We start from the raw sequence: 112,182 nt of genomic DNA, 5'->3' as shown, positions 1-112,182 counted from the left end.
GCCATAGAGGCGACTGGCTTCGCCCTGCTGGGCGGTGCTGCCCATCCAGCCCGTCACCATGTGCAGGAGACGGGGCAGGCCGCGCGGGGCTGCCAGGGCGGGACCGAAGATCTCGCGCTCGAAACGGGTGTGGTATTCACGCACGACCGAGCACTGCAGCTCTTCCAGTGAGCCAAAATGGGCAAAGACGCCCGATTTGCTCATGCCCATGGCCAGGGCCACCATGCCCAGCGACAGGCCATCGAGCCCTTCCTGTGCGGACAGTGCGAGCGCTGCATCCAGAATGGCTGCGCGGGTTTGCGCCCCTTTGGCAAGTTTCGTGGTTTCGTTGTTTTCAGTGGTGATTTTGGACATACATCAAAAATAGCACGGTCGTTCTATTTTTTGATTTTTGCACAATCCCTGCCCCTTGCCAATGCCTGTTTTGCAAAGCAAGGGTAAACCACAGGCCCCAATGGCAAAAGGCGCGCAACGCGTTTGCAGCACCGCTCAAAAACACAATAAAAAAGCTGCCAGCGCTTTTCTAATCAGCGCTGGCAGCTATATTTTTTGATGCAACCCGTGGAACGGGCGTGGTCAGTGTGCCATCAGTCCCAGGCACGCATCGATCTGCTCGGTAGGCAGCTTGCGGAAATCCGACCGCGCAAAGCGTTGCAGGCGGCCGATCAGGAAAGACATATAGACGCTGGCACGCACATTCGCATCGACGGTGGGCGTGGCTGAACCGTCTGCCCCCGGCACGGTGCGCAGGCACTGGCGCAAGGTGGTTTCGATGCGTTCAAAAAATTGCTGCATGCGCTGCTGCAGACGCGGATGCTCGGACTGCAGGGCATCGCCCATCATCACCCGTACCATGCCCGGGTTGCGTTCGCCAAACTGCAGCACCATTGAGACGACGCGCTGCGCCTGGGCAATGCCTTGCTCCACGGTCTTGGCAGGGTCAGGTACCTCGCGGCCCGTGATCTGCACCGCCAGGGTGAATACGGACTGCTCGATGAAGTCGATCAGTCCTTCGTACATCTGCGCCTTGCTGGCGAAGTGACGGTAGAGCGCAGCTTCGCTGATCGACATCTGCGCCGCCAGGGCCGCCGTGGTGATGCGGTCAGCACCCGGCTGCTCCAGCATCGCGGCCAGCGTTTGCAGAATCTGGATCCGGCGCTCTCCGGGTTTTGGGCGTTTGCGGGTTGGCACCGGCGCGGCGTCGTCTACCGGCGCTTCAATAACGTCGGCGGCGAATGAAGATTCTTGATCGGACATGCGTTGTTTGAGGCTGTGCCCGGCGTAGTCTCCCAACATCGCCAGGCTATTTTTTCTAGGCAGCAATCATGCTTTTTTTACTCTCAGAGACTGTGTATCAGCCTGTGGAGCCTGTAACATCTTACTGCAAAAAACCTGCAAAATCATGGCTGAAATCGCGCTTATCACTGGATAAGCCCATGAATTACGCAATCAAATGTATCAATAACTACGAATCATGGTGCCATAAGCCGTGTCGGTCAGGATCTCCAGCAGCATGGCGTGGGGCACGCGGCCATCCACAATGTGCACGGCGTTCACACCGCTCTTGGCTGCATCGATGGCACCCGCCAGCTTGGGCAGCATGCCCCCCGAAATCGTACCGTCTGCGATCAGATCGTCAATCTGGCGCGAGGTCAGCTCGGTGAGCAACTGGCCTTGCTTGTCCAGCACACCAGGAATGTTCGTCAGCAGCATCAGCTTTTCAGCTTGCAGCACGGTCGCCAGCTTGCTGGCCACCACATCGGCGTTGATGTTGTAGCTCTCGTTGCCTTCACCAAAGCCGATGGGGCTGACCACTGGAATGAAGGCATCGTCCTGCAGCGCCTTGACCACGCTCGGATCGATCTGGAGGATATCACCGACCTGGCCCACATCGTGCTCCACCGACGGGTCTTTGTTGTCCTTGAGCTTGAGTTTTTGTGCACGGATCAGGCCGCCGTCGCGCCCGGTCAGGCCCACCGCCTTGCCGCCCGCCTGGTTGATCAGGCCCACGATGTCCTGCTGCACTTCACCGGCCAGCACCCATTCCACCACTTCCATGGTTTCGGCATCGGTCACGCGCATGCCTTGTACGAACCGGCCTTCCTTGCCCAGGCGCTTCAAGGCGTTTTCAATCTGTGGCCCGCCACCATGCACCACCACCGGGTTGATTCCCACGAGCTTGAGCAGCACCACGTCTTCGGCAAAATCAGCCTGCAGCTCAGGATCCGTCATGGCATTGCCGCCGTACTTGATGACCATGGTCTTGCCATGGAACTTGCGGATGTACGGCAGCGCCTGCGCCAGGATTTCTGCCTTGTCGCGTGGAGCAATAGATAGAGGTTGGGTCGTCATGGTTGCAGGCCTTTATAGCAGGACGGGAAGGTTCAAAACGCGCATTGTGCCCCAATCTATGCCACCGACGAAGATTAACGAATCCAGCCGGGCAGCTTGAAGCGCACAATCACCAGGTACGCGGCCACATAAGAGATGCAGAACAGCGCACAGAACGCAATCAGCACATAGGTGTTGCGCCAGAACAGCACCGCAGGCACCACCGTCAACAAGGTGAAGGCCCATAGATAGGGTGCCGTGCGGTTGTTGCGGCGCAGCATCTGACGGGCGGCATTTTCGTCCAGCACACTGCGCACGATGCGGCGATAGATCAGCTGGTGCAAATGCAGGGCATCTGCCATGCCCGGCGAGTCGCCTCGCGCCAGCTTGCGGTAGATGGAGAACATGGTCTCCCATACCGGATAGATCAGCAGCAGCATCGGAAACCAGGGAGAGACGATAGGGTGGCGCTGCACCAGGGTGATGCTGCAGAACGCGATCACGATGCCCCAGACATAGGCGCCACCGTCACCGGCGAACAGCTGGCCCATGGGGTAGTTCCAGAACATGAAGCCCAACGTGGCGGCCGCAGTGATCACCAGCATGGCAGCCAGCTCGCGGTCGCCCAGTTGCAGCGCCACATGGGTGAGCGCCGCACAGATGATGAGGGCCACCATGCCGGCCAGGCCGTTGTAGCCATCGATGATGTTGAAGGCATGGGGCAGGCCCGCGATCGCCAGCACTGCGAGCGCCATGCCCAGCCAGGGGGCAGCACTCAACAGGGCATCGAGCCAGCCCAGACCCAGGCGCGGCACGGTCATGCCCAACAGGTAGACCGCCAGCAAGCCGGTGGCCAGTGTCAGCACCAGGCGGTAGCGCACCGTCATGCGTTGGGTCATATCCTCGGCGATACCACCCGCCACCGCTGGCAGCATCGCTATGAAAAAGTAGAGCACCCAGGTGTTCCAATGCAATGCATTGCTGTAGTAGCCCCACCAGTTCTGCACCCCCGCCACACCCACCGTCAGCACCATGCTGACAAACATGGCCAGGCCGCCCAGCCGGGGGATGTGACCCATGTGAAAGCGCTGGGGCAGATCTTTGCCGTAGCGCTTGGCGTGCCCGCGTACCCGGCGCACGATGAAGCCCGCACCAATCAGCGCGAACAGAAAAGCCACCACTGCCAAGAGAATCATTGTTTCGTCATCGTGAGTGCCGCAGCCGGCAGGCGCCGCAACAAAGGGCGCGAGCGCCAGAACACCGCCGAAGTCCATAACTGCAGCAGGCTGCGAATATGCCACAAAGCATGGCGCATGCGCCGGTGGCTGGCCCTCTGACCTGCATGTTCCACCGTGGCGTCTGCACGCGCCAGCGTGAAACCGGCCAGGCGCAGGCGCAGGCAGAGGTCTACATCCTCACAGTACATGAAGTAGGCGGGGTTCAATCCGCCAATGCCACGCCACGCCTCGGCGGGCAGCATCCACATGGCGCCGTTGACCCATTCCGCACGTGTTTCCCGTCGGCGCACCGCATAGCGCAAGAGCAGCGACCAGGGCGTGGGAACCTCGCGCTCGCTGTCCTGCACCGCGCCTGTTCCATCAACCTGCGTGGGATAGGCCAGGCCGACGCCGGGGCGACGCGCCGCCTCGATGAGCGCGGGGAAAGGATTGTCCCGGCTCAGCATGACATCCGGGTTGACGATGCAGACAAAAGGCTCGCTGGCGCCTGCAAGGGCCGCATTGTGGTTGGCCGAAAAGCCCAGGGGCGCGGGATTGTGCCGAATCTCCAGCACAAATGGCCAGCCACCCGGGGGCGCCTGCAGCGGCGCCTCAGGCTGGTTCAGCGTCAATACGACACGGCTTACCCCGTCTTCACCCAGGCGGGCGAGATCTTCCAGCAGGCGCTGCACCATGTCCCGATGCCCGTGGCTGACGACGGACAGGACAATGGCAGGATGCTGGTGTGGCGGATTCGGCATGGCCTCGTATTATCCCCTGCCGTTGCAGGGGCAGCGGCCATGGCGGGCCTCAGTACAGGCGCAGCGCCAGCAATATGCGCAAAATCAAGGTATCCACGGCACTCATGCGCCAGTAGAAGCCCTGGATAGCCACGCGAAATGCGGCTAGCCATTGCCTGCGCGATCGAAGCAGCATCTGCAGTTGGGCTCGTTGCTCGTCTTTCAAGCGGGCTCCATGGGCGCGATCGAATTCCGCCAGTTGGTCCAGCCAGCCGGGGCCGGCCTGGCGCAAGCGGCGCGCAAAGCGCTGCACGCGCGCCCACTGTCCCCGCAGGCCCTGCTGCTGCATTCCAATGGTGTTGCTTGCGTGCTGCCTGTAAAGAATGTGGCTTTGCGTATCGAACACCACCGTGCCAAAGGCAGAAACAACGAGGTAGGCCCACCAGTCATGCGCCAGACAGTACCTGGGCAACGACGAGAGCACCAATTGGCGCGCAGAGGCATTCAGTGCTACGGTGCAGCCTGTGGCGATGTTCTGCACCAGGGCGTTGCCCCAGCCGATCTTGTCAGCAGGATAGTCGGGCGACGGGCCGATCGCCTGCAGCTCCCTATTGGTGTACTGGGTGCGCGAGCAGTACAGCGCCGGGCCGCTCTGTGGCGCCAGTGCGGCCAAGGCGCTGGCGACCTTGCCGGGAAGCCAGACATCGTCCTGGTCGCAAAAAAAGTAGAAATCGTAGTCATTGCCCGCAATTTGCAACAACTCATGAAAACTGCCGACAAAACCAAGATTGCCACCCGCCGTGACACGGATGTTGGGGTGCGCCGCCGCATATCGGTGGACAATGGCAAGCGTCGCATCCGACGAGCCATCGTCGCGCACCCAGAGATCGCATGCTGCATGGGTTTGCACCAGCAGTGAATCCAGTTGCGCTGACAGAAACTGCTCGCCATTGAATGTAGACAATAGAATTGCCACTCGATTTTTCTTGTCAGTCATTCATCCCTACCTGCCTGGCAGGCCTACTTCGGCAGAATCTCTAGCCATTTCCTATCCATGACCCGCGAACACCACGTCTACACACGTCACATCGATCCACAAGAGCGGACGTCGCTGTCTGTGCTGGCCGGCAAAATACGTCCAGGCTCACGTGTGCTCGATCTGGGCTGCGGCCCTGGTGTGCTGGGCCAGCACCTGCAGCAGCATCTGGCCTGCACCGTCGACGGTGTGACTTTCAGCGCTGAAGAGGCCGAGCTGGCCAGGCCCTATTATCACGATGTCGCTGTGGCAGATTTGGAACAGATCAATCTTGCAGAGGCATTCCTGCTGCGCCAGTACGACTATATCGTCTGCGCCGATGTTCTGGAGCACCTGCGCCATCCCGAGCAGATTCTGGCCGATTGCCGTGCGTTGCTGGCAGATGGCGGCCAGATTCTGGTCTCAATCCCCAATGCCGGGTACTGCGGTCTGGTGATGGAGCTCATGCAGGGCGAATTGCGCTACCGCGAGGAAGGGCTGCTGGATGCCACGCACCTGCGGTTTTTCACCCGCCAGTCGCTGCTGCGCCTGCTCCATGCCGAGCAATGGTGTGTGGAGTCGCTGGAGACCATCGACCGCCCGCTGGATGAATCGGAGTTCGCACGCACCACCGCCGACAGCCTGCCGCCGGCAGTCATGCAGTACCTGCTCTCGCAGCCCGACGCGCTCGCCTACCAATTTGTTGCCAGCGTACGCCCTGCCGATGACCCCGCCGCCGTTCAGTCGCATGCACTGCTGGCCATGGGCAACCAGAACAATGCGGCGCAAGCGAGCTTTACCACCAACCTGTACTGGGCCGATGCGGATGGCTACAGCGAAGACCGCAAGCTCATTCAGAAAGGCCATATCGGCAAGCCGCAGCAAAGCATCCGCTTCACGCTGCCCCGGTACGACGCGCCCACACCCACCCTGCGCTGGGACCCGGCGGACCGCCCGGGTTTTCTGCACATCCACGATATCCGCCTGTTCGATGCCAGTGCTGGCCTGCGCTGGCGCTGGGGCGGCGCTGGCGACCAGAGCTTCGCCCAGGCTCCGCACAGCGAAATGGTGTGGCAGCCCGCGCCAGCGAGCGCTCCGGGCTCCGCCCTCGCCCTGCTAACTGGCAACGATCCCTACCTGCGCCTGCCGATACCCGCAGATGTGTTGCACCAATGCCTGCAAACTGCAGGCGCCGTGCTGGAAGTGACGGTAGGCTGGCCCATGTCTGCCGACTACGCCGTGCTGGCAGACAGCGCGCAGCAGCTGGAAACCCGCCTGCGCTACGCCGATACCGAGGTGATCCGCGCCCAGCACGCCGAAGGCCGGGCGCATGAACACATGCGCGAACTGCAGGCCCATATCCAGGACCAGCGGCACAACCTGGAAGCGAGTATCGGGCAGCAGCAGGAACACATTCAGGCGCAGCAGACCCACATTGGCAACCTGCAGACGCACCTGAACAATATTGAAGGCTCCGAGGCCTACCGCATAGGCCAGAAGCTCGCCCGCGCCAAGGCAAGGCTGCGCGGCAGAACGCCGCCTCCGGCAGCCGTTGTGTCCATTCCCGCTGCGGCCGCCCCTGCCGTACTGGCAGAAGAAGTTGCGAGCCTGGGCGATGAAGTACAAAACGAGATCGAGATCAATGCCTCCATCGTGGCCGAACCAGCCCAGGAGCCAGTGCCCGAAGCCTTGCTGCACGATGCCGCACGCCCTGTTGCGGCAGAAGCCAGCCAGCCAGCCAGCGCTGTGGACATCATCGTTCCCGTCTACCGGGGCCTTGCGGACACCCAGCGCTGCCTGCAATCCGTGCTGCAGGCCGCCACGCAAACCCATTGCCAGTTGATCGTCATCAACGACGCCAGCCCCGAACCCGCCTTGAGCGAGTGGTTGCGTGCGCTGGCGGCGCAGGACAGCCGCGTCACCCTGCTCGAAAACGAAAGCAATCTCGGCTTCGTGGCCACGGTCAACCGCGGCATGGCCCTGCACCCTGACCATGACCTCGTACTGCTCAACAGCGACACCGAAGTCTCGCACGAATGGCTGGACCGCTTGCGCGCCGCCGCCTACAGCCAGCCCGCCATTGGCAGCGTCACGCCGCTGTCCAACAACGCCACCATCTGCAGCTATCCCCGCTTCTGCGAGAAGAACGCCCTGCCCGCAGATGCCGACCTGGTGCGCCTCAACCACCTGAGCGCTGCAGCCAATGCAGGCCGCACTGTCGATATCCCGACCGGCGTGGGCTTTTGCATGTACATCCGGCGCGACTGCCTCACGCAGACCGGCCTGTTCGATGTCGAGCACTTCGGCAAGGGCTATGGCGAAGAGAACGATTTCTGCATGCGCGCCCACCACCTGGGCTGGCGCCACCTGCTGGCGCTGGACACCTTCGTCCTGCACACCGGCGGAGTCAGTTTTGGCGACAGCAAGACGCCCCGCGAGCAGGCCGCCTACCAGACCCTGCTGCAACTGCACCCCGAATACGACGCGCAGGTGCAGGCGCACCTCAAAGCCAATCCCGCCCAGGCCGCGCGCAATGCCATCGACAAGGCGCGCCTGCGCCAGCACCCGCTGCCCCGCATTCTGATGGTGCTGCACAACGCAGGCGGCGGCACCTTGCGCCATGTGCACGAACTGGCGCACAGCCTGCGCGACCAGGCCGTCTCGCTGGCCTTGACGCCGCTGGAAGACAACTACATCCGCCTGCAGTGGCTGGACGCCGCCGAGGGCTATGACGAGGAGTTCCACTGGCCCACCCAGTCGCAGGAAGTGGTGGCGCTGCTGCGCGAGCTGGGCGTGCGCCATGTCCACTTCCACCACTTGATGGGGCTCAACCTCGAAATCATGCGCCTGCCCCAGCTGCTGGGCGTGCGCTACGACTTCACGGCGCACGACTACTACCCCATCTGCCCGCAGATCAACCTGATGATGCCCACGCACAACCCGCGCTATGCCGCGCTGGGCGTGGCGCAGTGCCCGCAATGCTCGGGCGAGCACCCCGCACCGACAGGCGAGTACATCGACGCATGGCGCATGCGCCACCGTCTGTTCCTCAACCAGGCACGCTATGTTCTGGCGCCAAGCCGTGACGCCGCAGAACGCATGCTGCAGTACTTTCCCGATGCGCCCGTGCGGTACGTCACCCACCACGACATCGCCGACCCGGCCGTGCTGCCCGTGCCGCAGGGCAAGCCGCTGGCCGCGCACAGCCATCTGCGCGTCTTCATTCTGGGCGGCGTCAGCCTCGCCAAAGGCGGCGATGTGATGGAGGCCGTGGCGCTGGCGGCTGCACGCGCCAACACGCCGGTGGAGCTGCATCTGCTGGGCTACCCGCACCGCCGCATGCGCACGCAGCCGCAGGCAAGCCTCACCATCCACGGCCCCTATGACGATGCCGACCTGCCCGCGCTGCTGGCCCGCCTGCAGCCCGATGTGATCTGGTTCCCCGCCCTGTGGCCCGAAACCTACAGTTACACCCTGAGCGCCTGCCTGCAAGCGGGCGTGCCGGTGATCGCACCCGACATCGGCGCCTTCCCCGAGCGCCTGGCCAACCGCCCCTGGACCTGGGTGCAGCCCTGGAGCACCTCGGCCGACGAATGGCTGGCCTTGTTCCAGAGCATCCGCGAACGCCACTTCGTGCAAGGCACGCCGCCATTGCCTGCGCCCGCTGCGCCTGCCGAGCTCTTTGGCCCGCGCCTGCAACCCTGGAGCTACACGCACGATTACCTGACAGGTATTGCAGCCCCTTGATTTTCAATAAAATATGCCTCTGGCGCCGACCTATACAGCGCCATTAGCTATAAAATAAAGAGCAATCATCTTGTCCTCTCCACTCTCCACCTTGCGCAGGCTGCCCCACAAGCTGCGCCAGCTTGGCCGCAGCCTGTACCTGCTGGCCGCCGATCCACGCCAGCTGGGCAGCAACAGCCGCAAACTGTGGCACGCCTGGCGCGCTGGCGGCACGCAAATGCTCAAGCACCAGTTGCTGTCGCTGGGCCACCCGGATGCACCCACCATCCCCGTGGCACCGACCGACGCCTGGCAGGATTACCAGCAGCGCCTGAACGATGACGTGCTGCCCGTGCTGCGCGCCGAGATTGCGGCCATGGCGCAGCCCGTCTCCATCTCCATCCTGGTGCCCACCTACAACACCGACCCCGCCATGCTGACCGCCATGGTGGAGTCGGTGCGCAGCCAGATCTATCCGCACTGGGAATTGTGCATTGCCGATGACGCATCGCCCAAGCCGCATGTGCGCCAGATGCTGCAGGAGCTGGCGGCGCAGGAGCCGCGCATCAAGCTGCACCTGGGAGAGACCAACCGCGGCGTCTCACACGCCACCAACCAGGCGCTGGCGCTGGCAAGCTCGCCATTCGTCGTGCTGCTTGACCATGACGATCTGCTCCAGCCCCAGGCCATCTACCGGGTGGCACAGTGCGTGTTGGCCGATGATCCGGACATGTTGTATTCGGACGAAGTACTGGTCAGCCCCGATGCCAGCCAGGTGCTGCAGTACTTTCACCGCCCGGCCTTCTCGCCCGAATACCTGCGCAGCCACCCCTACATCGTGCACATGGTGGGCTTTCGCACTGCCTTGCTCCGCGAGTTGGGCGGCTTTGACGAAGCCCTGACGATTTCGCAGGATTACGACCTGATCCTGCGCGTGAGCGAGGCCGCCAGCCGCATCGCCCACATTCCCGAAATCCTGTACCAATGGCGCACCCACACCGGGTCTGCCGGGCATGAAAAGATGGCGCAGGTGATGGCCACCTCCACCGCCGTGCTGCAGCGCCACCTCGATCGCACCGGCCAGCAGGCAAGCTCGGCGCCCGGCGTGTCGTTCAACTTCTTCGAAACCCACCACCAGATTGCGGCAGACCAGCGCATCGCCATCATCATTCCCACCAAGAATTACGGCCATCTGGTGCGCCAGTGCGTGGACAGCATTCGTGCCACCGTCAAGCAGGCGCAGTACGACCTGATCGTCATCGATCACGAATCGACCGAAGCGGCCAGCCTCGACTACTTTGCGCAGCTCGCCCAGGACGGCACGGCCACGGTGCTGCGCTACAAGGGGCCGTTCAACTTCTCGGCGATCAACAACTGGGCGGTGCGCCAGCTCACCCGCAGCTATACGCACTACCTGTTCTGCAACAACGACATCGAAGCCCTGCACGAAGGCTGGCTGGAGCAGATGCTGTCCCAATGCCAGGACCCGAGCGTCGGCATGGTGGGCGCCCAGCTCCTCTACCCCGACCGCACCTCTATCCAGCACGCAGGCGTCTGCGTGGGCGCTTTCGGCATTGCCGAGCACTATGGCAAGTTCCTCAAGCTGCCGCCGGATCGGGTGGACATCGCTTTCATGGGCCGCCTGGTCTGCACGCACGAAGTCTCGGCCGTTACCGCAGCCTGCCTGCTGATGCGCAAGGAGGCCTTTGATGCCATCGACGGCTATGACGAAAAGCTGGCAGTGGGCTTTGGTGATGTGGATCTGTGCCTACGCACCCTGCAGTTGGGCTGGCGTGTGCTCTACTGCCCGCAGGCCACACTGATCCACCATGAATCCATTACCCGCGGCAAGGCCGAAGGCTACGATCCCCACCCCGAGGATTCCGCCTTGTTCGCCAGCCGCTGGCGCGATTTTCTCGACGCAGGCGACCCCTACCACCACCCCGCGTTCGAAGTGCGCCATACCTGCTGGCTGGTACGCACCCCCATGCGCTGCGAGCCGTCGATCAACCGCCGCCTCTTCAACCGCAGCGGGCTGGCCCAGCGCATGCAGCATCTGAGCTACAGCTTGAGCGAATCCCAATCCACCGCTGAAGCGGCCTGAAATCAGTGCATTCAAATACCAGTGCATTCAAATAGAAATCGGCGCTTAACCCATACGGGATAAGCGCCGATAGCTATCAAAATCACTGAAAAAACCGCCTCAAACAGGCCTTTGCAGCAGCAGGAAGATTTCGTTGTTGGTCAGAATATCGCGCGGGTAATGCTGCAGCAGCGCCTGCGGCACCGGCGCTGGCTCATAGTGGCGGCGCTCCTCACGCGCCACGCCAAAACCTGCCTCCACCGCAATCGCCACCAACTCATCGGCCGTCAGGCGGTTGAGTTCCTGGTATTCCTTGAACACAAAACGCTTGTACCCGGCCGGGCCAAAATCGGCAAAGCCGAAATCAACCTCGTCCGGGCTGAGCGCACCGTCATAGGCCTCAATCACCTGCCACAGCGCCTCTTCATCCACCTGCAGGTGGTGCCAGGGGATTTCGTCATAGCGGCGCAGGTGCGAACCATAGGCCGAGTAAAACAGCGGCTCGATCTGCAGGAAGAAGTAGCCGCCCGGCTTGAGGCAGGCACGCAGATCCTTCAGGATGGGCAGCAACTGGTCGCGTTGCACGTGCTCGAAGGTGGACCAACTCATGATGCCGTCATACAGCGGCGCCTGCCCGGCCAGCGGCGCGCCAGGCTCGATGGTCTGAAAGCTCAGGGCCTTGGGGATGGCTTGCATGCCCAACTGTTCATGCGCAATGCGCGGCAGCTTGGTGTATTCCTGCCTCACATCAATGCCATGAATGGCATTGGCACCGTGCCGAAGCACCAGCGCAAGATCGGTGATGCCGTCTCCGCAGCCAAACTGCAGCAGCCGCGCATTTTTCAAATCCAGCGCGCCGCCCAGCCACTGCTGCACCACATCGGCCGCATAGTGGAAGTGGGAGCGAAACCATTCATCGGTGATGAGGCCATCGTTATAGGCGGGCAGGCCAAACCGCCGCTCGTGCAGCTGGGCCAGCCGGCGCATGCGGCTTCCGCGGTTCATAGCGGTTTGCGCAGCACGTACACATCCTGGTGATTCCAGAACTGCACGGGTGCGAAGTATTCGAGCTTGTCCGCGCCTACAGTCTCTGCAATGCGGGCGCGCACAAAGGCCTCAGTCGTGAAGGCCGTGCCGTATTCGTTGGCATCGATCGCATGCGATTCGCTGGACGGGGCAAAGAAAAAGCCCTCTTCGTCGAGAGGCACACGGTCAAAATGGGCCGCCTTGATGCCGTGGGTGCTGAATACCAGCACGCCCCCGGGGGCGACGACCGCGTACAGGGCCTTCAGCCAGCGTGCCCAGGTGCTGCGCGGCAGGTGGCTGAACAGCGAGAGAACGAACACCGTGTCGTAGCTGCGCGGGGCCGCCAGATCTTCGGGAACGCTGGCAGACAGAAAGCCTTGCACGCCAAAGGTGCGGGTCGCAAACTCCACGGCGTCCGGCACCACATCGGATACCGTCACCTTGCCCGCCCCCAGCAGCTTGACCAGGTGGCGGGTAAAACGGCCGTGGCCGCTCGCAAACTCCAGAAAGTGCTGGCTTTGCACCAGGGGCTCGCCCACACGTTCCATCACGGTCATCAGCTCGGCCAGGGTGCGCCAGCCGTCGGCAAAGTAATCGCGCAACGGGTTGATGCTGCTTGGGTGCCCGGCAAAAAAACCGAAGATATCGTCTGAGCCCGAAATGGTGCAATCGAGGCCCGTCATGTTGTGGAACGATCCGCTCAGACCGTGCTGCTCGATCAGCGCATGCGCTGCAAGCATGGTGTCCTTTTCGGCCCGCGCGCTCAGCAGCAGAGGCGAAGCCGCTACGGGATCGCCAGCCGCCAGCAATTGCCGGGCTTGCTCCAGCAGGTGTTGCCCGGTGCTGGCATGGGTGGATGTGGTGGTGGTCATATCTCTATTTTTTATAGCAGCAGGCGCTTTCTGGGTAAGCGCCTGCTGCCATTCATATCCGAAGCATCAGCTCCATTCGTGCGGCAATCGTACCAGCCCGGGAAGGGGCTTCGGGTAGATGAAGCGAAACACCGTGTACTGGAACCATTGGTCGTACACGGCCAGACCCGACCCATCGAACAGAAACGCGCTCACCACATAGTCACCGCTGTGCAGCGGCAAATCGGGGAAGGTGAGGACCGACTGCCAAGTGCCATCGGGCTGCAGCACCGGCAGCGCGCCGTCTTCATGGGTGGCCAGGCAGGCAATGCCCACGCCCTTGTTTTGCTCGATCATGAACCCGATGTGGGGACACTCCGACCCGTTGCCACGCGCGCGGATGGTGACGACCAGATCATTGCCCTGCAGCACCGGCGGCGTATCACCGCTCAGGTGGGCGATCTCGACGGACAGCAGGCAGGCATTGCCCGTCTCCTGCGCCTGAGGCGCATTGGGTCGCTGAACGACGTAAGGCTCTGCCTCTTTGACACAGCCCTCCGGGGCGCCTGCCTCTGGCAGCTCGGCAGTCTGCTCCATGGGCGGCAGGCCCAGGTTCGCAACGCCGGCTGGCGCATCATCGCCCCACTGCAGCCGATCCTTTTCTTCCTTCAACTGGCGGGTGCGCACATCGTAGGCAGCGAGCGCCGCCTCGGTCTCCCCGAACATCTGCACCTGGCCCTTTTCCAGCCACAGGGCAGCATCACACAGATGGCGGATATGGTAGGGGCTGTGGGAGCAGAACAGGATCGTGCACCCCTTCTTGCGAAAGTCGAGAATCCGCTCGATGCATTTCTTCTGAAAGCTCTGGTCACCCACGGCCAGCGCCTCGTCGACGATCAATACATCCGGCTGCACGGCGGTCACCAGCGCGAATGCAAGGCGCACATTCATCCCGGAGGAATAGGTCTTCACCGGTCGGTCAATGGCATCGTGCAGCTCGGAGAAAGCAATGATCTCCGGCTCCAGCTGGCGCATCTCGTGTTGGTTGATTCCAATCAAGCTGCCGGCAAAGTACAGATTCTCGCGCCCAGTGAAATCACCATGGAACCCCGCACCCAGCTCCAGAATGGCGGTGATCCGCCCGGTGCGCTCGATGGTGCCGGTAGAAGGCTGCATCGTGCCGGCAAGCAACTTCAGCAGCGAACTCTTGCCTGCACCGTTGTCGCCAATCACGCCAATGCATTGGCCACGCTGCAAGGTAAAGCTCACATCGCGCAAGGCCCAGTGACTGCGATGGGTGGCGCGTCCCGTCAGCAACGCCTTCACACGCTGGCGCGGTGAATCATAGAGCTTGTATTCCTTGCCCAGGTTCTTGATCACCAGTACAGGCTGGGCGGTTGTCTCGTTTGTTGTCATAGCCAATCCACCAGTTGATCCCGGCTTCTGCGCACCAGCAAATTCACGACCACGGCAAGCAGACCGATCCATACCAACCCGCCAAGCCATACCGGCCACTCGGGCCACTGTCCTTGCAGCAATATCGACTGATAGCCTTGCACATACGATGCCATCGGATTGAGCCACAGCAGCCAGCGCCACTCCGCTGGAAACATGGAAACAGGAAACAGAATCGGCGTCAGATAGATACCCACGGACAGCGCAAAACCGACCAACTGCACGGTATCGCGCAAGGCTGCTGCAAAGATTGCCAGAGCGTAGGCCAGCAACATCGTCATTAGCAGCTGCATCGCCATCAGCGGCAGCAAGGCCAGTACGCCCCATTGCATGTGGTGCAACGGCGTGTAGCACAACGCCACCAGCAGCATCAGCGGACCAAAGATGATGGAGCTGGCCAGCACCGACCGCACAGGAAACAAGACAGGAGGCAGAGGATTCTTTTGCAGCATGGCCCCCGCCTCCAGAAGGCTGCCCATTCCACGCGCAACGGCGTCGCAAAAGGCCATCCAGGGCAATGCTCCGACGATCAGAAATGTGCCTACGGCATGGGTTTTGGCACCGTCTCCAAGGCGCATGGAAAACACAATGTCAAATACCAGGTAATAGGCCGCTACCGACAGCAGCGGCTGCAGATAGGGCCACAGAACCCCCAAAGCCGTTCCCGCATGGCGGGCCGCAACCTCTCGCCGCGTCATTACGCCAATCAACTGGCGACTGGCTACGAGCTCACGAATATTCTGCAAAAGCGAATGCATATGGTTTCCAAGGCCCGCCCATGCGGCCGGAGCCAGCGCATAAAAAAGGAGAAGGCCCTGCCCTCTCCTTCTTGTTGCGTCAAAATTTGTATCGGCTCAATAAAGAACGCAGCTTACTTCTTGTCGGCAAAACGGGCAGAAAATGCCTCCATATTGGCACGGTTCCAGCTTGCTGCCTTCAGCACTCTTTCCACCTCGCCCTGACGTGCAGTTTGCAGGGACTGCTGCACATACTGCTTTTCCAGCTCAGGACGCACTTCTTCAAAAGACATGGTGCGGGCTGGCTTCTTTTCGAATAACTTGATGATGTGGTAGCCGAACTGGCTCTTGATCACCGGGCTCAGCTGATTGGGTTTTTCCAGCGCGAAGGCTGCAGCCTCGAATTCAGGCACCATTCTGCCATGTGAAACCAGACCCAGATCGCCACCCTTGACGGCGCTGGATGCATCAGAGGAATTGTCTTTGGCCAATTGCGCGAAATCTGCACCCGCTTGTGCCTCTGCCAGCAGCTTTTCGGCCTTGGCCTTGGCTGCGGCATCATCTTCCTGGTTCATCACCAGAATATGCGCGATGTGCACTTGCTCAGGAGCCTTGAAAGTCTCTTTTTTCGCGGCATACGCAGCTTTGGCTTGTGCCTCAGCCAGCTTGTTATCCGGCTTGTGCTCGGCATTGAATTTTTGCAGATAGGCATCTGACAGTATCTTGTCTGTTGCAATCTTGATCGCGGCCGCGATCTCAGGTTGGTCTGCCAGGCCGCTGGATCGTGCCGTTTCCGCGATAGCTCGCCTTACATACAGCGCTTCGACCATCTGCGCCACGCTTTCTGGCTTGGCCAAAAAGCTGCTACGCATCTCTTCAGGCATGCGCTTGGCATCGTTCAATACATCGCTCTCATATATCGCAGTCGCAGGCCCTTGCAACAACACGGCGTTGTTGTTGCCCTGGGCAATCGCAGCCACGCTGGCGCCTCCCAATGCCACAACAATACCTACCGACTTCAACCAATTACGCATGAGCACTGTCCTTTAACCAAAACTGCAAGGATAGCAAAAAAGCACCAACCGCCCCTGGCATTGACCACAAAGCGATTGGCAACAAAAGGAAAAACAAAAAGGGCGGAGATTGCTCTCCGCCCTGTTGGCTAGTTTCCTAAGCACTTACCAAACAGGTCTTACGACCTGCGGGGCAAATTACTTAGAGAAACGGTGAGGCCAGGTGATACCGTAGGTACCGCTGAAGCCGTTAGCAGCGCCACCGCTGTTGGTCAGCTTGATGAACGAAGAACCAACCACTGGGAATGCATTGTTGGAACCGTAGTTGACCTTGCCCCAGCCGTTTTCGTATTGAACAGCAGCGGTTTGACGAGCAACCGTAGCGCCCAGAACGGAAGCACCTGCATCCTTGAATGCCAGCACGTTCACTTCACCGCACAGACGGATCTTCTTAGCGGTACCTGGAGACACAACAGCACCGTTGGTCACCGACGATTCTTCACGATCGTAGAAGGTGTTGCTTGCGGTGTCCACGCAGATGTTGCCATCAGCGTCAACAGAGGTGATGCTACGAGCAAAGAAAGGCTGACCGTTAGCAGGGTTCAACACAGCTGGGTTGAACACTTGGTAAGCGTTGTCCTTGGTAGCTGCAGCGTAGTTTGCACCAACGCTGTAACGACGCAGAGGCATAGACAGCACCCAGTCAGTCTTCGCATCGATCAGGGTGTCGGTTGCGAACTGGTTGGCCACGCCATTGTTTGCCACTGCAGCGGTCAAGGTCGAAGCTTGTTGTGCAGGAACGCCAACGTTGTTGGTCAGGTATGGGGTCGACAGGTCTGGCAGGTCGTAGTTAGCGATCTGGATCAGCTTGTTCTGAGCGACGTTACCCTTGTCCACTGCGGTCGAGATGAACAGTGGGTCAGCGGTGTACAGGTCGGTGTTACCAACTGCTGGCGACAGGTTGTCTTGAGGGAAGGCAACGAAGTTACCGCGGGCGTTAGCACCGTTAGCGTCCACAGCCTTGATGGCGGTAGCAGCACCCGAGAACGTGGTGGTTTGGTTCACGTTCAGGATGTACCAGTCACCAGTCAGACCACCGGTAGGCGTGTCGTAGCCCAGGGCGGTAGCGTCAGCTGCCTTTTCTGGGTTGATCGACAGGGTCTTAGCCAGCACTGCTTCGTCGCAAGAAGGTGCGCCGCCGCTCTTGTGCTTGATGGCTGGGTACAGCGTGCCCGAAACAGTGCTGGGAGGAATGTCAGCCATGTTCAGGATTTCGATGTAGCCTTCCTTGGTGTTGTTCACACGCTTTTCAGCAGACCAGCTGTCAGACAGACGGTCTTGAATGAACGACTGCTTCACCTTACGGATGTCTGGGTACATGCAGCTGTTGTCAGCGGTCATGAAGTACGAACCGTTGGCATCAGCTTGAACGGAACCGGTCCACACGTCGTATGGCGACAGGAACACGGTAAAGTCCAAGATATCGTCAGAGTTAGCAGCGCCGCGGAAGCGAACCTTCAGAGCCTTGCCGTTCTGCGTGTCGGTGTTCACCACGTGAATCACAGACATGTTGTTGTTTTGCGTGGTGAAGTAAGGCACCACCAAAATGTGACCTGCGCCACCGTCGTTTTGCTCGAACGCGGTTGCCGTAGCAGCGGTCAAAGCGTTGGCGGAGCCAGCAAAGCCGCCAATCATGGCAGCAATGCTCAGGGCCAGAACATTTTTCTTCATAAACACACTCCAGTTAAAAAAAGTTAGTCAGCGCAACTACCACGATTGTTTACGCTAAGAAATAATAGCATAGCGCTCCGACCGGATGCAAAGCAAGTTCGCTGTTTTTTGGAGATAGCTGTAGACTAATTACAACAATCCTAAACCAACTTGCCATGCACGACCCGTCTCAAGGCTCCATGAACAGTTTCCACTGACCGTCTTCGAGCAACCAAGTTTGCTTCGAATACACATCAATGGTACCGATCTTTTTACCAGGCAGCGGCGGATTGACCTTTAAATTGGTGCCGACGTCGCATTTTTGCGCATCGCACTCCACCTTTTGCACCTCTGCTCCAACAGCAAAGGTGGCCATGTGCCCCTGTTTGAACTTCTGCTCGCTCACAGCTTGCCGGAAGGCATCATTGGCGAACCCATAGGCGGTGGTCGCATCGCCCTTCAGGCGCGCATCCCAATAGGCTTGCGCACGCTTGGTCACGATTTGCTCCGGTGTCCCCGAATCCATGGTAGCGCATGCGCCCAGCGACAAGGCAGCCATGATCATGGCGCCTGCACGCATCGCACCCTTCGCAGAAAAGCGAGTCTTCATTACAATTTCTTTCATAAAATGAATTAGCTGATTGGATTACTGAGTTACCAACGGTTGGATCGTCGAAGCAGGGCGGCGAGGCTCCGCCTTCTTGAGGCTACCCAGCAGATCATCATCGTTCAAACCACGCAAGCGATCACGCAGCTCCTCACTGACTTCTCGCACGTCGACGTCTGTACGTACTACACGAGGCGTCATGACCAGCAATAGTTCCGTGCGGGCGGTGCTCTTTTTGGTACTGCTAAATGCCTTTCCAATCACAGGAATGTCCTTGAGCAGCGGAATACCGCTATCCGAATCTTCCGTTCTGTCCTTGATGAGGCCACCCATCACAATCGATTCGCCAGAGCGGACAGCCAGCTTGCTGGTGAGTTGCCGGTTCGAGAATTTGGTTTGGTTGGACGCTGTGTCAATACCCGCGCTGTCGATGACAGACTGGTCAATCTGCAAGCTGACCATGTTGCCGGAGTTGACGGAGGGCGTGACGTTCAAAATCACGCCAGTATCTTTCAGCTGGTAGTTTTGGGTAATGTAGTTGCTACCAGAGTTGTTGATGTAATCCGCCGTTCTCACCGGGATCTGCTCGCCCACGGAAATAGTGGCCGGATGGTTGTCCATCACCATCACAGAAGGGCTGGAGAGCATTTTTACCTGCCCATTGCCCGCAATCGCACTCAACCGTGCGGCAATGCCTTGCCCGCTAAAGAGCGAATAGGTAAAGAACTGGCTGCCACTGCCGCCCCAGAGAGCGCCATTGTTGGCACCTGCATTGTCGGCGGACAGGCTACCGAAATTACCGAAACCCGTGTAATTCTGCCCATTGGCACGTATGCCATTGTTCTTGAACAGCCATTCCACGCCATATTGCAAGTTGTCGTTCAAGGTGACTTCGATGATGCTGGCCTCGATCAGCACCTGAATCGGCGCCACATCAAGGCGCTTGAGCGACGCCTCGATCTTGCGGTATTGAGAACCAGTACTCCAGACCAGGATGGTGTTGTTGAATTCGTCAGCCACAACGCGGATATCACCAATCGCAGTTGCCGTGATGGTTGGAGCGTTCGCTTGCTGCTGGGCGTTCTGGTTCAAGCCAAATCGGTTGCCACTGTTGAAGCCCAGGCCCGAAGAGGTGCCCAGGTTGCTGAAAGAGCCAGGTGTGCGGTTCACGTTGTTGTTCAATCCAGGGGCTACACCAGAGGTCATATTGCCTGCAGCACCCGCTTGCTGCCCGCCAAAAATGCCGTTCAGTACTTGCGCCAAGTATTTTGCATTGCCGTTCTGGACGCGATAAACATACAGCTCAGGCTCGCTGCCGCCATAGCCTGGAACATCCAGGCGGCGAATCCACTTCTCGGCCTCGTCCAGATAAGCTGCCCGCGGCGTGATGACCATGAGGGCATTCAGTCGCGGAATCGGTAAAACGCGCAACGCGCCATAAAGCGGATTGGATTCCCCCAGAGACGACAGCAATGCTGCAGCAGCTGCCGCATTGCCACTCAATGGGGTATTCGACCCCGCTGTTCCAGTGGCTGAAGGTGAGGCTGCCTGCCCGGGACGCCGGCCAGCCGCAACGCTGGCAGAGTTGCCGGCAATTCCACCGCTGCCTCCGGCCGATTGCTGATTTGCTCCACCGGTTTGTCCACCGCTGTTGACCATCTGCAAGGCCGCAGAAACCTCTTCAATGGAAGCATGCTTGAGGGGATAAATGCCCACCGACATGCCTTTGAGCAGGTCCACATCGAAGGTTTTCACCATCTCCATCCAACCTTCGGACTGGGTGCGATTTCCTTGCATGATGATGACATTGCGCACTGCATCCACCTTGACGACAGCTTCGGGAGGTGCAATGGGCTTCAGGATATTGGCCATTTCATTGGCACCAATATATTGAAGAGGAATCACAATCACGCCATAACCTGGGGCCATGGAGCCTGGAGCTCCAGCCACGCGCACGGCACCCACCAGGCTGCGCAGCACTTCTGGCTTGCCTACCTGGTATACACCACGCGCATCACGCACCATCGCCAGCCCGTTGGCCTGCAGCGCAGCTTCCAGCAGGAACACCGCAGTATCTGGCTCGATGGCATTGCGAGTGGTCAAGGTAACCGTTCCCTGCAAGGGTGGGTGCATGACGAAGTCTAGCTTCAGCATATCGCCCAGGATGGTGCGTACCACCTCCGCGACAGGAGCTTCTTCAAAGCGGAAAGTCACCGGCGCCCCCTTGGGAATGGGCTCCGACTTGTCAATATTGAGCACCTTGTCAGTCCCGCGCATGATACGGGGCTCGGTGGATTGCTCGTCATCACCACTCGAAGGCTGCTTGCCGTTAACCAGGATCGCAGGCGCCTGCAGTACCGGCACCTGCGCGTTTCCAGCGGGCGCAGCAGCGACAGCACCTCCAGCTGCTGGAGTCTGGGCATACCCTGATTGCAGGATGAGCACCTGCCCAAGTGCCAAAAAGAGCGCGGTGCGACGCAAAGTGGAAGTCGTCATAGTTTTAAACCCAAAAATCGATCAATACATCATTGCCAGCCAATTTCGGCCCGCGTCATGGTCTGCTTGCAGAGCGGGAGCCACCCAAGGTGGGGCCTCGGCGTTGCGGCTTTGGCTCTTGTCCCTCGGCATTGGGCGCAGGCAATCCCCTCTGTGCCTCGGGCGTCTCTGCGCTGGGGCCAAACCCCGTCTGCAGCTTGGCCTTTTGCAAGGTGATCTCCTTGGTGATGCCGTTGCGCGTGAAATAAACCCTGTTTTCGGCCACTGAATTGAGCGTCCAGCCATCCAGAACACCACGCAACGGCAAGGATTTGTCTTTGCCTTGGAAGTGGATGATGATTCCGCCTGATTTGCCTTGGTCGCTGATATATACGCCCGTCAGGACAGCATCAGCCAGGTAGTCGGGCGGTGGTGGAGGTGCCTCGACGGGAGGCGGCGGAGGTGGAGGTGGAGGCCGGCGGGTCGGCGAAAAAAGCGGCCGATCCAGCATTGCCAGAAACTGGCTTTGGTCCATGGGCTGGGGCTTGCCAAGATGAGGGACGACATCATCAAAATTGGACTTCTGTGCCCGCGGCGCTTCCCAGTGTGCATTACGCAATTCACCATTGGGTTTGAACCACAGCCACGCCAACACCAGGGTCAGAACAACGTTGAGGGCCACCAGGGCCCAGCCTAGATAGCGCTTCATGTACGCTCCCGCAGCACGCTCAGGTTCAATTGCAGTGTCAACCGCGGCGCTATTTTTTCATTCATCGTCTGCAAATTACCCTGATTGCGTACTTCAACATCGCCAAGCAGCATGACGGGAAGCTGTTCGACCAATACCGCCAACGCACTGTCCACAGCAAGCAACTCGCCTTCGGCGCGCACCGTGAGCGGAATACGGTCAAAACCCTTTTCCTCCTTGGCCTGCAATACCTGGCTGCTCACAACCGTCAGCCCCGCCTGTGTGAGCAAATCCCTCAGTTTTTGCTGCACTGCGTTACCCGTCTGGGCCACATCCTGGGAGGCTGGATATACGTACTCGGCGCGAATGCGCAATGCCCGCTCGAGTGCCTGGTCGATTTCCTCGCGCTGCATGTCAAGGCCTTTGAGGCGTGCGTAGCGAGGCTCCAGCTCCGAGAGCTTGGATTGCGCCCAATGGTGTTTATTGGCGATATATCCACCCAGCAACACCAACGGTGCAAGAACCAGCACCAAGGTTCCCAGCAAGATCAGCCACTCTTTGCGGGTAGGTTTGATGAAATGTGTCATTTGCGCGTCTCCTGTGCAGGCGCAGGCTTGGAGCCGCCAAGACTAGGCCCCGATCTGGAGCCGCCAAGGGTCGGCCCTTTGGGCGCGTTTGCGCTGGAAGGCGGCGCAGATTGTGGGGGAGTTGGCTGCGGAGTTGCGGGAGCAGCTGCAGGAGCAGGCGCAGGAGCCGCACTGAGCGCCGCTGGCGCTGCGGCGGGAGCCTCGTTGCTTGCAGCCGCCGGCTGCGCCCCCGCTCCATCGGCCGGTGCCGGCTGGCTCGGTGGCGGCGGATCCTCAACCTTGAGGGTTGGCCCAAATACCCGGTTATCCAGTGTGAGCTCAATCGTGAAAGACTCTCTGTTGGCACCTGCCAGGCGAGTTGCCGCACTGGGCGCACGAACATCCTTCACGCCCTCTTCATTGCTCAGCTTTTGCATGAGCGTTGACGAGTTTTCCGTGAGGCCCACCAGGGTGACCTTGTTGCCCTGGACTCGCGCCGATTGCAACGCCGTGTCGTCTGGAAGTATTTTTGTCAGCATGCTCAGCACCTTGACACTGTCCACTCGTTCGGCAAGCAACTCCGACAGTGCAGCGACCTTATCGGCGCTCTGCATCAATTGTTCACGCTTGCCCACTACATCTGTCGTTTTGGCTGCCATGCCTTCGTAGGCGTGAACAGCCTCAATCGCGCGCAAGCGCAACTGTGCCGTTGGCGTAAGGGCAAGGGCAATACACAGAAGAGCTGCGACACCAACGCCCACCGCGTTGAGCATCAACTTCTTTCGGCCAGCGGCGGCGCGGGCGCCTTCGCCAAACCCGTGGATCACGATAGGCTGGCGCTGCGGAGCAAACACCCAGACTTCCGGCTGCAGCAATGGTTTGGCGTTCTCGGCCAGGGTCTGCTGGCGCTCCGCTATCTTGCTCTGGATATATGGCTCTACCTGGGTGCGAGATGCCAGCACCAGTTGCATGCGCACAGCCTGACTGCTTCGTGAAAGCTCCGCGTATCCCCACAGAACATCTGCTGCCGCAAAAGGGCTGATGGCCTGCACTTCCAGCTGCGCAGCACTGGCACAGTCCTGCGGATCCAGTGCTGGCAGCTGCAAGGTCTTGCGCAACACCATGCTTTCAGGGATTTCAACCGCCCAGAATTCCGGAGCCCGCTTGCCGTCAGGCGCCGGTGATCCGCTCTCCCATACAACCACCGGATCGCCTTGTGTTGGCACCAGCGTCAGCGCCTGCTCTGGACGCAGCCAGCTCAAAGGCGGCCATTGCGGAGCCTTTTGCCAAGTTTTTAATACATCGGCTTTCAACTGGTTCAAATCCAGTCCAAAAAAGCGCGAGTCTGTGGAAAGTGCCATACCGTTTCTTTGTTTGAATCAGGACGCGGGCTGCAACATCTGACGTGCTTCGAACGTGTACCAAGGCAGTCCGTCACGGGTGCGGGAGCCAAAGTAGACGCTGCGATCCACGAGAAAAAATCGGCCGTCGGCCATGGGAACCTTGGCCGTTACACGGTAACGGCGCTGTGCGCTACCTGCGCGAGAGAGATTGCCGTCCAATCCGGTCGTATCCACACTGGCCCCATCGCCAGAGGCGCGAGCGGCCAGAATCTGATTGACGACTCCCTCATTGCCGTTGGCCAGAATGCGCAGCACCTCGGGCGGCGCCGCCAACGGATTGACAGCTGCACCGCCCGAGCCCGAACTGGAGGCGGTGATCAGCGGCGCGAGTCTAGCATAGAGGTCGTAATCGATCCCCGGGATTTGCATGAGATCCTCAATCGCCTCGAAGCGCTCCGGTCTGCGGCCATCGAGCGAAGATCGCTCCCGCCGATCCAGGATGCTGATGGCGATTTCCTGTGCAGGCCCTTCGGGAACCCCGCCCCCAATGGTCAGCAATGCCGTCAATAGAGGCAACGATGCACCATTGATATTGATCAGGCCGCTTAAGGGCATTACGCTGACCGAAATCTCCGCGCCTTGGTAATTCACCGACGTATCCGTCCACTTCCAAACCACGTTTCGGTCTGCCACAAGCTGCTGCAACACCAGCATGACCGCAGCATCGCCCATGGCATGTGCTGTGACGCGGTCCTTGGCGACACCCACCATGCGCGCCTCTTGCCGCACCACTCCGCTGACGCCAGTCACCATCAGGCTCAGAGCGGCCACGAGCCACAATACGGCAATCAACGCCATGCCGGCGTGCTGGCCAGCGCTGTATGCCTGGCTACCCTGCTGAAGGGATCGCTTGCGCCCAAGTCTCATGATGCACTGCCCCCCAAAGAGGCACCGCCGCCGCCCCCGCGCGGGTCTCCTGCGGGCATGACGCGCATTTGCACGACCAGGGGGGGCAATACACCCTGCTCGGAGCTCATCAATATCTGCACCGCTTGAGGCAGTTGATCCACGACGCCCCAGTCACTGCCCCATTGCGGAGGGTCGACAACCGCATTCAGATATTGAAAGGAAACCCCTGTTGCATGGGCGAGCACCGGATAGCTCTCGGCAGTTGCCCAGTTGGGCAAGGTTTGTTGGTCGATCCACGGCGTATAGCTCAGAACCACGGCAGGAGCGCCCAGATAATCTCCCATGGCCAATCGAAAATGATAGCGGCCACCCACCCCATAACGCGCTGGCATGATGCCCACCCAGGTCATGGTCTGGGCAGCCCCTGAAAAAAAGAACTGCGACTTGGCTGCATCGCCCATCCCCTGCTCCTGCAGGCCCTGCACCCTTTTAGCCGAAATGCGCGACAGCACAGAACGCAGGAAGTCTGTGCTGGAGCGAGCTTCGTCCATGCGGTCAAGCCGGTTGTCGATACTCGTTTCCGTTCGCCCCATCGTGCCCATGGCACCGGCCAAACCCAGCATGATGAGCGAGAGCAGCGAAAGCGCAACCAGCATCTCCACCAGCGTGAAACCGGCGTAGGCACGGCGCTCAGCTTTTGTGCCGTGGTCGTGGTGTGCAAAAGAGCGGCGTCCATCCATCATGGAGCACCCCTGTTTTCTGCCGGGTCTGGCGGACGGCGCTGGGCGCGCAGGGTGCTCAGCTCAAAACTCTTGGGCTTGTCGCCATCGCTCCAACTGACAACGATGCGCACCTCGTGCAGAAGAGGAATATTGGGAGCCTCGCCCACGTCGGTTTTGAAGGGTGCGCTTTGAATGCTCCATTGAAAGCCATTGCTTTCTCCAGACTCGTTCCAGCCACTTTCATACACCGAATCCCGTGAATCCATCAATGATTCGGCCAGTTGCACTGCATATTGGTGATGACCGAGATCACCCACGCTGCGCGCATTGCTGCCAGTTGCACGATAGATCATGCCAAGGGATATCGCCATGATGGCCAGTGCCACGAGCAGTTCAAGCAAGGTCATGCCTCGCTGCGCCCGGCGATTGGCAGGACAGGGTACGGTGCGCGTCATCATTGCAGCAGGGGCTCCTGGGTGACGCGCCCCGACAGCCAGTCAACACGCAGGCGCGTGCCTGCGCCTGTCTTACGCAGGATTTCAACGCTGCCACCCGTCGATCCGCCGGAAGCCAGAAACACGATGGAGGCAGAGCCGCCAGGAACAAACTCCCGGTCCGCCACAATGGTGCGCAAGTCAACGGTTTCAGGAATTTCCTTGACAGCGCCGGGCACGCCGTACTCGCGGGACTTCAAATCCACCGTGAAGCGCACCGGCACGCCCTCCGAAACTGCGGAGTATCTGGCAGAACGCAACTGCGTGATCAGGCTGCGCACCGTATCACGGTACTGCACACCCTCCTTGAGCCGGTCATAGGCGACCGGCGCCATGGCCACCACCAAGGCCATGATGGCGAACACCACCATCAGCTCGATCAGAGTGAACCCCCGATGTGCTGATGTTCTGCGCACCGAAGTGCGCAAAGGGCGATGCAACCACGGCAGAAGAATGGGCACGGACGTTTCCGGTCGAGCGCTGCCTGGCGCTTATTGCGCGTTGCGGATGTCAGCGGCCTCGCCTTCACCGCCGGGCTGGCCATCCGAGCCGAGGGACAGCAATTCCACCTTGCCATTGGCATAGCCATAGCGGTATGGATTGCCCCATGGGTCAGAGGGCACGCCGCCAGTCAGATACGGGCCATTCCAGCCGCGGACATTGCCAGGCTGCTTGGCCAGCGCCTCCAGCCCCTCTTCCGTGGTGGGATAACGGCCCACGTCCAGCTTATAAATGTCGAGTGCCTTTTGCAGGTCGGCAATCTGGACACCGGCGGTTTTGGACTTGGCGCCGCCCAACTGGCTCAGCACCTTGGGACCTACCAGGCCAGCCAGCAAGGTCAGGATCGCCAGCACCACCAGCAGTTCAATCAGCGTAAAGCCGCGGCTTTTACGTTGCAGTTTTTGGGTAAATAAAGCCTTCATGGCAGGCACTCCTTGTTGAATCAAAATATTAGACGGCCAGATCATTGACGGACAAGATGCCCATCAAGATCGACACAATAATGGAGGCGATCAGGATACCCAGCACCAAAATCAATACGGGCTCGATCATGGTCAAGGCACGTTTGATTCCGGTTTCCACCTCGCGGTTCAAGATATTCGACAGCTCCAGCATCATCTGACCGAGCCGCCCCGTCTCCTCACCCACCCGCACCAGATTGACAGCCAGAGGCTCGAACACGGTGGTCGTATTCATGGCCTGCACCATCTTGCCGCCCTCCTTGACGATGGGCGGAATCTTGGCCAGCTCGGTCTGGATGATGCGGTTGCTGACCGTATCAGTCGCAATGTGCAGCGCCGTGAGCAGCGGTACACCGTTCCCCAGCAAAGTGCCAAGTGAGCGGGAGTACAAAGTTAACTGGTACTTGAGCGCCAGACGGCCGAGTACCGGCATGCGCAGCAAAACGCCCTGCCACCACATCCGCCCCTTGGGGGATTGGAACCAGCGGCGCAGCACATAGACCGCCAATGCAACCACGATCAGGATGATCCACCCATTCTTGCGGAAGGCCTGGCCGATCGTCATCACGATCTTGGTCGGCGTAGGCAGCGCATCACCCATGTCAGTGAACAGCTTTTCAAACTGCGGCACGACAAAGCCCAGCATGGCAACCAGCGACAAAATGGCCACCGCAACCAGAATCATCGGGTAGATGGTGGCGGAAATGACGCTTTCCTTCAGGGCGCGTTGGCGCTCCAGATGCTCCACCAGCCGACCAAGCACCGCCGACATCTGGCCGCTGGCTTCGCCCGAGCGCACCATGTTGATATAAAAGTCTCCAAACAGCTCCTGGTGCTGCATCAGCGCCTTGGACAGCGGAACACCGCCCTTGACAGCTTCAAGCACGCCAGTCAGAAGCTCGCGCATGCTGTCCTTGTAGGACATGTCGATCAGCACGCGCAGCGCGTTGTCAAGCGCCAGACCCGCCTTGAGCATGATGGACAGCTCGGAGGTCATCGCCAGCACATCTGCGGCCTTGGCCGGCCCCTTTTGAGATTTGGTGGCCTTGGCTTTGACAATGGCGTTGGCAGCATCGGCCTTCTTGTCGGCCTTGCCCCCTGTGGGCATCAGGGCTGCCGCGTCGGCCGCATCGACAATGCGCACCGGCGTGAGCCTTTGCGCACGCAAATGCTTTTGCACCGCCGCCACGCTCGGCGCCTGGAATGTGCCGCGGACTTGCTCGCCGCTGGCGTTGATGGCGTGCCAGGCGAAATCAGCCATCGACTTGGTCCTGCGTTACGCGGGCCACTTCGTCCAGCGTGGTCATGCCCGAAGCCACCTTGCGCAAGCCGTCTTCATACAGACTGAGCATGCCGGCCCTGGACGCCAGCGCAAACAGCTCGTTCGAATCCTTGCCCGCATTGATGGCATTGCGCATCGGCTCATCCAGCACGAACAGCTCGTGGATGCCCGTACGCCCCTTGTAGCCCGTCTGGCGGCAGGCATTGCAGCCGACGGCGCGATAGATGGGTTGACCAGTCTGGCTGAAACGTGCCAGACCGGACCGTTGGCGAACTTCTTCGCCGGGCTCGTATTCTTCCTTGCAGTTGCTGCACAGGGTACGCACCAGGCGCTGCGCCAGCACACCATTGACGGAAGAGGTGATCAGGTAGCTCTCCACCCCCATGTCCTGCATACGGGTGATGGCACCTGCTGCGGTATTGGTGTGCAGAGTGGACAGCACCAGGTGACCAGTCAGTGCAGACTGCACGGCAATCTGCGCGGTTTCGCCGTCACGCATTTCACCGATCATGATGATGTCCGGATCCTGCCGCAGAATGGAGCGCAATGCGTTCGCAAAGGTCAGGTTGATCTGCGAATGCACCTGGATCTGGTTGATGCCTTCGAGCTGGTATTCCACCGGGTCTTCCACGGTGATGATTTTGTTGGCCTCGGCATCGATCTTCGACAAGGCCGCATACAGCGTAGTGGTCTTGCCCGAACCCGTGGGCCCCGTCACCAGCAAAATGCCATGCGGGCGCGCCAGCAGATCGTTGAACTTGGCCAGGGTGTCCTTGGAAAAGCCCATGGTTTCGAGCTGCAGGCGCACGCTGGCACGGTCCAGCACACGCATCACGATGCTCTCGCCATGCACAGTGGGCACGGTGGAGACACGCAGATCCAGCTCACGCCCTTTGACGCGGGTCTTGATACGGCCATCCTGTGGCAAGCGGCGCTCGGCGATGTCCAGATGCGCCATCAGTTTGACACGCGAGCCCACTGCCGCCGACAGGCGCGGCGGCACCAGCTCGCCTGGGTGAATCACGCCGTCCACGCGGTAGCGCACATGCAGCCCGTCATCAAAAGGCTCCAGGTGAATATCGGAAGCCCGCAAATCCGTTACTTTGCCAATAATGCTATTGACAAGACGAATCACCGGAGCTTCGCTCGCCAGGTCTTTCAGGTGTTCGACAAAATCGCCGACATCCGCGCCATCGCCGAAAAGGCCGTCATCGTCTTCCTCGGCCACTTCGGGCTCGGGTTCCTGCAGCGCCTTCTCAATATCGGCTTCCAGCGCCAGATGGGGCTGAATCACCAGCCCCGTGGACATCTGCAGTGCCTTGATCACAAATGGATCCTGCGGCGCTGTCATGGCCACATCCAGCACGCCGTTTTCCAGTTTCAGTGGAAATACGTGCTGGGCATGCTGAAACTCCGGCAGCAGGCCGGGCACTTCAATGGCTTCGGGGGGGAAATCCGTGCCGAGCGTGAACGGAATCTGCAGCTGGCGCGCCAGCGTCTGCATCAGGTCCATCTCGGAGACCAGGCCCAACTGCACCAGCACCTGCCCGATGAGGCTGCCCATCTCCTGCTGCGCCTGCAAGGCCCGCTCCAGATCGCGCGGCGATAGCTTGCCCGCCTGCACCAGCATTTCGCCCAGCAGGGGTCGCGCCACCTCAGCCTGGCCGGCGGCGGTTGCAAAGATGGGCTCATTCAGAGTGCTGGTCGTCATGCTTGTCGTTTTTCAAGGCCTGTCACAGGCGAATGGTCGCCCCTCCATGCCATAGCGTTCTAGTGTAGGAGGCAGGCATGGGAGACATTTGGGAGGAACTGCAAAGATCAGACAAAAACCTCGGCCTGGGCAAAGGGCACGCCCTGCTGGTCCTTGGCAGACAGCTGCGGCACGATATCACCCAGGTTCCAGTCAATGGCCAGATCGGGATCATTCCATGCAATGCAGCGCTCGTGCGCAGGCGCATAGTAATCCGTTGTTTTATAGAGAAATTCTGCCGTCTCGCTGTAGACAACGAAACCATGGGCAAGGCCGGGCGGCACCCACAGCTGGCGCTTGTTGTCTCCGGACAACTCTACCGCTACCCACTGGCCAAAGGTGGGCGAGCTTTTTCGGATATCGACAACCACATCCAGAACCGCGCCCTGGGTCACCCGCACCAGTTTGCCCTGCACCTGCTGCAGCTGGTAGTGCAGGCCGCGCAGCACGCCACGACTGCTCTTGCTGTGGTTGTCCTGCACAAACTCGTAGTGCTTCCCCACGGCCGCATCAAATGCCTTCTGGTTGAAGCTTTCAAAGAAGAAACCGCGCGCGTCGCCAAAAACCCGGGGCTCGATGAGCTTGACGTCGGCAATCCTGGTATCAATCACTTGCATGTCGTGCTCATCCCCTGGCTTCTTGCAACAGGCGCTGCAGGTACTGGCCATAGCCATTCTTGGCCAGCGGCTTGGCCAGCGCCGCCAGTTGCTCGCTGTTGATGTAGCCGCTGCGCCAGGCGATCTCTTCCGGACAGGCGATCTTCAAGCCCTGGCGGCTTTCCAGAGTGGCGATGAACTGCCCTGCCTCCAGCAGGCTGTCGTGCGTACCTGTATCCAGCCAGGCATAGCCGCGGCCCATGATCTCCACACTGAGCTGGCCTTTTTCCAGGTACAGCCGGTTCAGGTCGGTGATTTCCAACTCGCCGCGCGGCGATGGTTTGAGGCTCTTGGCCAGTTCCACCACCTGGCCATCATAGAAATACAGGCCGGTGACCGCGTAATGGCTCTTGGGTTTGGCAGGCTTTTCTTCCAGCGACAGCACCTTGCCCGCCTGGTCGAACTCGGCCACCCCATAGCGTTCCGGATCGGTTACGTGGTAGGCAAACACGCTCGCGCCATCGCCGCGCTGCATTGCACTGCCCAGCAGCTTGTAGAAATCATGGCCGTAGAATATGTTGTCACCCAGCACCAGCGCACTGGGCGCGCCGTTCAGGAACGATTCACCGATCAGGAAGGCCTGCGCCAGCCCGTCCGGGCTGGGCTGCACAGCATATTGCAGACGGATGCCCCACTGGCTGCCGTCGCCCAGCAACTGCTCGAAGCGAGGCGTGTCCTGCGGCGTGCTGATGATGAGGATTTCCTTGATTCCGGCCAGCATCAGGGTGGAAAGCGGGTAATAGATCATCGGCTTGTCATACACCGGCAGCAATTGCTTGCTGACAGCCAGAGTGGCCGGGTGCAGACGGGTGCCCGAGCCGCCCGCGAGGATGATGCCTTTGCGTTGTTGGATTGTCATTTACAAAATTTCCCGCAGCATGCGCTGTACGCCGACCTGCCAGTCAGGCAGCGCCAAGCCAAAGCTTTGCTGTAATTTCTGGGTATTCAAGCGAGAGTTGTTGGGGCGTTTGGCGGGTGTAGGGAAGGCCGAAGTCGCCACCGCCTGCACTTCGCGCGCCGTGATGCCAAGTGCCGGATTGATCTGCCGGGCCTGCGCCAGCACAAACTGGGCATAGCGGTTCCAGGTGGTCTCGCCGCCAGCCACCAGGTGGTAGATGCCGCTCAGATCCTGCTCGCCCGCCATGGCTGCACGCAGCGCATGGGCGGTCACATCGGCAATCAACTCAGCCCCTGTGGGTGCACCCCATTGGTCGTCGATCACCGCCAGCTTGTCACGCTCCTGCGCAAGACGCAGCATGGTTTTGGCAAAGTTGCCGCCGCGCGCCGCATAGACCCAGCTGGTGCGAAAGACAAGATGTCTGGCGCCGCTCTTGGCAATCGCCTGCTCGCCTTCCAGCTTGGTCTGGCCGTAGACCGACAGCGGGCCAGTAGCATCACTCTCCTGCCAAGTCCGGGAGCCGCTGCCGTCAAAAACATAGTCGGTGCTGTAGTGCACCAGCCAGGCCTCCAAAGCCTTGGCCTCGCGCGCCAGCACACCCACCGCTTCGGCATTGATGGTGCGGGCGGCATCCGCATCGCTTTCCGCCTTGTCGACGGCGGTATAGGCCGCAGCGTTCACGATGACGTCGGGCTTGATCGCCCGCACAGCCTCGGCCAGCGCGACCGGCTGCAGCAGATCGCCGCACAGCGGGCTGCTGTTGCGATCCAGTGCCACCAGCTCGCCCAGAGGCTGCAGGCTGCGCTGCAGCTCCCAACCGACCTGGCCGTTCTTGCCGAGCAACAAAATCTTCATTCCACTACCTTTCGCCGTCGATGAATATAAAAACGACCGCTGGCACAATCCTGTCAAGCGCAAGCAGTCTTGTTTTCATAGCAAATCTCAAGCGTACTGTTGATTGACCCAGTCCTTGTAGGCGCCTGATTGCACCTGCTGCACCCAGTCCTGGTTGTCCAGGTACCACTGCACGGTTTTCTGGATACCGCTGTCAAAGGTTTCGGCAGGCTTCCAGCCCAGCTCCTTTTCGAGCTTGCGCGCGTCGATGGCATAGCGGCGGTCATGGCCCGGGCGATCCTTGACGTAGGTGATCTGCTCGGCATAGCGCTTGCCATCAGCCCGGGGGCGCAGCTGGTCGAGCAGGCTGCATACACGCTGGACGATTTCGATGTTGGGCATTTCGTTCCAGCCACCGACGTTGTAGGTCTCGCCCAACTGGCCGCCTTGCAGAACGCGGCGGATCGCGCTGCAGTGGTCCTTGACGTAGAGCCAGTCACGGATCTGCATGCCATCGCCATACACAGGCAGGCTTTTCCCTGCCAGTGCATTCACAATCATTAATGGAATTAGTTTTTCAGGAAAATGATACGGGCCGTAGTTATTAGAGCAGTTGGTGGTGAGCACCGGCAGGCCGTAGGTGTGGTACCAGGCACGCACCAGGTGGTCGCTGGCCGCCTTGCTTGCGCTGTAAGGGCTGTTGGGCTCGAAGTTGTGGGTCTCGGTAAAGGCCGGGTCGGCCTTTTCCAGGCTGCCATAGACTTCGTCGGTCGATACGTGCAGAAAGCGGAAGCCGCTCCTGGCGTCGCCCTCCAGGCCATTCCAGTAGGCGCGCGCTGCTTCCAGCAGGCGCAGGGTTCCCACCACATTGGTCTGGATGAAGTCTTCAGGTCCGTGGATCGAACGGTCCACATGGCTTTCGGCCGCGAAATGCACAATGGCGCGGGGCTTGTGCTCGGCCAGCAGCTTGTCCAGCAGCGCTCGATCGCCAATATCGCCTTGCACGAAGATATGGCGCTCATCACCCTGCAAACTGTGCAGATTGTGCAAATTGCCTGCGTAGGTCAGCTTGTCGAGATTGACCACAGGCTCCTCAGAGCCAGCCAGCCAGTCCAACACAAAATTCGAGCCGATAAAGCCGGCGCCTCCGGTGACGAGAATCATGGGCAATATGGGTAGTGAACGATAACCGCCCATTATCGCACTGCCCTTCCCCAGCGGACCGCGAGCATTCGCAAAGCCTCAGCCCACTTGTAACGAGGTTGACCAATACCCCGGATTACTACTATTTTTATAGCTATAGACGTCTATTTTTTCCTGACACCGCTGTCAAAAAAGCTGGATTTTTCACCGGCTACTCAGGCTGCAGCACCGAAGCGGCTCTGCGCAATGTGCAGCAAGCCGTCAAAAATCAGGTTTTCCACCAGCTCGAACGGACGCGTCATGCTGGGCATCATTTTCCAGCCAGCGCCGCCAGTCATGACACACGCAGGCTCCTCGCCGCAGTGCGCAATCACGTGCTGCACCATGCGCTCCACCGCTCCCGCAATGGCATAAGTGCCGCCACTGGTGAGCGCATCACTGGTATTGGTAGGGAAGGCACAGACATTGCCCGTGGGCACATGCAGGCCAGCGGTGCCCGCTTCCAGCGCGCGCAGCATGATGCCGTGGCCGGGCAGAATCAGGCCGCCCAGGAACCTGCCGCTCGCATCGATGGCCTCCACCGTCACGGCCGTACCAACCATGACCACAACCACCGGCCGCTGTCGCCCTTGTGCCAGCACATGGTGCCAGGCGCCGATCATGGCAATCCAGCGGTCCGTGCCCAGCCGGGACGGGTGGTCGTAGCCATTGGTCAGGCCCGCCTCTTGCGTGGTCGAGACCACCCAATGGGGCGAGACATCCCAGATCTCCAACTGCTCCTGCACGCGGCGGCGCACCACATCGCCCGCCACCACGCAGCCCAGCATCTGCCGGGGCTCAGGCAGCTCCGCCCAGCTGCCTTCGGCCAGGCGTTCGATGTTGTCCAAAAACTCCACGCCATGGGCAAGCACGGCCGCACCCGGGCGCGGCTCGTCATACATTGCCCACTTGAGGCGCGTGTTCCCTACGTCAATGGCCAGAAATTGCATGGGCGGCATTATCAGTCTTTTTGCATTCATCCTTTGTTGCACTTGCAACATCTACGGCAATTACCGGCTTGGCACCGGTAGTGCGCACTGCGGGTACTGTGAATTTTTTTCAAGCGCCCTTCGCTGACATTGCCTTGGCGCCAAAGCCGTTTATATTGAGTAGTTCCTGCAACCAACCTTCAAGGAGTCAATCAATGGGACTGTTCAGCTTTATCAAGGAAGCCGGTGAAAAACTGTTTGGAGGCAAAGAAGCCGCTGCCGCCCCTCAGGACCTGAACGCCACAGCAGGCGCAGCGATCGAGAAGTACATCGGCACCCAGAACCTGGGCGTGACCGATGTCAAAGTCGCCTTTGACGCAGGCAAGGTCACCGTGACCGGCACTGCCCCCACGCAGGCTGCCAAGGAAAAGGTAACCCTGTGCTGCGGCAATGTCTCGAGCGTGAGCGATGTGGACAACCAGATGTCCGTCACCAACCCCGAACCCGAAGCCAAGTACTACGACGTGGTCTCTGGCGACACGCTATCGGGCATCTCCAAGAAGATGTATGGCGACGCCAACAAGTACATGGTGATCTTTGAAGCCAACAAGCCAATGTTGAGCGACCCCAACAAGATCTACCCAGGCCAGAAGCTGCGTATTCCTGCGCTGTAAAGCTAGAGCCTTTAGGCCCATCAAAAAACCCGCGCAGGCTTTTCTTGCGCGGTTTTTTTATTGGGGCGGGTGTCATGCAGCTCCGGACTGCAGAAATCGGTCCACCAATTGGCGCAGGTCCTGTTCGGCCTTGTAGATGACCGCCAGGTACTCCTGGTTGTTGATACCCCAGAGCGACGAATCCATCTCGGTCGTGTGCGCCACCAAAAATGGCAGGGTCGTCACCACACGCATCTGCGCCTTGGTCTGCAGATAGGTGTCAATGGTGTTGGTATGCGGATCACGGACATTGGCGTCCCATTGGGCAAGCGCCTCCAGCGCCGGGCGGGTGTAGATGTTGTGCACCATGCTCGTCATGCGGTCGAGCACCACAAAGGTTTCGCCGTCGCGCTGCTGCACATCCAGCACCTGAGTGTCGGGGTGGATCTTGGCAATCAATCCGGCAAAAATGTCCCACTCCCCTTCGTGCTGTTGCAGCCAGGCATCGACCTTGCCGCGGCGCAGCGCGTAATCAGGCGGCATCTCCACATCATCTTCCATCACCTCGATCCGAGGCACGCCAGCCTGCAAGGCCTTGCGGGCAAGGTAGTGGTAGCTCATGGCGCACCCCAGCCAGCCAGGGCTGTGGCGCACACCGTCAAACACTGTGACATCGTGCGCAAGGCCAGGCAGCGTCTCGTGCACAAAATGCGCGCGGCGGCGATGGGTTTCGGGCATGCTCAGCACCATGCGCTCACCCGGTAACGGCTGATTTTGCGTCATGGCATCCCATTTGGCGGTATCGATCCGGCCCAGTGCATACAGCGCGCGGCAAGCCATGAACTCAAACTGCCGGGCGCTGCGCAGCACCTCCTGCTCCACGGCGAGGCGCACCTCAGCCGGTGCAATCGTGATTTGCTGCAGCAGCTGCTCCACCGCCTTGACCAACGCCGACGCATCGCCAACCGGCGCCACGCGCACGGCGCCGCTGTTCACCAGCGCATGGTAGGCGTCAATATCGGCACTGCTTTCCGTCACCACGGGCGTGCCCAGGCTCAGGCATTCGTAAATGCGGGTGGTCTCCAGCAATGCGCCTTCGTAGTAGTGGATGTTGACCACGACGCGCGCCTGGCGCACGGCCTGGCGCAAGGCCTCGCCAAAGAGATTTCCCTCGATGCGAACCGTGAAGTGGCGCTGCAGCTGCTGCAGCATCTCCTGGCGGCGCGGCGCGTTGACATCGCCATAAAACAGCACATCGCATACCGGCTCAGCAGGCTGCAAGGCGGGCTCGCCGCTGGCTTGCAATGCCTGCGAGTAATCGGCCACGCCTCCAATGGGCACCAGAAAGGTGTGCGGGTAGCGCACGCCCTTGCCTTCCAGAAAGGCCAGATTGGCGGGGGCATAGTCCCAGGCCGACAGGGAGTTCTCCAGAATCGACAGGTACTCGGGCGTGAACCAGCGCGGGCTGACGCTTTGCTCCATCTGGAACACGATGCGCTTTTCACCCGGAGGCAATTGCCGAAACATCTGCGGACACACCACGATGTACATGTCCAGCACGTAGCCTTGTGAGGGCACTTCCTGCAGCACGGTAACTTCAAAGCCCGCCTTGCGCAGCACCTGTGCCAGTGCATGCGCCACAAACTGGGTATGTGCAGTTGCCAGGACACCATAGCTTCGGTTGCGCCCGGGCAGCAGTGGCATGGGCTGCGGAGCAACCCCTTGTGAACGCTGGATGCGCCGACGCAAGCTGTGCCGCACCCTGCGCACCAGCGCCGGTTCGTACGGCGCCAGCTTTTGCTTCAGGCGGAAAAGCGCACTTTTCAACGAGCGCAGCGCATCCTTGACCTGCCACAGCGGGGTCAACTGGCGAGCCATGGCCTGCATCTGCTGGCTTTGCTGCTCGATCTGCCACTGTTTCTGGGCAGCCTCCAGCTCCAGCGTCCGCATCTGGGCGGTTTGCTGCTCGATGTGCTGCTGCTTGCGGGCGGCTTCCTGCTCCAGAGCCTGTATCTGCTGCTGCGTGTGACGGCCAGCCTCATCCAGCGTCGCCTGCACTTGCTCAGCACGGCTTTGCCACTGCTGGCGCGTCAGCTCAAGCGCGCGGATGTCGCCATCCTGCTTTTCAATCCAGGCATGGCGCTGCTGCCCCGCAGCCTCCAATTGCCGAGCCTGCTGCTGGGCATCAGCCAGTTGGAGACCCAACGCCTGCATCTCAGCCCGGTATTCAAACCGCGCGCCCAGCGCACCAAACACCGCCTGCACCCGGCTTTGGAGCGCTGCATGGGTCGGGTCGCAGAGGGTTCGCAGCAGCGCTGGCTGCTCAGGCCCCACCAGCAGCACGCCCAGGCCATTGCTGTGCGGAAAGTGCAGGCTGGGGTAGCGATCCTTCAGCTCTGCCCACAGCTGGTGTACGCCAAAGTCGTCACGGTAGACATTGCTGTCATGGAAGAGCACCACGGCGCGCTTGCTGAGCTTGGGCAACCAGCTCTCGAAATCATGGCGAACGGCTTCATAGGTATGCAGGCCGTCAATATGCAGCAGATCGACACTGCCCTCCGCAAAACTGCCCAGCGCTTCGTCAAAGCGCATGCGCATCAGTGTGGAAAACCGCAGGTAATGGGGGTCGTGGTGCTGCCGCAGACTGGTGTAGATATGCTCGCCATAGGCCCCAGCATGGGCATCGCCCTCCCAGGTATCTACCGCATAGGCACGGGTGGGCAGCTGCTGCGCCACAATCGCCTGGCAAAAGGCAAGGTACGAGATACCCGAGTACGCACCCAGCTCCACCAGTACATCTGGCCGTGCCACTGCCACCAGCCAGGCCGCAAACGGAATATGGCCTGCCCATGGGGCGGGGTGGGTGAGGTGATGGGGCTCCATCAAGGCTGCAGGAGGCAGCCATTCGTAATCCGCAGAGGCCTCGCGCAGGACATCGGTCATTGGTTTCATGTCGAAGAACTCTTTTCGTTGTCGCTGCCGGTACGCAGCTCGATGCCCCGCATCGGAATCCCCAAGAGGCCCGTGGCCACGTTGGTGGATTCGGATTTGAAGTGCACGGCATCCTGAATCCAGTGGTGCTGGACATGGTCGTGCTGCGAGCCATCGGCCAGCGCAATATCGATGGCGTAATGGCCCACCGGCATGCGCGGCATGTCAAAACTGAACTCGGCCAGCAGTTGCTCGCCTGCGGCGCAGGCCACGGGTTGGCCCAGGTAGGTAAGGTAGCTGTTGTCGCCAAATACAGCCTGGCCGGTCCGGTCTTTCACGACAAAGCCGACGATTGGTGATTGCAGCGCCTGCAGGCATTGCGCCTGCACCCGCAAAGTCACGGGCTCGCCGCCCACTACCCAGTGCAAAGGGCGGCGCTGCGCGTCCATCAGCCACACATCGGTGATGCGGGCGCCCCCCAAGCCAAAAGACATGGCTTCGGGGTTGAAGCGGAACACTTCGATATCGTTGCGCAGCGGCTCGCTGCGGAAAAAATCTTGACGCTGGTCATGAAAGAGCAATTGCACCGCTTCAGCCTGTGGCACGGCCAGGCCCGCTGCGGCGCTTTCGCCCTGCTCTGCCTCGTAGCAGGCCTGCATGTACCGGTCACAGACCTCCTTGGTCGGTCCCACCTGCATCACGCGGCCCTTGTCGATCCAGACCGCACGGTCGCACAGGCTCTTGATCGCGGCCGTATCGTGGCTCACAAACAGCAAGGTGCCGCGCTGCATGAAGTTGCGCAGGAAGCGCATGCATTTCTGGGTGAAAACGGCATCGCCCACCGCAAGCGCCTCATCCACCACCAGAATATCGGCATCCACATGGGCGATCACGGCAAACGCGAGGCGCACATACATACCGCTGGAATAGGTTTTGACCGGCTGCTCCATGAACTCGCCGATATCGGCAAATGCTGCAATCGAGTCGAAGCGCTCGGTGATCTGCGCATCCGACAGCCCCAGCAGCGCGGCATTCATGTAGACGTTGTCGCGGCCCGAAAACTCAGGGTTGAATCCGGCCCCCAGCTCCAGCAGCGCCGCGATGCGGCCGTGCGAGCGCACCTCGCCGCGGGTTGGCTCCAGCGTGCCGCACACCATCTGCAACAGGGTGGATTTGCCCGAGCCATTGCGGCCGATGATGCCGACCGTCTCGCCCTTGCGCACGCGCAGGTCGAGGTGGTGCAGCGCCCAGAACTCCCGGTAGTAATCCCGCGCAGGGCGCCCCACCATGCGCGACAGGCGCGGCAGCACAAACTGCCGCAGCCGGTCGCCCGGCTTGTCGTAGACGTGAAAACACTTGCCCAGGCCGTCGATCTCGAGCGCCATCGTTTCAGAGGACATCGGCAAATCCCTTGCGTGTCTTCTGGAACCAGGCAAACCCCAGCCAGGCCACGATGGCACAGACCGCCACACTGATGGCCCACGCTGCCCAATCCGGCGCGCGCCCCCAGATCAGCACTTCACGCGACTGTTCGATGAAAAAGGTCAGCGGATTGAGCCACATCACGGCCTGGAACTCTGGCGGCAATGCCTTGACGGGAAAAAAAATCGGAGACACGAACATCAGCATGGTCGTCAACACACCGGTGATTTGCTTGAGATCGCGGGCAAAAACGCCCAGCGACGCAAAAAACCAGCCCACCCCCAACGTCAGCAACACCAGCGGCAACCAGATCAGCGGCAGCAGCAAGGCCGTGGGCGGCACCCCGCCGTTGAGCACCAGCAAGGCCAGCAGCAGCACGGCCAGGCTGGCCAGCGACTGGATCAGCGCCGAGCATACGGCCACGATCACCAGAATCTCCAGCGGAAACACCACGCGCTTGACGTAGCTCACATTACCCAGAATCAGTTGCGGGACGCGGTTGAAGACGTCGGAGAAGAAGCTGTACACGATGAGGCCCGAAAACAGCACCATCGCAAATTGCGTCTTGGATTCGTTCAGGTCACCCCAGCGCGCCTTGAACACCACCGAGAACACAAAGGTATAGATCACCAGCATGCACAGTGGAATGATGAGCGACCACAGCCACCCCACGACCGAACCCGTGTAGCGCTCGCTCACATCGCGGCGCGTCATCTTCTTGATCAATGGCCAATGCGTGCGAACGCTGGCAACCATGGCCGCAGCAGACGCTGCGCTGCCAGCACGAGCTGTCAATGTAAAACTCCGTTAACTATTGAGGGGGCAAGTTTACCGGCGAGACAAGCCCAGCGTGGCCTTTATCGGAGCTGCGGTTACACCTAGCCACGCTTATGCTGCCAAATTATTGATTTTATTGAAACCAAGGCAGACCATGCAGGCGCCAGCCACCCAATCCGCCTCGCTGGCCCTGGCTGTTTGCGTCACCCTCGAAGCCTTCGAGGATGTTATATGCCGCTAGCCCCAGCTCGGTAGCGCGTTTTGCGGCGGCCACAGAGCGCACGCCACTTCGGCACAGGAGCACGACTTTTTTCCCCGCCTCCTTCTGGGCAACCGCCTGCAACTGGGCGTCAAAGTCAGGGTTCATTGCCATGCTGGGCCATTGCTTCCAGGCGAGTGGCACAGCGCCCGGCACCTGCCCCACCCAGGCGCGCTCGGCATCGGTGCGCACGTCCACCAGCACGGCCTCGCCACTCTGCACCCAGTGCCACGCCAGCTCTGGTGCAATGTCGCCGGCATAGCCGGTGGCGGGATGGATCGTTTGCTGCTCTGCGGTCAATGTCATGGCGGTACCTTTTCAGTCTCCATGCGGGCCCAGGCGCGCCCGCTCTACACACAATGCTGGCTTGGCGAGGATGCACCGCGTGCACGCCTCATCCGTACGCACAAATTACTACAAATATGATAGCTGACCGCTTTGACTGCGTTGTGCGCTATCGCATGGTTTGATGAGAAAAACAGTGCTCAAGCGGCCAGATCCCAGGGGGGTGCAGGAATGGATTTGAGCTGCTCGCGCAACGCCCGGTGATCGGGCACCACCTCCGCCACAGTGTCCCAGAACCGCGGGCTGTGGTCCATCACACGCAAGTGGGCCAGCTCGTGTGCCACCACATAGTCGATGATGGCTGGCGTGTAGTGCATCAGCCGCCAGTTCAGACGGATGGAGCCATCGGATTTGGCGCTTCCCCAGCGGGTTTCGGCGCTCGACAGCCGCAGGCTTGTGTAATGCACGCGCAAAAGCGGCGCAAAGTGCGCGAGGCGCGAGAGGAAATGCTGGCGCGCGCTTTTCATGAACCATGCCTGCACCAGATCCCGGATCTGCGCCCGCCCCGCTGCGCGCGGCAGCGCCAGGTACAGGCGCGAGGGGCTGCCGGGCAGCTCGCTCTCCACACGCCAGACGGCGCCGGCACGCGCTACGCGCTGCTCGCTGTCGATCACCAATTGCAGCGGCTGCCCCAGAAAGGGCAGCGTTGCGCCATCTTCCCAATGGATGGTCGCGTTCAGGCTATGGGCGCGGCGGCGCTGCATTTCACCCAGCTTGCGCACAATCCAGGCACTCTTTTCCTGCAAGGCTTCGTCAATGCCATTCTGAGTGACCCAACGCGGCGCACGCACCACCAAACCGTCTTCCCCCACCAAAAATCCAATGCTGCGCCGCTTGGCACGCTGAAGCAGGTAGGCGACATGGGTGTCACCCAAGAGGACAGCACGGTTGGCAGCCGGATGCTCGAACGCCTGGGGCAGCAAGGTGTGCACCAGCGGCTCAGTTGCCGGTGCCAGCGTGCGTGCGGGTGGGACAGGCGGCAGCGCCAATCCCGAATCAGCTTCTGAAACAGGGGCAGCCTGCGCATGTGGAGTGGCCGAATCCAGCCATTTTTGCGGCATGGTTGCTGCGGGTGCGGCGTTTGCTGGCGGCACCGTGGACGAGGTCTGCTCCACCCTCTCCAGCCCCGCCACAGGCGTCTGCGCAGGCGCCTTGGGCTCGCTGCGCTCCCACAAATCCAGCGCCAACTGCACGAGGCGGCGTACGTCTGCAATCATGCCAGCCTCCGCCGCACCATGGATGTGCCATCCGCCTGCCCACCCCAGGAGAATCGCTGTCGCCTCCTGGATGACGCTTTTTTCAGCTTGCAGCGCTTTTTTGGCGAGATATAGCCAGCAGCGCTTGTTTTACAAGCGCAAATAGCTATTATTTTTATAGTGATCTGCGACGAAATGGAAGTATCGCAAACAGGCAAGTGGGCGTTCTCCGGTAAAAATCAATCGGCGGCCATATCGGCAGCGGGCGCGGCAGTCGCTTGGGGAGCACGCGCAGACAGCGGCGGCTTGCCCACATAGGCATCCGGGTCTAGGCGACGCATTTCTGATTCGATCCAGAACTCCACCTCGGCCATCAACTCGTCATGCTTGCGGCCCTTGCTGTCGATGGGCTTGCCGACCGATACATCCACCGTGCCAGGTGTTTTCACAAATGCCTTGCGTGGCCAGCACTTGGCCGAAGTCACCGCAATCGGCACCACCTGCGCCCCCGTCATGATGGCCAGGCGGGTGGCGCCCGTCTTGTAGTCGCCAGCCTCTCCCCGAGGAATACGTGTGCCTTCTGGAAACATAATCACCCAGATACCCTGCCCCAGCAGGCGCTTGCCCTGTTCCACCACCTTATGGAAGGCACGGCTGCCGTCCTTGCGGTCGATGTGGATCATGTCCAGGCTGCCGATCGACCAGCCAAAGAAGGGAATCTTCAACAGCTCTTTCTTGAACACATAGGCAAGTGGTACCGGCATGATGGCCGGCATCAGAAAGGTCTCGAACGTGGACTGGTGCTTGCACAGCAGCACCACCCCCTTTTCGCTGCCGGGTTGGCCGCTCACGGGAAGATTCTCCATCCCCTGCGTACGCACCTTGATGCCACAGAACCAGCCTGCGCTATCAGCCGCCAGCTTGAGCCAGCGCCGCGCCACTGTATAGCGCGCCATGCTGTTGGCGCCGCATACGCGCAGCAACAGAATGGTCAGGGTGAATGGAATCACCGTCAGGCTCATAAAGAGCGTATGCAAGATCGATCGAATCAGGGACATGGGTCAAGTGGAAAAGCGGTACACAGCGGGCGCCAGAGCAGGCGCGCAGGTCGGCAGCATCCGCCAATGGGCGGGCGCGGCCCGGACACGCGGTCGTCAGCGCATGATCATATCGGAAGCGAACCCTCATTGACTTGCGATACGAAGGACCTTGAACCATTCAACCGCCCGGCAGTCCTCAGGCGCAGGGCCTGACCCAGAGCAGGCAATCTGCACTTGCTGATCATTCCGCCTGCACCCAAGAACGACCGAATACACACAATACATTGATAAATATAGAAATAAATTCATCTACCCACAATATATTCAGCAATATTCACAGACTTGCACACAGATTCTTCAAACAACCCAAAATTTCCACAAATCGATTACGCATCAATAATTTATCGTGGATAAATCAGCTGTTTCAATAATAATTGTGAATAAATAGTGCTGAAAGATACCGTCAAGCCCAACTTCACCCGCGCGGTGAGCGAGCACTTATGCACACAATGTGGAAAGCAGACCTGATAGCACAAAACAAGGCACGTGATTTTGAACGCTCCTCAGGCCCGCATATAACTTATTGATAAATAGGAATAAAAATTTTTGTCATTCTGAGCCCATGACAGGGAGACAATCTGTGCTAAGCGCTTGACCTCCCGAGGATTGCATGTATTTCAACAAAGTTATCCACAAATCCATCGCCGATTGTTGATTTACCTCGAAATTTGCCTTGTGGGTAAGTTGTCCTACAATTTTCTGGACATCCTGCCGGGGCTACACAACTGGTAAAAATACCTAGGGATCCTCAGCAAAACTCCCTGCCGTGGTCTGAACGCGGTCTCGGGCGATCCGAGACCATCCCAGTTGGCAAGGGTCTTGCAGGGGCTCCCTGGCCCAGTACCCTCACATTGGCATCCATCTCCAACAAAGGGCACCAAGCCCTACACTTGGTGCTTCGGCTCCTTTGCCCGCATCTCTCTGCATTTCGTGCCTCTGCTCCACATCGCCGTTCACACGCCTGCCCATAGCGCCATCAGCGCCGCCAGCGAACTGCTCAGCTACCGCAGCGAGCAGTTGCTCCCTCGTGGCAGCCTGGTGCGCGTGCCGCTGGGCAAACGCGAAGTGCTGGGCGTTGTCTGGGGAGAAGACACCGACTATGCCGGCGAGGCAAGCGCACTCAAATCTGTTGCAGCCGTGCTCGAAGGCATTGCCGCTTTGCCAGAGAGTTGGCTGCGTCTGGTGCAGTTTGCCGCACGCTACTACCAACGCAGCCTGGGTGAGATGGCCATTACCGCGCTGCCACCCGCCTTGCGTGATCTGACGACAGAGCAATTAACCCGCCGGCTCAAACGCAAAAGCCAGGTGCAGCCAGAGAGCACCACTGCCGACACAGCGCTGGCCCTCAACCCAGAACAGGCTGCGGTTTGCGCACAGATCAGCACCAATGAAGGCCCGTTTCTGCTTTTTGGCAGCACCGGTAGCGGCAAGACCGAGGTCTACCTGCACCAGGCTGCACAGTTGCTGCAGCGCGATCCAACTGCCCAGGTGCTGGTGATGGTGCCCGAAATCAACCTGACCCCGCAGCTGGAAGCCCGCTTTCAGGCACGCTTTACAACGCAGTTGGGCCAAGGCTCCGTCGTCAGCATGCACAGCGGCATGACGCCCCCTCAGCGCCTGAAAAGCTGGCTCGCCGCCCATACGGGCCAGGCCCGCATCGTGCTGGGTACGCGCATGGCGGTGTTCGCATCCATGCCGCAGCTCCAGCTCATCATCGTCGATGAAGAGCACGACCCCAGCTACAAACAACAGGAGGGCGCACGGTACTCGGCACGCGACCTGGCCATCTGGCGCGGCCATGATCTCGGTGCCAAGGTCATACTGGGATCGGCCACCCCGTCGCTGGAGAGCTGGTGGGCAAGCCGCCCTGCAGGAACCGCAGGGCCGCAGGATGGCGGTGGCCGTTACCTGCGACTGGTCATGCCCAGCCGTATCGGTGCGGCCGGCATAGGTGCGGCCGGCATAGGTGCGGCCGGCATAGGTGCTACCGGCGCAGTTGCCACCGGCTCTGCGGCGGGCGCCATGCCTCGCCTGCGAATGGTAGACATGCGGCAGCAGCCGCGCCGCACGGTGTTTTCCGAGGCGCTGCTGCAAGCCATTACAGAACGTGTGGAGCGCGGCGAGCAGGCCTTGATCCTGCTCAACCGGCGCGGTTTTGCCCCGGTACTCTTCTGCGGCGATTGCGGCTGGAAAAGCGATTGCCCCCATTGCAGCGCGCACCAGGTCTTTCACAAGAATGACCGCACCCTGCGCTGCCACCACTGCGGTTACACCCAGCGCGTGCCGCACGCCTGCCCCAGCTGCGGCAACCCTGACATCCTGCCGCTGGGCAAGGGTACCGAGCAGCTCGAAGAAGAGCTGGAGCGCCTGCTGCGCAACGTGCAGCGTCCCGACGGCGACCCGGCCCGTATCGCACGCATCGATGCCGACACCACCAGGGCCAAGGGCGCGCTGGAAGAAAAACTGGCCCATATGCATGCGGGCGATGTCGACGTGCTGGTTGGCACCCAGATGGTGGCCAAGGGGCATGATTTCCGGCGCGTCACCCTCGTGGCAGCCGTGCAACCTGATGGCGCGCTGATGTCCAGCGATTTTCGTGCGCCAGAACGACTTTTTTCATTGCTGCTGCAGGCAGCGGGCCGTGCCGGGCGTGATGCGGCCTACGTGGCGGCGCAAGGCAGCAAGGTGGAGATGTGGCTGCAGACCCTGCAGCCCGACCATGCCGTGTACCAGGCGCTGCGCCGCTGGGACTACGCAGGCTTTGCTGCCCAGCAACTGGCAGAGCGGCGCGATGCGGCCATGCCGCCATTTGCCCACCAGGCCATCATCCGTGCCGATGCCCGTACACAGGAAGTGGCGCAGGGCTTTTTGCGGGCCGCTGCAGCTGCCGCAGCGAGCCAGCCACTGCCCGGAGCGGACGACGTATTTGTCTACCCGCCCATCCCGCTGGCCGTGCAGCGCGTGGCCAATATAGAGCGGGCGCAGATGCTGATCGAGAGCCCGTCGCGCAAGGCCTTGCAACAATTCCTGCGCGCCTGGCAGCCCACACTGCACTGGCTGCGCAGCCACCCCGAGCACAAGGCCTTGGTGCGCTGGCTGGTGGATGTCGATCCGCAAGCGATCTGATCCATGGATCTGATCCATGACATTGGGCGCTCTCCAGGCCCGCGCTACCGGCCCTCTTATTGAAAGAATTCTCCAAAACCGCTGACCGCCAGCGAAAAGCTGACAAAGGCCAGCGCCGTACTCACAAGAATGATGTGTGCAATACGGCCGTTATGCGCGCCATAGCGCTCAGCCAGCAGGGTGACGTTACTGGCGCTGGGCAGCGCAGCCACCAGCGCCAGCACCAACACCGCAAAGGGCGGCATTGGCAGGCCCAGCGCAATGGCGGCATGACCCAGCCCCAGCACCAGCATGGGGTGCACAAACAACTTGACCAGCGCCAGCGGCACATAGCTGCGCGGCGCGGCGTATTCGGCCTGCACCATCTTGGAGCGCGCAAGCACCGCCCCCACGGCAAACAACGCGACCGGCGTGGCCGCGCTCGCCAGCAGTCCCACCGTCTTGTCGATGGCTACGGGCAGTTGCCACTGCTGGTAGGAAGCAAGCGCACCCAGCAGAATCGACCAGGGCATGGGGTTGGAGAGCACGCCCTTGAGCGCCTTGCCCAGCGCCGGGCGGATATTGCCCGCAGCGCCATCCATGCGGGAGAGTGCCAGGCCCAGCGAGGTCGTCATCACCATGTCCACCAGCATCGACAGGATCGCGGGCCCTGCGGCAGCCTCGCCCAGCAGCGCCACCAGAAGCGGCAGCCCCATGAACCCGGTATTGGGGAACGCCGTGACCAGGGCGCCAGAGGCGCTGTTGTTCCAGTCCAGTCCGCCTTTGCGCGAGAAAAATACGCAGCCGCCCACCATCAACAGCTGCACCAGCATGTACAGCAGCAGCGTTGGAATATTCATCAACTGCGCAAACGGCAGCGATGAACCTGCCTTGTACAGCATGCACGGGAGCGCAAAAAACAGCACAAAGGCATTCATCCCCGCAATGGCTGGCAACGGGAATACGCCGCGGCGCGTAGCCAGATAGCCGCACAGCACGAGCGCAAAGAATGGAAAGGTGACAAGAAAGACAGAGAGCACCGGCGTATTGTGCCGACGCCTCTGGCCTGCTGCTGTAGCGCGAGGGACCAGCGTGCGTTTTCAGGCACGCGGGGCGATGGGGCTGGAGCCGCTCACGCGGCACATCTGCATCGCAGAAAGAAGAATCGCACGCGACGAGGACAACCCACATACCAACAAAAAAAACTGCCAGCGAAGCACTGGCAGGTTTGGGAGATGGGCGCAGCGACAGGCGCTGCCGGGCCGGGTCAGATCGACACGAGCTTTTCGACCTCCGCGCATTTGCGGCGGGACAGCGCCAGATTGCTGCGCTGCTTGTCAAGCACCAGATACAGGAAGAGGCCTTCCTTTTGCGCCATGGGGCGGATGATGTGGTATTGGGTGCCCAATGTGATCAGAATGTCGTCAATCGAGTCATTGAGACCGAGCGACTTCATCGTCTTGAGCTTGGCGCGTACTACTTCGGTATTGCCCGCTGCAGCCAGCTCCAGATCCAGACCTGAGCCCGCGCTGCCCAGCAACATGCCGCTGGCACTGTCCACCAGTGCCGCACACATGGCGCCATCAACGGTGAGCAGTTGTGTCAAAGCTTCTTGTACCGATGCCATTTATCTCCCCTTTACACACTGGCTGATTATCGTCGCTGGCGCATTCGGCCAATGCAACGCATGGGCCAGCTCCTCCCCTGCCGACGCCAGGTTGGCGCCGCCATCAGGTTTTGTTCATCTCTGCACCGACTTCCGCTGCCGCCCATAGCACACGGCCGAGGATTGCGCTGGTGTCGAGCACCATGCACAAGATACATGGGAATTCGGATGATACCGATTGAAACACAACTACGCCACTGTCTGTTTCAAATGTGAGGCGCTTGCAGCCGGCGTGGTTGATTTCCCGGCCCACAGCGCGAGCCATGGCCATCAGCGAACCGGCCATGGCCGACAGGCGGTTGAGCTGCAGTTCGCTGTTCGTGCGCAGCGACGCGATTTCAAAACCATCAGGGGTGCTGAGCAGAGCAACACGAACCCCGTCCACGGGGCCAATCAATTTTTCGAGTGCCTGTTGACCAGCGGTGACAACCTGGGCAGGGATCATGGGTTGTGATGCGGTCATGAATTCTCGCTTTGCAAAGACAGCATGGAAACTAGAACACTCATTACTTCCAACATCTGGGCGCGATCCCGGGGGTCGGCTTGCAGCACGGGAATCACGCCATAGCCGGCAGAATACACGCCCTGCGCGAATGTTTCAATTTGTGTAGCACCGGCGTCACGCGCGCTCAGAATCAAGGTGACAGGTGCCGTCTCCAGCTTGCTGATTTCACCGAGGATATGCGTGGTTTCTGCAAGGCTGCTCGTCGCGTTCACATCGGTCATGATGAAAACACCCATGGACACCGACAGCACCCATTGGCGCACAAAGCTGAACCGCTCCTGCCCGGGGCAGCCACAGATCTGAACACGCTCGCCCTCGCCGAGGTCAATCTCGCCAAATTCGGTGCCTACCGTGGTGAAATCCTTGGTATGGGCCGCAAGATCGAGATTGCGTACGTCCGAATGAGACATCAGCTCGCCACACAGCGAACGCACAGCAGTGGTCTTGCCAATGCCCATGGGCCCGCACAGGGCAATGCGGGGCAACGCCAGCTTTTGCCGCGCGCCCCAGTCCAGTTCCTGAATCATGCCGCCTTACCTCCTCCGCGGATCCATCGGCTCAAACGGCCAAGTAATCCGTTGGAGTGTACCGGCTCACGGCGTACCGAAGAAGCAATTGGGCGCTGTGACGAGATGGCCACGCCACGCAGGACACCGCGCTGCCCCAGCTCCACCAGCAGATGGCGGGCAGTCGCAGAATCGAGCCCGCTATGGGTACAGATCTGGGCCAGGGACACGGGCTCGCGCGACAGCAGGGCCAGCGCCCGGATGCAGGCACCGGTGTTGAATGGCGCACCCATCGACACCCAGGACTTGAGCTGGTGAAGGTATTCCTGCTTGGCTGCTGGCGCAGCCTCGGCTGGCGTAGGCTGGGCGCGTTCGCTCCTGGCGATCACTTTTTGCCGCGCCTCCCAGTCCAGCAGAAACACGGCTGCACGGTCCAGGGTATCAATCAGGTCGCTGAGCGTGTAGTTCACTTCCAGGCGTCCGGCCCAGGAGGCATTGCCCGTGAGGTTGCCCCCCACATGGCCCACGGTGACCACACAAGGACTGTTGCCCAAAGACGAAACGACATCGGCCATGCCCTGGTCTACCAACACCAATTGGGCACGATCTCGAGGCACCTCTTTCCAGGGGAGCACCGACTTGCGTGCAGCCACCCCGAACAGCTGCACAAAGCGGTGCCTGACGTTGGGGGTGAGCAAATCTGCGGAAATACCGGCGGTCTGCATGGATGTGACTCGTAACTTATTGTCTAAATTTATTAGTACTTTCGTCGAACAACAACGACACTATCGCACATTCTAAAAGCTTGTAAGTTGCATGCAAGCCTTTCGTCAATGTGCATTGCCTCTACCTACATTGATTGACATTCCGCCCTGCGAATTGTGTGCTTTTTGTAACAAAAATATATACAAAGTCCCGTACCTGCAATCGGCCAGGCTTGCGGCTATTCTTCTGCACTTTCCGCATTCTTATCTGCAAGGTTTCATCGCTCCATGGCAGCAGGCCTCAATCTCGCCCAATTGCAAGCAGTGCATTACACGCAAGGCCCCTGCCTGGTGCTCGCGGGCGCGGGCTCGGGCAAGACACGTGTGATCACGCACAAGATTGCCCGGCTGATCGAGACCGGCCTCGCGCCACGCAAGATTGCCGCCATCACCTTCACCAACAAGGCCGCCGCTGAAATGCGCGAACGCGCCAAGGGGCTGATCGGCAGAGCCGCCAATGATGTGCTGATATGCACCTTCCATGCCCTGGGCGTGAAGATGGTGCGCGAAGACGGCCATGTGCTGGGCCTGAAGCCCCAGTTCAGCATCCTCGACAGTGACGACGTAGTCGGTATCCTGAAGGATGCGGCTGGCGGCACCGCAGACGCAGCCACCGCACGCCAATGGCAGTGGACGATCAGCAAATGGAAGAACATGGGCCTGGATTACAAGGCGGCCCTCGCCCAGGCCGCGGACGACAACGAGCGCGCCATTGCCGTCATCATGCAGCGCTACGAAGAGCGCCTGACCGCCTACCAGAGTGTGGATTTTGACGACCTGATCGGCATGCCGCTGCGCCTGCTGCGCGACCACCCGGCCGTGCGTGCCAAATGGCAGGCCCACCTCGGCCATGTACTGGTCGACGAATACCAGGATACGAACGCCACCCAGTACGATCTGCTGAAACTGCTGGTGGGCGAGCAGGCCCATTTCACCGCCGTGGGTGACGATGACCAGAGCATCTACGGCTGGCGCGGCGCTACGCTGGACAACCTCAAGAAACTGCCGCTGGATTTTCCGCAGCTCAAGGTCATCAAGCTGGAGCAAAACTACCGCTCCACCAGCGCCATTCTGCGCGCGGCCAACAATGTGATCCAGCCCAACCCCAAACTGTTTCCCAAGACACTGTTCTCGGAACTGGGTGAGGGTGAGCCGGTGCGCATCGTCGACTGCGACACCGAAGAGCACGAGGCCGAGCGTGCCGTAGCGCGCATCATGAGCCTGCGCGCGAGCGCCAACCCGCCGCCGGACTGGAAGAACTTTGCCATCCTGTACCGTGCCAACCACCAGGCCAAGCCGTTTGAAAAGGCCTTGCGCCGCGCCAACGTGCCCTACAAGGTCTCAGGCGGCACCAGTTTTTTCGACCGCGCCGAGATCCGCGACCTGTGCGCCTGGTTCCGGTTGTGGATCAACAACGATGACGACCCGGCGTTCCTGCGCGCCATTACCAACCCCAAACGCGGCATCGGCCACACCACTCTGGGTCGGCTGGGCGAATTCTCGAAGGCGCACCACTGCAGCATGTTCGGGGCGCTCTTCAACAGCATGCTCGAAGACGCCATGCCCGCCAAAGGCCGCGAAAGCCTGCTGGAATTTGGCCGCTACATCAACGACCTGGAATACCGGGCACGCCAGACACGCGGAGCCGAGGAATCACTCGCCTTTCTGATGGAATGGCTCAAGGAGATTGGTTACGAACAGCACCTGTACGATGCCGAAGACAGCGAAAAGCTCGCGGCCGCGCGCTGGACCAATGTGCTCGAATTCTGCGAATGGATGGCCCAGCGTGCGGGCGGCCAGACCTCGACGACCGCCGACGTCACCACCACCAGCGAGACCAAGAGCCTTCTGGAAGTCTCGCAGACCATTGCCCTGCTCTCGACCATCAGCGAGCGCGAAAAGGAGCAGGACATGGTGGTGCTCTCGACCTTGCACGCCAGCAAAGGGCTCGAATGGCCACATGTCATGTTGATCGGCGTCAATGAAGGGCTGCTGCCCTTCAAGTTGGACGACGACGATGGCCGCCAGCAAAAGGTGACCGACGACGTCGCCCTGCGGCTGCAGGAAGAGCGCCGCTTGATGTATGTGGGCATCACCCGCGCGCAACGCTCGCTGGCCGTGAGCTGGACCAAGCGCCGCAAAAAGGGACGCGAGCTGGTCTCCGCCCTGCCCAGCCGTTTTATTGAAGAAATGGGGCTGGACCAAAGCACCGCCCGCGAAGACCCCCGCGAAAAGCTGCGCAAGCTGCGTGAGGAATTTGCCAAAAAGGCGCAAAGCGCCAGCAACAGCGCCGGTCCCGGCACCTCTTGATTGACATGAAAAACACTATATTTTTAATAGCTGCCACTGCATTATTGTTAAGCGCCTGCGCCACAAATCAGCAAAAACCGCGCCCCGCTTGCCCCACGGCGGCCCAAACCGATCAGCCCGAGCTGCTAGGCCGCTGGACAGCCACCATGGCAGGCCAGCCCGGCCCGATCCAGCTGCAGCTGGCGCCTCACCCCGAATGGAATGGCACGGTCAAAGGAAGCATTGCGCGCCCTGCGGGTCGCTCTGTCGTCGTGGGAGATGTCAACCAGGGCAAGCTGACGATGGAAGAATCAGCTGATGGAAAAAAAGTAAGCGGCACATGGCTCGGTGATGTGGTGGAAGGCAGCTGCGGCCGTGAGATCCGGGGTGACTGGCTGGATGACCAAGACAACACCGTCCCTTTCGTCATGCGCAAACAGCCGCAATAATGTGCGACCGCGCAACCCCACTCGCATCTGCGCGCACCTTGCTCAAACACCCATGAAAACCATTTTCTTTGCGCGCACCCCGCTGGCGCTGGCCAGCTCTGCCCTGGGCGCCTGCCTGGGCCTGCCCGCAGCCTGGGCGCAAAACGCCCCGGCCTTTGCGGCCAATACCACGGATGCAGCCTGGCGCCAATGCACCTTGCAGCAGGACGGCAGCGCACGCCTGGCCTGCTTTGACCAATGGGCGCAGCAGCAAAGCGGCAAGCCTGCGGCGATGGAGCCCACACCAGCCCCATCCATGGCTGCAGCAACGGCTTCGGCTGCTGAGCCCGCATCTGCCAGCACGGGTCTGCGAGTACCACCCACCGCGCTGGCTGCGGCTGAAGACCTTCCGCCTTCCATCGGTGGCTGCCGTAACAATGCCTACACCGAGATGTCACGCTTCTGGGAACTGGAAGCAGGCACCGATTGCGGCAAATTCAGCTTCCGCGGTTACCGGCCGCTGTCCGTGTCGGTTGCGGCGGCAGACCATGTCAACCAGCAGCCAACCTCTGGCAACCCCGCCAACTCGGCCCCCACCGCCGAGCCTTACCAGAAGCAGGAGATGCGTATCCAGCTGTCGGTACGCACCAAGCTCGCTCAAAATCTGCTGACCGATCCCAACGGCAAGCTGCGCGATTCGCTGTGGATCGGCTACACCGGCCTGTCGTACTGGCAGGTGTTCAACTCGGACATGTCGCGCCCCTTTCGCACCACCGACCATGAGCCCGAGATCTTCTACGTCTACCCCACCACGGCGCAATTGCCGTTTGGCTGGCGCTGGCGCTACAGCGGGGTGGGCCTCGTGCACCAGTCCAATGGCCAGAGCGATCCGCTCTCGCGCAGCTGGAACCGCACCTACCTGATGACCGGGCTTGAGCTGGACAACCGGCTGCAGCTGCAGGCCAAGGTCTGGCACCGCATCAAGGAAAGCGCCGAGGACGACAACAACCCCGGCATCCAGAACTACATTGGCCGCGGCGAGTTGAAGCTCGGCTGGAACGTGAACCAGCGCAACTGGATGGGCCTCACCGCCCGAGGTTCGCTCAACGGCCATGGCAAGGGATCGGGGCGCGTGGAGTGGATGCACACGCTGGGCGAAGGCTGGATGGGCGGCAAGAGCAATCTGCGCCTGCACGCCCAGTTGTTCCACGGCTATGGCGACAGCCTGATCGACTACAACTACAAGCGCACGGTGTTCTCGCTGGGCTTCAGCCTGCTGGACTTCTAAAAGTCTTTTTTAGGCTGACAACCGCACCAGCTGCTGGCACAGATCCGATTGCGGATCTTCCAGCCCGTGCAGCACCGAAAAATGATCGCACCCGGGCAAGGCTGCGTGCCCCGACACATTGCCCACGGCCTGCCAGGCTGCATGCATCAGCAGGGACTGGCGCTCGAACTCGCTTTGCTCGCGCTCGCCCCACACCAGGTGTATGGGCGTGGCACAGCTGCGGGCGCCAAACGCGGGAGAGTTGCGAACGATTACCCCCTCATCAAGCTGAATCAGGGGCTGCAAGTAGCTGTAGCGTAGCGGAGCGATGTCGTAGATACCGCTGATCAACAGCGCACCGCGCAACGGGTCATCGGGCAGACCATAGTCTCTGGCCCAAGGCGTTTGCAGGCACATGGCGCCCAGCTGGCCGCCAGCAGAGTGACCTCCCACCACCACCCGGCCAGGGTCGCCGCCATAGGCTTCGATATGACGAAAAACCCATGCCAGACTGGCGCGACACTGGCGCACGATTTCATCGATGCCGACCTGCGGACACAGGGCATAGTTCACCACCACCGTGCAAAAACCCAAGGCCTGCGGCCCCCAGGCGACGCAGCTGAATTCTTTGGAAGTATTGGCCCGCCAGTACCCGCCGTGGAAGAAGATGAACACCGGCGCCGCCGCACCGCCGGGCGCGGGGAAAATATCCAGCGTCTCGGCCAGGGTGGCTCCAAATGCAATGTCCAGCTCACAGCGCAGTTGCGCCCGGGCAAGGGCGCTGCGCTGCACAAAATGCTGGCGCGCTGCTACCGGGTCTGCCACGGGCCGCAGCGGATCGTAGGCTGCATCGATCTGCGTCTGCGATTCAAAATCGCGGTAGAGCCTGGGGGGCGAGATGGCCACGGCAACCGCCTGTTCAGCTCGCATCCGGCACCACGGCCGTCACCTCGATCTCGACCTTGGCACGGTCTTCAATCAAGGCCGCCACCTGCACCGCCGTCATGGCGGCGTTGAAGCTGCCGATCAACTCACGGTAGGCCTTGCCGATCTCGGCCTGCTGGGCCAGGTATTCTTTCTTGTCGGTGATGTACCAGGTCATGCGCACGATGTGTTCGGGCCTGGCGCCGCCTTCTTCGAGCACGGCCACAATGTTCTGCAATGCCTGACGCACCTGCCCCGCCAGATCATCGGTGTGGAACACGCCTTGCGCATCCCAGCCGATCATGCCGGCCACGAACAGCTGGCGCCCGGTGACCGTCACGCCATTGGCATAGCCCTTGGGCCGGGGCCACCCCTGGGGAAGTAGTACTTGCATAGCGATTCCTTTCCAGATCAAAAAACTATTGCGCGCCGTCGCCCGCCATCCAGCGCTCAATCGCCGCGCGTATGGGACCGGGCACGGCCACAGCTGCGTGGCTGTCCAGGTTGGTAAAGACCAGCACCTTGCGAGCCATGGCACGCAGCACACCATCTCTGCCCACGCAGCGCAGCACCAGCTCCAGCGAGCGGCTGCCCAACCTCTGCACAGCCAGATCCAGGTGCACGGCATCGCCCATGCGGGCAATGGCGCGAAAATCGCATTCCAGATGCACGATGGGCAGGCCCGTTCGCTCAGGCCCCAGCATCTGCGCGTAGGGGTGCATGAGCGCCTCGTTGAACCAGTCTTCCACCAGCCCGTTGAACAGCACCAGGTACTGCGGGAAGAAAATGATGCCCGCCGGATCGCAGTGTGCAAAGCGGATACCCAGGCTGCTGCGGAAAAACGGGCCTTGCTCGGGCCAGGTCAGGGCTGCCATCTCAGATTCCGATATAGCGCTGCCAGACCTCGGGCTGGTCTTGCAATTGCGCAGAAGGGCCCTGCCACACCACCTGACCGCGCTCGATGATCGTGTGGCGATCGGCCAGACCCATCAGGCGCTTGACGTACTTGTCAATCACCAGAATGGTCTGCCCCTGTGCACGCAGGGCAGCAAGACAGCTCCAGATTTCTTCGCGGATCAATGGCGCCAGGCCCTCGGTGGCTTCGTCCAGAATCAATAGGTGTGGGTTCGTCATCAACGCCCGCCCAACGGCCAGCATCTGCTGCTCTCCGCCCGACAGCCGGTTGCCCAGATTGCCCGAGCGCTCCGCCAGACGCGGAAACAGCGTGTACACCCGCTCCAGCGACCAGGGGTTTTCCGAGGCGTTGCGGTTGGCGGCAAAGGCCAGCAAGTTCTCCTGCACGGTCAGATTCGCAAAAATCTGCCGCCCTTCAGGCACCACGGCCATGCCCATGCGTGCAATGCGATCAGCCGCCAGCCGCTCGATGCGCTCGCCCCGAAAACGGATGCTGCCGCTGCTCGCCGGGGTGATGCCCAGCAGGCTGCGCACCGTCGTGGTCTTGCCCATGCCGTTGCGCCCGAGCAAGGTGGCCACCTCGCCCGCTCCAATCTGCATATGCATGCCAAACAGCACCTGGCTGCTGCCGTAGCTGGTCTGCAGCTGCTCAACTTCCAGCAGAGCCGTCATGGCGCCACCTCCTCTGCCTCATCGCCCAGATAGGCGCGTTTGACCTCGGCATGGTTGCGAATCTCTTGGGGCGTACCGCTGGCAATCACCTTGCCAAACACCAGGGTCGATATGCGGTCGGCCAGGCGGAACACCGCATCCATGTCATGCTCGACCAGCAGGATCGTCGTATCCCGCCGCAGCTGTTGCAACAGCGTCACCATGCTTTCGGATTCTTCGGGCCCCATGCCTGCCATGGGCTCGTCAAGCAGCAACATGCGCGGCCGCGTGGCAAGAGCCAGCCCCACTTCCAGCTGGCGCTGCTCGCCATGCGCAAGCAGGCCGGCCGGCTGCTGCAGCTGGGCCGCCAGCCCCACCCGCGCCGCCACCTCGGCAGCCAGCGCGTAGCGTGCGCTTTCATGGCGCGCGGGACGCCAGAAGCGCCAGCTGGAGCCATCGCGCGCCTGCACGGCCAGCGCAATGTTCTCCAGCACCGACAGGCGCTTGAAAATACTGGTGATCTGGTAGGAGCGCACCAGTCCGCGCTGCACCCGCGCGGGCATCGCCACGGCGTGGATGGCATCACCCGCAAAAAGAATCCGGCCTTCATCGGACGCGAGAGCCCCCGACAGCTGATGGATCAGAGTGGTCTTGCCTGCACCATTGGGGCCGATCAGCGCATGGATTTCGCCAGCATGCACATCAAAGCTGGCATGGTCGGTGGCCGTGAGCCCGCCAAAGCGCTTGACCAGACCCTGCACCTGCAGCAAAGGCGTCGCCACTGTTTTCATGGTTTTCTCCACATGCCGCGCCGCAGGCTCAGCAATCCATTGGGAGCCACCAGCACCACGATTAGCAATACCGCGCCCAGGCCCAGTTGCCAATGCATGGTATAGGCCGCCAGCACCTCTTCCAGCAGCAAAAACACGGCTGCACCCAGCAGGCCGCCATACAGATGCCCCACCCCACCCAGAATGACCATGATCAGCAGAATGCCGGACTGCGTCCACTGCAGCATGCCCGGCCCCACAAAGCTGCTCTGGTTGGCCAGCATGGCGCCCGCCAGCCCGGCAAAGGCGCCCGCAATCGTGAAAGCCGCCAGTTTGTAGCGATAGACCGGAAATCCAATCGCGGACATGCGGATCTCGTTTTCCTTGATCGCCTGCAGCACATGACCAAACCGCGCATTGAGCATGCGCGCCATCAGCAGCACGCAGAGGCTCACCAGCGCCAGCACCACATAGTAGAAAGTCGTGTCGTCGCCCAGATCCAGCCCCAGGCCGATGTGCGAACGGGCAGGCAGCGACAGGCCATCGTCTCCGCCCAGGGCCTTGAACGACATGATCAGGTAATACAGCATCTGCGCAAATGCCAGCGTGATCATGATGAAGTACACCCCTTGCGTGCGCAGGCTGATCGCGCCCACCACCAGAGCAAAGCCTGCCCCCAGCAGCATCGCCAGCGGCCAGGCCAGCCAGGCGGAAGCCACGCCTTGCTGCATCAGCACGCCGACCGTGTAGGCGCCCAGGCCCATGAAGGCCGCGTGGCCGAAGCTGACCATGCCACCAAACCCGAGGATGAAGTTGAGGCTTGCTGCGGCCAACGCAAACACCAGCACGCGGCTGGCCACGCCAATATAGAAATCCTCGTTCATCGCGCGGGCGAGCAGGGGCAAGGCCACGAGCAGCAGAAAAACAGGCAGCATCACCCGCCAGTGGAGGCGATGGTCCAGGATGCTGTGCCGCGCGGGGCCGCTGGCAGCCGAATAGGGAGCAGAGGTGTCAGTCATGGGCGGGAAACAGGCCTTGGGGTTTGTAGAACAGCACGGCTGCCATCAGCACATAAATCAGAATCGAAGCCACAGCCGGGCCCGCATTCGCGGCAACGTCCGGCCCCATGGTTTTCGCGAACAGCAGAGGCACCAGGGTTCGGCCCGCCGTGTCGACAACGCCCACCAGCAAGGCACCCAGCAGTGCGCCCCGTATCGAACCAATGCCGCCAATCACGATCACCACGAACGCCAGAATCAGAATGCTCTCGCCCATGCCCACCTGCACCGCCAGCAGCGGGCCGAGCATCCCGCCCGCCACGGCGCACAGGGCTGCACCGAGCGCAAACACCAGAGTGAACAGGCGACGCACGTTGGCCCCCATGGCGGTTGCCATTTCGCGGTTGGCGGCACCGGCGCGCACCTGCATGCCAAAGCGGGTCCGCGTGACCAGCAACCACAGCAGCAAAGCAACCAGCAGGCCTACGCCGATGATCAGCAGGCGGTATGCAGGGTAGGAGAAGCCGCTCATCAGCTCCACCGGTCCGGCCAGGGCCGCAGGCGGGTTCAGCATCAAGGGCTGCGCTCCCCAGATGATGCGCACGATTTCGTTGCTCATCAGCAAGATGGCAAAGGTGCCCATCACCTGCGACAGATGGTCGCGGTGGTAGAGCCTGCGCAAAATGGTGCACTCCAACAGCACGCCCACCACCACCGTGGCCAGCACGCCCAAGCCCAGGCCCAGCCAGAACGAGCCCGTGGCCTGGCTGAAGGTGGCCACCAGATAGGCCCCAATCATGTAGAGCGAGCCATGGGCCAGGTTGATCATGTCCATGATGCCGAAGACGAGCGTCAGCCCGGCTGCGAGCAGGAAAAGCATCAGACCGAACTGCAGTCCGTTGAGCGATTGCTCCAAAATCAAGATGGCGTTCATCGAAGTCGGCTATTCATGAAGACAGGGCCCAGGGCACATGCGACTGGCGTGACCCACATGCGGGCACCGGGCAAGGGCCGCACAGCGGCCCGGGAGCTTGCTCATAAGTTCTGCATCTTGCAGTCCTTGACGTAGGCATCCTGGTGGTTCTTGAACACCGTGCCCACCGTGCGGTTGGTCAGTTTGCCCTGGGCATCCTTGGTCACCACACGCAGGTAGTAATCCTGCACCGGAAAGTGGTTGGTGTTGAACTTGAACGCACCACGCACCGATTCGAATTTGGCCGCCTCCAGCGCCTTGCGCAGTGCAGCCTTGTCGTCGAGCTTGCCCTTGACATCGCGCACGGCAGCATCCATCAGCTTTGCAGCGTCATAGCCGTGCGATGCATACAGAGACGGCATGCGGCCAAACTCCTTCTGGAAATCCGCCACAAACTTCTTGTTTGCCGCGTTGTCCAGGTCATGCGCCCATTGCGAGGTGTTGAAGGTGCCCAGCATCGACTCACCCACCGCTCGGATCACGTCTTCATCCGCCGAGAAGCCCGGGGCGTACAGGGTCATGTCCTTGGACAGACCAGCGCCGACGAACTGCTTGATGAAGTTCACACCCAGACCGCCGGGCAGAAAGATATACACGCCGTCGACATTGGCCGCGCGCATCTTGGAGAGCTCCGCGCCGTAGTCGAGCTGGTTGAGCGCGGTATAGGTCTCCATGCCAATCTCGCCCTTGTAGAAGCGCTTGAAGCCCGCGATCGAATCCTTGCCTGCCGGGTAATTGGGCGCAATCAGCGCCACGCGCTTGAAACCCTTGTCCTGCATGGTCTTGCCAGCCGCCTCATGCAGTGCGTCGTTTTGCTGCGACACATTGAAGAAGTAGGGATTGCACTGCGCCCCGGCGTATTGCGATGGGCCTGCATTGGGGCTGATGAAGAAAGTCTTGTTCTGAAAGGCCGGTTGCCCGACGGCCAGCATCACGTTCGAGAACACCGTACCCGTCATGAAGTCCACCTTGTCGCGCTTGAGCAGACGTTCTGCAGTCTGCTTGGCCACTTCAGGGTTCTGCTGGTCGTCAACCACCACCACCTCGGCTGGCAGATTGCCGATCTTGCCGTTCATGTGCTTGACGGCCAGGTTGAACCCGTCGCGGATATCGACGCCCAGCCCCGCGCCCGGCCCGGAGAGCGTGCTGAGCAGGCCGACTTTCACCTGGTCTGCCGCGTAGGCACTGCCAGCCATCAGGGCACCGATGGACAGGGCCACCAGACTGTGTTGCAAGGAATGGCGCTTCATGGTTTTCTCCTCGTTGCTGTTCGTGAAAATTTCACCGAGCCGATACTATGCCGGGCTGTGCAGCCGAAACCGTTGTAGTTTTCCCGTAGCCGTGCGCGGCAATTGATCTACAAAGGCTATGGCACGCGGGTATTTGTAGGGCGCGACGGTGCGCTTGACGAAGTCTTGCAGCTCTTTGACCATGGCTTCGCCCCCCGCGTGCCCAGAACGCAACACTACAAAGGCCTTGACGATCTGGCCACGCTCGCTGTCGGGCACGCCAATCACTGCACATTCGGCGACGGCAGCATGGGCCATGAGGGCGTCTTCCACCTCGGGAGCTGCGATGTTGTAGCCCGCAGAGATGATCATGTCATCGGTGCGCGCCTGGTAGATGAAGTAGCCGTCGGCATCCATCAGATATGCGTCACCCGTGAGATTCCAGCCATGCTGCACATATTGGGTCTGACGGCTGTCAGCCAGGTAGCGGCACCCCGTGGGGCCCAACACGGCCAGCCGGCCCACGGTGCCAGGCGGCACCTCGTTGCCCTGCTCGTCCACCACCTTGGCATGGTAGCCGGGCACGGCCTTGCCCGTGGCGCCGGGCCGCGTGTCTTCCTCGCGGTGCGAGATGAAGATATGCAGCATCTCGGTGGAACCAATGCCATCGATGATCTCGATGCCCGTCGCATCCTTCCACAATGCGCGCGTGGATGCCGTCAGCGCCTCGCCCGCCGAGACACATTTGCGCAGCGGGGTACTGCGGATGAGCTCGCCCTGCTGGGCCATGACGCGGTACGACGTGGGCGCCGTGAACACCACCGTGGCGCCAAAGCGCTCTATGCCGTCCGCCAGCTGGGCCGGTCCCGCCTTCTCCAGCAACACCATCGATGCACCGATGGACATGGGAAACAGCACCTGGCCGCCCAGCCCGAAGGTGAAGGCAATCGGAGGGCTGCCAACAAACACATCGTCGGCATGGGCGCGCAATATGCTTTGCGGCCAGCAAGCGCAGATGGCCATCACGTCGCGGTGGAAATGCATGGTTGCCTTGGGCACGCCCGTGGTGCCCGAGGTAAAGCCCAGCAGACAGGTATCGGTGGCCGCCGTCTCCACGGCGTCGAAATGCGGCGAGGCTTGTGCCATGAGCGCTTCGAGCGAATCGTCGCCCTCGGCCCGAACATTGAAAAAGCGGATCGATTGCAGAGCCGGGCTCTTCTGCTGCGCCCCCAGCACCTCGGCGCGCTGCGCGTCGTCACACAGCGCATGGCTGATCTTGGCGATATCGGCGATGGTAGACAGCTCCTTGGCACGCAACAGGGGCATGGCCGCCACCGCAATGCCACCGGCCTTGACCACACCGAACCAGCAAGCCACCAACATGGGGTTGTTGGGGCCACACAGCAGCACACGGTTGCCAGGCACCAGCCCCATCGCCCCGGTGAGTACGCTGGCGATGCGGTTGGCCCGGTCCTGCAAATCGGCATAGCTCCATCGCACGCCCTCGGCCTGTATGCACAGCCGGTCGCCGCGTCCTTCTCTCACATGGCGGTCCAGTAACTCAGCCGCACAGTTCAGTCGTTCAGGAAACTGCAGCTCGGGCAGTTCAAACACATAGTCGGGCTGCAGCTCGGCGGGTGGCAGATTGTCGGCAGCAAAAGTGTCGATATGGGCGGTGTAGGGCATGGCTTGGTCTCCTAGGCCTGTACGCTCTTGAGCAGCTCGCGTGCAATGATGAGCTGCTGCACCTCGGTGGCGCCTTCGTAGATGCGCAGCGCACGAATCTCGCGGTACAGACGCTCCACCGGCTGATCGCTGACCACGCCCAGCCCGCCCCAGATCTGCACCGCCGCGTCGATGACCTGCTGCGCGTTCTCAGTGGCCGTCATCTTGGCCATTGCCGCTTCGCGCGTCACGTTCTCGCCCTGGTCACGTTGCCAGGCCGCGCGGTAGGTGAGCAGCGCCGCGCTGTCGATCTGCGTGGCCATCTGCGCGAGTTTGGCCTGGGTGAGCTGAAAATCAGCAAGCACGCCGCCGAACATCTTGCGCGCGGTGGCACGCTGCAGCGCCTCATCCAGCGCGCGGCGTGCAAAACCAAGTGCGGCTGCAGCCACCGAGGTGCGAAACACGTCCAGTGTGCGCATGGCCACCTTGAAGCCTTCGCCGCCCGCGCCCACGCGCTGGGCCACAGGCACCCGGCAATCGGTGAATTTCAGCCGCGCCAGCGGGTGCGGCGCGATCACATCGATGCGCTCGGCGATCTCGAAACCCGGCGTACCCGCATCGACGATCAACGCCGAGATGCCGCGCGAGCCCGGTGCCTCGCCCGTGCGCACAAAAACCACGTAGAAATCTGCGATGCCACCGTTGGATATCCAGGTCTTCTCGCCATTGATCACATAGTGGTCGCCATCGAGCCGTGCCTCGCAGGCCATGGCCGCCACATCCGATCCAGCCTCGGGCTCGGACAGCGCGAAGGCAGCAATCGCCTCGCCCGTCGCCACCTTGCCCAGATAACGCTGCTTCTGATCTGGCGTGCCTGCCAAGCTGATGGCGCCGGAGCCCAGGCCCTGCATGGCAAAAGCAAAGTCGGCCAGGCCATTGTGACGCGCCAGTGTTTCGCGGATCAGGCAGATGGCGCGCGTGTCGATCTGCGGGCCTGCGCCACCATGCGCAGCCCCTGCCACCGCATGGCGCAACCAGCCGCCAGCGCCCAGAGCCTTGACCAACTGGCGGCAATCACCGTCGGTGTCGCTGCTGTGCACATGCGCTGCATGCCGGGCCGCCCAGGCATCGAGCTCCTGCGCCAGTAGCGCGTGGCGGGCCTCAAAGAAAGGCCACTTCAGATAGCTACTGTCTGCCATGTCAGTTTCCTTGGAATTGCGGCTTTTGCTTGGCGACGAACGCATGGTAGGCACGCGAGAAATCTTCGGTCAGCATGCAAAGGGCCTGGGCCTGGGCTTCAGCTTCGATGGCCTGCTCCACCGTCATCGCCCATTCCTGGTGCAGCATGGTCTTGGTGATGCCATTGGCAAAGGTCGGGCCGGCAGCCAGATCGCTGGCCAGCCTGTGCGCCTGCTCCAGCAAGGCATCGGGTTCGCACAGGCGGTTGAAGAAACCCCAGCGCTCGCCCTCTTCGCCGCCCAGACTGCGGCCTGTATAGAGCAGCTCGCTCGCCCGGCCCTGGCCGATGAGGCGCGGCAAGATGGCGCAGGCGCCCATGTCGCAGCCCGCCAGACCCACGCGGTTGAAGAGAAAGGCCGTCTTGCTGCGCGCCGTGCCCAGCCGCATGTCAGAAGCCATCGCCATGATGGCGCCTGCACCGGCGCAGACACCATCGACGGCAGCAACGATGGGCTGCGGGCAGGCGCGCATGGTCTTGACCAGCTCGCCCGTCATGCGGGTGAACATCAAAAGCTCAGGCGCCTTGAGCTGCACCAGCGGGCCGATGATCTCGTGCACATCACCGCCCGAGCAGAAATTGCCGCCCGCCCCCACCAGCACCACCGCCTTGACATCCTGCGCCCACTTGAGGTTGTGGAACAGATCGCGCAGCTCGGCGTAGGACTCGAAAGTCAGCGGGTTCTTGCGCTCGGCGCGGTTGAGCGTGATCGTGGCGACGCCGCCTTCCACCTGCCACAGAAAGTGCTGTGCCTGGTAGCCCGCCAGCTGCTGGTGATTACCCGCCACCAGGGCAGGATCGATTGTGTATTCACTCATCTTGGTCTCCATTCACATCACTTCGCCGCCTGCCACCGCAATGGCCTGGCCGGTGACGGCGCCAGCGCCCGGGCCGCACAGCCACAGCACGGCGTCGGCCACCTCCTGCGGCTGCACCAGCCTGCCCTGGGGGTTGCTTTTGACGAATTCAGCCATTGCCTGCTCGGGCGAACGACCGGTCTTTTCCACCACGCGCGCAATGCTCTCTCGCACGATTTCGGTCTCGGTATAGCCGGGGCAGACCGCATTGACCGTCACGCCCTTGGTGGCAAACTCCAGCGCCAGCGAGCGGGTCAATCCCACCACACCGTGCTTGGCCGCACAGTACGCCGCCACGTAGGCGTAGCCCGCCAGCCCCGCCGTGCTCGCCACATTGACGATGCGCCCATAGCCCGCTGCCGCCATCGCGGGCAGCACCTGCTGCATGCACAGCATGGAGCCCGTCAGGTTGACGGCCAGCATGCGCTGCCACAGCGCCGTATCCATCTTCATGAACGGAGCGCTCTGCGCCTGGCCTGCATTGTTGACGAGGATATTGACAGCGCCTTGCGCATGCACAGCCTGCGCAAAAGCCGTCTTCACCTCAGATTCCTGGGCGACATCGGCCAGCTCCATGCGGCATTGCCCGGGGAATTCATCCACGAGCCTGCGCAGCGGCTCGGCCCTGCGCCCCAGCACCGTAACCCTGGCTCCACGCGCCAGCAATTGCCGCGCAATCGCCTCGCCAATGCCCTGGCCCGCGCCGGTCACCAACGCGTGTTGATCGTTCAGATCACCGCTCATCTCAGTGCCCCCCGGCCGGAGCCACCGCGCCAGCTTGCTGCGCCTTCTCGCGCTCGAACAGGGTTTCCATCTGGCGTTTGCCCTGATAGTACGGCTTGGGCCAGGCGATGGCGGTGTAGCCGATCTTGGCCGCCTCGGTCAGCGTCCAGGCCGGGTTGGCCAGGTGCGGGCGGGCTACGGCGCACAGATCAGCGCGGCCCGCTGCGATGATGGAGTTGGCGTGGTCTGCCTCACTGATCGCCCCCACGGCCATGGTGGCAATGCCTGCCTCCTGGCGAATGCGGTCAGCGAATGGCGTCTGGAACATACGGCCATACACCGGCTTTTCCTGCTTGCTGACCTGGCCGGACGAGCAGTCGATCAGATCCGCACCTGCGGCCTTGAAGGCCTTGGCAATTTCTACCGCCTCTTCGGGTGTGACACCGCCCGGCACCCAATCGTGGGCCGAAATGCGCACGGACATGGGTCGGTCTTCGGGCCAGACGACGCGCACTGCGCGGAACACTTCGAGCGGATAGCGCAGCCGGTTTTCCAGACTGCCGCCATATTCGTCGTCGCGGTGATTCGTCAGTGGCGAGATGAAGCTGGAGAGCAGGTAGCCGTGGGCGCAGTGCAGCTCCAGCCAATCGGCGCCGATATCGGCCGCCATCTGCGCGCCATGCACGAACTGGGCTTTGACTTCGTCCATGTCCGCGCGTGTCATCTGCCGGGATATCTGGCTCACGCCTTCCAGGTATTGCTGGGGCGAGGCAGAGAAGATGGGCCAGTTGCCCTCGGGCAGCGGCAGATCGGTGCCATCCCAGGCCAGGCGCGTCGATGCCTTGGCGCCCGCGTGGCCGATCTGCATGGCGAACTTGGCATCGGTATGGGCATGGATCCAGTCAGCAATGCGCTTCCAGGCCACTTTCTGCGCTTCGCTATACGTACCGGGGCAACCGGGAGTGATACGCCCCTCAGGGCTCACGCAGGCCATCTCGGCAAACACCAGCCCTGCGCCACCCATGGCACGCGCACCCAGGTGCACCAGGTGGTAGTCGCCGGGCACGCCATCCACCGCCGAGTATTGGGCCATGGGCGATACCACGATACGGTTCTTGAGCGTGAGACCGCGTAGCGTATAAGGCAGAAACATCGGCGGCGGCGCCTTGCCTGCCTTGCCGTCATCGATGTGCACACCATTCTTCTCGGCCAGCCATCGCTCATAGCCACCCAGCCATGCCGCATCGCGCAGGCGCAGATTCTCGTGGCTGATGCGCTGGCTGCGCGTGAGCATGGAGTACATGAACTGCTCGGGCTCGAACTGGTCGCAGTAGCGGCGGCCACAGGCCTCGAACCACTCCATCGCATTCCAGGCTGCGTTCTGAATGCGCAGTGTCTCCACACGGCGCGCTTCCTGGTAGGCAGCGAGTACTTCGGGGATACGCGATGGCGCAGCACCCAGGGCCTTGAACTGGCGCGCCAGCTCGATCGCGTCTTCAATCGCCAGCTTGGTGCCCGAGCCAATGGCAAAGTGCGCCGTGTGCACGGCATCGCCCATCAGCACCACATGGCTGCCCTTGGTATTCTGGAGCCACCACTGGTCGCACACCACGCGCTGGAAGTTGATCCACGCCGAGCCACGCAGATGGCGCGCATTGGTCATCAGCTTCTCGCCCTGCAGGTTGTCCGCAAAGAGCTTTTCACAGAAGTCGATGGATTGCTGCTGGTCAGCCGTATCGAGACCACTGGCCTTCCAGGTGTCTTCGGTGGTCTCGACGATGAAGGTTGAAGTCTTGTCGTCGAACTTGTAGATGTGCGCCTGGAACCAGCCATGCTCCGTACGCACGAAATCGAAGGTGAAGGCCTCGTAGACCTTGTTCGTGCCCAGCCAGATGAAACGATTGGGGCGGGTGACGATGTCTGGCCTGAAAGTGTCGGCATATCGGGTGCGGATGCGCGAGTTCACGCCGTCGCTGGCGATGATGAGGTCGGCATCGGGATAGTCTTCATCGGACTGCACATCGGTCTCGAATACCAGCTTCACACCCAGTTGCTCGCAGCGCGCCTGCAGGATGTTGAGCAGGTGCTTGCGGCCAATACCGACAAAGCCGTGGCCGCCAGAGCGAATCCTGCGGCCCTTGAACAGCAGCTCGATGTCGTCCCAGTGGTTGAAGGCCTCCTCGATCTGCGCAGCCGTGGCCGGATCCCATTCGCGCATGTTGTCCATGGTTGCGTCGGAAAACACCACACCCCAGCCAAAGGTGTCATAGGGCTTGTTGCGTTCCACGACGGTCACGTCGTGCGAAGCGTCCATCTGCTTCATCAGCAGTGCAAAGTACAAACCTGCGGGACCGCCACCGATGCAGACAATTTTCATCGCGACCGAGCTCCTTCAAATTGCTTTATGTCTAAATTATTTATGAATGAATATTTGAATAGAATACGAAGTAACCCTGAGTCTCCTGTGCCCGCGTTGAGGCACGATATCCCTATGGCCGCCATTCCAGATATGCATTCGATTGCTGCTACCGATGCGCCCGGGCGCGAAGCCGGTTTGTCACACGACGACCACCAGGCCGTACGCCTGTGGCTGCGCCTGCTCACCTGCAGCACCCAGATAGAGCAAGTGATCCGCAGCAACCTGCGCACGCAGTTCGGCACCACCTTGCCGCGCTTTGACTACCTGGCGCAGCTCAGCCGCTTTCCCAAGGGCCTGCGCATGAGCACCTTGTCGGAATACCTGATGGTGACCGGCGGCAACATCACCGGCCTGACCGACCAGCTCGTGGCCGAAGGCTGGGTGGAAAGAGTGGCGGATGGCGATGACCGGCGCGCCATGATCGTGCGCATGACGCGCGACGGTAAGAAACACTTCAGCACCATGGCGCAAGCCCATGAGCAGTGGCTCGACCAGCTGCTGGCCCCACTGGGTACGCAAGCAGCGCGCGACCTGTATGACCAGCTCGGCAAACTGCGCCAGACCCTGGCACAGACAGATGGCCTCGCCTCTTCCAACTGATGGGTGCCCTGGCAATCGCTCATTTTCGGGATATTTCACGGCATACGCATTTTTCGCCATTAGATATGCAATAAGCTTCGTTGCATTTACCTGGCAGGCCTCTCAAAATAATTCATATTGATTTTCAACATGGGAATTCGCCATCCAATGGGTGCCCATGGCAATATCAGCATGAATATCCTCCTGATCAGCAGCAGTCCGACGCTGCCCTCCCGCTCTACCGCATTATTGGCAAGCTTTGGTGAAAAGCTCAAAAGCATCGCAGGCATCCACACCTCATCACTGTCCATCCGCGACCTGCCCCCGCAAAGCCTGCTGCACGCCGACTGGAACAACGCCCTCCTGGCCCAGGCCATTGCAGCGGTAGATGCAGCCGATGCCCTGGTCATTGCCACGCCCATCTACAAAGCGGCCTACAGCGGCCTGCTCAAGGCATTTCTGGATCTGCTGCCGCAATACGGGTTGCGAGACAAAGCCGTTCTACCGCTGGCAACGGGCGGCAGCCCCCACCACATGCTCGCACTCGACTATGCGCTGCGCCCGGTTCTGCAGTCCATGGGCCCGCGGTTGGTGCTGCCCAGCGTGTATGCCACCGATGCACAGATCACCGCCCAGACCTTGGGCGGCTACCAGATTGCACACGACATCCACGCCCGCCTTGATGAGTCTCTTGCTCTGCTGACCCAGGCACGGCCCTACATCTACAGCGCCGCCAAGGATCAGACACCCGCAGCGGCATAAAGCCCCACCAGCACCTCTTCAAAAAGCCTTGAGCCCCATGCTCAAGGCTTTTTTCTATGGGCTAGCATTATCAAAAATTAATCAAGATCCGCATAAAACCTTAACGAATAACCAAATACCAAAAACTACTCAATTCAAACATATAAATCAATTTACGCATGACCATCTGCGAATAAGTAGCAGCAGCAATGAATATTGAAAGATATTATTTTTGACATATTCACCGCTACCAGCCTAGCGCTACTTTTTCATGACATACCGCCTCTCGCTGCTCGACAAAAGCCCTATTCCGCCGGGCGCCACCGCCGCCTTGGCGCTTCGATCCACCCTGGCCATGGCGCAGCGCGCCGAAGCGCTGGGCTACCACCGGTTCTGGGTGGCAGAGCACCATGGCAACCCCCAGGTGGCGGGCTCCGCCCCCGAAATCCTGGTCGCCTGGCTGCTGGCGCATACCAGGCGCATCCGCATCGGCTCGGGCGGCGTCATGCTGCAGCACTACAGCCCCTACAAAGTGGCCGAAGTTTTCAGGTTGCTATCGGCCCTGGCGCCTGACCGGGTGGACCTGGGCATTGGCAAGGCGCCTGGCGGTCTGCCGCAGTCCACACGCGCCCTGCAAGCGCGCCACGACCGGTCGCAGCCGCAGGGCTTCGACAGCCTGCTCAGCGATCTGGACGGCTTTCTGCGTGACGACTTGCCCGCCGGGCACCCGTTGGCGGCATCGCGCGCGCTGCCTGCGCCTGGCACCTTGCCCCAATGCGTGCTGCTCGGAGCCTCTCCCGACAGCGCCCACCTCGCATCGCGCCTGGGCTGGGGCTTTTCCTACGCAGGGCACTTCAACGACGACCCGGCCCTGCTCACCCGCACCACGGCCGCCTACCGCACGAGCAGCGGCCGCGCGCCCTCGATGGCCGTCTATGCCTTTGCTGCCTATGACCGCGCCAAGGCTGAAGAGCTGGTTGCAAACGTGCGCATCTTCAAGCTGCATTTGCCCACCGGCCAAAGCTTCAACCTGCAAAGCCGTGAAGCTGCCGCAGAGTTTGCACAGCAAGCCGGAATCAGCGACTACCGGCTGGAAGAGACCCGCCCCCATGTCATTGCGGGCACCGCTGATGACGTGCACGAAGCGCTGACGGCCTTGCACCAGCAACACGGCATCGATGAATTCGTCATCGACACGCCGGTTCCATTTTTTGAAGAACGCCTGGCATCGATAGAGCTGATAGCCAAGGCGCAACCCGCCGTTGCCGAGCTGGCGGCCGCCTGACGTTTTACCGAAAGTCCACCATGAGCAAATCCCCCATCCGTTTTGGCCTGATGCTGCACGGCGCAGGCGCCCACATGAATGCCTGGCGCCACCCCAGCGTACCGGCGGACGCCAGCGTCAACCTGCAGCACTACATCTCACTCACCCAAAAGGCCGAAGCCCATGGCATTGCCTTTGCGTTTGTCGCCGATGGCCTCTACATCAACGAAAAATCCATTCCGCACTTCCTCAACCGTTTCGAGCCCATTTCCGTCCTCTCGGCGCTGGCCACAGTCACCAGCAAGATCGGCCTCGCAGGCACGGTATCCACCTCCTACAGCGACCCCTTCACCATCGCACGGCAGTTCGCCTCGCTCGATCTGATCAGCGGGGGCCGCGCAGGCTGGAATGTGGTCACCACACCGCTCGAAGGCTCGGCGCTGAACTACAGCCGCAAGCACCCCGAGCATGCGCTGCGCTACCAGATCGCCGACGAGTACCTGCAAGTCACCCAAGGCTTGTGGGACAGCTGGGACGACGGTGCCTTTGTCCGCAACCGTGATAGCGGCCAGTTCTTTGACCGCAGCAAGCTGCACACGCTCGATCACGAAGGCCGCTTCTTCCAGGTGGCAGGGCCCCTCAACATCCAGCGCTCGCCCCAGGGCCAGCCCGTGATCTTCCAGGCAGGCTCATCGGATGCGGGTATCGATCTTGCTGGCAAATATGCCGACGCCGTCTTCACGCATTCGCCATCGCTGGAGGAAACCCGCGAGTTCTCGCGCAAAGTCAAGGCCAGTGCCATCAGCCATGGCCGACTGGCCAGCGATGTGAAGATATTCCCAGGCATCAACGTGGTGACCGCCGCCACCGATGAAGAGGCCAACGCCAAATACGAACGCGTGCGCAACCTGCTGGGTATTGACGAAGCGCTGGCCTACCTGGGCCGCTACTTTGATCACCACGATTTCACCCAATACCCGCTGGATGCGCCCTTCCCCGAGCTGGGCGACATCGGCCGCAACAGCTTCCGCTCCACCACCGACCGCATCAAGGCCGATGCCAAGGCGCAGGGGCTGACCCTGCGCCAGGTGGCCCTACAGGCGGCTACGCCCAAATCCAACTTCGTGGGCTCCGGCAAGCAGATTGCCGAGCAAATCACCCATTGGGTGGACGCAGGCGCCGCAGACGGCTTCATCCTCCAGTTCCCCGTCAGTACCGAAGGCCTGGATGACTTCGTCACGCACGTGCTGCCTGTGCTCGAAGCCAGTGGCCGCTATGAACGCACGCTGACCGGCCAGACCTTGCGCGACCATCTCGGCCTGCCGCGCAAGGCCAGCCGGTACGAAGCGGCGGAAGACACGCTCGAATCCCGACGGGTCGCCTGATGAACAGCGCCACCATCACCGAACCCGTCGCCCAGCCACGCAGCGCACACCGCCTGCGGGTGGAAAACGGCATTGCCCGCCATGCGCAGAGCTTCATCGCCCTGCGCCGCGATATCCACCAGCACCCCGAGCTATCGTTTCAGGAGCATCGAACCTCCGCCCTGGTGGCCAAGGTTCTGACCGAATGGGGCTACGAGGTATTCCCCGGCATTGCCGGCACGGGGGTGGTTGGCCGTCTGAAAAAGGGCCAGGGCAACAAAACCCTGGGCCTGCGCGCCGACATGGATGCGCTGCCGATCCAGGAGGCCACCGGCCTGCCCTATGCAAGCCAGAACGCAGGTGTGATGCATGCCTGCGGCCACGACGGCCACACCGCCATTCTGTTGGCAGCGGCCCGCTTTCTGGCCGAGCAAGGCGCGTTCGATGGCACGCTGCACCTGATTTTTCAGCCTGCGGAAGAGCTAGGCGCAGGCGCCAAAAAGATGATCAGCGAAGGCTTGTTCGAACGCTTTCCCTGCGACGCCATCTATGGCCTGCACAACTGGCCCGGCGTCGGCGCCGGGCACCTGGGCTGCGTGGAAGGCCCGGCCATGGCCTCCATCGACTACGCCAAGGTCACCATCACCGGCCAAGGTGGCCACGGTGCCGAGCCGCACCAGGCCGTCGATCCCGTGCTGGCGAGCGCGCACGTGATCACCGCCTTGCAAAGCGTGGTCTCCCGCAACGTCGATCCGCTGGAGATGGGCGTGGTCACGGTGGGCTCCATCCACGGTGGCCATGCGGCCAATGTCATCCCCGATCAGGTGGAGCTGCAGCTCACGGCGCGCTCGTTCAAGCCCGAGGTGCGCAGTACGCTGAAAAACCGCCTGCGGGCATTGGCGCAAGCCCAGGCGGAAAGTCTGGGGGCGCAAGCCCATGTGGATTTCAAGAATGGTTTTCCGCCTGTCATCAACCACCCGCAGGAGACGCAGTTTGCGCGCGATGTAGCCGTGGATGCGCTGGGTGAGGATTTTGTGGATTCGCACTTTCGCCCACGCACGGCCAGCGAGGACTTTGCCTACCTGCTGCAGGCGCGGCCCGGCAGCTTCCTGTTTCTGGGCAATGGCGATAGCGCCTCACTGCACAACCCGCGGTATGACTTCAACGACGCCATTCTGGCACCGGCCGCTGCCTACTGGGTGCACCTGGTAGAGCGCTTTCTTGCCCCATGATTCGAGGAGTTTTCATGCGCTCTGACATCTTTGTCTACACCAGCTTGCAAGACCCGCGCGCCCAGCCTTTGATCGAGGAATTGGGGCGGGAGTATGAAAGCCGCTATGGCGATTTCTATCTGCAGGAATCTGGCGTGCCAGAAATCCAGCGCTACCCCGCCGAGGTATTCACACCGGCCCAGGGCGGCAACTTTCTGCTGCTGCTGCGCAGCGGCCACGCGGTCGCGGGTGGCGCGTTCAAGCGATTGGATGCGAACACCGCAGAGTTCAAACGCATCTGGACGGACAGCCGCCTGCGTCGCCAGGGATTGGCAAGTTCAGTCCTGGCTGAGCTGGAAGCGCAGGCCCTGCGCCAGGGCTACCAACGGGTTTTTCTCACCACGGGTTTTCGCCAACCCGAAGCCGTGGGGCTGTACCTGGGCCATGGCTACCAGCGCCTGTTCGACCCGCGTGCCGATCTGCAGGCGTTGCGAAAACTGCCTTTTGAAAAACACCTGACATCCGTGCCCAGCAGCCATGCACACAGGCCCTCCACCAACGCACTGCAAGCGTCCCAGCTCGCCCGTGCCTGAGCCCTCTGAGAACCGAGCTACACCATGAACACCACCACCCTGGCACCACCCAACGCCGCCATTGATGAGGCGCCCACAGCTGCAGCGCCTGCATTCCGTCGCCGCGACTATGCATCGCTGCGCATTGTTCCGGCGCGCTACCCTGCACGCACCATTGGCACCATCATTTCGCTGATTCTGATTGGCGCCGTCCTCAACTCCGTACTCGGCAACCCACGCTGGGGCTGGCCGGTCTTTGCAGAATGGTTTTTTGCCGAACCCGTGCTGGTGGGGCTGGGCCGCACACTCATCCTGACAGCGCTGGGGGCTGCGCTGGGCTTCACGCTGGGCACCGGCCTGGCATTGGCCCGCGTCTCGCGCTCGCCCTTGCTGCGCGCGCTGGCCTGGACGTTTGTGTGGATCTTCCGCTCCATCCCGCTCATCGTGCTGCTGCTCATTCTGAACAACCTGGGCTACCTGTACGAGACCGTATGGCTGGGTGTGCCTTTTACCGGCATCACCTGGGCCGAGTGGAGCACCACGCAGCTGGTCACCCCGTTTCTGGCAGCGGTGATCGGGCTGACGCTGAACCAGGCAGCCTATTCCTCCGAGATCATCCGTGGCGGCATTCTGTCGGTGGACCAGGGCCAGCATGAGGCCGCTGCCGCGCTGGGCCTACCGCGCCGCCGCCAGGCCTTCCGCATTGTGCTGCCACAGGCCATGCGCTCCATCCTGCCTTCTGCGTTCAACGACATCATCGGTCTGGCCAAGGGCACATCCAATGCCTACATCCTGGCCCTGCCCGAGCTGTTCTACACCATCCAGATCATCTACCGCCGCAACCTGGAGGTGATTCCGCTGCTGATGGTGGCGACCGTCTGGTACCTGATCATTCTCTCGGTGCTCTCCGTCATCCAGGCGCAGGTGGAGCGCCACTATGCGCGCGGCGCGCTACGCCAGCTGCCGCCCACCCTGCTGGGGCGCGCCTGGGCCTGGTTGCGCCCGGCAGCAGCGCCTTCGGCACACGCAGCCCCGGCAGCCACCGAAGAGCCCCCGGCGCGCACCGCTGCATGGACCCACTCCAACACCGTTGGCGGACATGTCGAGGTGCAAGCCGTCTCCAAAAGCTACAACGGCGTTCGCGTGCTCAACAATGTGTCGCTGCACGTTCCTTCGGGCAGCGTAACGGTCATCCTGGGCCAGTCGGGCTCCGGCAAGTCCACCTTGCTGCGCTCCATCAACCACCTGGAGCGGGTGGACAGCGGATTCATCGCCATTGATGGAGACCTGGTGGGCTACCGCCAGGAAGGTGACACCCTGTACGAACTCAAGGAAAAAGACATTCTCGCCCGCCGCGCCGATGTGGGCATGGTGTTCCAGAACTTCAACCTCTTCCCGCACCTGAGCGTGCTGGACAACGTGGCGGAAGCACCTGTCTCGGTGCGTGGCCTGCCCCGTGCCGAAGCCGAGGCACTGGCCCGCGAACTGCTGGCCCGTGTCGGCCTTGCTCACAAGGCAGACGCTTTCCCCCGCCAGCTGTCCGGCGGCCAGCAGCAGCGTGTGGCCATCGCCCGGGCATTGGCGCTCAAGCCCAAGGTGCTGTTGTTTGACGAGCCCACCTCGGCCCTCGATCCCGAGCTGGTCAACGAGGTACTCGATGTGATCAAGGAACTGGCCCGCACTGGCACCACCTTGCTCATCGTTACCCATGAAATCGGCTTTGCCCGTGAGGTGGCGGACACCGTGGTCTTCATGGACCAGGGCCGCATCATCGAAAGCGGCTCTCCCCACAAAGTGCTGCAGCACCCCGACCACCCCCGCCTGCGCGAGTTCCTCGCCAAAGTGCTGTAGATCGCCAGACCATTCCCTTTCACTGACATCGAAGAATCGAGAACATGCAACGTCGTCATCTGATCCACACCACAGTCGCTGCGCTGTCCCTGCTTGCACTGCCTGCCTGGGCGCAGCCCGCCGCTCCTGACCTGAGCCCCGAGCAGGCTGGCCGCCCCCGGTCTGGCAAGGTAGAAGAAGCCATCCGCCAACTCAACCCGCAATTCAAGTTTGCCAAGGAGGGCGCTCTGGTGGTTGGCACCACCACGGGCCGCCTGCCGTTTGGTGCCTATGCCACCGACAACAAAACCCCGGTGGGCAATGCCCCGGATATTGCGCAACTGGTGGCCGACAGCCTGGGCCGCAGGCTGGAGCTGGTATCGGTGGCCTGGGCCGACTGGCCGCTGGGTCTGCAATCGGGCAAGTTCGATGTGGTGATCTCCAACGTCACGGTGACCGAAGAGCGCAAGGAGAAATTCGATTTCTCGACCTACCGCAACGACACCCTGGGCTTTTACGTGGCCAAGAACAGCAAGGTCCAGGCCATCAAGGAGCCCAAGGACGTCGCCGGTCTCAAGGTGATCGTCGGCGCCAGCACCAACCAGGAGCAGGTGCTGCTGCGCTGGAATGAGCAGAACATCAAGGCCGGCCTCAAACCGGTGGAAGTGCAGTACTACGACGATGACGTGGTGCTGTATCTGGCACTGGCCTCGGGCCGCGCAGATACCTATTTCGCGCCCAATGGCATTGCGGCCTACAACGCCCGCGATGGAAAGACACGACTCGTTGGCCTGTTCTCGGGCGGCTGGCCGCAGTCGGCAGAAATCGCAGTCACCTCGCGCAAAGGCTCGGGCATTGCTGATGCCATCACCACCGCACTCAATGCGCAGATCGGCAACGGCAACTACGCCAAGGCGCTGGAGCGCTGGAGCCTGCAGTCCGAAGCCATCACCACATCACGCACCAACCCGCCCGGCCTGCCTCGGAAATGAAGCCCGCACCCACCATGCCCACCCTCAAGAATCTCCACCACCGCCTCGCCTTGTTCGCCGTTCTGTCAGTCTGCAGCGCCTTGCATGCCCAGACCACGGTGGACCTGAGCCCCGAGCAAAAGGGGCGCCTGCGCGCGCCCAAGGACGAGGCCGCAATTGCAGCCCTCTCCAAGGACTTCAAATTCGTGAAACCCGGCGTGCTGACCGTGGCCATCCATCCGGCCGCGCCGCCTACCGGCACCTATGCCACCGATGCAAAAACCATCGTGGGCTTTGACCCCGACTTCATCCTGCTCATCGCCGATGCGCTGGGGCTGAAGCTGGATCTGCAGCCGATTGCCTGGGCAGACTGGCCGCTTGGGTTGACTTCGGGCAAATACGATGCGGTGATCTCCAACGTCGGCGTGACCGAGCAACGCAAGGAGAAGTTCGATTTTTCGACCTACCGCCTGGGCCTGCACGGCTTCTATGTCAAAGCTGGCAGCAAGATCACCTCGATCAAGGAGCCCAAGGACATTGCAGGCCTGCGCGTGATATCGGCATCGGGCACCAACCAGGAACGCATTGCACTGGAATGGAACCGCCTGAACATTGCCGCAGGCCTGAAACCGGCCGAGCTGCAGTACTACGACGATGAAACCGCCCGCACGCTCGCCCTGGTATCCGGCCGGGCAGATGTGAACTTCAACCCCAACGCGCCGCAGGCCTACCAGGCGGCCAGGGATGGGCAGATACGCCTCGTGGGCACCGTCAACGCAGGCTGGCCCAACAAGTCGGATGTGGCCATCACCACCCGCAAAGGCAGTGGCCTGGCTGATGCTTTGACGCAGGCCGCCAACGGCCTGATCAAAAGCGGCCAGTACGCGCAGGTGCTGGACCGCTGGAAGCTCGCTGAAGAGGCCCTGCCCCGCTCGGAAACCAATCCACCGGGATTGCCCAAGTTCTGACCCATGCCTTCAACCTTCTTTATGCAGGTCTCTCCATGAGCATTCATATCTCCCGCATCGCATTCCTCACACCGGGCAACTATGCGGAAAACGCGCCCTGGTCAGGACTGGAGCACACGCTGCAACTGTTCGAACATGGTGAGCAGCTGGGCTTTGATGGAGGCTGGGTGCGCCAGCGCCATCTGGAGCCCGCCGTGTCCTCTGCCGCCACGCTGCTGGCTGCGGCAACCCAGCGCACACAACGCATGGAGCTGGGCTGCGCCGTCATTCAGCTGGGGTACGAGAACCCTTTCCGCCTGGCCGAAGATCTCTCCACCGTCGATGTGCTCTCGCAAGGCAGGCTGCAGGTCGGGGTAAGCGCCGGGGCGCCCAACCACGGCGACCTGCTGGGCGCGCACCTGTATGACGGAGATCCCGCTCACATCGACTTCTCGCACGAGCGCGTCGCGCGCCTGCGCCGCAACCTGCAAGGGCTGCCCTTGGGGCCTGACGGTGCCGTGGTGCAATCGCCCGCCGGCCAGCACACTGCGCGCATCTATCCACACGCAGCGGGCCTGGCGCACCGGCTGTGGTATGGCGGCGGCTCCCTGCATTCGGCCGAGTGGGCCGGTCGCAACGGCTTGCATCTGCTGATCGGCAATCTGAACCGGGGCGAGCACAGCGACCATTTCTTCGAGACGCAGCTGGCCCAACTGCAGCGCTTTCGCAATCACTGGACGGCGCCACACGCCCCACGGGTGGCCCTGGGCCGGGTGATCGTGCCCACCGACAGCGCCGATGCGACCAGCCGCAAACGCTACCAAACCTTTGCCGAAAGCCGCCATGCGCGCACGCTGGCACCGCAGGGCGAGCGCCGGGTGTTGTTTGCACGCGATCTGGTAGGGAGCAGTGCGCAGATTCTGGAATCGCTCCTGGTCGACCCGGTACTGCCTTTGGTTGACGAGCTGCGGCTGGAGCTGCCCTACAACCTGCCCCATGAGGATTACCTGCAGATCCTGAGTGATTTCACCGAGCGCATTGCGCCCGCCCTGGGCTGGCAGCACACCCACGCGCAGCAGACCGTGGGCGGCTGAGCGCAGCAAAGCGCGTGCCGGTGGCTTCAATCGTCTGTAAACGGCACTTTCACGATGGTGACAGGCACCTGGCTGTGGCGCACAAGGTCGCTGCCCACCGAGCCCAGGAAGATGCGCGAGAGCGTGCCTTCACCAGTAGAGCCGATCAGGATCATGGCGGATTCGTGCTCTTCGGCAATATCCAACAGCGTCGGGTAGACATCGCCGATGCGCACGTCCACCTCGTATTCGACACCAGCGGCACGCAAAAGCGCGACGGCCGGTGCCAGCAAATCCATGCCCGCATCCACACTCGCATTGGCAGCCGCTGCGGGCCCGACAGTGGCCAGCTCCGTCAGGGTTGCACTTTCCTGCACATGGCCGAGCACCACCTGGGCGCGCAGACCCTGGCCGATCAGATGCAGCCCGTGGCGCACGGCCTCCAGCGAATGCTCGGATCCGTCTACCGCAATCATCATGGTCAACATGGCTCGCTCCTTTTTCTGATGGCAATGGGCCCAGTGTAGACGCCTCAGCCACAAAGCCTGAGACACGAGCACGGCAAAATCTGCCACCCAGCATGGCTCCTGGCACATCTGCGAGAATGCGCGGTTATGCTGCAATTTGACCTGCTCAAGACCGACCCGACCAGCCACGCGCGCCGTGGCACGCTCACGCTCAACCATGGCGTGGTGCAGACCCCCATCTTCATGCCCGTGGGCACCTATGGCACCGTCAAGGGCGTCATGCCGCGCAGCCTGCACGAGATGGGTGCGCAGATCATCCTGGGCAATACCTTCCACCTGTGGATGCGCCCGGGCCTGGACATCATGAAGAGCTTTGGCGGCCTGCACGGCTTCGAGCAGTGGGACAAGCCCATCCTCACCGACTCAGGCGGATTTCAAGTCTGGAGCCTGGGCGCCATGCGCAAGATCACCGAAGAAGGTGTGCATTTCGCCAGCCCGGTCAATGGTGACAAACTGTTCATGTCGCCCGAAGTCAGCATGCAGATCCAGACGATCCTGAACTCCGACATCGTCATGCAGCTCGATGAATGCACGCCGTATGAAACCAACGGCAAGAAGACCACCGAGGCCGAGGCGCGCAAGAGCATGGAGATGAGCCGCCGCTGGGCCAAGCGCTCCAAGGACGAATTCGAGCGTCTGGGCAACCCCAATGCACTCTTTGGCATTGTGCAGGGCGGCATGTTCAAGAACCTGCGCGAGGAATCGCTGCAGGCCCTGGTCGAGATGGATTTTCCCGGCTACGCCGTGGGCGGCGTCTCGGTGGGCGAGCCCAAGGACGAGATGCTGGACATCATGCAGCACACCCCCCACCTGCTGCCAGCCAACAAGCCCCGTTACCTGATGGGCGTGGGTACACCGGAGGATCTGGTGCAAGGCGTGGCCGACGGCGTGGACATGTTCGACTGCGTGATGCCCACGCGCAATGCGCGCAACGGCACCATCTTCACACGCTACGGCGATCTCAAGATCCGCAACGCGCGCCACAAGAGCGACCACCAGCCCATCGACACCACCTGCACCTGCCACGCCTGCGCTGGCACGGCAGGCGTGAGTTGGGACGACGGCGGCCGGGGCGGCTTCAGCCGAGCCTACCTGCACCACCTGGACCGCTGCGGCGAGATGCTGGGCCCCATGCTCACCACCATTCACAACCTGCACTACTACCTGAACCTGATGCAGGAAATCCGCAACGCGCTGGACGCTGGCACCTTTGCCGAGTTCCGCGCCCGCTTCAAGGCAGACCGGGCCCGCGGGGTGTAAGCCCCTTAGAACGTGTTGACGATCTCTACGCAGCCGCATTGGAGTGCAATCGGGATGCGTTCGAAACGCTGGGCCGCAGCAATCGCCCGATTTCACTCCAACCCGTAGGGACAGTGGGTTTGGGGGCGCCCGGCTAGGGGCGCCCCGCAAAGCCACTGTCGCAGCGCGAGGAGATCGTAAACACGTTCTTACGCCAGCCACTGCCATGAACCCATCGGTGGCTGGCACACCAGGGGAACCATCTTTGTGCCCTGCACGATACAGCCGGCACCTGTTTGACAAGGATTGACATTCGTCAATAAGCAATCGCTCCCCTTCTGCCCGGCTTGTTTTGAAGCCCGCGTGGAGCACATCACCCAGGAGCAAGCTGTGGCTTTTGGCCCTAGGGCATCCGCGCCCTTTTGGTTATGCGGAAAGTGCAGCAAGCCTCTGGGGCACTACCTGCACGCGCAAGAAGCTATATTTTTCATAGCTAAATCACCATTCATGGCAAGATGGAACAGCAGCAGGTGGCTCCTGTTGCGCTGTGGCGGCATCTACCCCATGCACCTTCTGGTATGCATTCAGAAGCGCACTGCACTCCAAGGCTGATGTGCATCAAAATGTTCGTAAGCATGTATATTCCCAACATCTGCTTACACCCCCATGTTGCTCACTACCTCCGCCACCCCCATGAGCAAGCCGCATAGTGGCCGCTTGCTGGCCTACGCCTGCGCGGCAGTGTTTGCCGCATGCCTGCTGGGGATTGTGCTGCGGCCGATTGGCTTCCTTTCTGTGTTCTGGCCAGCCAATCAGTTGCTGCTGGTGCTGCTTCTGCGCTATCCGCATGTGCTGCTGCAGCCTCTGGGCATGGCGGCTATCTTTGTGAGCTATGTCGCGGCGGATGTGCTCACCGGCAGCAACCTCTGGGTATCCACGGGCTTTTCCGTGGCCAACATGGTGGGAGCCGTATCCGCCTGGTGGGTCATGCACAAGCACTCCAAGCGCGATCTGCAGATGGAAGGCCAGTTCTCCGCCCTCCTGGTGTTGTATGGCAGCGGCGTGGCCGCCACGGTATCGGCAGCCATTGGCGGGCCCGTCAGTGCCTATGCATTCAGCGTTCCGCTGCTCAAGGGCACCATGATGTGGTGGACCGGCGAGTGGATGAACGCAATGATTCTGTTGCCTTTTCTGCTGGCACTGCCTTCGGCGCGCAAAGCCACATTGCCACAGGAGGCACTGCCCTTGCCTGCGATTGTGCTGCCCGCCGTTGCAGTGGTGGCGCTGGAGGCAGCCAGCTATGCCGTAGGCGCCAAGATCGGCTCGCTGGCGTTTTCGCTGCCCGCCCTTCTTTGGTGTGCCCTCAGCTACCGTATTCTGACCACCACCATCATCACCATGCTGGTGTTTGCCACGAAGATCATCATCGCCTCCTGGATCGACTTCACGCCGATGCACTTCGTGGACGTAGCCACTTTTCGCCTGGGCGTGACCATGCTGATCCTGGGCCCGCTGTCGGTGGCGGGCGCGCACGCCGCACGCTCCGAGCTGCTCAACCGCCTGCGCTACCAGGCGCACCACGACAGCCTGACGGGTGTTCTCAGCCGCAATGGCTTCGTGCAGGCAAGCAGCCTGGTGCTTCAGCGTCTGGCACACGAGCGCGGATCGCTGGCAGTGCTAATGCTTGATTTGGATCATTTCAAGCGCGTGAACGACACCCACGGCCATGGCACAGGCGATCACCTGCTGTGCGAGTTCGCCCGCACTGTGGTCCATACCTTGCGTCCCCAGGATGTGTTTGGCCGTATCGGCGGCGAAGAATTCGCTGTGGTGCTCCCGCACATCAGCGCCCAGGACGCCGCCACGATTGCCGAGCGGCTCTGCCTGGCGGTTCGGGCGGGCAAGTTCCAGACCCTGAGCAATGAACCACTCTCCGCCACCGTCAGTATTGGCGTCGCCCATGTGGCGCAGCTGTCGCCGCGCGATTCCATCGAAAACCTGCTGCGTGACGCCGATGTGGCGCTCTACCAGGCCAAGAGCCGCGGCCGCAACTGTGTGATGCTCGGCCCTGCACGCTAAAAACGATAGCTGCCAGCGCACGTCAATCGCTCGCTGGCAGCATGTTTTTCTTCGTATCTGTTTATCGTTTCAGCGGGCTATTGCACCAGTTGCGGTGCAGCCGCAAGACCGCTCCGCTGCAAAAACTGCAGAACTGAATCCACCGTCGTGGTTTCAATATGGCCCGCAAAGCGCTTCTCGGGCGGATGGTCGTCAAAGGCAATATTGGCGCGCGTCATGCGGCCGCCCAGGCGCGTCATGGTGCCAATGCGCAAATCGCTGGGCTGGTAGCCTTGCAGCTGCAGCCATGCCTGCGCCTGGCTGCGGTTGTGAACGGCAGGCTCCATGGCCTGCGCCAAGGCTTCCAGCGCCCATTGGTTGCTTTGCTGGTAACGCTGGCTCCATGGATAGGCCACCATGCTGTAGTGCGACTCATGCAGCTGCAATGGCTGCTCATTGCCAGAAAGCGCGAGCAGCAGTTTCTGCTGCACGGCAGGCGCAGGCACCATCAGCACAGCCTGGTAGCGCCACAGATCGTCCAGAAAGAACTCCCCCAGGCCCTGCCGGTACACATGCGATGCGGCAGTACCGCAGTCATTGAGCTTGTGCACCACGCGCCAGGCGCCCGTGGGCGATTTGTAGGCCCAGCCCATGTGCGAATACTGCAGCTGGTACTTGCTCAGATCCTGCCCCTGGCGGCCCAGCAGTACCACCTGCGCGCCGCTGGCATCCAGTGCCTGCGCCACGTGTTGCGCCAGGTTCAGGCTTTTGCGCACGCTCTCTACCGTCGGATTCTGCGCTTCGCAGGTGCGCCCGGCCTGGGCGCCCGCTGCGGCCAACAGAGCCGCCGCCATGAGGGTGATGCGGAATGGTTTCATCATCGCTATCTCCTTGGAACGTACTTACAGGCGCTCGTTGTAGAGCAGCGCCTTGCCGATTTCGTTCGGGATGAAGGCGATCACTTCACCAGCTGTCGACAGCAGCACCCCCGCGCCGACCACGCTCACCAAGATGGTTGTGCCCACGCTCGCAGCACTGGCGCCCAATGCGCCTGCCGACAGCTCAATGCTGGCGGCTGCGCCATCCGAAGCACTCTCCAGCAGCAACACCGTGCCCTTGGCCGATGCCTTCACGCCCTTGACAACCAGCTTGGAGCCTTCGACCGACAAAGCCACGGGCAGCGCCACAACGGCGGTGGATGCGCCCACCGACACCGCAGTTCCCACCACGACCGACGCAATGGGCAGCGCCGATAGCATCAGCGAAGCATCGCTTTGCGCATGGGCGGCAGGCGCCGCGGCCAGCCCCAGCAGCAGGGCGGCGCCCGCAATGGCGGCGGTGGCAGTACGGTGCAGTCTGGCAAGGACAGGGCTTTTCATGGTGTGCTTCCGTGTTGGCTGATGCATGAGACCCGCGTTCACACGCGCTCCTGGCTGTTGCTCACTTCATGGTTGCGTTGCTCGCTGCGCATGGCGCGGGCGCTGTACAGGGCTGCAGCCAGATCCGATTCATGCTTGTCGCGCAGCATCTTGGCCAGGGTGAAGGCCGTGGTGATCATGTACAGCCAGCTCACGCCCAGAAAAGCCTTGTACGTGGGGTTGATGTCCATGCCCAGCAGACCCCAGCCGGTCAGCCCCATGGCGATGGCAAAACCGCCCCAGACCACAAAGCGCCACATCGGGGTGTCGCCAGCCGACTTGCTGCTGTCCGATTGCTTATCCCGCACAAACTTGGCCAGCACAAAGGCCGCCGAGAGACAGAACATATAACCCATCACCATGAACGCCTGCTCCAGGTGTTGCCCTGGCAACCAGGCCAGGCCGATTGCGCACATTGCAATCGCAATACCAAACGAAATCCATACCTGGTATTGCCATGCACGGGTGTCACGTTGAACAGGGTTGAATGAGTGAGACATGTGTGATCGGAGCATCCGGGCCCCGCGTTGGTTGAACACGGCGCCATCATGCAATCGATCCGCCACGCCAGCATCCCTGTTTAATGCCGGTAGCGGCTTTCAGCAAAATCAGTATCAAAAAACAATACTTTTAAGCCACTCAACTGTCGCAGGGTCATCGGGTTGAGAAAGCCTTCCATGGCATGATCGAGCCCATTGCATCCCCGCGCCAGACAGGAGACCGCCGTGCGCCAGCCGCCTACCCACTTGCCCTCCACCCCGCAAGCCGATCCCGCCGAACTGGCCGAATGGTGTGACGCCTTCGATGGGCTGCTTGCCGCCTATGGCGCAGCACAGGGCAAGGAGCAAGCGGCCGCATTGCTGGATGCGCTGCTTGCCCACGCCCGCAAGCGCCATGTGGCGTGGAAGCCCTCGGGCAATACGCCCTACGTCAACACCATCACCGTGGACGAGCAACCGCCCTATCCGGGCGATGTGGAACTGGAAAAAAAGCTCTCGGCCATCCTGCGCTGGAATGCGCTGGCCATGGTCGTTCGCGCCAATGCCGCGCACGGCGAGCTGGGTGGCCATATCGCCAGCTATGCATCGGCGGCCGATCTGTTCGAGACCGGCTTCAACCATTTCTTCCGCGCCGATGACGGCCACCAGGCAGCCGACCTGGTGTACTTTCAGCCGCATTCGTCGCCCGGCGTTTATGCGCGCGCCTTTCTGGAGGGGCGGCTGGGTGAAGACAACCTCAGCCACTACCGCCAGGAGCTGGTAGCCGCCAGCAAGGGCATCCAGGGCCTGTGCTCCTATCCGCACCCTTATCTGATGCCGCAGTTCTGGCAGTTTCCCACCGGCTCGATGGGCATTGGCCCCATCAACGCCATCTACCAGGCGCGTTTCATGCGCTACCTGGCGCACCGGGGCCTTGCCGACACCGCTGGCCGCAAGGTGTGGGGTTTTTTTGGCGACGGCGAGATGGACGAACCCGAATCCATCGCGGCCCTCACCCTGGCTGCGCGGGAAGGGCTGGACAACTGCATCTTCGTCATCAACTGCAACCTGCAGCGGCTCGATGGCCCGGTGCGCGGCAACGGCCGCATCGTCGATGAGCTCGAATCGCTCTTCAGTGGCGCGGGCTGGAATGTCGTCAAATGTCTGTGGGGCTCCGAGTGGGATGCGCTTCTGGCGCGCGACCACAGCCATGTGCTGGCGCGCACCTTTGCACACACGGTCGATGGCGAGTTCCAGACCCTGTCGGCCAACGACGGCGCCTTCAACCGCGAGCATTTCTTCAACCAGAGCCCCGAGCTGGCCGCCCTCGTCGCCCACCTCTCCGACAGTGACATCGACCGCCTGCGCCGGGGCGGGCACGATCCGGTCAAGATCCATGCCGCCTTTGCCAGCGCCGCCGCGCACAGCGGCCAGCCCACCGTGGTGCTGGCCAAGACGATGAAGGGCTACGGCATGGGCAGCATCGGCCAGGGCCGCATGACTTCGCACCAGCAAAAGAAACTGGGCGCCGAAGACCTGCTCGCCTTCCGCGACCGCTTCAACCTGCCGCTGACCGATGAACAGGCAACCTCCGCCGCTTTCCTCAAGCCCGCAGACGGCAGCGCCGAGATGCGCTACCTGCATGCGCGGCGCCGGGCGCTGGGCGGCTTTCTGCCCGCACGCAAGACCCAGGCCCCGCAGGTGGCGGTGCCCAGCCTGCAGGCCACCGCGCAGTTTGCGCTGGAGGCCGATGGCAAGCCCATGAGTACCACCATGGCCTTTGTGCGCCAGTTGGGCAATCTGCTCAAGGACAAGGAGCTGGGCCCGCGCATCGTTCCCATCGTGGCCGATGAAGCGCGTACCTTTGGCATGGCGGGGCTGTTCCGCCAGGTCGGCATCTACGCGCCGTTCGGCCAGCTCTACCAGCCGGAAGACAATGCATCGATGCTGTTGTACCGCGAGGAGACCACGGGCCAGATCCTGGAAGAAGGCATCAGCGAGGCCGGTGCCATCTCCTCGTGGACGGCCGCGGCCACCAGCTACAGCACGCACGGCACTGCCATGCTGCCGTTTTTCATCTTCTACAGCATGTTCGGCTTCCAGCGCGTGGGCGATCTGATCTGGGCCGCTGCCGACCAGCGCGCCCGAGGCTTTCTGATCGGCGCCACCAGTGGCCGCACCACCCTGGGCGGCGAAGGCCTGCAGCACCAGGACGGCAGCAGCCTGCTGACGGCCTCGACCGTACCCAACTGCAAAAGCTACGACCCGGCCTTTGCCGGAGAGCTGGCCGTCATCATCGACCACGGCATGCACCGCATGCTGAAAGAGCAGTGCGACGAGTTCTACTACATCACCGTCACCAACGAAAACGTGGCCAACCCCAGCCTGCCGCCTGAAGCGCATGAAGGCGTGGTGCGCGGCATGTACCTGCTGCAAGCGGGCAAAAAAGAGAGCACGCAGCGCGTGCAGCTCCTGGGCAGCGGCGCCATCATGGGTGAAGTGCTCAAAGCCGCCCGCATCCTGGAGGAAACGCATGGTGTGGCCGCAGATGTCTGGAGCGTGACCAGCTACACCGAACTGGCGCGCGATGGAGAAGCCCAGCTCGAAGCCTGGCGCAATGCCCCGAATGGCCAGCCGCTGCAGGCGGGCTGGTTTGCCCGGCAGTTGCAGCAATCGCATGGCCCCATCATCGCCGCCAGCGACTATGTGCGTGCCCTGCCCGAGCTGGTGCGCGCCTACCTGCCCGCCGATGCGCAGGGCCTGCCGCGCCAGCGCTACTACACGCTGGGCACCGATGGTTTCGGCCGCAGCGATTCGCGCGCGGCCCTGCGCCGCCACTTTGCGGTGGATGCGGCAGCCATCGTGCAGACCTATGTGCGCAGCCAGCAACAGTAAAGCTTGATCTGGGCAAAAAAGCCAAGCCGTTGTGCGCAGCCGCCCAGGCCTGTGCACCACTCCTGATAACTCCTGAATTGATAGCTATTGACGCTTACCAGTTAAGCATCAATGGCTATTTTCATGCAATTTCTGCCGCCGACTGCCTGGTGTACAGCGCAGTAATTGCCCCAATACCGCCCGTCGCTGTGCGTGCCAGTATCAGGCCATGCGGCTGCCGCATTGGAACAACATCACAACATCAGGAGCAACTATGCAACGCACACGCCTGGCGCAGGCCTTGGCCACTTTGGGACTGCTGGGTTTGACAGCCGCCATGGGTACCGCCCATGCGCAGGACAAAGTCAAGATCGGCTATATCTCCGACATGTCCAGCCTGTACGCTGACCTCGAAGGCAAGGGCGGCGCCACCGCCATCCAGATGGCCATCGACGATTTTGGCGGCAAGGTGCTGGGCAAGCCCATCGAACTGCTCACCGTCGACCACCAGAACAAGGCCGACATTGCCGCCAGCAAGGCGCGCGAGTGGATCGATACACAGAACCTGACCATGATCTTCAGCGGCACCAACTCCGGCACCGCCCTGGCGCTGGCCAAGGTGGCCGATGAGAAAAAGCGCGTGATGATCAACAACGGCGCTGGCTCCTCCGCCCTGACGAATGAGGCCTGCACCCCTTACTCGGTGCACTATGCCTACGACACCGTGGCCCTGTCCAAGGGCGCGGCCGGTGCCATCGTCGACAACGGCGGCAAGAACTGGTTCTTTCTGACCGCCGACTATGCCTTCGGCCATGCGATGGAAGCCGACGCCTCCAAGGTCGTCAAGGCCAAGGGCGGTGCCGTGGCAAGCGCCGTGCGCCACCCGCTCAATGCCTCGGACTTCTCCTCCTTCCTGCTGCAGGCGCAGAGCTCCAAGGCCCAGGTGCTGGCACTGGCCAATGCGGGCGGCGACACCATCAACGCCATCAAGGCAGCCAAGGAGTTTGGCATCGACAAAACGATGAAGATCGCCCCGCTGCTCGTCTTCTACAGCGACATCCACAGCCTGGGGCTGAAAAACACGGCGGGCATGCAGTTCGTCACCAGCTGGTACTGGGACATGAACGACGCATCGCGCAAGTTTGCCGACGCCTACATGAAGAAAACCCAGCGCCGCCCCACCGAAATCCAGGCTGCCGACTACTCGGCCACCATGAACTACCTGAAGGCCGTGCAGGCCGCCGGCACCACCGATGCCGACAAGGTGATGGAGACCTGGCGCGGCATGAAAATGGACGACTTCTTCGCCTCGGGCTCCATCCGCGCCGACGGCAGCTACATCCACGACATGTACCTCGTCCAGGTCAAGACGCCACAGGAATCCAAGGGCACCTGGGACTACTACAAGATCGTCAAGAAGCTGCCCGGCGACGAGGTGTTCACCACCAAGGAAGAAACCAAGTGCGCGCTGTGGAAGTGATCTGACGCGCCGTCCGCCCACCCATGCCTGGCACCCGCCAGGCATTTTTCTTGAGGGCCTGCCATGGCACACAGCCCGCCCGCAAGGCGGTATGGAACCAAGAGCAGCCCTGTGAGGCGGGTGACAGGCCTTTTTTCATCGTCCCCCATAATGGATCCGCAATCCGCAGAAAAGGAATTCCCATGCCCCATTCTCCCAATGCCGATTTCGACTCACTCCTGCCCGGCCGCGCAACTGCCGCTGGAAGCACACGCCGCAGCGCGCTCCAGATGGCGCTGGGCGTAGGTTACGCCGCAGCCGCTGCGCCTGTCATGGCACAAACGGCCATCAAGACATCCGATGCAGGCCTGACGGCAGGCACCATCCAGTACACGGTCGATGGCTTTCAGGTCAGCGCCTACCGTGCAGCGCCACAAGGCAAAACCAACCTGCCTGTGATCCTGGTAATCCAGGAAATCTTTGGCGTGCATGACTACATTGCCGACACCTGCAGGCGCCTGGCCAAACTGGGATATCTGGCCATCGCTCCCGAACTGTTTGCCCGGCAGGGCGACCCGCGCAAGTACACCGAAATCAGCCAGTTGCAGGCCGAGCTGGTCAGCAAGGTGCCCGACGCGCAAGTCATGAAAGACCTGGATGGTGCGCTGGAATGGGCCGCTACCAATGGCGGCGACGTGAGCCGCGCAGGCATCACCGGCTTTTGCTGGGGTGGCCGTATCACCTGGCTGTATGCGGCCACCGGCAAGGTGAAAGCCGGCGTGGCCTGGTACGGCCGCCTGGAAGGCACCGCAGGCAGCCTTCAACCCAAGCACCCCACTGATATTGCAGCAGACCTGAAGGCCCCTGTGCTGGGTCTGTACGGCGGCAAGGACCAGGGCATTCCGCTCGATTCCGTCGACGTGATGAAGCAGGACCTGCAAAAAGCCGCCAGCGCAGGCAACGCAGCAGCTGGAGCCTCCAGCTTCCACATCTACCCCGATGCGGGCCATGCCTTCCACGCCGACTACCGCCCCAGCTACCGCAAGGACGCCGCAGAGGACGGCTGGAAGCGCATGCAGGATTGGTTCAAGGCCAAGGGCGTTGCATAGGCAGCAGCAAGCTCTGCTCAGACAAAATAGCTGTCAGCGCTTTACCATCAAGCGCTGACAGCTATTGTTTTTACATCATTGCATTCCCACGCCCCTGCTGGCTGCGGCGAGCCTGGGATTTGCAGCAAGCTCAATTCAGCGGGTTGTCGCGCCAGAACAGATCCCACGGATCCATTTCCTTGCCATCTGGCCAGCGGCACAGCGTGTTCTTGCCCTTGGGCGTATCGACCAGGGAGCCGCCCATCTGCACGCAGTAGGCCGAAGCCGGACTGCGCGGGCCCTTGTAGGTGGTGGCATACGACTCCTGCTTTTTCTCGTCGGGGTCTTCCAGCGGCTTGAGTCCAGAGGAGCTGGTACAGGCTGCCAGCACGGCAAGCGCCAGCAGCGCAGCAGTGCCTTTTGCAAAGCGAGCGATCAAAATCATCTCCATTCCTTCTTGCAGCGGCCAGGCATGGAAATGCCCAGGCAGACTGCGTTGCAAATGGAGCCATTATCCCAAAGCGGCATCAGGCCCTGAGCCATTGCCGCATGCGCGGATATACAGGTGCGCCAGCCGCCAGCCCCGGCCCCGGCAGCCAAGCAAGCCCCGCATGCACGAGGCCCGATGCTCCCAGATAGATGCCCATCTCAAAATTGATGCGCAGGCCAGCGGCATGGCCGCGGTAGCCGCCCTCGTGGAACAGCACCTGCGGCGGCAGTTGAAGGTGCATGAGCGCCGCCCAGGCCCATGCGGTAGCCTCGATCTCGCCCCCATGCTCAATGGCGGGCAACTGCTCCAGGGCGTCATCCATGAACGGTCGCAAGGCTGCAGGTACGACCGCCAGGTGGCCCGCTTCGTGCAGCAGGTCACCGGGCCAGCGCAGCTGCTGCCGATCCACGACCAGGCAGCCTTGCACAATGCGCATGCCTGGCAGAAAGCAATCGCAGGGCAGAGACTCCTCGCGCACCTCCAGTCCGATCTGCCGCAGAAACTGCAGGATGCGCTCGGTGATCTGCGCATCGTTCAGGACAGCGGCGCCAGCGCTCATCGGTCCAGCAAACTTCGCACGCTTTGCTGCAGACGCTCAGGTTGGCACTGTTCGGGCGGCAATGGCTCGCCGACACGCAGCGTCACCCGGTTGAACAGGCCGCGGCGGAAAGGCCGGGTCATGGCGCCCTGCGGCTCTACCCTGCTGAAGTACGAACCCCACAGGTTCGACAGCGCCATCGGCACCACCGGAACCTGCAGACCGTCGGCCTTCGCCTGCTCCAGAATCTTCATCATCCCGCCCTTGAACTCCTGCAACTGACCGTCGCGGGTGATCGCTCCTTCCGGGAAGATGGCCAGCAGATCGCCTTCGCGCAACACCTGAGCGGCGCGGGCAAAAGCTGCCTCATACACGGCGGGGTCTTCCTTCTGCGGCGCAATCGGAATGGCCTTGCACAGGCGGAACAACCACCCCAGCAGCGGAGTGCGGAAGATGCGGTAATCCATCACGAAGTGGATGGGGCGCGGGCTCGCTGCCATCAGCAGGATCGGGTCGACAAAGCTCACATGGTTGCAGGTAAGCAGCGCGGGCCCGCTGGTGGGAATGTGGTGCGCGCCTTCCACCTTGAAGCGGTAGACCAGGTGTGTGGCCACCCAGGCCACGCAGCGCAGCAGATACTCCGGCACCAGAAAGAAGATGTAGCCCGCCACGATGGCATTGGCGATACCGGTCATCAAAAAAATCTGCGGTACGCTGAAACCCGCACCCAGCAATGCGCCCGCGCTGACGGAGCTGGCAATCATGAACAGCGCATTGAGAATATTGTTGGTTGCGATGATGCGGGCGCGGTGCGTGGGCTGGCTGCGCATCTGGATGAGCGCATACATGGGCACGCTGTAGAGGCCGGCAAACAGCGACAGCAGCAGCAGATCGGCCATCACCCGCCAGTGCGCCGCCTGCGACATGAAGGCGCCGATATCCATCAGCGGCGCCGCAGGCAGACTGCGCGATGCAAAGTACAGATCAATCGCAAACACGCTCATGCCGATGGCCCCCATGGGCACAAGGCCGATTTCCACCTGACGGCGTGACATCACCTCACACAGCAAAGAACCAATGCCAATGCCGATGGAAAACACCACCAGCAGCAGCGATGCCACATGCTCGTTGCCATGCAGCACTTCCTTGGCAAAGCTGGGAAACTGGCTCAGGAACACGGCGCCAAAGAACCACATCCAGCTGATGCCCAGCAGCGAGCGGAATACCACCACATTGCCCTTGGCCAGCTTGAGGTTGCGCCAGGTCTCGGACAGCGGGTTCCAGTTGATCTGCAGGCCCGGATCGGTGGCCGCCGCCACCGGCACGCCCTGGGCCATCAGGCGGCCCACCAGCGCCAATGCGATGCAGGCAACGGCGACCGATGCATGCCCGATTTGCGGCAGCGCCACCAGCAGGCCACCCACCACATTGCCCAGCAGAATGGCGACAAACGTGCCCATCTCTACCATGCCATTGCCGCCCGTCAACTCGTCATCGCGCAGCACCTGGGGCAGATAGGCGTATTTGACCGGGCCGAACAAAGTGGAATGCATGCCCATCAGGAACACGCAGGCCAGCAGAATCACCGGGCTCTCGATCCAGAAGCCGATGCCGGCAATCAGCATGATGCCGATTTCCAGATCCTTTACAAAGCGGATCATGCGGTGCTTGGGAAACTTGTCGGTGAGCTGCCCCGACGTGGCCGACAGCAGCAGAAACGGCAGAATGAACAGCGCGCCAATCACCAGGCCCGCCATGGAGGGCGGCATCCACGCCACCTGCAACTGATAGGTCACCATCACCGTGAAGGCGAACTTGAACAGGTTGTCGTTGGCGGCGCCCGCAAACTGGGTCCAGAAAAATGGTGCAAAGCGGCGTTGGCTCAGCAAGGCAAACTGGTTGGGGTGGGCGGGCGCATCCGCAGCGGCGGCACTTGTTTCCTGACGGCTCATTCCTGGGGTCTCCTGGCTGGTGGTATCGATCATGGCTGAGGCCCTTGCACCAGCGTGGGCCTGATTGTGCCTGCGGCAGACCCAGGCTGGCGCTCTGCGTTGCGCACACGCCGCACCATCAGCAAAAGCGGCACCAGTGCCAACGCTGCCGCCACATGCTTCAACGCATGGCCACCCACCCAATGGTGGCTGATGCTCCAGACAAAGGAATCGCCCAACTCCAGCACCTTGGCCAATGCATACCAGGCCACGACAGCTCCCCATGGCCACACCACACGCCCAGCAGCCGACGCCACACCGGCTGCAGAGAAGTGCTGCCACAGCGCCACCGCCAGCAGCAGCACCATGCCCGCCCCCTGCAGCACCGCCCAGGGCAGCAATTGGCCGGTTTGCAGCCTACCGGCCCGAGCACCAACACCAGCACGGCAGTCACCACGGCCACCCGCAGCGAAAGCACCGACTGCAGCGCCAGGCCCAATACCCCGGCAAACACAGGCACCATGCCCAGGCGATCCCAGAACACGCGCCAGTCATCAGGCATCAGGTGGTAATAGCTGGAGCCAGCTGCAGTGAGCAGCAGGCCGCCAAACACCAAAGCCAGCCAAGGCAGGGCGCCGCTGGCACGCACCGCAGCCGGAGCCTGCAGGACAGCGCGCCACAGACCCAGCGCACCGACCATCGCAAACGGCAGGTTGCTGAGCACGTCCAGCGCGTTGCGCAGGCCCCCTAGCGCACGCTGGTCTGCAAAGTCATGGTAATGCGCAGCCTGCGGCACGTGGGGGCCCAGGCAGGCCAGCGCCAGCAAAACGGCGTAGCCCGCATACAACAGCCATTCGGTAGATGTTGTGCCGTGTGAGACGGATGAGGTTATGGGTGTATCAGTCATGGCCGCAACTGTGGCGGGGCGCCATCATTGCGTCTCGAATTCATGCAGTGATCGCCTATGATGACGCCCAGAGTAGCAATTTTCGATACTATTTCGCAAATCCATGAGCACCACTGCTGACCTGGTCACTGCCCTGAAGAAGGAACTCAAAGCCGCACAAATGACCTACGCCGACCTGGCCGATGCGCTGGGCATGGCAGAGTCGAGCGTCAAGCGCATGCTGGCCAAAGGCGATATGCCACTGTCGCGCATTGATGCCATCTGCCATGTGCTGCGGCTGGATTTTGCCGACCTGGCGCGGCGGGTAGCCGACAACCAGCCGCTGATCAAGGAGCTGACGCAGCAGCAGGAGCAGGCGGTGATTGCCGACAAAAAGCTGCTGTTGATGGCGATCTGCGTGCTCAGCCAGTGGACACTGGAGCAGGTGCTGGCCACCTACCGCCTGACCGAGGCCGAAGGCATCAAGTACCTGGCACAGCTGGATCGCATCGGCATCATCGAGCTGCGGCCGATGAACCGCTACCGCCTCAAGCTCGCCAAAACCTTCCGCTGGCGCCCCCATGGCCCGGTGATGGAATACTTCCGCGAGAACGCGCTGCACGATTACTACTCTGGCACCTTTGACAAGGCAGGCGAAGGCCTGATGCTGGTGCACGGCTCGATCAGCCGCACCCTGGCCCCAGCCTTTCTGGAGCGGCTGCAGCGCGTGGCGCAGGACTTTGCCCAGCAGCATTTGACCGACCAGCGCCTGTCCGAGAAGGAACGTGAAGGCTACACCCTGCTGCTGGCGATGCGGGGGTGGGAACTGTCGGTGTTTACCGCCATGCGCCGCACCGGAACCGGAGGCGAGCGGTGACCGCTGCGCTGTCATCCCATATCTGCAAAGCACACTTCAAAAACGATAGCAAATTGCGCTGACACAAATTGTGCTGACCACTCAGGCGTCAGCAGCGCTTTTCACGCAACTTCTTGCGTAAACACCAGCAGTGCGCCGCTGTAGCGGTGCAGTTGCTGGCCCGCGATCTCGCCCTGGCTGAAAAAACCGATCAAGGGGATATCGCCCAGTACATGGTGCAGCAACTCCAGCTCGCCGTTTTCCGAGCCAAAGTAGCCGCCACCGCGGCCGGTGCAGCTGATGTAGATGGCACCGGCGATGGCCCGCTCCTGCCCGGCGTCCGGCATACCTTCCGACCCCGCGGCGAGTTGCAGGCCGCCTGCCATCAACGGCTGGCCATGGGCAGGCGCCAGAGACTCACGCAGTTCGGCACACATGCGCAACAGATCAGCGCGGGCTGCGGTCCAGTTGCGCTGGCAAAAGCGCAGATATTTCTGCTCCAGTGCCGATTCGGGCAGCACAATCCCACCCCGGCGCATATCCACGCCAAGCAGCGAGCAGACGCGGGCCTGCGGCGCCAATTGGCCGTCATACACGCTTGGAGGCCGGTCCGTGCTCTCCAGCGCCACCTGCATGTGACGCATCTTGCGCGTTGCCAGCTCCGGATGGGTATCCATGCGCACCAGCATGATCTCCTCCAGCACCTCCAGCGCCGGGCGGCCATCCAGGGACAGCAGCACATTGTCTTGCAAGGCAGTGATGCGCATGCGCTCACCAATCGGCTGACAGCCCTGCGTTACGGACTGCAGGGCCGCTGCATCGGCGCTGAAGGCCAGACCCGAGATACCGCCATGGAAAACACCGCTGTGCCTGGGCTCCAAAGCCTTGCTCCATGCCAGTTGCACAGGAGCCAACGAGGCGGAGCACAGCCCTCCCAACAATTGGCCAGCACCCGTGCGCGCAGCCAGCTCTTGCAGCAGATCGGGCAAATCAGGCAGATTGGCATCCGCATGCACCAGGGCCTGCTGCCAGGTGCTTGAAAGGGCCGCCGACGCACCCTGGGGAAGCGCCTCTGCACGCAAGGGCGCAATGCCAGAGAACACGCGATAGGCGTGGCGCGGCAAATCCAGCAGCATCACGGCAAGCGCGGGCTCTGTCAGGTACTCGGCATGCGTGGCCATGACACCGGCCCCCACCGCACCCGACCAGTCGCTCACTTCGGGGAATTCATCCTGCAGGGCTTCAAGCAGCGCCTCGGCGTAGCTGGCAAAGGCGTCGCTGAAATACGCAACACCCAGGCTGGGGTTTCGGGCGTAGCCGCTTTGCGCCATGCGCCCGCGTATCTGGGCCACCACCAGCGAGACAGCCATGCGCCAATCGGGATGGGTTGCGTGGCCATAGGGAAACCGTTTCATACGGATCATTCTACGATCCGTCCGTCGACACCGCAGTGTCAGCCATGACCGCTTCGGGGTCGCTACCCACCCGAATCACAGCCATGACCAATCCGCAAACCGCGACCTATTTTCGGCCCGCCAGCGGCTTCTTTGCTGCAGCGCGCTTGGCGGGAGCGCGCTGCGCAGCCTTCTTGCTGGCAGGTACTTTGGCGGCTGGTTTTTGGGTGCCCCCCCTCTTGGCCTTGGAAACACCGCCTGCAGCACCCATGGCCTCCATCGCCGTAGTTGCCGCTTCTTGGGTGGTGGCTGCGTGCTGCATGGCGTGTTGGGTCACATCCTGCACAGCCTGCTGCGCAATATGCTGAAACTGCTGGGTCAGGGCACTCCACCACTGCAGGGGATCTGCGCCTGCGCTGCCCGAAGCGCTGGACGCTTCCTTTTTAGCAGACGCTTCAGAAGGCGTGCTTGCAGCCGCAGGCGGCTGTGCAGCGGGTGGCTGCGCAGTCTCTTGTGCGGCAGGAGCATTCGATGCTCCACTCCCCTGCCCAGGCGCCGCGGCACCCGCCGCCGAGCCTTTGGCAAACTGCTGCCAGTTCTGCACCACTGAAGTAGCCCAGCTATCGACAGGAACATTCATCGTCTGCAGCGCGGAAAGCGTCATCTTCTGCACTTCCATTGCCTGGATAGTGGCGGCCAACGCGCGCTGGTTCTGCTCCAGCCAAAACAACACGGTTTTGAGCTCGCTGATGCGCTTTTCCAGATCATCAACGCTCAAGGTCGGTGCAACCCAGTCGCTCCACTGGGGGAATGCCGAGGCACTGCTTGCCACCCCGCCCTGAGCCAGTTTCTGCAAAAAATCAAAGCCGGGTGCAAAAGGATTGAATGAATCGCCGCTCGTCGCCATGAAAATAGCCTCCTGTTGTTACCGCTGTTTCCGCCCAAGGCGTTGTGGCAGCTTATCCGATCAGCCAGCCGCTGGCTATCCGCTACTCCCCATCCCATATCGTTCACTATGCAAAGCCTTTTTCACCTTGCTTTCCACGTCCACGACCTGAATGCCGCCCGGCAGTTTTACGGTACCACCCTGGGCTGTACTGAAGGCCGCAGCACCGATACATGGGTAGATTTTGATTTCTTCGGCCACCAGATCTCTTGTCACCTTGGTAAACCATTTGAGACCACCAACACGGGCCACGTGGGCGACCACCTGGTGCCCATGCCGCATTTCGGCCTGGTGCTGGAGCTAAAGGACTGGCAGCAGCTGGCGCAGCGCCTGCGGGACGCCCATACCCGATTTGTGCTGGAACCCCAGGTTCGCTTCGAAGGGCAGCCGGGCGAGCAGTGGACGATGTTCTTCTACGACCCCAGCGGCAACCCTATTGAGGTCAAAGGCTTTCGCTCACTGAAGCAGCTCTACGCCAACTGACAGCAAGCGCGGAGCGAGCCTGCAGGGTTGTCTTGCCAATGTAGCCCGCCCTGCCAAAATGCGGGCACAAAAAAAGCCAGCTGAAAAGCTGGCTTTAGGTGTTCTGGTTGCGCGAGAAGGATTTGAACCTCCGACCTTTGGGTTATGAGCCCAACGAGCTACCAGACTGCTCCATCGCGCACCGCAATTATAGCGCGATACGGGATGGCATTTCTGCAGTTTTACGCTTTTCCTGTTTATTTTCTTAGCTGCAATTCTTATAGCATGCAGCTCAATGGCACGGACGGGATTGCAGTCCGTGTCTGGGCGCGCATTCGCTGCCCCGCAGCAACAAAAAAGCCAGCTGAAAAGCTGGCCTTAGATGTTCTGGTTGCGCGAGAAGGATTTGAACCTCCGACCTTTGGGTTATGAGCCCAACGAGCTACCAGACTGCTCCATCGCGCACCGCAATTATAACCCAGGGATTTCCTTGATATGAAGCGTATTGCCACATTTTGGAAATATTTTGCAGTGCACCACAAGGAGGACTCTGTCCACGCAGCTGCTGACAGGCTGACAAAAGTAACTGCCTCCAAAGCAACTCCAATGCCCGAATATGCGATCCGCCAAAAAGAAAAAGCCCACCGAGGTGGGCTCTCTCATCAGCTCACAAAAGCTTATTCAGCTGCAGCTTCGCCAGCTTCTTCAGCACGGTCCACCAGCTCGACATACGCCATAGGAGCGTTGTCGCCCACGCGGTAACCCATCTTCAGGATACGGGTGTAACCGCCAGGACGGTTGGCCGAGCGAGGGCCCAGCACGTTGAACAGCTTGGTCACGCTGTCGCGGTCGCGCAGACGGTCAAATGCCAGACGGCGGTTGGCAACGGTGTCCACCTTGGCCAAAGTGATCATGGGCTCGATCACCTTGCGCAGTTCTTTGGCCTTGGGCACAGTGGTCTTGATGGCTTCGTGCTCGATGAGCGAATTCATCATGTTTTGCAGCATCGCCTTACGGTGAGACGAGGTGCGGTTCAGTTTACGGAGGCCGTGTCCGTGACGCATGGTGCTTTTCCTTTTAAATCATTGATTCAATCAAACAGCCGTATCAGGTACTGTCTGACGCACTACAAATGGGCTTTCCCGAAACGGGAAAGCCCACCATTATAACTTAACGCTTTTCCAAACCGGCTGGAGGCCAGTTTTCCAACTTCATGCCCAGGGTCAGACCACGGGAAGCCAGTACTTCCTTGATCTCGTTGAGCGACTTGCGGCCCAGGTTAGGCGTCTTGAGCAACTCGTTCTCGGTGCGCTGGATCAGATCACCGATGTAGTAGATGTTCTCAGCCTTCAGGCAGTTGGCAGAACGCACGGTCAATTCCAGCTCATCCACAGGACGCAGCAGAATTGGATCGAACGTGGCGTTGTTGCGTGCCTGACCACCAGGCTGGTCGAACACGTCGAGCGCGCCGCCTTCCAGTTGGGCAAACACAGCCAGCTGTTCCACCAGAATCTTGGCCGACGAGCGCACTGCATCTTCTGCAGCGATGGCGCCATTGGTTTCGATCTCGAGAACCAGCTTGTCCAGATCGGTGCGCTGCTCCACACGAGCGGATTCCACCGTGTAGCTCACGCGCTTGATGGGCGAGAACGAAGCGTCCAGCACAATACGGCCGATCGACTTGGTCGACTCGTCACCGTAGCGGCGAACGTTACCGGGCACGTAACCACGGCCCTTTTCCACCTTGATCTGCATGTCCAGCTTGCCGCCTTGCGACAGGTTGGCAATCACGTGATCAGGGTTGATGATTTCAACGTCGTGCGGCGTCTGGATATCAGCGGCCGTCACCACACCTTCGCCATCCTTGCGCAGGCTCAGGGTGACTTCATCACGGTTGTGCAGCTTGAAGACCACGCCCTTGAGGTTCAGCAAGATGTTGACCACATCCTCCTGGACGCCATCGATGGACGAGTACTCGTGCAGCACGCCTGCAATGGTTACTTCCGTCGCTGCATAACCCACCATGGACGACAACAGAACACGGCGCAGGGCATTGCCCAGAGTGTGGCCATAACCACGCTCGAACGGCTCCAGCTCCACCTCGGCACGATTGTGGCCCAGCTGTTCTACGTTAATTGTCTTGGGTTTCAGCAAATTGGTTTGCATGCAAACTTCCTCTCAATACCCCCGGCTCGTTACACCGGTAAGGCTGGTGAAGCACCAGAACCGCGATGCCTCGCGGTTCTGGGACGGATACTTCTGCAGTCGAAAACCGACCGTGGAAATTAACGAGAATACAATTCGACGATCAGCGATTCGTTGATGTCAGCACCGAATTCGTCGCGGTCAGGAGCCTTCTTGAAGACGCCTTCAGCCTTGTCAGCCGACACTTCCACCCAAGCAGGGAAACCCACTTGGCCAGCCAGTTGCAGCGATTCCACAACGCGAGCTTGCTTCTTGGACTTTTCACGCACGGCAACCACGTCACCGTCCTTGACCAGGTAGGAAGGAATGTTGACGGATTGGCCGTTCACGGTGATGGCCTTGTGCGACACCAGCTGACGCGCTTCGGAGCGGGTCGAGCCGAAGCCCATACGGTACACCACGTTGTCCAGACGGCTTTCCAGCAGGCTCAGCAGATTGGCACCGGTGTTGCCACGGCGACGATCGGCTTCAGCGAAGTAGCGGCGGAATTGCTTTTCCAGCACGCCGTACATGCGCTTGACCTTCTGCTTTTCACGCAGTTGCAGACCGTAGTCAGAGGTACGAGCACCAGAAGTGCGGCCATGTTGACCTGGCTTGGTGTCCAGCTTGACTTTGTCCGCGATCGAGCGACGTGCGCTCTTGAGGAACAGGTCTACGCCTTCGCGGCGGGAAAGTTTGCCCTTAGGGCCAATAAAACGTGCCACTTGAATATCCTTTTTTCAGCTACCGCATAAATGCGGGAGCCGCCAGAGCACCATGCACTGGCGGCGGTGGGCTTATGGTGAATTAGATACGACGGCGCTTTTGAGGGCGGCAGCCGTTGTGAGGCACTGGCGTCACATCGGAGATCGACGTGATGCGGATGCCCAACGCACCCAAGGCGCGAACCGAGGATTCGCGACCTGGGCCAGGGCCCTTGATCTCGACGTCCAGATTCTTGATGCCTTGTTCCATGGCAGCACGGCCGGCCACTTCGGAAGCAACCTGGGCAGCAAAAGGCGTCGACTTGCGCGAGCCCTTGAAACCCTGGCCACCAGACGAAGCCCAAGACAGAGCATTGCCTTGGCGGTCGGTGATCGTGATGATGGTGTTGTTGAACGAAGCGTGAACGTGTGCAATACCGTCAGAAATGTTCTTGCGAACCTTCTTACGTACACGAGCAGCTGCGTTGTTTGCAGGAGACTTAGCCATTGTGTACCTTCAATCTCTTATTTCTTCAAAGCCGCTGCGCCCTTGCGCGGACCCTTGCGGGTGCGGGCATTGGTGCGGGTACGTTGACCACGCATGGGCAGGCCACGACGATGACGGAAACCGCGGTAGCAGCCGATGTCCATCAAACGCTTGATGTTCATCGTGGTTTCACGACGCAGGTCACCTTCCAGGGTCAGGTGAGCAATCGCGTCACGGATCTTTTCCAGATCAGCGTCCGTGAAGTCCTTCACTTTCTTGGCGTAGTCGATACCCGTGGTTTCGCAGATCTTGCGAGCGGTGGTACGACCAATGCCATAGATAGCGGTCAGGCCGATCTCCGCATGTTGGTGCGGAGGAATGTTAATACCAGCAATACGTGCCATTTGCGTCCTCTAGTCTTTCAATCAACCTTGGCGCTGCTTGTGGCGCTGGTCGGTGCAGATCACGCGTACGACACCCTTGCGACGGATGATCTTGCAGTTACGGCAAATCTTCTTTACCGAAGCTGAAACTCTCATTTCATTCTCCTAAAACTTCCATCCGCTCCAGTCTGTGACGGCATTTCAAATTTTTAGCCCGAACAGACTGGAGGGCACACTTTCCTGTCGATCTCAGTTTTTGGCTGAGGCCTTGAAGTTCGCCTTCTTCAGAAGCGACTCATACTGCTGAGACATCATGTAGTTTTGTACCTGGGCCATAAAGTCCATGGTCACCACCACGATGATCAACAAGGAAGTGCCACCGAAATAGAACGGAACGTTGTACTTCAGGATCAAGAACTCTGGCAGCAGACACACAAAGGTGATGTAGATCGCCCCTGCAAGTGTCAAACGCACCAAAATCTTATCAATATAGCGTGCTGTCTGATCCCCTGGTCGGATACCGGGAATAAAGGCACCACTCTTCTTCAGGTTATCGGCCGTTTCGCGGCTGTTGAAAACCAGGGCCGTGTAGAAGAAGCAGAAAAAGATGATCGCTGCGGCGTAGAGCATCACATAGATCGGTTGACCAGGAGTCAACGTACCAGCGATGTCCTTGAGCCAACGCATCGATTCGCCAGCGCTGAACCAGTTCACAACCGTAGCAGGCAGCAAGATGATTGATGAAGCGAAGATGGGAGGAATCACACCTGCCATGTTCAGCTTCAGGGGCAAGTGCGAAGACTGGCCACCATACACCTTGTTTCCAACCTGACGGCGCGCGTAATTCACCAAGATCTTGCGTTGACCGCGCTCGACAAACACGACGAAGTACGTCACGGCTGCCACTACGAGGACGATGAAGATCGCGGCAATGATGCTCATCGCACCAGTGCGCACCAATTCGAGCAAACCGCCGATGGAGCTGGGAAGACCCGCAGCAATACCAGCGAAGATCAGGATCGAGATCCCGTTGCCCAAACCACGTTCTGTGATCTGCTCACCCAACCACATCAGGAACATCGTACCGGCGGTCAGGCTGACCACGGCAGTAAGACGGAACCCGAATCCAGGGCTAAGAACCAAACCAGCAGTGCCTTCCAGTGCAACGGCAATGCCAAGCGACTGGAACAATGCAAGGGCCAGTGCACCATAGCGGGTGTACTGGGTAATCTTGCGACGGCCGGCTTCGCCCTCTTTCTTCATCTGCTCGAATGTCGGGACGACATAAGTCATCAATTGCATGATGATCGATGCCGAGATGTACGGCATGATCCCCAGTGCAAACACGGTGAAGCGCGAGAGCGCTCCGCCCGAGAACATGTTGAACAGATTGAGAATGCCACCCTGTTGGCTATTGAACAGCTGCTGCAACTGGTTTGGATCGATACCAGGCACCGGGATATGAGCCCCGATGCGGTAGACGATCAGCGCCAGCAACAGAAAAACCAAACGACGACGCAAATCGCCGTACTTACCGGTCTTTGCAATGGTTGCGGTGTTCGTAGCCACTGATGATTCTTTCAGAAAAGGTTAGGCGATGCTGCCGCCAGCGGCTTCGATCGCAGCCTTGGCGCCAGCGGTGGCACCGATGCCATTCAGCTTCACGGCCTTGGTGAGTTCACCAGCCTTGATCACCTTCACGACCTTGGCCAACTGACCAACCAGGCCAGCTTGCTTCAGCACTGCCAGATCCACTTCTGCAGCGCCCAGACGCTCCAGAGCAGCCAGCGACACTTCAGCGTTGAACTTCAGCGTGGTCGACTTGAAACCGCGCTTGGGCAGACGACGCTGCAGAGGCATTTGACCGCCTTCGAAGCCTACCTTGTGGTAGCCACCCGAACGCGACTTCTGACCCTTGTGACCACGGCCGGCGGTCTTACCCAGACCCGAACCGATACCACGACCTACGCGACGCTTGGCGTGCTTGGCACCTGCTGCAGGCTTGATGCTATTGAGTTCCATCATCAATCCTTTCAGAGAACCTTCACCAGGTAGGCGATCTTGTTAATCATGCCGCGCACTTCGGGAGTGTCCTTCAGTTCGCTGATGCTGTTCAGCTTGCGCAGACCCAGACCACGCACGGTGGCGCGGTGATCTTGCTTGGTACCAATCGGGCTACGCACCAGTTGGACCTTCACAGTTTGTTGCGTTGTCATAGTGACGACTCCGATCAGACGAACAGGTCTTCAACCGACTTGCCACGCTTTGCTGCCACTTCCGAAGGGGTTGTGGAGTTGTTCAAAGCGTCGAAAGTGGCGCGAACCATGTTGTAGGGATTCGACGAACCATGGCTCTTGGCCACGATGTCGGTGATACCCAGAACTTCGAAAACGGCGCGCATCGGGCCGCCGGCAATGATACCGGTACCCTTGGGAGCAGGAGCCAACATCACGTTGGCAGCGCCATGGTGACCCATCACGGTGTGATGCAGGGTGCCGTTTTTCAGCGACACCTTGATCATGTTGCGACGGGCTTCTTCCATAGCCTTCTGCACAGCAGCAGGCACTTCCTTGGACTTGCCCTTGCCCATGCCAACGCGGCCATCACCGTCGCCAACCACGGTCAGTGCAGCGAAGCCGAGAATACGACCACCCTTCACAACCTTGGTGACGCGGTTCACCGCGATCATTTTTTCGCGCAAACCGTCGTCACGACCTTCGTCTTGCACTTTGGGGGAAAATTTAGCCATTTCTATCCACTCCGCTTAGAACTGCAGGCCGGCTTCGCGGGCTGCATCAGCCAGAGCCTTCACGCGGCCGTGGTATGCAAAACCTGCACGGTCGAAAGCAACCTTTTCAACGCCAGCTGCCTTCGCCTTTTCAGCGATGCGCTTGCCGATGAGAGTCGCTGCTGCGGTATTGCCACCCTTGCCGGAAGCGCCCAGGTTGCTGCGCACTTCGGCTTCGGCCGTCGATGCAGTAGCGATTACCTTGGTGCCGTCGCCGGAAATGATCGTGGCATAGATATGGAGGTTCGTACGGTTCACCGTCAAACGCGCAACGCCTTGGTTGGCAATGCGGATGCGGGTCTGCAGGGAACGACGAAGACGCTGCTCTTTCTTGTTGAACATCATGCAGCTCCTTATTTCTTCTTAGTCTCTTTGATCGTGACCTTCTCATCCGCATAACGGATGCCCTTGCCCTTGTAAGGCTCGGGAGGACGAACGGCACGAATCTCAGCTGCCAGCTGACCAACGCGTTGGCGGTCAGCACCCTTGATCACCACTTCCGTAGGGGTAGGGGTGGCAACGGTGATGCCAGCAGGCATTTCAAAGTTGACTGGGTGGGAGAAACCAACGCTCAGGTTCAGCTTGCTGCCAGAGGCTGCAGCCTTGTAACCCACGCCAACGAGAGACAGCTTCTTCTCGAAGCCCTTGCTCACGCCAACCACCATGTTGTTCACCAGCTGACGCATGGTGCCGCTCATGGCATTGGCTTCGCGGGAGTCGTTCACTGGCTCGAAAGCCAGCTTACCGTCGCTATTGGTCACCTTGACCAGGGCGTTAGGAGTCAGAGCCAGCGTACCGCCGGCGCCCTTCACGCTGATCTGATCTTCCTTGATGGAGACATCCACACCTTGGGGGATGCTCACAGGCATTTTTGCTACGCGGGACATTTCAGTATTTCTCCTTCAATGCCACGGTTAAGCCACATAGCAAAGCACTTCACCGCCGACACCGGCAGCGCGCGCTTTACGATCGGTCATCACACCCTTGGGCGTGGTCACGATTGCAACGCCCAGGCCATTCATGACTTGTGGAATTGCATTGCAGCCCTTGTACACACGCAGGCCAGGACGGCTTACGCGCTCGATACGCTCGATCACTGGGCGACCGGCGTAGTACTTCAAGGTAATTGCGAGTTCAGACTTGCCATCTTCGGTCTTCACGTCGAAGCCGTCGATGTAACCCTCTTCCTTCAGCACCTGGGCGATGGCAACCTTCACTTTGGAAGATGGCACCGACACGGTGGCCTTGGACACCATTTGGGCGTTGCGGATACGGGTCAGCAAGTCAGCGATTGGATCACTCATGCTCATGTTTAATCTCCTGACTGCTTACCAGCTGGCCTTGGTCACGCCGGGGATGGCGCCGACAAATGCCAGTTCACGAATCTTGGCGCGGCCCAGACCGAATTGACGGAAGGTGCCACGGGGACGACCCGTGATTTCGCAACGTGCACGTTGACGATTGGGGTTTGCATTGCGAGGCAGCTTCTGCAGGCCCAGACGGGCTGCTTCACGCTCTTCGTCGGTGCGCTTGCTGTCACCGGCGATTGCCTTCAGTTCTGCATACTTGGCTGCGTACTTTGCGGCCAGCTTTTCACGCTTCAGTTCGCGTTGGATCAGTGCTTGTTTAGCCATGCATCACCTCAGTTCTTGAACGGGAAGCGGAAAGCCTGCAACAAAGCCTTGGCTTCGTCGTCATTCTTCGCAGTCGTCGTAATGCTGATGTTGAGACCACGCAGTGCATCGACTTTGTCGTACTCAATTTCAGGGAAGATGATTTGTTCTTTGACGCCGATGTTGTAGTTACCACGGCCATCAAAAGCGCGGCCAGAGATACCACGGAAGTCACGCACGCGTGGCAGCGCCACGGTCACGAAACGGTCCAGGAACTCATACATCTGAACGCCACGCAGGGTCACCATGCAGCCGATAGCCTGGCCTTCGCGGATCTTGAAACCAGCGATAGCCTTCTTGGCCTTGGTCACCACAGGCTTTTGACCAGCAATCTTGGTCAGGTCAGCCACAGCGTTGTCCATCACCTTCTTGTCGGAAACGGCTTCGCTCACACCCATGTTCAGGGTGATCTTGGTCAGGCGAGGCACTTCCATTGGGGAGGTGTAGCCGAACTTCTTCATCAGTTCGGGAGCGATTTGCTCACGGTATTGTTTTTGCAGTCGTGCAACGTTTGCCATGTCTTACTCCTTAGGCTGCCTTGATTTCAGCGCCATTGGACTTGAACACGCGAACACGTGCGCCGTCGGCGTTCACCTTGATGCCCACGCGGTCACCCTTGCCGGTTGCCGCATTGAAGATCGCCACATTGGATTGGTGGATAGGCATGGCCTTTTCCACGATACCGCCGTTGGTGCCCTTCATGGGGTTTGGCTTGACGTGCTTCTTCACCAGGTTGATGCCTTCGATCACCAGGTGGGAGTCATCAGCGCGCAGCGTCACAACGCCGCGCTTGCCCTTGTCGCGCCCAGTCAGCACGACCACTTCGTCGCCCTTGCGAATCTTGTTCATGGTGCTGTCCTTAGAGAACTTCAGGGGCCAGGGACACGATCTTCATGAAGCGCTCGGTACGCAGTTCACGCGTCACGGGGCCAAAGATACGGGTGCCGATAGGCTCCAGCTTTGCATTGAGCAACACTGCAGCGTTGCCATCGAATTTGACGAGCGAACCGTCAGCACGGCGAATACCTTTAGCGGTACGCACCACCACAGCACTGTAGACCTCGCCTTTTTTGACGCGGCCACGTGGAGCAGCTTCTTTCACGCTCACCTTGATAATGTCACCAACGCTCGCATAGCGACGGTGCGAACCACCCAGCACTTTGATGCACTGGACAGACTTCGCGCCGGTATTGTCGGCAACCTCGAGTCGAGATTCTGTCTGGATCATTTCAATATTCCCAACTTGCACCAGCAGACCGGACAGCCCAATAAGAATTAATCCTCATGGACAGCCAAGCAGCCAGTCAGTCTTGGGCCCGTCGTCCACACCGCAACCATTTACGATGCTTCTCCTGGGCAGAAACCTCACGCATGAATTCAGTCTGGTCAAACGAAATGACCGCCAAATTACGCGCGAAGCTGATTATTCTGACAGAGTGCGCCCCCTCTGTCAAGAGCGCAACCACTGTCTGGCTGCGCTTTGGCGGTTTTACGCCAGTTTTTTGCCGGTGTACTGTTGTGCCAATGCCAAAAATGCCTCCAGCGCAGGATCTGACCCCAATTCCTCGCGCAGGATTTCTGCCACGCGAGGGGCCAGCTTGGCAGCCAGGCGCGCATCCAGAAACAGCATGCGGCTGCGGCGGGCCAGTACATCTTCAACAGTACGGGCGTATTCGTAGCGGGCCGCAAAGCGCACCATGGCTTCGCTCAAGCCATCGGCCAGCCAGACGGATGCCCCCGGCAGGGCCTCGATGACCGCTGCCTCGCTGCCATAGGAGTGCATGCCCTGCCCCATGTGCATGCTGTGCTGCGACCGGCCCGAAGCGGGCGACCCCACCAGCGGCAGGTTCACCGTCACCCCGCCAGGCTTGCGCGGCAGCTCTCCCGCGTTGAAGCAGGCTTCGAGCACGTCTTCTGCCATGGCGCGGTAGGTGGTCCACTTGCCCCCCGTCACGGTCACCATGCCTGATTTACTGGTGAGCACGGTGTGCTCACGGCTGATGCCCTTGGTGTTTTCGCCATCATCGTCCTGCGGCTTGGCCAGCGGGCGCAGGCCGGCCCACATGCTGCGCACGTCGGCCAGCGTAGGCTGGCGGCTGAGGTATTTGCCCGCTTCGCTGAGGATGAAGTTCACTTCTTCGTCAAACGGCACCGGCTCGCGCGCCAGATCATGGCGGGGGGTGTCGGTGGTACCCAGGATCACCTTGCCCAGCCACGGCACGGCAAACAGCACCCGGCCGTCAGCGGTCTTGGGCACCAGAAGCGCATGGTCACTGGGCAGGAACTCACGGTCCACCACCAGGTGCACGCCCTGGCTGGGAGCAACCATGGCTTTGACTGGTTTACCCAGCATCTGCGCGTCTTCCTGGCGCAGCTGGTCCACCCAGGGGCCGGTGGCGTTGACCACGCAGCGGGCACGCACGGTGTAGGCCTGGCCGGTTTCCGCATCCTTGCATTCCAGGCCGACGACACGTCCGCCCTCCTGCACCAGTCCGGTCACCGGGCAGTAGTTGATCAGTAGCGCGCCCTTGGCCGCAGCAGTGCGCGCCAGCGCCAGTGCCAGGCGAGCGTCGTCAAACTGTCCGTCCCAGTATTTGACGCCGCCCTTGAGGCCTTTGCCCTGCACCGTTGGGAGCAGGCTGCGGGTGGCGCCAGCCGACAGGAATTGGGTCGAACCCAGCCCGGCCTTGCCCGCCAGCGCGTCGTACATCTTGAGGCCGATGCCGTAAAAAGGCGTGTCCAGCAGACGGTACGAAGGCATGACGAAAGCGAGCGGCTGCGCAATGTGCGGCGCATTGTGCAGCAAGGTGGTGCGCTCGTGCAGCGCCTCGCGCACCAGCGCAATATTGCCCTGCGCCAGGTAACGCACGCCGCCATGCACCAGCTTGGTAGCGCGCGACGATGTGCCCTTGGCAAAATCCATGGCCTCCAGCAGCACGACCTTGAATCCGCGGGCCGCCGCATCCAGCGCTACACCCAGACCGGTTGCCCCTCCGCCCACCACGGCCAGGTCAAAAGAAGGCGTCTGCGCCAGCTGCTGGAGTAGCTCAGCGCGAACCGTTGCTTGGGGAGAGATCGAGGTATTCATGAACAGGAAAACTGGTAATCAGACAGCGGTATGCCCGCGTTGCGTTTCCTAAATTTTCGCTCTTTTTCGTTTTTGATGCAATCCAGCGGGAAACAATGATTCGTTTTTGATAGATTTTGATCGAACGTAACAAATCCTCCACGAACTGGCATTCAAGGACAGATGTCTTGGTTGACAAAAAAGAAGAGCTGTCTGCGCTTGTTTTTATGGAGTTTTAGATATTTTTGTAGCCCAAAATCGGTACCACTTTGCGTTGATAGCTATCGTTTTTGAGTTTCTGACATTGCGCCGCCAGCGCGGCACGGTCGGCCAGCCTGCGGTAAGGAGCCAGCAGCGGCCTTGCCTCGCTTCGCTGCCGCGCGGCCCAAGCTCCGCCAACACCACCCTGCGCCTCTGGAGCGTGGGTACCCGGTCTTGCCCCTGCAGCCAGTCTGCAGTTGCTGGTTTGCAGGGTGATGTCAGCGGTCCGCATCAGCGCACCTTGCCTTCCTTCCAGGCGCTCAGCAGCTTGTTGTACTCAATGGTTTCACCCTTGGGCTTTTCGTTGGCCAGCTTCTTCCAGGGGGCATGCGCATCGCTCAGCCATTTGTTGGGGTCTCCCTTGGGGTTGAGCTTGGGGGCGCAATGGGCCATGCCGGCGCGTTGCAGGCGAGCCATCACGTTGTCCATCTCGTCGGCCAGGTTGTCCATGGCCTTCTGTGGCGTCTTTTCGCCCGTCACGGCCTCGGCCACGTTCTTCCACCACAGCTGCGCGAGCTTGGGGTAGTCGGGCACGTTGGTGCCGGTCGGCGTCCATGCCACGCGGGCCGGGCTGCGGTAGAACTCGACCAGGCCGCCGAGCTTGGGTGCCATGTCGGTCAGCGCCTTGGACTGGATGTCCGACTCGCGGATCGGCGTGAGGCCGACAATGGTCTTCTTGAGCGATACGGTCTTGGAGGTCACGAACTGCGCGTACAGCCAGGCAGCGGCGGTCTTGTTGGCGTCGTGGCCGTTGAAGAAGGACCATGAGCCCACGTCTTGGTAGCCGTTTTGCATGCCCTGCTTCCAATAGGGGCCGTTCGGCCCGGGGGCCATGCGCCATTTAGGGGTGCCGTCCGCATTCACCACGGGCAGGCCGGGCTTGGTCATGTCGGCGGTAAAGGCGGTGTACCAGAAGATCTGCTGCGCAATCTGTCCCTGGGCTGGCACGGGGCCAGCTTCGCCAAAGGTCATGCCCATGGCTTCCTTGGGCGCGTATTTCTTCATCCAGTCGATGTATTTGGTGAGCGCATAGACGGCCGCGGGCGAGTTGGTGGCTCCGCCGCGCGAGACCGAGGCACCCACCGGCGTGCATTTGTCGTCGGCCACGCGAATACCCCATTCATCCACCGGCATGCCGTTGGGGTTGCCGATGTCGGCCGAGCCCGCCATCGACAGCCAGGCATCGGTAAAGCGCCAGCCCAGCGACGGGTCTTTCTTGCCGTAGTCCATATGGCCGTAGATGGGCTTGCCGTCGATCTGTTTGACATCGTTGGTAAAGAACTCGGCAATGTCTTCGTAGGCACTCCAGTTCAGCGGCACACCCAGGTCGTAGCCGTATTTGGCCTTGAACTTGTCCTTCAGGTCCTTGCGCTCGAACAGGTCGGCGCGGAACCAGTACAGGTTGGCGAACTGCTGGTCGGGCAGCTGGTAGAGCTTGCCGTCGGGCGCGGTGGTGAACTTGGTGCCGATGAAGTCCTTGATGTCCAGGCCCGGATTGGTCCATTCCTTGCCTGCGCCTGCCATGTAGTCGGTCAGGTTCATCATCTTGCCGTAGCGGTAGTGCGTGCCGATCAGGTCGGAATCACTGATCCAGCCGTCATAGATCGACTTGCCAGACTGCATCGAGGTCTGCAGCTTTTCGACCACGTCGCCTTCCTGGATCAGGTCGTGCTTGACCTTGATGCCGGTGATTTCCTCGAAAGCCTTGGCCAGCGTCTTTGATTCGTATTCATGCGTGGTGATGGTCTCGGACACCACGGCAATTTCCTTCACCCCCTTGCCCTGCAGCTTCTTGGCGGCATCGATGAACCACTTCATCTCGGCCGCCTGCTGGTCCTTGCTCAAGGTCGAGGGCTGAAACTCACCGTCAATCCACTTCTTGGCATCGGCCTCTGCGGCCCACGCGCCGTGCATGGCGAGCATCGCCGCTGCCGCCGCCAATGCTGTGTATCGCATCTTCATGAATGTCTCCTAGGTGGCGCTTCCCCGGGGTGTCCGATCGCGGCTCCGGGGAGGCGGAGAGCCGGATACGTTGAAAAATACCGTTCAATCTCTCTGCCAGCAGCTAACCCTTGCGCATGATCAAGGCCAGCAGCAGCATCGACAGGACAAAGCTGATCCACACCGAAGGCTCTGCCTCCAGCGACATCCATTCCTGCAGCTTGCCCGCGATACCGACAAAAACAAGGTTGACGTAGGCGGCGGCCAGAAGGCCGATGAACAGTCGGTCTCCGCGCGTGGTGGCAATGGGCAGCCAGCCCCGCCGCAGCGTGGTGGGCGATTTCAGCTCCCAGATGGTCATGCCGATCAGCATCAGCACGATGCAGGTGAAAAATACCGCCACCGGGGTGGTCCAGACCATCCAGTCAAACATGGCGCTTCTCCTCTTTCATTCCGATGCCCGTGGCGTCCGCACCGCCCGGCTTCACACGCGCCCCATCGCAAAGCCCTTGGCGATGTAGTGGCGCACAAACCAGATCACGATGGCGCCGGGCACGATGGTGAGCACACCCGCGGCCGCCAGCGTCGCCCAGTCCATGCCCGAGGCGCTGACGGTGCGCGTCATGGTTGCCACGATGGGCTTGGCGTTCACGCTGGTCAGCGTGCGCGCCAGCAGCAGCTCCACCCAGCTGAACATGAAGCAGAAGAACGCCGCCACGCCTACACCTGCCTTGATGAGCGGCAAGAAAATAGTCAGAAAGAAGCGCGGGAAGGAGTAGCCGTCGATATAGGCGGTTTCATCGATCTCGCGCGGAATGCCGCTCATGAAGCCCTCCAGAATCCACACGGCCAGCGGCACGTTGAACAAGAGGTGCGCCAGCGCCACGCCCAGGTGCGTGTCCATGAGACCCACGGTGCTGTAGAGCTGAAAGAAGGGCAGCAGAAACACAGCTGGCGGCGTCATGCGGTTGGTGAGCAGCCAGAAGAACACGTGCTTGTCGCCCAGAAACTGGTAGCGCGAGAAGGCATAGGCCGCAGGCAGCGCCACGGTGAGCGAGATGACCGTGTTGATGGCCACATAGATAAGGCTGTTGATATAGCCCGAATACCACGACTCATCGGTAAAGATGCGCACGTAGTTGGACCAGGTGAACTGCTGCGGAAAGAACGAGAAACTCGAAAGAATCTCCTCATTCGTCTTGAAGCTCATGTTCACCATCCAGTAGATGGGCAGCAGCGCGAACACGATGTAGAGCACCAGGAAGATGCTGCGCTTGTGAAACCGCTTGTCGTTCATGTCAGCCCCTGCGCTCATTGCTCCACCTCCGCTTCCTGCGTGCCTACGCGCTGCATCCAGTTGTAGAGCACAAAGCAGAACAAGAGGATGATGAGGAAGTAGATCAGCGAGAACGCCGCCGCAGGCCCCAGGTCGAACTGGCCCACGGCCTTCTGCGTGAGGTACTGGCTCAGAAAAGTGGTGGCATTCCCCGGCCCGCCGCCAGTCAGCACAAAGGGCTCGGTGTAGATCATGAAGCTGTCCATGAAGCGCAGCAGCACGGCAATCATCAGCACGCCCCGCATCTTGGGCAGCTGGATGTAGCGAAACACCGCAAACTTGCTCGCACCATCGATGCGCGCTGCCTGGTAATAGGCGTCGGGGATGGAGCGCAGCCCGGCATAGCACAGCAGCGCCACCAGAGGCGTCCAGTGCCAAACATCCATCACCAGCACCGTAAGCCACGCATCGGTGGCACTGCCGGTGTAGTTGTAATCAACGCCTAGCTTCTGCAGAGTGTGCCCCAGCAGGCCGATGTCGGCACGGCCATAGATCTGCCAGATGGTGCCCACCACGTTCCAGGGGATCAGCAGCGACAGCGCCACCACCACCAGCACGGCGGAAGACTTCCAGCCCTTGGCGGGCATGGCCAGCGCCAGCGCAATGCCCAGCGGAATCTCCACCGCCAGCACCGCCAGCGAAAACGTGATCTGTCGCCACAGCGCCGAATGCAGCTCTTCATCGCGCATCACCGCAGCAAACCATTCGGTGCCGACGAACACGCGCCGCTCGGGGTCGATGATGTCCTGCACCGAGTAATTGACCACCGTCATCAGCGGCAGGATGGCAGAAAACGCCACGCACAGGATCACCGGCAGGATCAGCCACCATGCCTTCTGGTTGACCGGCTTGTTGGAGGGGTTCATGCCATCAGCTCCTCATTGCGGTAGTAGCAGGTGTGCGGGTTCACCACCTCCAGCCAGACCGTGGCGCCAGGCGCGGGCAGCGCTGTATCGGCCATGAAGCGGGCTTTCAGGGCCTGGCCGTCCACCGTGGCAGTCAAGAGCATATGGGTGCCCACATCCTGCACACGCAGCACCTGCGCGGGCACGGCACCGGCAGAACCGGCGGGCGCCAGGCGCATGTATTCGGGCCGGATGCCCAGATGCAGCGCCGCCTGCGCAGCGGCTGCGCCCTCCAGCCCTGCGGGCATCGCCATGCGCTGGCCCGCCACCCACATGCCGCCCTCAACACACTGCAGGGGCAGGAAATTCATGCCCGGCGAGCCGATGAAGTGCCCGACAAAGGTGTGGCTCGGGCGCTCAAACAGGGCCTCGGGTGCGCCGACCTGCATCACCCGGCCACGCGACATCACCACCACCTGCTCGGCAAAGGTCAGCGCCTCCACCTGGTCATGGGTCACGTAGATCAGTGTGAGCTTGAACT

111 protein-coding genes and 2 tRNA genes (2 of these 113 only partly in view) are annotated in these 112,182 nt (G+C 61.0%); 24 read left to right on the top strand and 89 right to left on the bottom strand.

What is annotated here, in order from left to right; translation table 11 throughout:
• From HNP33_RS04325 to HNP33_RS04300, 6 genes are all read right to left on the bottom strand, one after another.
• A protein-coding gene (locus HNP33_RS04325) for a TetR/AcrR family transcriptional regulator (RefSeq protein WP_184705643.1) crosses the window boundary here: on the bottom strand, window positions 1-354 show its 5' end (the start). It extends 411 nt beyond the left edge of the window; the window shows 354 of its 765 coding nt (coding positions 1-354); the start codon lies at window positions 352-354; its stop codon lies beyond the left edge, outside the window.
• A gap of 222 nt (window positions 355-576) precedes the next feature.
• The gene (gene slmA / locus HNP33_RS04320) at window positions 577-1,257 is read right to left on the bottom strand and encodes a nucleoid occlusion factor SlmA (protein ID WP_184705641.1); all 681 of its coding nucleotides are present in this window, start codon (window positions 1,255-1,257) and stop codon (window positions 577-579) included.
• Between the two features lie 201 nt (window positions 1,258-1,458).
• Window positions 1,459-2,352, bottom strand: coding sequence for an acetylglutamate kinase (gene argB, locus HNP33_RS04315; protein WP_184705639.1), 894 nt, complete (start codon window positions 2,350-2,352; stop codon window positions 1,459-1,461).
• Between the two features lie 74 nt (window positions 2,353-2,426).
• The gene (locus HNP33_RS04310) at window positions 2,427-3,527 is read right to left on the bottom strand and encodes a glycosyltransferase family 4 protein (protein WP_184705637.1); all 1,101 of its coding nucleotides are present in this window, start codon (window positions 3,525-3,527) and stop codon (window positions 2,427-2,429) included.
• Window positions 3,524-4,309 carry a glycosyltransferase gene (locus tag HNP33_RS04305; RefSeq protein ID WP_184705636.1) on the bottom strand — a complete coding sequence of 262 codons (786 nt, stop codon included), beginning with the start codon at window positions 4,307-4,309 and terminating at the stop codon, window positions 3,524-3,526. The genes HNP33_RS04310 and HNP33_RS04305 overlap by 4 nt, the downstream gene beginning before the upstream one ends.
• A gap of 49 nt (window positions 4,310-4,358) precedes the next feature.
• Complete coding sequence (locus HNP33_RS04300) at window positions 4,359-5,252, bottom strand: glycosyltransferase family 2 protein (RefSeq protein ID WP_184705634.1); 894 nt, start codon at window positions 5,250-5,252, stop codon at window positions 4,359-4,361.
• A 90-nt stretch (window positions 5,253-5,342) separates the two neighbouring features.
• Between HNP33_RS04300 and HNP33_RS04295 the strand changes: the two genes are divergently transcribed.
• Both HNP33_RS04295 and HNP33_RS04290 read left to right on the top strand, forming a co-directional pair.
• Window positions 5,343-9,050, top strand: a complete 3,708-nt coding sequence (locus HNP33_RS04295; protein WP_233464358.1) for a methyltransferase domain-containing protein — start codon at window positions 5,343-5,345, stop codon at window positions 9,048-9,050.
• A 70-nt stretch (window positions 9,051-9,120) separates the two neighbouring features.
• Window positions 9,121-11,133, top strand: a complete 2,013-nt coding sequence (locus HNP33_RS04290; protein WP_184705632.1) for a glycosyltransferase family 2 protein — start codon at window positions 9,121-9,123, stop codon at window positions 11,131-11,133.
• Window positions 11,134-11,232: 99 nt separating this feature from the next.
• Here the strand turns inward: HNP33_RS04290 and HNP33_RS04285 are convergent, their stop codons facing one another.
• The 23 genes from HNP33_RS04285 to HNP33_RS04175 all read right to left on the bottom strand — a co-directional run bounded on the left by HNP33_RS04285 (window position 11,233) and on the right by HNP33_RS04175 (window position 34,222).
• Window positions 11,233-12,099 (bottom strand): class I SAM-dependent methyltransferase, encoded by an 867-nt coding sequence (locus tag HNP33_RS04285; RefSeq protein ID WP_184705734.1) that lies wholly within the window; start codon window positions 12,097-12,099, stop codon window positions 11,233-11,235.
• Window positions 12,100-12,113: 14 nt separating this feature from the next.
• Window positions 12,114-13,010, bottom strand: a complete 897-nt coding sequence (locus tag HNP33_RS04280; RefSeq protein WP_184705630.1) for a class I SAM-dependent methyltransferase — start codon at window positions 13,008-13,010, stop codon at window positions 12,114-12,116.
• A 66-nt stretch (window positions 13,011-13,076) separates the two neighbouring features.
• Entirely contained in the window at window positions 13,077-14,405 is a 1,329-nt protein-coding gene (locus tag HNP33_RS04275; RefSeq protein WP_184705628.1) for an ABC transporter ATP-binding protein, read from the bottom strand.
• A complete protein-coding gene (locus tag HNP33_RS04270; protein ID WP_184705626.1) occupies window positions 14,402-15,202 on the bottom strand; it encodes an ABC transporter permease in 801 nt (266 codons plus the stop codon). The genes HNP33_RS04275 and HNP33_RS04270 overlap by 4 nt, the downstream gene beginning before the upstream one ends.
• A gap of 113 nt (window positions 15,203-15,315) precedes the next feature.
• On the bottom strand, window positions 15,316-16,215 hold the full coding sequence (locus tag HNP33_RS04265) for a peptidylprolyl isomerase (protein WP_184705624.1): 900 nt from the start codon (window positions 16,213-16,215) through the stop codon (window positions 15,316-15,318).
• Window positions 16,216-16,392: 177 nt separating this feature from the next.
• Window positions 16,393-17,925: a cell surface protein gene (locus HNP33_RS04260; RefSeq protein WP_184705622.1), complete on the bottom strand. Its 1,533-nt coding sequence runs from the start codon at window positions 17,923-17,925 to the stop codon at window positions 16,393-16,395.
• Between the two features lie 169 nt (window positions 17,926-18,094).
• Complete coding sequence (locus HNP33_RS04255) at window positions 18,095-18,529, bottom strand: hypothetical protein (protein ID WP_184705620.1); 435 nt, start codon at window positions 18,527-18,529, stop codon at window positions 18,095-18,097.
• A gap of 21 nt (window positions 18,530-18,550) precedes the next feature.
• Window positions 18,551-21,007 (bottom strand): type II secretion system secretin GspD, encoded by a 2,457-nt coding sequence (gene gspD / locus HNP33_RS04250; RefSeq protein ID WP_184705618.1) that lies wholly within the window; start codon window positions 21,005-21,007, stop codon window positions 18,551-18,553.
• A gap of 55 nt (window positions 21,008-21,062) precedes the next feature.
• The gene (locus HNP33_RS04245) at window positions 21,063-21,695 is read right to left on the bottom strand and encodes a hypothetical protein (RefSeq protein ID WP_184705616.1); all 633 of its coding nucleotides are present in this window, start codon (window positions 21,693-21,695) and stop codon (window positions 21,063-21,065) included.
• A complete protein-coding gene (gspM, locus tag HNP33_RS04240; protein WP_184705614.1) occupies window positions 21,692-22,261 on the bottom strand; it encodes a type II secretion system protein GspM in 570 nt (189 codons plus the stop codon). The genes HNP33_RS04245 and gspM overlap by 4 nt, the downstream gene beginning before the upstream one ends.
• Window positions 22,258-23,601, bottom strand: a complete 1,344-nt coding sequence (locus HNP33_RS04235) for a PilN domain-containing protein (protein WP_184705612.1) — start codon at window positions 23,599-23,601, stop codon at window positions 22,258-22,260. Before HNP33_RS04235 ends, gspM begins: the two co-directional genes overlap by 4 nt.
• 18 nt (window positions 23,602-23,619) lie before the next feature.
• Entirely contained in the window at window positions 23,620-24,510 is an 891-nt protein-coding gene (locus HNP33_RS04230) for a general secretion pathway protein GspK (protein WP_233464354.1), read from the bottom strand.
• A complete protein-coding gene (locus HNP33_RS04225; protein WP_233464352.1) occupies window positions 24,507-25,235 on the bottom strand; it encodes a prepilin-type N-terminal cleavage/methylation domain-containing protein in 729 nt (242 codons plus the stop codon). The genes HNP33_RS04230 and HNP33_RS04225 overlap by 4 nt, the downstream gene beginning before the upstream one ends.
• Entirely contained in the window at window positions 25,232-25,669 is a 438-nt protein-coding gene (locus tag HNP33_RS04220) for a prepilin-type N-terminal cleavage/methylation domain-containing protein (RefSeq protein ID WP_184705610.1), read from the bottom strand. Before HNP33_RS04220 ends, HNP33_RS04225 begins: the two co-directional genes overlap by 4 nt.
• A complete protein-coding gene (locus HNP33_RS04215; protein WP_325064903.1) occupies window positions 25,669-26,169 on the bottom strand; it encodes a pilus assembly FimT family protein in 501 nt (166 codons plus the stop codon). Before HNP33_RS04215 ends, HNP33_RS04220 begins: the two co-directional genes overlap by 1 nt.
• Window positions 26,170-26,199: 30 nt before the next feature.
• Window positions 26,200-26,631 carry a type II secretion system major pseudopilin GspG gene (gspG, locus tag HNP33_RS04210; protein ID WP_184705608.1) on the bottom strand — a complete coding sequence of 144 codons (432 nt, stop codon included), beginning with the start codon at window positions 26,629-26,631 and terminating at the stop codon, window positions 26,200-26,202.
• Window positions 26,632-26,659: 28 nt separating this feature from the next.
• Window positions 26,660-27,931: a type II secretion system F family protein gene (locus tag HNP33_RS04205; RefSeq protein ID WP_184705606.1), complete on the bottom strand. Its 1,272-nt coding sequence runs from the start codon at window positions 27,929-27,931 to the stop codon at window positions 26,660-26,662.
• Window positions 27,924-29,663 (bottom strand): type II secretion system ATPase GspE, encoded by a 1,740-nt coding sequence (gene gspE, locus HNP33_RS04200; RefSeq protein ID WP_184705604.1) that lies wholly within the window; start codon window positions 29,661-29,663, stop codon window positions 27,924-27,926. The genes HNP33_RS04205 and gspE overlap by 8 nt, the downstream gene beginning before the upstream one ends.
• 107 nt (window positions 29,664-29,770) lie before the next feature.
• Window positions 29,771-30,319, bottom strand: coding sequence for a dTDP-4-dehydrorhamnose 3,5-epimerase (gene rfbC / locus HNP33_RS04195; RefSeq protein ID WP_184705602.1), 549 nt, complete (start codon window positions 30,317-30,319; stop codon window positions 29,771-29,773).
• 7 nt (window positions 30,320-30,326) lie between these two features.
• Window positions 30,327-31,217: a glucose-1-phosphate thymidylyltransferase RfbA gene (gene rfbA / locus HNP33_RS04190; RefSeq protein ID WP_184705599.1), complete on the bottom strand. Its 891-nt coding sequence runs from the start codon at window positions 31,215-31,217 to the stop codon at window positions 30,327-30,329.
• Window positions 31,218-32,111, bottom strand: a complete 894-nt coding sequence (rfbD, locus tag HNP33_RS04185) for a dTDP-4-dehydrorhamnose reductase (protein WP_184705597.1) — start codon at window positions 32,109-32,111, stop codon at window positions 31,218-31,220.
• A gap of 87 nt (window positions 32,112-32,198) precedes the next feature.
• Window positions 32,199-33,254, bottom strand: coding sequence for a dTDP-glucose 4,6-dehydratase (rfbB, locus tag HNP33_RS04180; RefSeq protein WP_184705595.1), 1,056 nt, complete (start codon window positions 33,252-33,254; stop codon window positions 32,199-32,201).
• Window positions 33,255-33,448: 194 nt separating this feature from the next.
• Window positions 33,449-34,222 (bottom strand): type III pantothenate kinase, encoded by a 774-nt coding sequence (locus HNP33_RS04175; protein ID WP_184705593.1) that lies wholly within the window; start codon window positions 34,220-34,222, stop codon window positions 33,449-33,451.
• 194 nt (window positions 34,223-34,416) lie between these two features.
• On the opposite strand from HNP33_RS04175, the gene lysM reads away from it, so the two are divergent.
• The gene (lysM, locus tag HNP33_RS04170; protein ID WP_184705591.1) at window positions 34,417-34,875 is read left to right on the top strand and encodes a peptidoglycan-binding protein LysM; all 459 of its coding nucleotides are present in this window, start codon (window positions 34,417-34,419) and stop codon (window positions 34,873-34,875) included.
• A 72-nt stretch (window positions 34,876-34,947) separates the two neighbouring features.
• Here lysM and HNP33_RS04165 read toward each other — a convergent pair whose 3' ends face one another.
• From HNP33_RS04165 to HNP33_RS04140, 6 genes are all read right to left on the bottom strand, one after another.
• Window positions 34,948-37,806 (bottom strand): class I SAM-dependent methyltransferase, encoded by a 2,859-nt coding sequence (locus HNP33_RS04165; RefSeq protein ID WP_184705589.1) that lies wholly within the window; start codon window positions 37,804-37,806, stop codon window positions 34,948-34,950.
• Window positions 37,803-39,185, bottom strand: coding sequence for an ABC transporter ATP-binding protein (locus tag HNP33_RS04160; protein ID WP_184705587.1), 1,383 nt, complete (start codon window positions 39,183-39,185; stop codon window positions 37,803-37,805). Before HNP33_RS04160 ends, HNP33_RS04165 begins: the two co-directional genes overlap by 4 nt.
• Complete coding sequence (locus HNP33_RS04155) at window positions 39,175-40,002, bottom strand: ABC transporter permease (protein ID WP_325064902.1); 828 nt, start codon at window positions 40,000-40,002, stop codon at window positions 39,175-39,177. The genes HNP33_RS04160 and HNP33_RS04155 overlap by 11 nt, the downstream gene beginning before the upstream one ends.
• A gap of 115 nt (window positions 40,003-40,117) precedes the next feature.
• The gene (locus HNP33_RS04150) at window positions 40,118-40,549 is read right to left on the bottom strand and encodes a rhodanese-like domain-containing protein (RefSeq protein WP_184705585.1); all 432 of its coding nucleotides are present in this window, start codon (window positions 40,547-40,549) and stop codon (window positions 40,118-40,120) included.
• Between the two features lie 179 nt (window positions 40,550-40,728).
• Complete coding sequence (locus HNP33_RS04145) at window positions 40,729-41,805, bottom strand: M48 family metallopeptidase (RefSeq protein WP_184705583.1); 1,077 nt, start codon at window positions 41,803-41,805, stop codon at window positions 40,729-40,731.
• A gap of 218 nt (window positions 41,806-42,023) precedes the next feature.
• Entirely contained in the window at window positions 42,024-42,842 is an 819-nt protein-coding gene (locus tag HNP33_RS04140; RefSeq protein ID WP_184705581.1) for a lysophospholipid acyltransferase family protein, read from the bottom strand.
• Window positions 42,843-43,814: 972 nt separating this feature from the next.
• Between HNP33_RS04140 and priA the strand changes: the two genes are divergently transcribed.
• On the top strand, window positions 43,815-46,010 hold the full coding sequence (gene priA / locus HNP33_RS04135; protein WP_184705579.1) for a replication restart helicase PriA: 2,196 nt from the start codon (window positions 43,815-43,817) through the stop codon (window positions 46,008-46,010).
• A 56-nt stretch (window positions 46,011-46,066) separates the two neighbouring features.
• Here the strand turns inward: priA and HNP33_RS04130 are convergent, their stop codons facing one another.
• From HNP33_RS04130 to HNP33_RS04110, 5 genes are all read right to left on the bottom strand, one after another.
• Window positions 46,067-47,029, bottom strand: coding sequence for an AEC family transporter (locus HNP33_RS04130; RefSeq protein WP_184705577.1), 963 nt, complete (start codon window positions 47,027-47,029; stop codon window positions 46,067-46,069).
• A 227-nt stretch (window positions 47,030-47,256) separates the two neighbouring features.
• Window positions 47,257-47,616: a hypothetical protein gene (locus tag HNP33_RS04125; protein ID WP_184705575.1), complete on the bottom strand. Its 360-nt coding sequence runs from the start codon at window positions 47,614-47,616 to the stop codon at window positions 47,257-47,259.
• A 103-nt stretch (window positions 47,617-47,719) separates the two neighbouring features.
• Window positions 47,720-48,118, bottom strand: coding sequence for a roadblock/LC7 domain-containing protein (locus HNP33_RS04120; RefSeq protein WP_233464349.1), 399 nt, complete (start codon window positions 48,116-48,118; stop codon window positions 47,720-47,722).
• Window positions 48,115-48,687, bottom strand: a complete 573-nt coding sequence (locus HNP33_RS04115; RefSeq protein ID WP_184705573.1) for a GTP-binding protein — start codon at window positions 48,685-48,687, stop codon at window positions 48,115-48,117. The genes HNP33_RS04120 and HNP33_RS04115 overlap by 4 nt, the downstream gene beginning before the upstream one ends.
• Complete coding sequence (locus tag HNP33_RS04110; protein ID WP_184705571.1) at window positions 48,684-49,391, bottom strand: helix-turn-helix domain-containing protein; 708 nt, start codon at window positions 49,389-49,391, stop codon at window positions 48,684-48,686. The genes HNP33_RS04115 and HNP33_RS04110 overlap by 4 nt, the downstream gene beginning before the upstream one ends.
• A gap of 267 nt (window positions 49,392-49,658) precedes the next feature.
• Between HNP33_RS04110 and HNP33_RS04105 the strand changes: the two genes are divergently transcribed.
• The 3 genes from HNP33_RS04105 to HNP33_RS04095 all read left to right on the top strand — a co-directional run bounded on the left by HNP33_RS04105 (window position 49,659) and on the right by HNP33_RS04095 (window position 53,435).
• Window positions 49,659-51,740 carry an ATP-dependent helicase gene (locus tag HNP33_RS04105; protein WP_184705569.1) on the top strand — a complete coding sequence of 694 codons (2,082 nt, stop codon included), beginning with the start codon at window positions 49,659-49,661 and terminating at the stop codon, window positions 51,738-51,740.
• Window positions 51,741-51,886: 146 nt separating this feature from the next.
• Entirely contained in the window at window positions 51,887-52,168 is a 282-nt protein-coding gene (locus HNP33_RS04100) for a hypothetical protein (protein ID WP_233464348.1), read from the top strand.
• Window positions 52,169-52,220: 52 nt separating this feature from the next.
• Window positions 52,221-53,435 carry a phospholipase A gene (locus tag HNP33_RS04095; RefSeq protein ID WP_184705565.1) on the top strand — a complete coding sequence of 405 codons (1,215 nt, stop codon included), beginning with the start codon at window positions 52,221-52,223 and terminating at the stop codon, window positions 53,433-53,435.
• Between the two features lie 9 nt (window positions 53,436-53,444).
• Here HNP33_RS04095 and HNP33_RS04090 read toward each other — a convergent pair whose 3' ends face one another.
• The 13 genes from HNP33_RS04090 to HNP33_RS04030 all read right to left on the bottom strand — a co-directional run bounded on the left by HNP33_RS04090 (window position 53,445) and on the right by HNP33_RS04030 (window position 66,733).
• Window positions 53,445-54,344, bottom strand: a complete 900-nt coding sequence (locus HNP33_RS04090) for an alpha/beta hydrolase (protein ID WP_184705563.1) — start codon at window positions 54,342-54,344, stop codon at window positions 53,445-53,447.
• Window positions 54,334-54,732, bottom strand: coding sequence for a RidA family protein (locus HNP33_RS04085; RefSeq protein WP_184705560.1), 399 nt, complete (start codon window positions 54,730-54,732; stop codon window positions 54,334-54,336). The genes HNP33_RS04090 and HNP33_RS04085 overlap by 11 nt, the downstream gene beginning before the upstream one ends.
• Before the next feature lie 25 nt (window positions 54,733-54,757).
• A complete protein-coding gene (locus HNP33_RS04080; protein WP_184705559.1) occupies window positions 54,758-55,213 on the bottom strand; it encodes an acyl-CoA thioesterase in 456 nt (151 codons plus the stop codon).
• A 1-nt stretch (window position 55,214) separates the two neighbouring features.
• Window positions 55,215-55,925, bottom strand: a complete 711-nt coding sequence (locus HNP33_RS04075; protein ID WP_184705557.1) for an ABC transporter ATP-binding protein — start codon at window positions 55,923-55,925, stop codon at window positions 55,215-55,217.
• Window positions 55,922-56,695 (bottom strand): ABC transporter ATP-binding protein, encoded by a 774-nt coding sequence (locus tag HNP33_RS04070; protein ID WP_184705555.1) that lies wholly within the window; start codon window positions 56,693-56,695, stop codon window positions 55,922-55,924. Before HNP33_RS04070 ends, HNP33_RS04075 begins: the two co-directional genes overlap by 4 nt.
• Window positions 56,692-57,693 (bottom strand): branched-chain amino acid ABC transporter permease, encoded by a 1,002-nt coding sequence (locus tag HNP33_RS04065; RefSeq protein ID WP_184705553.1) that lies wholly within the window; start codon window positions 57,691-57,693, stop codon window positions 56,692-56,694. The genes HNP33_RS04070 and HNP33_RS04065 overlap by 4 nt, the downstream gene beginning before the upstream one ends.
• On the bottom strand, window positions 57,686-58,606 hold the full coding sequence (locus tag HNP33_RS04060; RefSeq protein ID WP_184705551.1) for a branched-chain amino acid ABC transporter permease: 921 nt from the start codon (window positions 58,604-58,606) through the stop codon (window positions 57,686-57,688). Before HNP33_RS04060 ends, HNP33_RS04065 begins: the two co-directional genes overlap by 8 nt.
• Window positions 58,607-58,707: 101 nt before the next feature.
• Window positions 58,708-59,895 (bottom strand): ABC transporter substrate-binding protein, encoded by a 1,188-nt coding sequence (locus HNP33_RS04055; RefSeq protein WP_184705549.1) that lies wholly within the window; start codon window positions 59,893-59,895, stop codon window positions 58,708-58,710.
• 45 nt (window positions 59,896-59,940) lie between these two features.
• Window positions 59,941-61,560 (bottom strand): benzoate-CoA ligase family protein, encoded by a 1,620-nt coding sequence (locus tag HNP33_RS04050; RefSeq protein ID WP_184705547.1) that lies wholly within the window; start codon window positions 61,558-61,560, stop codon window positions 59,941-59,943.
• 11 nt (window positions 61,561-61,571) lie between these two features.
• Complete coding sequence (locus HNP33_RS04045; protein WP_184705545.1) at window positions 61,572-62,738, bottom strand: acyl-CoA dehydrogenase family protein; 1,167 nt, start codon at window positions 62,736-62,738, stop codon at window positions 61,572-61,574.
• A 1-nt stretch (window position 62,739) separates the two neighbouring features.
• Window positions 62,740-63,594, bottom strand: a complete 855-nt coding sequence (locus tag HNP33_RS04040; protein WP_184705543.1) for an enoyl-CoA hydratase family protein — start codon at window positions 63,592-63,594, stop codon at window positions 62,740-62,742.
• Between the two features lie 12 nt (window positions 63,595-63,606).
• Entirely contained in the window at window positions 63,607-64,377 is a 771-nt protein-coding gene (locus HNP33_RS04035) for an SDR family NAD(P)-dependent oxidoreductase (RefSeq protein WP_184705541.1), read from the bottom strand.
• Window position 64,378: 1 nt separating this feature from the next.
• Window positions 64,379-66,733, bottom strand: coding sequence for a bifunctional salicylyl-CoA 5-hydroxylase/oxidoreductase (locus HNP33_RS04030; protein ID WP_184705539.1), 2,355 nt, complete (start codon window positions 66,731-66,733; stop codon window positions 64,379-64,381).
• 114 nt (window positions 66,734-66,847) lie between these two features.
• Between HNP33_RS04030 and HNP33_RS04025 the strand changes: the two genes are divergently transcribed.
• The 10 genes from HNP33_RS04025 to HNP33_RS03980 all read left to right on the top strand — a co-directional run bounded on the left by HNP33_RS04025 (window position 66,848) and on the right by HNP33_RS03980 (window position 77,348).
• On the top strand, window positions 66,848-67,375 hold the full coding sequence (locus tag HNP33_RS04025; protein ID WP_184705537.1) for a MarR family transcriptional regulator: 528 nt from the start codon (window positions 66,848-66,850) through the stop codon (window positions 67,373-67,375).
• Between the two features lie 171 nt (window positions 67,376-67,546).
• On the top strand, window positions 67,547-68,116 hold the full coding sequence (gene ssuE / locus HNP33_RS04020; protein ID WP_184705535.1) for an NADPH-dependent FMN reductase: 570 nt from the start codon (window positions 67,547-67,549) through the stop codon (window positions 68,114-68,116).
• A 250-nt stretch (window positions 68,117-68,366) separates the two neighbouring features.
• A complete protein-coding gene (locus HNP33_RS04015) occupies window positions 68,367-69,380 on the top strand; it encodes an LLM class flavin-dependent oxidoreductase (RefSeq protein ID WP_184705533.1) in 1,014 nt (337 codons plus the stop codon).
• 20 nt (window positions 69,381-69,400) lie between these two features.
• A complete protein-coding gene (locus tag HNP33_RS04010; protein ID WP_184705531.1) occupies window positions 69,401-70,744 on the top strand; it encodes an LLM class flavin-dependent oxidoreductase in 1,344 nt (447 codons plus the stop codon).
• Entirely contained in the window at window positions 70,744-71,955 is a 1,212-nt protein-coding gene (locus HNP33_RS04005; protein ID WP_184705530.1) for a M20 aminoacylase family protein, read from the top strand. Before HNP33_RS04010 ends, HNP33_RS04005 begins: the two co-directional genes overlap by 1 nt.
• Before the next feature lie 14 nt (window positions 71,956-71,969).
• A complete protein-coding gene (locus HNP33_RS04000; RefSeq protein ID WP_184705528.1) occupies window positions 71,970-72,527 on the top strand; it encodes a GNAT family N-acetyltransferase in 558 nt (185 codons plus the stop codon).
• A gap of 24 nt (window positions 72,528-72,551) precedes the next feature.
• Window positions 72,552-74,357, top strand: a complete 1,806-nt coding sequence (locus tag HNP33_RS03995; RefSeq protein ID WP_184705526.1) for an amino acid ABC transporter permease/ATP-binding protein — start codon at window positions 72,552-72,554, stop codon at window positions 74,355-74,357.
• 44 nt (window positions 74,358-74,401) lie between these two features.
• Entirely contained in the window at window positions 74,402-75,328 is a 927-nt protein-coding gene (locus tag HNP33_RS03990; RefSeq protein ID WP_184705513.1) for an ABC transporter substrate-binding protein, read from the top strand.
• Between the two features lie 14 nt (window positions 75,329-75,342).
• Complete coding sequence (locus tag HNP33_RS03985) at window positions 75,343-76,275, top strand: ABC transporter substrate-binding protein (protein ID WP_184705511.1); 933 nt, start codon at window positions 75,343-75,345, stop codon at window positions 76,273-76,275.
• Window positions 76,276-76,310: 35 nt separating this feature from the next.
• Complete coding sequence (locus HNP33_RS03980; RefSeq protein ID WP_184705509.1) at window positions 76,311-77,348, top strand: LLM class flavin-dependent oxidoreductase; 1,038 nt, start codon at window positions 76,311-76,313, stop codon at window positions 77,346-77,348.
• A gap of 26 nt (window positions 77,349-77,374) precedes the next feature.
• Here HNP33_RS03980 and HNP33_RS03975 read toward each other — a convergent pair whose 3' ends face one another.
• Window positions 77,375-77,815: a universal stress protein gene (locus HNP33_RS03975; RefSeq protein ID WP_184705507.1), complete on the bottom strand. Its 441-nt coding sequence runs from the start codon at window positions 77,813-77,815 to the stop codon at window positions 77,375-77,377.
• A gap of 126 nt (window positions 77,816-77,941) precedes the next feature.
• Between HNP33_RS03975 and tgt the strand changes: the two genes are divergently transcribed.
• A complete protein-coding gene (gene tgt / locus HNP33_RS03970; RefSeq protein ID WP_184705505.1) occupies window positions 77,942-79,114 on the top strand; it encodes a tRNA guanosine(34) transglycosylase Tgt in 1,173 nt (390 codons plus the stop codon).
• Between the two features lie 672 nt (window positions 79,115-79,786).
• A complete protein-coding gene (locus HNP33_RS03965) occupies window positions 79,787-81,172 on the top strand; it encodes a GGDEF domain-containing protein (RefSeq protein WP_184705504.1) in 1,386 nt (461 codons plus the stop codon).
• A 77-nt stretch (window positions 81,173-81,249) separates the two neighbouring features.
• On the opposite strand, the gene HNP33_RS03960 is transcribed toward HNP33_RS03965, so the two are convergent.
• Genes HNP33_RS03960 through HNP33_RS03950 form a run of 3 tightly spaced genes read right to left on the bottom strand, consistent with a single transcriptional unit; the run spans window position 81,250 to window position 83,069 of the window.
• A complete protein-coding gene (locus HNP33_RS03960; RefSeq protein ID WP_184705502.1) occupies window positions 81,250-82,032 on the bottom strand; it encodes a DUF2145 domain-containing protein in 783 nt (260 codons plus the stop codon).
• A 21-nt stretch (window positions 82,033-82,053) separates the two neighbouring features.
• Window positions 82,054-82,530, bottom strand: coding sequence for a hypothetical protein (locus HNP33_RS03955; RefSeq protein WP_184705500.1), 477 nt, complete (start codon window positions 82,528-82,530; stop codon window positions 82,054-82,056).
• 38 nt (window positions 82,531-82,568) lie between these two features.
• On the bottom strand, window positions 82,569-83,069 hold the full coding sequence (locus HNP33_RS03950) for a YiaA/YiaB family inner membrane protein (RefSeq protein WP_184705498.1): 501 nt from the start codon (window positions 83,067-83,069) through the stop codon (window positions 82,569-82,571).
• Window positions 83,070-83,294: 225 nt separating this feature from the next.
• On the opposite strand from HNP33_RS03950, the gene mdeB reads away from it, so the two are divergent.
• The 3 genes from mdeB to HNP33_RS03935 all read left to right on the top strand — a co-directional run bounded on the left by mdeB (window position 83,295) and on the right by HNP33_RS03935 (window position 88,490).
• Window positions 83,295-85,943 (top strand): alpha-ketoglutarate dehydrogenase, encoded by a 2,649-nt coding sequence (gene mdeB / locus HNP33_RS03945; protein ID WP_184705496.1) that lies wholly within the window; start codon window positions 83,295-83,297, stop codon window positions 85,941-85,943.
• 253 nt (window positions 85,944-86,196) lie between these two features.
• On the top strand, window positions 86,197-87,402 hold the full coding sequence (locus tag HNP33_RS03940; RefSeq protein ID WP_184705494.1) for an ABC transporter substrate-binding protein: 1,206 nt from the start codon (window positions 86,197-86,199) through the stop codon (window positions 87,400-87,402).
• A gap of 182 nt (window positions 87,403-87,584) precedes the next feature.
• Entirely contained in the window at window positions 87,585-88,490 is a 906-nt protein-coding gene (locus HNP33_RS03935; RefSeq protein WP_184705492.1) for a dienelactone hydrolase family protein, read from the top strand.
• Between the two features lie 130 nt (window positions 88,491-88,620).
• On the opposite strand, the gene HNP33_RS03930 is transcribed toward HNP33_RS03935, so the two are convergent.
• The 4 genes from HNP33_RS03930 to HNP33_RS03915 all read right to left on the bottom strand — a co-directional run bounded on the left by HNP33_RS03930 (window position 88,621) and on the right by HNP33_RS03915 (window position 92,335).
• Window positions 88,621-88,914 (bottom strand): DUF333 domain-containing protein, encoded by a 294-nt coding sequence (locus HNP33_RS03930; RefSeq protein WP_184705490.1) that lies wholly within the window; start codon window positions 88,912-88,914, stop codon window positions 88,621-88,623.
• Between the two features lie 82 nt (window positions 88,915-88,996).
• Window positions 88,997-89,518, bottom strand: coding sequence for a hypothetical protein (locus HNP33_RS03925; RefSeq protein ID WP_184705488.1), 522 nt, complete (start codon window positions 89,516-89,518; stop codon window positions 88,997-88,999).
• Window positions 89,515-91,449 (bottom strand): MFS transporter, encoded by a 1,935-nt coding sequence (locus HNP33_RS03920; RefSeq protein WP_184705723.1) that lies wholly within the window; start codon window positions 91,447-91,449, stop codon window positions 89,515-89,517. Before HNP33_RS03920 ends, HNP33_RS03925 begins: the two co-directional genes overlap by 4 nt.
• Window positions 91,450-91,609: 160 nt before the next feature.
• Window positions 91,610-92,335: a hypothetical protein gene (locus tag HNP33_RS03915; RefSeq protein ID WP_184705487.1), complete on the bottom strand. Its 726-nt coding sequence runs from the start codon at window positions 92,333-92,335 to the stop codon at window positions 91,610-91,612.
• A 103-nt stretch (window positions 92,336-92,438) separates the two neighbouring features.
• Between HNP33_RS03915 and HNP33_RS03910 the strand changes: the two genes are divergently transcribed.
• On the top strand, window positions 92,439-93,191 hold the full coding sequence (locus HNP33_RS03910; RefSeq protein ID WP_184705485.1) for a helix-turn-helix domain-containing protein: 753 nt from the start codon (window positions 92,439-92,441) through the stop codon (window positions 93,189-93,191).
• Window positions 93,192-93,292: 101 nt separating this feature from the next.
• Here HNP33_RS03910 and HNP33_RS03905 read toward each other — a convergent pair whose 3' ends face one another.
• Window positions 93,293-94,585 (bottom strand): FIST signal transduction protein, encoded by a 1,293-nt coding sequence (locus tag HNP33_RS03905; RefSeq protein WP_184705483.1) that lies wholly within the window; start codon window positions 94,583-94,585, stop codon window positions 93,293-93,295.
• Between the two features lie 106 nt (window positions 94,586-94,691).
• On the bottom strand, window positions 94,692-95,471 hold the full coding sequence (locus tag HNP33_RS03900; protein ID WP_184705481.1) for a PhaM family polyhydroxyalkanoate granule multifunctional regulatory protein: 780 nt from the start codon (window positions 95,469-95,471) through the stop codon (window positions 94,692-94,694).
• Between the two features lie 108 nt (window positions 95,472-95,579).
• Here HNP33_RS03900 and HNP33_RS03895 point away from each other — a divergent pair, with 108 nt between their 5' ends.
• Window positions 95,580-95,993, top strand: coding sequence for a VOC family protein (locus tag HNP33_RS03895; protein WP_184705479.1), 414 nt, complete (start codon window positions 95,580-95,582; stop codon window positions 95,991-95,993).
• A 104-nt stretch (window positions 95,994-96,097) separates the two neighbouring features.
• Here the strand turns inward: HNP33_RS03895 and HNP33_RS03890 are convergent.
• The 26 genes from HNP33_RS03890 to HNP33_RS03765 form a co-directional block, all read right to left on the bottom strand.
• Window positions 96,098-96,174: transfer RNA gene (locus tag HNP33_RS03890), tRNA-Met, on the bottom strand.
• A 186-nt stretch (window positions 96,175-96,360) separates the two neighbouring features.
• Window positions 96,361-96,437, bottom strand: a tRNA-Met gene (locus HNP33_RS03885).
• A 212-nt stretch (window positions 96,438-96,649) separates the two neighbouring features.
• Window positions 96,650-97,036, bottom strand: a complete 387-nt coding sequence (gene rplQ, locus HNP33_RS03880) for a 50S ribosomal protein L17 (RefSeq protein ID WP_184705477.1) — start codon at window positions 97,034-97,036, stop codon at window positions 96,650-96,652.
• Between the two features lie 106 nt (window positions 97,037-97,142).
• Window positions 97,143-98,138: a DNA-directed RNA polymerase subunit alpha gene (locus tag HNP33_RS03875; RefSeq protein WP_184705475.1), complete on the bottom strand. Its 996-nt coding sequence runs from the start codon at window positions 98,136-98,138 to the stop codon at window positions 97,143-97,145.
• Window positions 98,139-98,257: 119 nt separating this feature from the next.
• On the bottom strand, window positions 98,258-98,881 hold the full coding sequence (gene rpsD, locus HNP33_RS03870) for a 30S ribosomal protein S4 (protein ID WP_184705473.1): 624 nt from the start codon (window positions 98,879-98,881) through the stop codon (window positions 98,258-98,260).
• Between the two features lie 82 nt (window positions 98,882-98,963).
• Window positions 98,964-99,368, bottom strand: coding sequence for a 30S ribosomal protein S11 (gene rpsK / locus HNP33_RS03865; RefSeq protein ID WP_054257670.1), 405 nt, complete (start codon window positions 99,366-99,368; stop codon window positions 98,964-98,966).
• A gap of 17 nt (window positions 99,369-99,385) precedes the next feature.
• On the bottom strand, window positions 99,386-99,751 hold the full coding sequence (gene rpsM / locus HNP33_RS03860) for a 30S ribosomal protein S13 (protein WP_184705471.1): 366 nt from the start codon (window positions 99,749-99,751) through the stop codon (window positions 99,386-99,388).
• Between the two features lie 21 nt (window positions 99,752-99,772).
• Entirely contained in the window at window positions 99,773-99,886 is a 114-nt protein-coding gene (gene rpmJ / locus HNP33_RS03855; protein ID WP_003050535.1) for a 50S ribosomal protein L36, read from the bottom strand.
• 93 nt (window positions 99,887-99,979) lie between these two features.
• On the bottom strand, window positions 99,980-101,299 hold the full coding sequence (gene secY / locus HNP33_RS03850) for a preprotein translocase subunit SecY (protein WP_184705469.1): 1,320 nt from the start codon (window positions 101,297-101,299) through the stop codon (window positions 99,980-99,982).
• A gap of 21 nt (window positions 101,300-101,320) precedes the next feature.
• Window positions 101,321-101,752: a 50S ribosomal protein L15 gene (gene rplO / locus HNP33_RS03845; protein WP_184705467.1), complete on the bottom strand. Its 432-nt coding sequence runs from the start codon at window positions 101,750-101,752 to the stop codon at window positions 101,321-101,323.
• Between the two features lie 11 nt (window positions 101,753-101,763).
• Window positions 101,764-101,946 carry a 50S ribosomal protein L30 gene (gene rpmD, locus HNP33_RS03840; RefSeq protein ID WP_066475638.1) on the bottom strand — a complete coding sequence of 61 codons (183 nt, stop codon included), beginning with the start codon at window positions 101,944-101,946 and terminating at the stop codon, window positions 101,764-101,766.
• A gap of 14 nt (window positions 101,947-101,960) precedes the next feature.
• Window positions 101,961-102,479 (bottom strand): 30S ribosomal protein S5, encoded by a 519-nt coding sequence (gene rpsE / locus HNP33_RS03835; protein WP_184705465.1) that lies wholly within the window; start codon window positions 102,477-102,479, stop codon window positions 101,961-101,963.
• A gap of 15 nt (window positions 102,480-102,494) precedes the next feature.
• The gene (gene rplR, locus HNP33_RS03830; RefSeq protein ID WP_184705463.1) at window positions 102,495-102,860 is read right to left on the bottom strand and encodes a 50S ribosomal protein L18; all 366 of its coding nucleotides are present in this window, start codon (window positions 102,858-102,860) and stop codon (window positions 102,495-102,497) included.
• Window positions 102,861-102,871: 11 nt separating this feature from the next.
• Window positions 102,872-103,405 carry a 50S ribosomal protein L6 gene (gene rplF, locus HNP33_RS03825; RefSeq protein WP_184705461.1) on the bottom strand — a complete coding sequence of 178 codons (534 nt, stop codon included), beginning with the start codon at window positions 103,403-103,405 and terminating at the stop codon, window positions 102,872-102,874.
• 27 nt (window positions 103,406-103,432) lie between these two features.
• Window positions 103,433-103,828, bottom strand: a complete 396-nt coding sequence (gene rpsH, locus HNP33_RS03820) for a 30S ribosomal protein S8 (RefSeq protein WP_184705459.1) — start codon at window positions 103,826-103,828, stop codon at window positions 103,433-103,435.
• An 18-nt stretch (window positions 103,829-103,846) separates the two neighbouring features.
• Window positions 103,847-104,152 carry a 30S ribosomal protein S14 gene (rpsN, locus tag HNP33_RS03815; RefSeq protein ID WP_184705457.1) on the bottom strand — a complete coding sequence of 102 codons (306 nt, stop codon included), beginning with the start codon at window positions 104,150-104,152 and terminating at the stop codon, window positions 103,847-103,849.
• 8 nt (window positions 104,153-104,160) lie between these two features.
• Entirely contained in the window at window positions 104,161-104,709 is a 549-nt protein-coding gene (rplE, locus tag HNP33_RS03810; protein WP_184705455.1) for a 50S ribosomal protein L5, read from the bottom strand.
• 10 nt (window positions 104,710-104,719) lie between these two features.
• On the bottom strand, window positions 104,720-105,040 hold the full coding sequence (gene rplX, locus HNP33_RS03805) for a 50S ribosomal protein L24 (RefSeq protein WP_184705453.1): 321 nt from the start codon (window positions 105,038-105,040) through the stop codon (window positions 104,720-104,722).
• Window positions 105,041-105,050: 10 nt separating this feature from the next.
• Window positions 105,051-105,419 (bottom strand): 50S ribosomal protein L14, encoded by a 369-nt coding sequence (rplN, locus tag HNP33_RS03800; protein ID WP_184705451.1) that lies wholly within the window; start codon window positions 105,417-105,419, stop codon window positions 105,051-105,053.
• Window positions 105,420-105,680: 261 nt separating this feature from the next.
• A complete protein-coding gene (locus tag HNP33_RS03795; RefSeq protein ID WP_184705449.1) occupies window positions 105,681-107,279 on the bottom strand; it encodes a glycerol-3-phosphate dehydrogenase/oxidase in 1,599 nt (532 codons plus the stop codon).
• A 214-nt stretch (window positions 107,280-107,493) separates the two neighbouring features.
• Entirely contained in the window at window positions 107,494-107,751 is a 258-nt protein-coding gene (locus HNP33_RS03790) for a hypothetical protein (RefSeq protein ID WP_184705447.1), read from the bottom strand.
• Complete coding sequence (locus tag HNP33_RS03785; protein ID WP_184705445.1) at window positions 107,751-109,481, bottom strand: ABC transporter substrate-binding protein; 1,731 nt, start codon at window positions 109,479-109,481, stop codon at window positions 107,751-107,753. The genes HNP33_RS03790 and HNP33_RS03785 overlap by 1 nt, the downstream gene beginning before the upstream one ends.
• 103 nt (window positions 109,482-109,584) lie before the next feature.
• On the bottom strand, window positions 109,585-109,893 hold the full coding sequence (locus HNP33_RS03780) for a DUF2160 domain-containing protein (RefSeq protein ID WP_184705443.1): 309 nt from the start codon (window positions 109,891-109,893) through the stop codon (window positions 109,585-109,587).
• Window positions 109,894-109,944: 51 nt separating this feature from the next.
• Complete coding sequence (locus tag HNP33_RS03775; RefSeq protein WP_184705720.1) at window positions 109,945-110,757, bottom strand: carbohydrate ABC transporter permease; 813 nt, start codon at window positions 110,755-110,757, stop codon at window positions 109,945-109,947.
• Between the two features lie 14 nt (window positions 110,758-110,771).
• Window positions 110,772-111,662: a carbohydrate ABC transporter permease gene (locus HNP33_RS03770; RefSeq protein ID WP_184705442.1), complete on the bottom strand. Its 891-nt coding sequence runs from the start codon at window positions 111,660-111,662 to the stop codon at window positions 110,772-110,774.
• Window positions 111,659-112,182: the final stretch of an ABC transporter ATP-binding protein gene (locus HNP33_RS03765; protein WP_184705440.1), read on the bottom strand. 562 nt of this gene lie beyond the right edge of the window; 524 of the gene's 1,086 nt are visible here — the last part of the coding sequence; its start codon lies beyond the right edge, outside the window; the stop codon is at window positions 111,659-111,661. The genes HNP33_RS03770 and HNP33_RS03765 overlap by 4 nt, the downstream gene beginning before the upstream one ends.

Origin of the sequence: Comamonas odontotermitis (genome assembly GCF_014207855.1) — a bacterium.
Lineage (GTDB): Bacteria > Pseudomonadota > Gammaproteobacteria > Burkholderiales > Burkholderiaceae_C > Comamonas > Comamonas odontotermitis_A.
The sequence above is the reverse complement of the archived record's forward strand: the minus strand, read 5'-3'. Positions and strand labels throughout refer to the sequence as shown.

What these genes read in the sequence shown, in the direction of transcription:
- HNP33_RS04035 (WP_184705541.1), bottom strand. Translation starts at nt 64,377, where the DNA reads ATGAGCGGTGATCTGAACGATCAACACGCGTTGGTGACCGGCGCGGGC.
- rpmJ (WP_003050535.1), bottom strand. Translation starts at nt 99,886, where the DNA reads ATGAGAGTTTCAGCTTCGGTAAAGAAGATTTGCCGTAACTGCAAGATC.
- HNP33_RS03875 (WP_184705475.1), bottom strand. Translation starts at nt 98,138, where the DNA reads ATGCAAACCAATTTGCTGAAACCCAAGACAATTAACGTAGAACAGCTG.
- HNP33_RS04205 (WP_184705606.1), bottom strand. Translation starts at nt 27,931, where the DNA reads ATGGCTGATTTCGCCTGGCACGCCATCAACGCCAGCGGCGAGCAAGTC.
- HNP33_RS04295 (WP_233464358.1), top strand. Translation starts at nt 5,343, where the DNA reads ATGACCCGCGAACACCACGTCTACACACGTCACATCGATCCACAAGAG.
- tgt (WP_184705505.1), top strand. Translation starts at nt 77,942, where the DNA reads ATGCTGCAATTTGACCTGCTCAAGACCGACCCGACCAGCCACGCGCGC.
- HNP33_RS04150 (WP_184705585.1), bottom strand. Translation starts at nt 40,549, where the DNA reads ATGACATTGACCGCAGAGCAGCAAACGATCCATCCCGCCACCGGCTAT.
- rpsN (WP_184705457.1), bottom strand. Translation starts at nt 104,152, where the DNA reads ATGGCTAAACAAGCACTGATCCAACGCGAACTGAAGCGTGAAAAGCTG.
- HNP33_RS04165 (WP_184705589.1), bottom strand. Translation starts at nt 37,806, where the DNA reads ATGAAACCAATGACCGATGTCCTGCGCGAGGCCTCTGCGGATTACGAA.
- rfbA (WP_184705599.1), bottom strand. Translation starts at nt 31,217, where the DNA reads ATGACAATCCAACAACGCAAAGGCATCATCCTCGCGGGCGGCTCGGGC.
- HNP33_RS04025 (WP_184705537.1), top strand. Translation starts at nt 66,848, where the DNA reads ATGGCCGCCATTCCAGATATGCATTCGATTGCTGCTACCGATGCGCCC.
- HNP33_RS03900 (WP_184705481.1), bottom strand. Translation starts at nt 95,471, where the DNA reads ATGGCGACGAGCGGCGATTCATTCAATCCTTTTGCACCCGGCTTTGAT.
- slmA (WP_184705641.1), bottom strand. Translation starts at nt 1,257, where the DNA reads ATGTCCGATCAAGAATCTTCATTCGCCGCCGACGTTATTGAAGCGCCG.
- HNP33_RS04045 (WP_184705545.1), bottom strand. Translation starts at nt 62,738, where the DNA reads ATGGCAGACAGTAGCTATCTGAAGTGGCCTTTCTTTGAGGCCCGCCAC.
- HNP33_RS04235 (WP_184705612.1), bottom strand. Translation starts at nt 23,601, where the DNA reads ATGGCACTTTCCACAGACTCGCGCTTTTTTGGACTGGATTTGAACCAG.
- HNP33_RS04230 (WP_233464354.1), bottom strand. Translation starts at nt 24,510, where the DNA reads ATGAGACTTGGGCGCAAGCGATCCCTTCAGCAGGGTAGCCAGGCATAC.
- ssuE (WP_184705535.1), top strand. Translation starts at nt 67,547, where the DNA reads ATGAATATCCTCCTGATCAGCAGCAGTCCGACGCTGCCCTCCCGCTCT.
- HNP33_RS03925 (WP_184705488.1), bottom strand. Translation starts at nt 89,518, where the DNA reads ATGAGCGCTGGCGCCGCTGTCCTGAACGATGCGCAGATCACCGAGCGC.
- HNP33_RS04120 (WP_233464349.1), bottom strand. Translation starts at nt 48,118, where the DNA reads ATGACCGCATCACAACCCATGATCCCTGCCCAGGTTGTCACCGCTGGT.
- HNP33_RS04275 (WP_184705628.1), bottom strand. Translation starts at nt 14,405, where the DNA reads ATGACAACAAACGAGACAACCGCCCAGCCTGTACTGGTGATCAAGAAC.
- HNP33_RS04305 (WP_184705636.1), bottom strand. Translation starts at nt 4,309, where the DNA reads ATGCCGAATCCGCCACACCAGCATCCTGCCATTGTCCTGTCCGTCGTC.
- HNP33_RS03995 (WP_184705526.1), top strand. Translation starts at nt 72,552, where the DNA reads ATGAACACCACCACCCTGGCACCACCCAACGCCGCCATTGATGAGGCG.
- HNP33_RS04220 (WP_184705610.1), bottom strand. Translation starts at nt 25,669, where the DNA reads ATGACGCGCACCGTACCCTGTCCTGCCAATCGCCGGGCGCAGCGAGGC.
- rplQ (WP_184705477.1), bottom strand. Translation starts at nt 97,036, where the DNA reads ATGCGTCACGGACACGGCCTCCGTAAACTGAACCGCACCTCGTCTCAC.
- HNP33_RS04270 (WP_184705626.1), bottom strand. Translation starts at nt 15,202, where the DNA reads ATGCATTCGCTTTTGCAGAATATTCGTGAGCTCGTAGCCAGTCGCCAG.
- rplE (WP_184705455.1), bottom strand. Translation starts at nt 104,709, where the DNA reads ATGGCAAACGTTGCACGACTGCAAAAACAATACCGTGAGCAAATCGCT.
- HNP33_RS03785 (WP_184705445.1), bottom strand. Translation starts at nt 109,481, where the DNA reads ATGAAGATGCGATACACAGCATTGGCGGCGGCAGCGGCGATGCTCGCC.
- HNP33_RS04060 (WP_184705551.1), bottom strand. Translation starts at nt 58,606, where the DNA reads ATGAACGCCATCTTGATTTTGGAGCAATCGCTCAACGGACTGCAGTTC.
- HNP33_RS04175 (WP_184705593.1), bottom strand. Translation starts at nt 34,222, where the DNA reads ATGCAATTTCTGGCCATTGACGTAGGGAACACGCGCCTCAAGTGGGCA.
- lysM (WP_184705591.1), top strand. Translation starts at nt 34,417, where the DNA reads ATGGGACTGTTCAGCTTTATCAAGGAAGCCGGTGAAAAACTGTTTGGA.
- gspM (WP_184705614.1), bottom strand. Translation starts at nt 22,261, where the DNA reads ATGACACATTTCATCAAACCTACCCGCAAAGAGTGGCTGATCTTGCTG.
- HNP33_RS04225 (WP_233464352.1), bottom strand. Translation starts at nt 25,235, where the DNA reads ATGATGGATGGACGCCGCTCTTTTGCACACCACGACCACGGCACAAAA.
- rpmD (WP_066475638.1), bottom strand. Translation starts at nt 101,946, where the DNA reads ATGACAACGCAACAAACTGTGAAGGTCCAACTGGTGCGTAGCCCGATT.
- HNP33_RS04090 (WP_184705563.1), bottom strand. Translation starts at nt 54,344, where the DNA reads ATGCGAGCTGAACAGGCGGTTGCCGTGGCCATCTCGCCCCCCAGGCTC.
- HNP33_RS04255 (WP_184705620.1), bottom strand. Translation starts at nt 18,529, where the DNA reads ATGAAAGAAATTGTAATGAAGACTCGCTTTTCTGCGAAGGGTGCGATG.
- HNP33_RS04085 (WP_184705560.1), bottom strand. Translation starts at nt 54,732, where the DNA reads ATGCAAGTACTACTTCCCCAGGGGTGGCCCCGGCCCAAGGGCTATGCC.
- HNP33_RS03905 (WP_184705483.1), bottom strand. Translation starts at nt 94,585, where the DNA reads ATGAAACGGTTTCCCTATGGCCACGCAACCCATCCCGATTGGCGCATG.
- HNP33_RS04040 (WP_184705543.1), bottom strand. Translation starts at nt 63,594, where the DNA reads ATGAGTGAATACACAATCGATCCTGCCCTGGTGGCGGGTAATCACCAG.
- HNP33_RS03775 (WP_184705720.1), bottom strand. Translation starts at nt 110,757, where the DNA reads ATGAACGACAAGCGGTTTCACAAGCGCAGCATCTTCCTGGTGCTCTAC.
- HNP33_RS04080 (WP_184705559.1), bottom strand. Translation starts at nt 55,213, where the DNA reads ATGGCAGCCCTGACCTGGCCCGAGCAAGGCCCGTTTTTCCGCAGCAGC.
- HNP33_RS04050 (WP_184705547.1), bottom strand. Translation starts at nt 61,560, where the DNA reads ATGCCCTACACCGCCCATATCGACACTTTTGCTGCCGACAATCTGCCA.
- HNP33_RS03975 (WP_184705507.1), bottom strand. Translation starts at nt 77,815, where the DNA reads ATGTTGACCATGATGATTGCGGTAGACGGATCCGAGCATTCGCTGGAG.
- HNP33_RS03910 (WP_184705485.1), top strand. Translation starts at nt 92,439, where the DNA reads ATGAGCACCACTGCTGACCTGGTCACTGCCCTGAAGAAGGAACTCAAA.
- rplF (WP_184705461.1), bottom strand. Translation starts at nt 103,405, where the DNA reads ATGTCCCGCGTAGCAAAAATGCCTGTGAGCATCCCCCAAGGTGTGGAT.
- HNP33_RS04125 (WP_184705575.1), bottom strand. Translation starts at nt 47,616, where the DNA reads ATGGCATCGGTACAAGAAGCTTTGACACAACTGCTCACCGTTGATGGC.
- rplN (WP_184705451.1), bottom strand. Translation starts at nt 105,419, where the DNA reads ATGATCCAGACAGAATCTCGACTCGAGGTTGCCGACAATACCGGCGCG.
- argB (WP_184705639.1), bottom strand. Translation starts at nt 2,352, where the DNA reads ATGACGACCCAACCTCTATCTATTGCTCCACGCGACAAGGCAGAAATC.
- HNP33_RS04015 (WP_184705533.1), top strand. Translation starts at nt 68,367, where the DNA reads ATGACATACCGCCTCTCGCTGCTCGACAAAAGCCCTATTCCGCCGGGC.
- HNP33_RS03790 (WP_184705447.1), bottom strand. Translation starts at nt 107,751, where the DNA reads ATGCGGACCGCTGACATCACCCTGCAAACCAGCAACTGCAGACTGGCT.
- HNP33_RS04030 (WP_184705539.1), bottom strand. Translation starts at nt 66,733, where the DNA reads ATGAAAATTGTCTGCATCGGTGGCGGTCCCGCAGGTTTGTACTTTGCA.
- gspG (WP_184705608.1), bottom strand. Translation starts at nt 26,631, where the DNA reads ATGAAGGCTTTATTTACCCAAAAACTGCAACGTAAAAGCCGCGGCTTT.
- gspD (WP_184705618.1), bottom strand. Translation starts at nt 21,007, where the DNA reads ATGACGACTTCCACTTTGCGTCGCACCGCGCTCTTTTTGGCACTTGGG.
- HNP33_RS03985 (WP_184705511.1), top strand. Translation starts at nt 75,343, where the DNA reads ATGCCCACCCTCAAGAATCTCCACCACCGCCTCGCCTTGTTCGCCGTT.
- rplO (WP_184705467.1), bottom strand. Translation starts at nt 101,752, where the DNA reads ATGGAACTCAATAGCATCAAGCCTGCAGCAGGTGCCAAGCACGCCAAG.
- HNP33_RS04245 (WP_184705616.1), bottom strand. Translation starts at nt 21,695, where the DNA reads ATGAAGCGCTATCTAGGCTGGGCCCTGGTGGCCCTCAACGTTGTTCTG.
- HNP33_RS04285 (WP_184705734.1), bottom strand. Translation starts at nt 12,099, where the DNA reads ATGCGCCGGCTGGCCCAGCTGCACGAGCGGCGGTTTGGCCTGCCCGCC.
- HNP33_RS03960 (WP_184705502.1), bottom strand. Translation starts at nt 82,032, where the DNA reads ATGATGAAACCATTCCGCATCACCCTCATGGCGGCGGCTCTGTTGGCC.
- HNP33_RS03950 (WP_184705498.1), bottom strand. Translation starts at nt 83,069, where the DNA reads ATGTCTCACTCATTCAACCCTGTTCAACGTGACACCCGTGCATGGCAA.
- HNP33_RS03935 (WP_184705492.1), top strand. Translation starts at nt 87,585, where the DNA reads ATGCCCCATTCTCCCAATGCCGATTTCGACTCACTCCTGCCCGGCCGC.
- HNP33_RS04010 (WP_184705531.1), top strand. Translation starts at nt 69,401, where the DNA reads ATGAGCAAATCCCCCATCCGTTTTGGCCTGATGCTGCACGGCGCAGGC.
- gspE (WP_184705604.1), bottom strand. Translation starts at nt 29,663, where the DNA reads ATGACGACCAGCACTCTGAATGAGCCCATCTTTGCAACCGCCGCCGGC.
- HNP33_RS03990 (WP_184705513.1), top strand. Translation starts at nt 74,402, where the DNA reads ATGCAACGTCGTCATCTGATCCACACCACAGTCGCTGCGCTGTCCCTG.
- HNP33_RS03915 (WP_184705487.1), bottom strand. Translation starts at nt 92,335, where the DNA reads ATGACTGATACACCCATAACCTCATCCGTCTCACACGGCACAACATCT.
- HNP33_RS03930 (WP_184705490.1), bottom strand. Translation starts at nt 88,914, where the DNA reads ATGATTTTGATCGCTCGCTTTGCAAAAGGCACTGCTGCGCTGCTGGCG.
- HNP33_RS03980 (WP_184705509.1), top strand. Translation starts at nt 76,311, where the DNA reads ATGAGCATTCATATCTCCCGCATCGCATTCCTCACACCGGGCAACTAT.
- rpsH (WP_184705459.1), bottom strand. Translation starts at nt 103,828, where the DNA reads ATGAGCATGAGTGATCCAATCGCTGACTTGCTGACCCGTATCCGCAAC.
- HNP33_RS04145 (WP_184705583.1), bottom strand. Translation starts at nt 41,805, where the DNA reads ATGATTGCAGACGTACGCCGCCTCGTGCAGTTGGCGCTGGATTTGTGG.
- HNP33_RS04105 (WP_184705569.1), top strand. Translation starts at nt 49,659, where the DNA reads ATGGCAGCAGGCCTCAATCTCGCCCAATTGCAAGCAGTGCATTACACG.
- rpsK (WP_054257670.1), bottom strand. Translation starts at nt 99,368, where the DNA reads ATGGCTAAGTCTCCTGCAAACAACGCAGCTGCTCGTGTACGTAAGAAG.
- rfbB (WP_184705595.1), bottom strand. Translation starts at nt 33,254, where the DNA reads ATGATTCTCGTCACCGGAGGCGCCGGCTTTATCGGCTCGAATTTTGTG.
- rplR (WP_184705463.1), bottom strand. Translation starts at nt 102,860, where the DNA reads ATGTTCAACAAGAAAGAGCAGCGTCTTCGTCGTTCCCTGCAGACCCGC.
- HNP33_RS04265 (WP_184705624.1), bottom strand. Translation starts at nt 16,215, where the DNA reads ATGCGTAATTGGTTGAAGTCGGTAGGTATTGTTGTGGCATTGGGAGGC.
- rfbD (WP_184705597.1), bottom strand. Translation starts at nt 32,111, where the DNA reads ATGAAGATTTTGTTGCTCGGCAAGAACGGCCAGGTCGGTTGGGAGCTG.
- HNP33_RS03965 (WP_184705504.1), top strand. Translation starts at nt 79,787, where the DNA reads ATGAGCAAGCCGCATAGTGGCCGCTTGCTGGCCTACGCCTGCGCGGCA.
- HNP33_RS04000 (WP_184705528.1), top strand. Translation starts at nt 71,970, where the DNA reads ATGCGCTCTGACATCTTTGTCTACACCAGCTTGCAAGACCCGCGCGCC.
- HNP33_RS04280 (WP_184705630.1), bottom strand. Translation starts at nt 13,010, where the DNA reads ATGACCACCACCACATCCACCCATGCCAGCACCGGGCAACACCTGCTG.
- rplX (WP_184705453.1), bottom strand. Translation starts at nt 105,040, where the DNA reads ATGAACAAGATTCGCAAGGGCGACGAAGTGGTCGTGCTGACTGGGCGC.
- HNP33_RS04115 (WP_184705573.1), bottom strand. Translation starts at nt 48,687, where the DNA reads ATGATTCAGGAACTGGACTGGGGCGCGCGGCAAAAGCTGGCGTTGCCC.
- HNP33_RS03920 (WP_184705723.1), bottom strand. Translation starts at nt 91,449, where the DNA reads ATGAGCCGTCAGGAAACAAGTGCCGCCGCTGCGGATGCGCCCGCCCAC.
- HNP33_RS04260 (WP_184705622.1), bottom strand. Translation starts at nt 17,925, where the DNA reads ATGAAGAAAAATGTTCTGGCCCTGAGCATTGCTGCCATGATTGGCGGC.
- HNP33_RS04065 (WP_184705553.1), bottom strand. Translation starts at nt 57,693, where the DNA reads ATGACTGACACCTCTGCTCCCTATTCGGCTGCCAGCGGCCCCGCGCGG.
- HNP33_RS04005 (WP_184705530.1), top strand. Translation starts at nt 70,744, where the DNA reads ATGAACAGCGCCACCATCACCGAACCCGTCGCCCAGCCACGCAGCGCA.
- HNP33_RS03795 (WP_184705449.1), bottom strand. Translation starts at nt 107,279, where the DNA reads ATGAATACCTCGATCTCTCCCCAAGCAACGGTTCGCGCTGAGCTACTC.
- HNP33_RS04160 (WP_184705587.1), bottom strand. Translation starts at nt 39,185, where the DNA reads ATGTCCTCTGAAACGATGGCGCTCGAGATCGACGGCCTGGGCAAGTGT.
- HNP33_RS04140 (WP_184705581.1), bottom strand. Translation starts at nt 42,842, where the DNA reads ATGTCCCTGATTCGATCGATCTTGCATACGCTCTTTATGAGCCTGACG.
- rpsE (WP_184705465.1), bottom strand. Translation starts at nt 102,479, where the DNA reads ATGGCTAAATTTTCCCCCAAAGTGCAAGACGAAGGTCGTGACGACGGT.
- HNP33_RS03955 (WP_184705500.1), bottom strand. Translation starts at nt 82,530, where the DNA reads ATGAAAAGCCCTGTCCTTGCCAGACTGCACCGTACTGCCACCGCCGCC.
- HNP33_RS03895 (WP_184705479.1), top strand. Translation starts at nt 95,580, where the DNA reads ATGCAAAGCCTTTTTCACCTTGCTTTCCACGTCCACGACCTGAATGCC.
- HNP33_RS04100 (WP_233464348.1), top strand. Translation starts at nt 51,887, where the DNA reads ATGGCAGGCCAGCCCGGCCCGATCCAGCTGCAGCTGGCGCCTCACCCC.
- HNP33_RS04310 (WP_184705637.1), bottom strand. Translation starts at nt 3,527, where the DNA reads ATGATTCTCTTGGCAGTGGTGGCTTTTCTGTTCGCGCTGATTGGTGCG.
- rpsM (WP_184705471.1), bottom strand. Translation starts at nt 99,751, where the DNA reads ATGGCACGTATTGCTGGTATTAACATTCCTCCGCACCAACATGCGGAG.
- rfbC (WP_184705602.1), bottom strand. Translation starts at nt 30,319, where the DNA reads ATGCAAGTGATTGATACCAGGATTGCCGACGTCAAGCTCATCGAGCCC.
- HNP33_RS04110 (WP_184705571.1), bottom strand. Translation starts at nt 49,391, where the DNA reads ATGCAGACCGCCGGTATTTCCGCAGATTTGCTCACCCCCAACGTCAGG.
- HNP33_RS03780 (WP_184705443.1), bottom strand. Translation starts at nt 109,893, where the DNA reads ATGTTTGACTGGATGGTCTGGACCACCCCGGTGGCGGTATTTTTCACC.
- HNP33_RS04095 (WP_184705565.1), top strand. Translation starts at nt 52,221, where the DNA reads ATGAAAACCATTTTCTTTGCGCGCACCCCGCTGGCGCTGGCCAGCTCT.
- HNP33_RS03940 (WP_184705494.1), top strand. Translation starts at nt 86,197, where the DNA reads ATGCAACGCACACGCCTGGCGCAGGCCTTGGCCACTTTGGGACTGCTG.
- HNP33_RS03770 (WP_184705442.1), bottom strand. Translation starts at nt 111,662, where the DNA reads ATGAACCCCTCCAACAAGCCGGTCAACCAGAAGGCATGGTGGCTGATC.
- HNP33_RS04055 (WP_184705549.1), bottom strand. Translation starts at nt 59,895, where the DNA reads ATGAAGCGCCATTCCTTGCAACACAGTCTGGTGGCCCTGTCCATCGGT.
- HNP33_RS04070 (WP_184705555.1), bottom strand. Translation starts at nt 56,695, where the DNA reads ATGAAAACAGTGGCGACGCCTTTGCTGCAGGTGCAGGGTCTGGTCAAG.
- HNP33_RS04075 (WP_184705557.1), bottom strand. Translation starts at nt 55,925, where the DNA reads ATGACGGCTCTGCTGGAAGTTGAGCAGCTGCAGACCAGCTACGGCAGC.